Source organism: Pseudomonas sp. HLT2-19-2, assembly GCF_054898005.1.
The window spans coordinates 1,366,200-1,481,542 of sequence record NZ_CM142712.1 but is presented as its reverse complement, the minus strand read 5'-3'; the positions used below and the strand labels follow the sequence as shown (position 1 = coordinate 1,481,542).

The following is a 115,343-nucleotide window of genomic DNA, read 5'->3' as shown; positions in this document are numbered from 1 at the left end:
TTCGCCCGTCGTCGCATGTGTTCGGGCGTTGGCGACCTCCATCAACCAAGGGCCGATCTTGCTGTTCGCGACTTCAACGTCCAACAGCAAGTTGACCTGGTTTAGTGACGCGGCCAGTGGCACTGCGAAGCTGTTTTTCAGGTAGTGGTTGAAGCGCTCGACCTTACCCTTGGTCTGCGCCCGATACGGCCGGCAGACTTTCGGTGTGAAGCCGTAGCGCTCTGCCAAATTCAATAGCGCGGGATTCCAGCGGTGCTGACCGGGGCCATAAACATCGCGTTCCTGGATTATGGTTTTGGCGTTGTCGAAGAGTAGCTTTCGCGGCGTACCGCCGAAGAAACGCAGCGCCTTTTCGATACCGGAACACCAAGCTGCGGAGTCTTCGCGACGGGAGAAAACGACGTAGGTCGCACGGCTCCAGCCCAACGTTGCAACGAATGCCAACAACGGATCGCGGCCACGCCGAATGACGGTGAAGTCCACCTGCATCTGTTCGCCGGGCTCTGTTTCAAAGCGCACGACGGCTTCGTTTGCCTTGGATTTCAAGGTCAGCAGAAAGCTGGTGAGGATTGAGTATCCGCCTTCGTAACCCTGTTCGCGGATTTCCCTCAACAGCACGATGGCGGGAATCCAATGTGGTCGAGCGGCTTCTACGCGCTGGCGCAGATAGGCCTCGAAAGGCACAAGCTTGCCCACGCGCTGCGCGCGCGGGCCATAGACGACGGGCTGGCGCTGGGCCTGTAATTTGAGGTGGCGTCGAATGGTATTGCGAGAGCAGCCCATCTGCCGGGCGATGGCCCGAATAGACAAACCCTGACGAATAAGAACACTGATTTCCACGTGTTGCTCCTGGGACAGCATGGGCAGCTCGCAAAAGCTGCATTTTGCCCAAGTGGGTCAGTTTTCAACCGGTAGGGTGGGTCAGTTTTGCATCGGTACTGACAGTTATAAGACTAAAATGTCTGAGCGTGAGTGAGCGCTTGCTGAGACGCCAGCTGAGTGCATAGATATGCGGTGGGAGAAATTGCCATCTATGGGCCGGGAATTGATGTGAAATGGACATAGGGTCAACGTAATCCTGTAGAGTCAGATGGAGTCCTATTTGACTATTACAACCGTCTCCCAGACCTCGCCGAGGTCGACTTTTTCCAAAACGGACCTTACTACTCGATGAGGAATAAAAGGCTCGCCATGGTGAATACAACAGAGAGCGCCAAAATCGAGGAGCCAATCGAAGCCTCCCTCAAGATGCTTGACCTTGCATCAGGAGTACACGTAGAAGATCTTGCCCACACCCAGTTGACCTTCGGCTTCTACAGCGATCTCACGACGTTACTTGAATTAACCGAGAACCAGTTCTTCGACTTGCTGGGGATCTCGGTTGGAACGAGACGTCGCTTGAAGAAAACGAAGAAACTGACAGTAATGGAGAGCGACTATGCCTTCGCTCAAAGCCAAGTCATTCACGATGCATTGGAGCTTTTTGAAAGAGATAGCAAAGCAACCGTCAATTGGTTCGTCAGCCCGTGTATTGCTTTGAGCGGATACGCGCCCGCGAGCCTGCTATCGACCCTAGTCGGCATCAAAACCGTACGAGCGCTGATTTGGAAGATTGAGCATGGCGTTTATCCATAGCTCATTGCGCAAAATGCACTCATGGGCCATGGCTGTCATTTTACCCTGAGGTCTCGCTCCAGTGAGTTTTCCGTCAGAGGAACGGCTCTTAGTGTCTGACGCATGACATGTGCATCAGACTCTTAAAGTAACCGTTTCAACATTTCTTTTGTTGCTTGGGTTTCAATTTCGATGTGCTACGGCACTACTGGGCTCTGCCTGTGATTCGCCAGATCATGACTGCGAGCTGAATATTCGCTAATCAGTTGCCTGGCTCATTCGCTATCGCGGACAAGGGTCGTCCACCTGTTCACAGCCTTCAAAAGTAAGATCCTCCCGGATTTTGGCCAGCAGATTATCTAGATCCATTTCTGGATTTTTTTGTAGATAACACTGCACCACCAGGCTCGCTGGATGTACGTGCATCACCCCAGCGAGATCTTCGATCTTGCCCAGGCCCGGACACCTCCTTCCTTGCTCCAGGTGTGTCATATAGGCCCTGGAAGTAGTAGCGAAAAATCTTTGCTGCGGAAGGTTTCTGAGCAGCCGCATGCCCTTGAGCGCCGCTGCAAAAGCAACGTTGAGATCCATCGATCACCTCTTGCAAAGGTGAGGATAGAGCCATAAACTCCGCTTTTTAGCGCCCTACAATTGTAGGGTTTCGATCAAATCCCCACAAATATTAAGCGGAAAACATTCAGGGCTTCGACGGCCGGGTCATCTGGCCTTCCAGCGGAATGCGTTCTGAGGTGATGACCTACGTCGTAGGCGCACAGACTCAAGAGATTGGTGATGATTGAATATTCCTGCATGAGGAAACACCTATGAGCCCAGATTACGAGGCGATGCTGTGTAAGCCCAATCTGTCCCTATTTCCCAACGCCAGACTGGTTAATGGACAGTATTTTTGGGGATTCGGATGTCAAGATGGATGGTTTGACCTTCTCAACAACGCTCTCTCCCTCGTTTATGCCAGATGCGAAATAGCATCTGGATGCGAACAGGTCATCGTGGAAGAGGTGAAGGAAAAGTTTGGCGTTCTCAGAATTTGCTATCGCGGTGGTGATGACTTCGTCACAGGTGTGTTCAATCTCGCAGAAGCGATGTCCGTCAACATTTGCGTAATCTGCGGTACTCGGGTCGGTAATAGACGCATGCATTACCATCACCCACGCTGCGATCTGCATTACGACGACTGATCATGAAACTAGTTATGTGCAATCAACCCGACCTTTTGGATGCGTTACACGAACGTCTCTATGAAGGCCACCACCTAATCGATCTCGAATCGGTCAGGAGCTATGTTTCATCCCCCCGATTAATGGATGTACGCGCAAGAAACTTTTCCACCGAAAGGCTCACACCGGTAGGCGACACGTTCCTAGACCATAGAACTATGCTCGCCGATGGCCCTCAGAAGACTTTTGGGATTTCATTAATCGACTGGGTGGCTGCGCGAGAAAGCGCGGATTTGATGGATGATGAGGGCCATTCTGATGGCAATGCGATCAATGTGCAGGTGTGGCCTTTTGATCCGTCACTCCTAAGTGAACAACAAGCGCGTTTAGCCATTGCTCTTTCATACACGAGACTGGAGCTTTATGCAGAGCCTCGTATTATTGGGGCTTTAAATGATATTTTAGAAAGCATCGGTTTTTTTATAGATCCTGAGCGCTACTGATGCTGGTGCGCCCCGTTACACCCACGACATGAATAGTGGATGGCAATAAAATTTGTCAGCCTTCTAATTTGAACTGTGACCGCATTCTGCGAACAGGGCCAAGGGGCAGTGCTCTGGGCAAGAGGCTTGCTCACTATGAATCTTTGAGCCAAGGAACTGAAGTGCTTAGGGCTGCGAAACCCAAAAGACGTTGCGCCCGTTAGGAACACGCGGACGTCCGTCGCTCAGCAATCGGTAATCGGTAATCGGTAATCGGTAATCGGTAATCGGGCCATATCCAATCCAACAGCGGCACTGTTCCGCCTTCTTAAATCAGTGAGATTATATAATGCCAGAAAACCAAAATAGTTTTGTAAACCAATTAGACTTAATTATTAAAACCCTCTCACTATCTGCCAAAATAGGATTACTAATTGGCGGAGGATGCATTGTTATTTATTCACTAATAAATGGCCACTACCCACAAGGCGTCTCGATAGGTGATGGGTTGCTTTTTTTAATAGCCGCACTTTGCTTTGGTGGGATTTACCTTATATTCACAGGACTAATAACAGCAACCGGCGTATTATTATCACCAATTTTAGTCCCAACACTAAGGCTCTACCTAAGAACGACTGAAAAACTGAGCAAAGAAAAATCATCTTTGATATTTGAATATCAAAAAATCAATCTAGCAACGGTATTATTCGGACTATCTGGAGCAATATTTATCTATGCATTATCTAGAAACAACCTAGTCGAACACATACCGCTTATGATCACACCACTATTCCAGTACATAATGTACTCCACCCTTCTCGACCACAACAAAAAAATAAAATCATCGCTAATCGACTCTAAAAAACCAAAAATAGAACACGGCCAAAAAGAGAGCCAAACAGTAGATATTGAATGGTTGAAAAAAACGAGAGCAATGACTATTGGCATTCTTATTGTTACACCACTATGTTTTGGGGGCATCACAACTGACTTACTACAAACTGCAATGACCACTGCAAATGTCAGAATCGAAAAGGCCGTTATTCACGTAAAACCGCCTTACTCCAGTTTACTTCCTGGGCAAACTGACTCAAAATTAGAAAACTACAAGCGATTTGAAAACGCCACGATTATTTTCCGTGGAGTTGGAAACACTACACTTGTTGAAATGCAATCGGAGGATAGGAGTACAAGATTGGAAGTCCCGAACGATTCAATCATCATTGAGAGAAATAAAAAAACAAGCCAAAAGTCGCCGAAAATAAATAATGACTTACTCAAACAAAGCTCTGGCCAGGACTCCTAGCTCAGACCTCCGAGCTGCTACGATGATCCTGCCCTATGATGACCAACGCAACTTTCCTCTTAGATGAAAAAGGAAGCGCTGAGCGCTTACTTTTCACACCGGAGTGATACAAATCCTTAGTATTAGCTAAGGCCGATTTTTGGCTATAACGAGTGAAAACATCAGACAATTCCTACAGACACCGCATCGACGATCACGGTAAGCTCATTTCGCGTCTAAGCGCTTTTAGCCTTCACACAGGGGCTTTACCATTACTATTCAAGGAAGATAAATGACTCCCTCCGCTCGCTTGGGTGACAAGCATGTCTGCCCAATGCCCGGTCACGGCACTACTCCTATTGCTTCCGCCAGTGGCGACGTAAATATCAACTTTATGGGATCTGCTCGTGTTGGCGATACCTGTGGTTGTGGAGCCGTAATCACCACCGGTTTTCCCTCTATTCAAGTAAATGGCCGTCCCATGGCCCACTTAGGCAGCCCAACCAGCCACGGTGGAACGATCATTACGGGGTCGGGCGATGTCGGTGGTGGATTTGTTATGGGCGACGCTGGTGGTGCAACCATCATCAATTTCATGGCGCTCGGAGCGTTTCGGCCAGATGGCACTGTGGACGATGAGAAGATGGCGACCTTATTGGCTGACCCTAAGCTCAAGGAGAAAGCCTTAGCGGCGAACGCTTTGGTGGACCCGAAAGCAGCCTCTGCTGACTCGAAAGAGAAGGCAGAGCCAGACGCAAAGCCCGCCATTTGCAATGATCCAGACATGATGGAAAAACCGGCGAGCTACATTGCTGACGAAATGAATCGCAACATTCACGATCCGGCAGTCATCAAGATGAAAGAGCTGGTGAGCTACGACGTTGCAGCAGAAACCCGCAAGCAAATGGACTTGCCTTGGTATGCACAGATTGGAGCGACAAGCCCTCAAGCGATAGGAGCTGCAAATGGTGCGGCTGCTATGGCCATATGGACTGAGCGAGTTGGTCAAAACCGCCCTTGGGATCACAAACCCATCCTACTTAAACTCTTTGGTGGTGTTTGGTACAAACAAGGAGCTTACGATTATTTTTACGACATCTGGTCGAACGTCCATTACGGGTATGTGGGAATGGCTGGTGGTTTGTCCGAAAGCGCTCTTTCAGACGGTGCGGGCGTTGAACAATTTGCCTCAGATTTCATTCGAAAAGCTGAAGAAAAAATCGTAGAAGTCCTAACGCAACAGACACCTGAAAAACCACTTCCTGGCCCACACCGTTCCGGGAATGTTGAAGGAGCCCGCGCCTTTGACGATGCTCCCGACCGAATATCGATTCAGATAGGTGTGCAGCTTTTCAAGGAGCACCCGAATGGAGGTATCACAGCCAAAATGGTGATGGACAAAGTGTTAGCAGTGGCACCAACGGAATGGGGAGACGGCATACGTGAGCACAAATGTGAAAATAATTAGATTCCGGCGAATCCTTGCCGTGCTCTCCCTGATGATCTCTCCGCTTGCATTCTGGTATGTCGCAACTCCGACTGTAACCGTTCACTATTCAAAGGACGCCACAGAGAATCTTGGAGTTGTTTGGAACACAGAAAACAGGGTTTACAGAAGTGGTCGTGGTGGGCTGTACCCCGGCGAGACCTCGATGGACTTCGGCCACATATTTCCAGATGAAGGCTTTTTTATGGAGTTTTACTGGTGGGGGGAAAGGACTCGCAACCATTGTGTCAACATCACCCCAAAATGGCGGACAACGCATATCTACCTCGATGCGAACGGCGACATCGATAGAAGCGAAGAAAGCGGCACGGATACTGACCGCTTGAAGCCATGTATCACGGACAAGGCGAAACCCTGATTAGACCTTTCCAGAACCTGGCCCCCGCCGCTTTGGAATGATGCAGGCAGCGGGGTCGTTTGTTTCTGGACTAGAAAAATAAGGTGGTGGCCCGCCCGAACCTCCGGACTGTCCCCAGATTACGGCAGAGGCGAGCACCGCGAGAAACTATACCAGCAGTGTTTCCGTCGAGGTAATTAGGCCAAAACTGTAGAACCCTCCAGTAAACGGGGATCTCGTATGGAAGCAAGAGCCCTTGGCTCCTGAGAATTCAAAGACAGACCACGAAATTGCGCATATGAAGGCAGCCTGCTAGCGTCAAATAACTCATCGCCGGCAGGGAGTATCATATGGACGCGCAGGGAGAGGTTCGTACGTGGCTGCTTGAGCAATCGGACTGGCTTCAGGAGGTTGCTGACAGGCTACTGAAGAATAGAAATCTCACGCAGAATGACATTTCACAAATTGCGTCCCTGCTAAAAACACCATCAGGCCAAGCAATCTCCAAACACCGGACTTTTGATGAGCTAACGCATGCCCCTGCTGGCTCAGTGCTCCGGTTGCAAAGCATTGCAGACGTCACGGGCATCGAGAGCCTTGGGCCTAGAGCACCGCTAGTCTTCGGCACCGGCAATTTGACTGTTATCTACGGCCATAATGGGTCCGGAAAATCCTGTTACACCAGGATTCTCAAAAAAGCGACAGGAAAGACTCGCGCTGGTGATCTCAAGCCGAACGTTTTCCAGGCGGCGCCAACTTCCAGCAAATGTACTCTCAACTTTGAACTAGATCAGTCATCTGAAAGCGTCGAATGGCACATTACTGACGCCGCAATCGAACAATTACGCGAAATAGATATATTTGACAGTGATGAAGCTCTTCATTATCTCAAAAGCGAAAGCGCAGCCACGTACAGCCCACCAATTATGGGCCTATTTGAAAAGCTGGCTGCTGCCACCGACTTGGTCAAGGACGCTTTGCAGGCAGAGCAAGATCAGCTTCTGAGCCAGCTTCCCGTCATACCTGCCGCCCACCAAGGTACTCCTGCCTGCAACGACTATCAGCGCCTTAGCTCATTGACGCCATCAGCTGTCGAACAGCTTTTGCGATGGACTCCTGAGAACTTAGGGAGCTTGGAGGCGCTCAATGAACGACTGAAAACCAATGATCCTGCATCACTTGCGAAGCAAAAGCGCGACACCGGCACCCAGGTGAGCAATATAGTCAAAGGCATCAAAGCAGCTGTAGCGGCGTTTGGTACTGAGCAGATTCAAGCCATTCGGAAACAACGGGCCGACGCGGCCGATAAGCGACGTATTGCGATTGAGGGCGCTAAAGCCAAATCAGCCGTGTTGGAAGGTGTCGGGACACCTACATGGAAAGCAATGTGGGACGCGGCCCGCGCATACTCTCTGATCCCCTACCCGGACCGACCTTACCCAGTGACCCAAGAGGGGCGTTGCGTCCTCTGCCATCAAGAATTATCGCCTGAAGCCCAAGACCGACTTAATGATTTCGAGCAGTTTGTACAAAGCAAGCTGGAAACAGATGCAAAGGCCGCCGAGCGAGCCTACGACGAAAGTATCCGAACGCTCCCTGTAGGGCTCACACAAGCCGAAGTACAAACGCAATGCACCGCGGCAGCTTTAACTACGCCTGAGTGGATGGCAGCTTTGTGGGGCTTCTGGATTAACGTGGGGGCTGTGAGGAAAGCATTACTTGATCATGAACAGACAGGCGAGGCGTGCGCTGTCCCTGAGTTCGCTGAGAACCTCCTGGTGCTCGAACAATTTGCGCAGCAGTTGACCTCTGAAGCGATACAGTTCGATCAAGATGCGCTTCAGTTTGATAGGCCAAAGGCCGTTGCTGAGAAAGCGGCGCTTGAAGCCAGCCAGTGGGTTTCACAGCAAAGTGAAGCTGTTAGGAAAGAGCAGCAGAGGCTCAAGGATTGTAAAGTCCTCGACAAGCTGAAGAGTGCTGCCAGCTCTCGACGTATCTCTACTAAAGCGACGGAGATTTCCGAAAGTGTTGTGACCGAGTTGTACGTCAAGCGATTCAATGATGAGCTTCGTGCGCTTGGCGCCACGCGGATACAGGTTGAATTAACAAAGACCAGAACCACTAGGGGTAAGGTACTTCATCAACTCAAGCTCAAAGCCGTGAAAAACGGAGATCATTCTCCTGACAAAGTGTTGAGCGACGGTGAACGTCGGATCATATCCCTGGCGGCTTTTTTGGCGGATGTTACCGACAAGCCAGGAGTCGCACCGTTTATTTTCGACGATCCCATCTCTTCCCTCGATCATGACTTCGAATGGAAGGTCGCATGCCGTCTAGCTGAGCTGGCTAAGGGGCGCCAAGTTCTCATCTTCACCCATCGACTATCGTTTTATGGAGCGATGGATGATGTTGCTAAGAAAATCGGCGATTCGTGGAAGAAGGCTAACTTCCAGCAAATGTGCATCGAGTCTTTTGGCGGAGCTTCGGGCCATCCAGCTGACCAAGCGGTATGGAACAGCTCAACCAAAACCGCGAACAACATTCTGCTGGAACGGCTGAGAGACGCAAAGAAAGCCGGCGAAGCTGCGGGGCCAGCGGCTTACAATGCATTAGCTCAGGGCATCTGTAGTGATTTCAGAAAGCTGATTGAAAGATCGGTTGAGGATGACCTCTTGTACAAAATTGTCGTGCGACATCGGCGCGGCATCTCCACCGATGGTCGGCTTCCCGCTCTGCTCGGAATAACCCGTGAGGATCTTCAGCGGATTGACGAGTTGATGACCAAATTCAGCTGCTTTGAACATAGCCAGTCCGATGAGGTGCCCGTCCAGGTGCCAGAGGAGGCAGAACTGAAAGCTGACATTGAGTCGCTCAAACAGTGGCGAGATGATCTGGAGGCGCGGAGGAAAAAAGCAGCGTAGAACATAGGTGTCGGCGCGCCGCACCCCAGATTTAAATGTGGTAAGGATGCGGCGGAGCAAGGTTCACATACTTGTCAACACCGGTTGAAAACTGACCCACCCTACCGAAGTAAAACTGACCCACCCCGGCGGTGTTTGAGGTCTGTTTATTTCTGTGGCGAGGCCGTTTCTCTCGGCACCACCTGACCTGATTTCAGCTTGTCCTTGAGTCGATAACTCTGTCCGCTGACCTGGACGATATGCGCATGGTGCAGAAGCCGATCCAGCAGCGCAGCGGTCAGTGTCGAGTCGTCCGCGAAGGTCGTTGCCCACTGGCTGAACGGCAAGTTGCTGGTCAGCACCAAGCTGCCATGTTCGTACCGTTTGGCGATCACGTTGAAGAACAAGTTGGCTTCGTCACGGCCGAACGGCAAATAGCCGATCTCATCAATCACCAGCAGTTTCGAGCGTTGAACAACGCGACTGAAATACTGAGCCAGGCGCCCTTGATGGTGCGCGGCGACGAGTTGCAAAGTCAGGTCGGCGGCGGAGATGAATCGGGTCGAAATGCCTGCCATGATCGCCCGATAAGCCAGAGCGCTGGCCAAGTGTGTTTTGCCAACGCCCGAAGGCCCCAGCAGCACGACGTTTTCCTTACGCTCGATGAAGGCCAGCCCGGCCAGTTCCAGGATCTGGCTTTGCGGCGCGCCGCTGGCGAATTTGAAGTCGTATTGTTCAACCGTTTTTACCGCCGGCAGCCCGGACTGTTGCAGCAGCGCTTGCCGCCGCCGCTCGTTTCGAGCGCGATCCTCGCTCAGCAGAAGCTGTTCCAGGAAGTCGGCATAGCTCGTTTCTTTTTCGGCCGCTTGCTGGGCCAGTGCCGGCCAGTCCGTCGCAAAAGTGTCCAGCTTGAACTGTTGGCAAAGAGACTCGATGCGCAGATGTTGAAGGTTCATGGACGTACCTCAAGCAGTGCCTGATAGACCGAGAGCGGATGCTGCAAGCTTTCCACCGGCATGGGTTGGGCGACCGAAATCATGCTGCTCGCAACCCCTTGGATCTGGGGCAGGGGCAACAAGTGGTGCACTTCGGTATCCAGTCGGTGTTGCGGTATTTCGCCCGTCGTCGCATGTGTTCGGGCGTTGGCGACCTCCATCAACCAAGGGCCGATCTTGCTGTTCGCGACTTCAACGTCCAACAGCAAGTTGACCTGGTTTAGTGACGCGGCCAGTGGCACTGCGAAGCTGTTTTTCAGGTAGTGGTTGAAGCGCTCGACCTTACCCTTGGTCTGCGCCCGATACGGCCGGCAGACTTTCGGTGTGAAGCCGTAGCGCTCTGCCAAATTCAATAGCGCGGGATTCCAGCGGTGCTGACCGGGGCCATAAACATCGCGTTCCTGGATTATGGTTTTGGCGTTGTCGAAGAGTAGCTTTCGCGGCGTACCGCCGAAGAAACGCAGCGCCTTTTCGATACCGGAACACCAAGCTGCGGAGTCTTCGCGACGGGAGAAAACGACGTAGGTCGCACGGCTCCAGCCCAACGTTGCAACGAATGCCAACAACGGATCGCGGCCACGCCGAATGACGGTGAAGTCCACCTGCATCTGTTCGCCGGGCTCTGTTTCAAAGCGCACGACGGCTTCGTTTGCCTTGGATTTCAAGGTCAGCAGAAAGCTGGTGAGGATTGAGTATCCGCCTTCGTAACCCTGTTCGCGGATTTCCCTCAACAGCACGATGGCGGGAATCCAATGTGGTCGAGCGGCTTCTACGCGCTGGCGCAGATAGGCCTCGAAAGGCACAAGCTTGCCCACGCGCTGCGCGCGCGGGCCATAGACGACGGGCTGGCGCTGGGCCTGTAATTTGAGGTGGCGTCGAATGGTATTGCGAGAGCAGCCCATCTGCCGGGCGATGGCCCGAATAGACAAACCCTGACGAATAAGAACACTGATTTCCACGTGTTGCTCCTGGGACAGCATGGGCAGCTCGCAAAAGCTGCATTTTGCCCAAGTGGGTCAGTTTTCAACCGGTAGGGTGGGTCAGTTTTGCATCGGTACTGACACATACTGACTTAATCAAGGTTCTCGTAATGTTTTGGGAGAGCCAACACAGTATGCATCCGGCTGAGCAAACTGGCGCCACAAGCGCTTTATACTGAAAGAGAACATTGATCGAAAGATACAAATCGACAATAGAACTACTCCATACAAATAACACCGGCACGCATTACTTTGTCAATTTAAGGAAAAAAATTGCAAGAAATTAACCCTAGCACAGTTCGCTTCATTAAACTCGGAGAGGGTGGTAAATGGGAGGCTTCCTGCATCGAGCATGGCACAATAAGACTTGGCTACCGCAGCCCACACCATCAAGACGCACTGGATGGAAACTGGGAGATACTCAGAGATTACTGGTTTAAGGAAAGAAAAGGAAAGCAAGCTTCGACCTCTAACTCCGTCAAGCAAATCCGGGATTTCTATGAGCTTGACGAGAGTTGCCTATGGATAACATTTTATAAAAAAAGACTTTATTGGTGTCACGCCCATAAAACAGTGGCTGAAATCGAAGACAAAAGCCGCATACGTGATGTAATAGGACAGTGGTCGTCTGTTGATATTCATGGCAATCCCCTCAGGGTTGAGAATATTGATGGCAGAGTGACAAAGGTTCAGGGCTATCGCGGAACAATTTGTTCTGTGGAGATGCAAGACTATCTGATAAAAAAGATAAACGGCCACACAATAGAACAAGTTAATAATACAAAAGAAACTTTGCAAAAACTCATATATGAAGTTGAAGAGCTTATCAGGGGGCTCTGGTGGCATGACTTCGAATTGTTAATTGATTTAATTTTCTCAAAGTCAGGCTGGCAAAGATTCTCAGTCCTTGGAAAAACTGAGAAAGACATTGATCTTGATGTTTATTCGCCCTCGACTCAAAAACGGGCCTTCGTCCAGATAAAGTCTTCAACTTCAAAATCTGACTTTGAACTCTATCTGAACTCATTTAACGAATATGACCAGTTCGACGAAATGTACTTCATCTATCATACCTGCGCAGATGACTTAAGTGCCGTAGTGACAGACCATAAAAACATTCATATTTGGAATCTATTCCGAATCGCAGGACTGGTAGTCAATTCAGGGCTGGCCGAGTGGTTAATTAACAAAAGGGCATAAGAACCATCAGCTGGGATCATCCCGCCTAAGCGGGTATTGACCGAGGCTTGCGCCCCGAATGAGCCCAGCATATCTAGACGGGTTGCCTCCACTCGTCAGGGGTATCACTCAATCTCGGCAAGCACCTTCTTGATCGCATTAACGTAACCGTATTTGTAGAGCGGATCAAACTCACCTCTCACTTGGCCTGCTTTACCCATAAGCAGCGATTCAACCATCCTGCATCATTTTCCCTTGCACGAAATCAACTGGCCCGCTGCACCAGAGGCTCTTCGCACTATGGCTGACCACGACGACGCAGGTACTCCGTCAGCCTGCGGTATTCTGGACGCTCAGTAAGGTCGATCTGGGCATGTGCAATCGATTCAAGACAAGAGCGCAGCTCAGAAGGCGGCCAAGTCTGCTCGCCAACTACCGCAGCCAGCAGGCGCAACGCTGATTCAGGGAAAACCATGCACATGCCTGACTCATCAAGCAGGTGGATGACATAGTGCAAATGCTCGATGGGCACTAGCCAGTCGTGAACTGCATTCAGGATGTCCGGGAATGTTCTTCCGCCCGCAATGGACATCCGGATCAATGATTCAGCGATATTGGATGTCACTAGGTCCCTGGATTTTGGCCAGATATGTTGCCAAAAGGGCAGTACCCGATTCTGCCAATACTCCTCCCGCTGTTCCCCAGCCCCTTCCAGCGCTTGTGATAGAGCTTGAGCCGACTCTTGTAACGCTTTCAGTGGAAACGTCGCAAAGGCATCACGGAATTCCTCCGTGGTATACCCCTCAAGTGGACCTAAGGCTGCATAAGTGAAAATCGCCGCGAACTGCTCCCCGTGCTCACCCAGATCCGCATAATGGCTTGCGGTATCGAGAAACTCGACTTTGAAGGCCAACAGGAGTGGACGGTACAGGCGGGGCGACCACAAGAAGCCTTCCCAGGCCCTTCTAGCTTCAGCAGGATTGCGAGCCCAGCTGAAATGAGGAAGCAGATTTGCGCTTGTCCATACCTCATCCACCCGGAACAGAGCAATAAGTCTGGAAGCAAGCAGAACCCTGCCATGGCGGTATCGTTCCACGTGCGGGTGGCACAGCTCGGTGAAAATCTGCCCCATCCACTCTGGCAGACCATCACCGTCGTTGAGGCCTAATCTCTGCCAAATATTCAACAGAGACTGGGTAACGTGCCCAATGGGGTGATTGATGGCTTCAGTGACTGGCTGATTTATCGGTTCGCCATTACTGGTCATCCCCGTATCCGCTTCCAGGGGCAGATGCATCACCCTTCGGATAAGCCCCAAAAACATATCCATATCTTGAAGTTCTGATTTGGATACCTCATCGAGCCATCGAGTTACATAATGAATTATCTGCTCAAGTTCACGATCTGGCATCCTATTGATCCACGGAGCAACATAACGCCATGATTTTCGAGCAATGCCAGATTCGCTCCATGCTTGGAAAGCGTCCCTCCAGCGACCCAAGAGCCATTGGCCCTCATCCGCTAGGTCACCCAAAGCATACAAGCTGTTGAGAAGGTGCTTTCGGCACACATCTCTCCAGGTGTCTTCATCGAAGTACTCATCAGCTGCCGGGACATTTCGAAGCCATTGGACCAATGCCTCACGCTTGTAAGGTGCAGGCCTGACAACACGCTGCTGCTGATAATCAGGGTCTCCGGTCCCACTCATCCAATGAGAAAACTCGTCGCTCTCATTGTCTGCCAAGCGTAGATGTGGGTAGGCTGCGGACAGCGCATCAAGTCTTTGCTGTGCCTGATCACCCAGTATAAGCCCGCCGTACTGAAGCTTCGCCAAGGCCCTCCAAACCGCCCGGTCTACATGTTCCTGATAGCGATCATCCGTAATGTCCTCCACGAAATTTGCTCTGGGAGGCCCGGCCATAATCTCCGCCTCTAACCTTTCTTGAGCGGCAAGGGGCAGCATGCGCCCTTGCAACACAAGCAGGCGGTAGACCTCGCGCTTAGTGGAGGTGGACCACAACCAATGACCATTCTCGACAAGTAGCCATTCAGCCCACTCATCAGCAGAAATGGCACCATCCTGACTGGCTGCAAAGAACGCCAAGCGTTTGAAGGTTGGATATGGAATCTCAAACCACCTGTGCGCGATCTTCGCCGCAACCTCAGGGTGTTCTTCGAAATTAGTCAGCCACGAATCCCTCAGCAACTCAACGAGCACGACCCACTCGCGGAAACCACGATTCTGCCAGTGAGGACTAACAGACGGCAGATCCCAATACGAACGATCCTCGAAGGAATTGGCGCTTCCCAGTTCTTGCAAAAGATCCAACGCATCACGAACCAATGCCTGGAGATCCTCCAGCAGCAAGGGCAAGACCGGTGCCCACTCCGAACGAGACGACTCGGAGAGCGTGGATCGCACATGGTCGGAGACTAAAACCAACTCCCAGTTCAACAGATCGCGCAGGTGTTTTGCTGAGACATCCTGGTCTTCTGAAAATCGAAACGGCCGGGAGATCGACACCACAGGCGAAAGCAACTCCCTGAGTTGCAGTCGAAGACTGGCAGTCAGACCATCTCGCTTCAACCGCTCCAACCAGCTATAGAGGTCTAGGTCTCTCCAAGGCGACTTGATCCGCTCAGCCAGGAACAGTCCCCACAGCTTGCGCATGTGAGGCCCAGGTATCGCGTTAGGTGAGCTTTTGCGAAGCGCATCCAGCTCAGAGGTGTTTCCTTCGCTTTGAAGCTTGGCAATGCGCCCCAGTTGATCCTGAATAAGAAATGCAAGCCGCTCGTGGATACATCCGCCCCGCGTAGTAAGCCAAAGTAGAAGGTCTGGATCGTCGAGATGCCGAACAAGCCACCGAGCGATCTGGGACATCACATTATCCCAGTGACCCGTGCGCCCGCTTCCCAGCGTCATCGGCGCTGCCAAGTGGTAAGGCGAAGGTCTTTGAACCAGACTGAAGCTGAGCTTAGGATCAGGTTCAGCGTGAGCAGGAACACCAAAGCGCGCGAGATCCGAGTAGCAGTACCGGGGGTCACTAAAGGCGCCCAGCAGCCACTCCAAGGGCGGAGCAGGGTTGAAATCTGCAAACCGGCGCGCTGGTAGCCCTGACTTGTCAGAAAGCGCCCACAGCAGACGCCCCACGAAATCATCTTGCCGGGTGCTTGCCGAAGGCCTGGAGAGAGCGTGAGTGGTCACGATCCGCTCTTTACCCGTCGTTCCGTCACTGTACGTCTCTGCCCAAGCTTTCAGAGTTTGGTGCAACCCCCTATGCGGGTTCGCCCCAGGCTGAGTGTTGTACAGGATGGGGGAAACCCCTTTTGCCTTCCACTCAGCGGTCTTTTGGCTTTCCTCTCCTGGCGCACAAGATCCAAATGCCCATGCCTGAGGAGTAATCTCTCCCAGCATTCTGTCAGCAGCCAAAGCGTCCATCATGTAGCGCAGAACTGGATCGCTGACACTGTACCCGACGAAGCAAACAACGTAGTTGCGGAACAATTCGCTTACGAATCGGGCAGCCCAACGCTCAGTCAGGTAAGCAAGTCCAAAGTCACCGCTGGTAATGACCAGTCGATTGAGTTCGGAAATGTTAGGTTTATCCGGCAGTAGGCCGTGCAGATAAACGACCCCATCCCATCGACTTTTTTTGGGAAGAGGAAGCATTGGGGCTGAGTAAGAATTGAAACGCTGTTTTGTGCGTCGACCTGCGGCATCGAACACTCGGTCGAAGTTTGTGGTTACAAGACGCACTTCACCGGTCCGGCACTTTCCCAGCCTCAGCAATGCTGCGTGCGTGTCTGTCGCGCCTTTGAGTCGGATGTTGGGCTTGAGAGCCCGCACCAATGCCTCTCGAACAGCAGCGCGCCCGTTCGGCAAGCGACGCTCAAGTAGATCCAACGTGGCATCGAACTGATAGTTATCAAAAGCTTTCTGCTCGGCGCTATCGAAGGTGGTCGACGCCTCCTTGTAGATGAGCTGCACCAAACCTTTGAAATCTAGGAGCCCAGCCGGATAAGAAATACCGGCCCCACAAAAGAAGATGACCCTGCCTTCTTCATGGGCTTGGAGCAGCTCATCTGGAATATCTGGACCGTTCGTTACAAATTGCATCCCTGCCCCACTCCATGCTTAATGGCTAAAAGCCACCTTTTGGATCGTTGTGTACCATGGGTGAAGCCTTTGCGCCATCAATACTCAGCGACCGGTGACATTACGCCTTTGTGATAGCTTGACCTGACATGAGCAAGGCGCCACCTGGCCCCTTCCACCCAGCAGCTACAGCAGCGCAAGCGCTGAAGGTTCCATGGTGTACATCCTCTGCCAAAGCATGGAGAGCCTGTAGCGGCACACCGCGATACTCAGGACTTTTGTAGCCGCTCGCCATATCTGCGATCTCCGGTTGCAGTCACCACACTTGATTATCCAATATATTTGCATATAGATCTAAGCGCAGGTTCATTGACTTGAATACACCCTGCCACTGGGACAGTCTGACAGGGTGGAAGTGATTTGCAGCCCACTCAATTACTCGAATATGTTTATATGCCCCGTACATGGCGATTATTTCGTTCAGGTGCGTGTCGCATCCTGAATACCCTACCACTACAATCTCTGACGCCTCTTGCAGCGCGCGATGCAAATAGTGCCAGTACGTGATTAAAATCGGTGATGCACTTATCACTGAACGCTTATGCGCAACATGGGTCAAGACTATGTGATCGGATGGATTCGCCGCAAACATATTAATCTCATGTCGCTGAAGCTTACGAACCCGCCTATCAATGTCCGTATAGAACAACGGCGAACCGTGAAGGTGTAAGTAGTAACCAAAATTCCTCCCCCACTGCCTTTCCAGATTCGCAGAATCAAAACCAGCATTAGTTATTCCATCGACTAGACTGCCATCAAAACCAGCTAAAACTCCTCTATCAATGAAGGCCCCATATAAAAGCCGATCATAGTTCAGAGTCGCAACATGAGAATTTGTTTGGCGGACGAAAGCTGATAGCGACGCTGTAAACTGCTCGGGTAAGTCAGCATCGGCAAGATGCAATCTGGTCGCAACCATGTGCATATACTTGGCTACGGCCATAGGAAACCGCCGACCCTGCTCTGAAAGCCAGTGAAGATCTGGTGAAAGTATTCTGTTTAGCGTTTCGCAAGCTGTGACGGCTTGATGAAGAACGTCAAGCTGCTCTTCATTCTGAGGGATCGCGCCCTCATTCCCTAGCGTAAGGCTGATAAGTCTGCGGTCTTCCGCTGTGAGTAAATGCGGTAGATGCCACACATCATGCATAGCCCCGGCAAGGCTGAAATGTTGCGGGGCAAGGGCCATGCCCAAGCCATTACCAAAAATTAATGCTTTACGCATCTCACATCCTTGTTCTTTGGTGGGTTCAGAGAATGAAGAATGCAAATCCCAAAAGATGCTGTCAATGAGCCTTTAGGGTATGCGTGCAGCCTGTAATCCTTCCATCGCAATGCTACGGTCGGGCCGAATCAACGGGTCATTTCTGATCATGAACCTCACCTTAGGCCCACGCGACCCAAGGCCCACCACGTGGCACCTTATGCAAAGCAGCTATAGCAGCGCAGGCGCTGGACCCTCCATGGTGGGGGCTGGGGGCCTGGCCTTCACATCGTCGGCCGCACCCCCAAGCATCCGCAGAAAGGGAGCATGCCAGATTCCCCCTCCGAGCAACTCTAGGGCGCGTCTCCCTCAAGAGAAGGCCTTAGAGCCTTATATTTGGCTTTAGCAGCCTTGGCCGTATAACGAGAAAAAGACAGACCAAATCTAAACGCCTTCCAAACGAATGAAGCAAGGAAAATCGTGAGCCGCCAAAGATCCTTCACAAAAATCGCTCTCTTCCTTTTCTTAAAATCGACAAGTTTTGTACTCGAATTCGCTATCTTTCCACCAACAGCCAGCGCGATAAACAAGAAGTAAAACCATCTGTAGTTCTTCACCTGGCTCGCTTCACGATCATCAGCAAGCAATCCCGGCATTCTAGATTTCAGCTTAACCAGGTTGGGAATTATGCACTCGTTAGCAATTGCCACTGGGCGCTGAAAAATGTAGCGATCAACGAAACCCTCTGGTCCGTCCGGCCACGCGGTACAATACTCAAAGGGAGGTGATTCACAACTATCCGATAGCGGAGCGTACTGAGCAGCGTCTTTAGACAACTGCTTCACAGGACACACTTTCTGGTTGTATTCCAACAGCTCCCGCCTGATGGTTAAAATATCCTCATCCGACAGGTTCGATTCTCTCGGTTGCTGAAAAAATCCCCGACTGCTTTCGGGCGCAAACTCTTCAAAAAGGACTGGATTATATTCAGCAAGCGGCCCAATCGTCCACTGTGAGTAATTGCTCCACTGACAAGACATGGTAGATTCCAAACCGTTAATCCGACAATAATCTTGGTAACGGCGGATTTGCAGGAGAAGATAGCGACTTGAATCCTGAGCTACTCGCGATACATTATTGAGGGTTTGGGCACTGTTGCTGGCCGTGCTGTCTGTCACAAAAAAGACCGCAGCGGTCAGCGCTGTCAAAAACCAAAGGTGATCATAATAATTATGAAATTTATCAGTTAATTTCAACGTATCGTACAGCAGCACCGTGATTGACCACCCAGCAGCAGTGACCATCACCAATAAAGGAATGAGCGCCATAACATTTCCGCTCACACCCACGCCCCCCGTAGAAGAACTTGGTGCGCCGTATCGAAGGTCTGGGAACAAACCCATCAAGTTAAGTACGCCTGGCGCAAGGAGCACGCAAAGCGCTATGACGCCACCCCTAAACCGTCCCAAGGTGTAAGCAGCACCAATGATCAGTGGCATCAAAAGAAGAAGGACCCACAACAACGTCATTGCTCTCGGAACAAAGCCGCTCAGGTGAGTTTGAAAAAATTCAGATTTTGGAACGCCTAGGTCTTGCAGTACGTGCCCAAAACTAAACGCAGCACCACCGACAAACTCAAGATACGGGTGAATAAACTTGCTGACAGCCAGAAGCACTTTACCGTTTTCCTTAATATAATAAAAAATCTGAAACCACGCACCTGCCACCTTGCAACGCTTTCATCCTGCGAAAGCGCGATCCTAAGAGTCTGTACAGTTGCGAAACTCTAGCCGGTGGGATCATGGAAGCTAAAGATCATGGTTGCCGCATAACGAAAGAAGTTGCCCCATATCTGCAATGCGGCAAGCCTGGCTCCCACAGGCGCTCGCCTTTCTAAAGCTACTTGATCTTGAAGATCAGTCGCCGATATGCATTAGCTTTTGAGCCTAGCAGGGCGACTAGGAAGGAGTTTGTTATATTCAGCGTATATCCAAGCTTGGACTTTTTCTCTTCCTTGTACGTTGGATGGCAGCTCTTCATGAAGCATCCATTCGACAGTCAACAGCGCATTGAGGCTGGTTTTATTATCCTTCCATATGATTGAATTAATCATATCAACCACTTCATACTTCTCTTTTCGACTGAATCTGCCAGCGTCTTCTTTGGTTTTATTGGGATCATCCCCAGGTACGGCCTTGTCGCTGTAATCCGTGTAGTACAATTCGCTTGGCTTAATTTTCAGCAGTTTTGTTTCAGTGCTACTACTCACGTGTCGACTTCCTTTGGGGGATTTGAAGTTTGACCTGATCCTCTTGGTAGCCCTTGCAGGCTGCTCAAATGGTTTCGTCAAGATTAAAATTCTAGGTTCTTATCGGGAACGCCAGATGTAAATGCCTATCTATTTATGACCGCTGCATACGCAGCCCAATCAATTGCCGGAACCGTGCCTAGCGATTGAAGCCGAGAAAGAAGACGGAACAGAAAGTAGATAAGCGATCCCTCAGCGTCGACGACTTTGAGCTTGCCATCGAAGGTATCGAATGCCCCGTCATCAAGCGCGCAACCACAATCCAACTGCTCCGATTCTTCCACCGGTAAGTGTTTGAGGAAATGCTCCCCCAAACCATCAGCCCAACTTGATTTTGGTGCGATGATTCCCGCGAGGATTGGGAAAAGAGGCTTGGGATCGTATGTCCCACCAGCATGCGCAATAGGGACAGAAGTTCGGTGTAGCTTGCGCACCGATGCAGCCTTTTTGCCGGCGTATTCCAGGTAGCTTTTGTCAAAATGTGGCTTGGATTCGAAAATCGCATACACGGCTTCGACGGGGATATACCGATGACTCTGCTGATCGAGCAAAGTCGGAGTGTAGTGACGGTCGAAGATGACGATATCAATTTGATCGCTTCGGTTACCTTGGCTGTCAATCACCAAGCCCGTCGCAACCTGATAGCGGTTAGGCAAATAGGCCCTAAATACTTCAATCCAGTGGTCTTCGACGACTGTACCGTGCGTCCCAGCGTGCGAGATGGATTGAGCTGCTCGCTTCAGCCTGAGGGCCAATTCCACCTGGACATCCATAAAAGCATCTTTCATCCAGGCAGTGTCGGCAATGCGATCCTTTTTCGTAGCCATAATTTTTCACTCACGGGGCATGGGAGCCAGCGACTGGCGTCAGGATTAAAGATCCTGGAAAGTAGGAGTCGGTTTCATCTCATGCGCAACTCGTAAGGCATTGCCCGGCTTCACCGCTTGGCTAGGGTAGGCATCTAGGACTATCGACGGGATCAACCGTTGAGTCAGATCGGAAAAAGTGAATCCAGGAATGTCACCTTCCCTCGGGCCAGTTACCTTCACGAGATCATCCAGCGCGACTTTAGGAAGGCCGAGTGGCCCCAAGCGCCGGGTGAGAATGCTGCGGCGTTGCTCTTCGTTCGGTCGGCCAAAAGACAGAACTTCAGCTGCGCGCCGCTTCACAGCAGGGTCCAGGGCATTGAGACGGTTGGTGCACATGATCACTGCGGCTGGCAGTTGAGCGTTTGCGATCCGATCGATGCCCCTGATGAAGGCGTTCACACCAGCTCGGTCTTCGTGGTGCATCTGCGCATTCTCGCGAGACTGAGCAAGGGCATCAGCTTCATCGATGAGCAGAATGACGGCGCCGCGAGACCGGCCTTCGCTCGACTTAAGCTTTTTGGCCTCCTCAATGGTGTAATCGAAAGCCGCTGAGATCAACTGAGTCATTTCACCGACTCGGCCTTGCCCGCGAGTCGAGAGGCTAAGTGGGAAAAGCGTAATATTGATTTTTTCCTGCCGGGCAACGGCATCGCCGATTGTTTCGGCCAGCTCAGTTTTGCCGCTGCCTACATCACCAGCCAGCACGACAAGAGGTGGGCGCCGCAGAACTGTTTCGATCAGAGCTTCGGAGCCAGGATGGAATTTTTTAGCCCAGTCGGTGAGGCCGGAGGAGTTAACCAGAAGGCCAAGGATTTTTGTCAGGCGGACTTTTTGGTCGTCCAGGCCGACCAACCTAGCCAGCCGCTCCTGTGGTTCGAAATCTGGGTAGTTGACCCGGTATTCGAAGAGTTCATCCAACGCTGGCTTGTTCATTAGTAACTCCTTACGGTCGAACGGTTGAGGGCACGGCCCCCGGATGAATACGAAAGGTCTGAGGTCAAATAGCCATTAACCTCTGGCTCATCCGCCCCGCTTCTGCTGATTGGCACTTGCCCCTTAATGACATCTCGTTCGCTTTGAGAGGCGTTTCTCCAAGCAGTGCTGTAGGTCATGTAGCTGTAGAAACTTGCCCCAGCGATGTCGGCATTCGGACGAATACGCCCCGGAGTATCGTCAACATCGCCGCTCGATAGTTCGGATGCGGTGTACTTAAGGGTGGGTTCAATCCACTTTCCATCGCGTTTAAACCCATAGGTCACAGTGTCCAGGTAACCCGCCTTGAGGAAGACCTTTACCTCTTCCTCATAATCCAAGATCCACTGGGTGCTCGGACTACCATAGAGGCGTTGAAGGCGCATCAGATCAGCGGCTACCTTTGCGGCCATGTGCTTGGCGTGAGTCAAGGTGAAGGTTTGGGACTCTGTGACCGAATAGCTAGGGAAACTCTGAAAAAGACTTCCAGATTTGGTGAAATACGCACTTCACACGAACAGAACGGTTGAGCCCCGATGAAACAAATGTCCTTCGCCGATGCCGAGTACGCCGGCAAACGTAAGCAAACCCGACGTGAGCGCTTCCTGATCGAGATGGATCAGGTCGTGCCCTGGAAGGGTTTGATTGCTTTGATCGAGCCGTATTATCCGAATGGTGAAGGCGGTCGTCCGGCGTATCCGTTGCTGGCGATGTTACGGGTTCATCTGATGCAAAACTGGTTCGGCTACAGCGACCCGGCGATGGAAGAATCGCTGTATGAAACGACGATCCTGCGCCAGTTTGCAGGGCTGCATCTGGATCGAATTCCTGACGAAACCACGATCCTCAATTTTCGCCGTTTGCTGGAGAAAAATGAGCTGGCGGGTGGGATTTTGCAGGTTATCAACGGTTATTTGGGTGACCGTGGATTGATGCTGCGCCAAGGCACGGTGGTCGATGCCACGATCATTCATGCGCCCAGTTCGACCAAGAACAAGGACGGCAAACGCGATCCCGAAATGCACCAGACCAAGAAAGGAAATCAATATTTCTTTGGAATGAAAGCGCACATCGGTGTTGATGCCGAGTCGGGTTTGGTACATAGCCTGGTGGGCACGGCGGCCAATGTGGCGGACGTGACGCAGGTCGATCAGTTGCTGCACGGCGAGGAAACTTACGTGTGTGGCGACGCAGGTTACACCGGCGTGGACAAGCGTCCCGAGCATCAGGATCGCAAGATGATCTGGTCGATTGCCGCGCGTCCAAGCCGCTATAAAAAGCACGGAAAAAAGAGTTTGATCGGGCGCATGCGACGCAAGATCGAATACGCGAAAGCGCAGGTACGGGCCAAGGTTGAGCATCCATTTCGCGTGATCAAGCGCCAGTTTGGTTATACGAAAGTGCGCTTTCGTGGCTTGTCGAAAAACATCGCGCAGCAGACGACGTTGTTCGCTTTGTCGAACCTGTGGATGGTGCGAAAACGGTTGATGGGTATGGGCGAGGTGCGTCTGTAATGCGGGCCAATCGCCCTGAAACAGCGCGATCAGAGGAAAGAACCGTGAGTTAAGGGCGGGAAGGGTCTGATTTTCGACCGACTTATGATTTTTTGAACCTCAAGTAGTGAGGGCATCAAAAATCGGTGGGTACTTCAGACCTTCCCTAGCGGACGACATACTGTTACCTCACACCTGGAAGGTTGAACCGAAGACCTGCTGCCAGTAGCCAACAGTCAGTTGCTTATTAGGAGCATAAAGCGCTGCGTCAATGGCATCACCTGCTTCCAGAGCCGCCTCGATGATCGCGTCAATGTTCTGCTGCGTGTATAGCCGAGCAACATTGTTGGTCGGATTCACAGGGTCAATGATCTGCAAGGGGTCGGAGAATGTGCCGACCTGTGACGCAGAGTAGTTGTCAGTGAAGTAGATTTTCTCGCGCAACTCTGAGCGAGCGATGTAGGTGAAGAAGGACTGGAGAGCTTCCGGGTAGTCAGAGAAGTCGACACCGTCATCGCACAGCTTCGACAAAATCATCTCGATCATGAACGACTTAAACCGGAAGCCGTCGCGCTCACGCTTCATCAGCGCAGCCCAATACTTCACGAGCCTCACCACTTGCGCGTAGTGAGTAGGCTGCGCGCGTTTACGTGCTTTGGCGAACTCTAGGTGCAGCGGGATGCTCGTTTCGAGGAAAGAGCCATCTTCTTGGCTGATCAGATTTCCTCGCCATTGGGGGAGGCCGCTGTAGAGTACGGGAACGATATCGACGTCCAGACCTGACCCACGGAACGACACAGTGACTGAGTAGGTTTGAGGTACGACCTGCTCAGGGCTGAAGTTGGGGAAGGCTTTGCGCAATTTCTCGGCCAGGTAATCAATCAGCGCCTTAGTGTCTTGCGGCGCCTCTGATCCACTTACGTAAACGGCCACATCAATGTCGCTTAGCGAGCGCAGAGCGGTCCCTTTTGCCAGGCTTCCAGAGACCAGCATCCGTTTGAGCGAGAAATCTGGGTGGTCTGACAGGTAGCGCTCCAATTTCTCCTGCAAGCGCCCTGCCTGCTCTCGGTATGCGCTAGCCTTTTCTTTGGGCAGGTTCACCTTATCTTCGGCGAACCGTGCGATGTCGCGATGGTCGACATGTTCTCTGGACATACCATTCCCCCCTGGGGATGAGTATCAGACGAAGCCAGTACGACCACGCTGGGACAGCGCACATCGGCTAGCATGACAAAAGTTCGGTATAGCGAACTTTATACTTACGCTACTCCGAATTCCGGTATTGTCAAACGCTTTGTTCGGAATCGTGGTACAATTTTGATTACTAACTGAAAGGAGCGAGATCGTGGCGACCCGTCTCGGTGAGAAGCTCCGTGAACTGCGCAAGCAGCGCGGGCTTACCTTAGAGAAGCTCTCAGACATGGCTGGTCTGAGTAAAAGTTATCTCTGGGAACTGGAAAACCGTGAATCGCAACGGCCATCAGCTGAAAAGCTCACGGCTCTGGCTGATGTTTTGGGCGTTGCGACCCAGTACTTTTTCGAAGAGGATGTGCGTGCTCCTGAAGAGCGCCATCTCGATGATGCGTTTTTTCGCGGTTACAAAAATCTAGAGCCAGATGCCAAGGAGCATCTTCGAAAGATTCTGGAAACCTTCAAAAAGGGAACATGATGGCTGACGAGCAGGTATGGACACCTCAGCGAGCAGCCAATCGGCTGTCGAAAATTTTGGAAGCCTTCGGTAACGCACACGGCGGCAGGTTTCCAGTGGACGTGCAAACGTTGGCCATGGAAGCAGCGAACATTTTCGGCTGGTCGGACCCGATCACAGAAGTCACCCCTGTAGACATCAAAAGCTTTGACGGTGCACTGTTCCCGGACGATGAGCGAAAAAAATGGATGCTGTTATTCAACAGTGCGATGGCATCACCAGGCCGTATCCGTTTTACCCAGGCTCATGAGTTAGGTCATTACATCCTGCACCGCCAGACACGTTCTGCCTTTCAGTGCAGCAACGATGACATGCTTGATTGGGAAGACAAGACAATCGAGGCTCAGGCGGATCTATTCGCCTCTTACTTGCTCATGCCTCTGGATGATTTCAGGGCACAGGTCTCCACCACCGTTGATCTAGAGTTACTTGGCTACTGTGCTGAGCGTTATGGTGTCTCCCTTACAGCCGCTGTTCTGAAGTGGCTTCAGTACACTGAGGAGAATGCGGTTCTGGTTTTGTCCCGTGACGGCTTTATGCAGTGGGCATTTTCAAGTAAGCAGGCATCACGCGCAGGCGTATTCTTCCGCACACGCAAGCAGACGGTCGAGATACCAGCAGGCTCTCTCGCTGCGGCTCCAGGCGTCAAGCAAGAGCGCAGGGGAATCGAATTGCCAGCGAAGATCTGGTTTCCTCACGCAGAGGCCGGCACCTGCGTCCGAGAGATGAAGGTTTCGTCTGATCAGTACGAACATGTCATGTCTCTGCTGATTTTGCCGCGCTCTGCTACGGTATGGCGCTCCGATGAAGATCAATTTAAGCCCTGGGAGCAGAAGTGTCCGCGCAGTTGACGCGGCTATCAAGAACCTGTCCGTGCGCGGGGGCAGCAGTTGTAAAGGCCATCGGTTCTTCAGGTCGCTCCACCCTCACGCTAATGGTTCAAGCGTGTTTAGTCTCTCAAAGTTATTTCTCAAGGTACTGTGCCAATGAGCGACCAAGCAGTAAGTGCGATCCGCTTCACACTCTTCAAAAACAGCAACGAGTCTTTCTTGGCCGCTCTCGACGATGCCTCCATTCATCACTCCAGCGTGATGCAGTTTTCGGGGCAACCGCAAGCTTCAGGTTTCGTCGAGATGATCTCGGCATTGAGTGATGCAATGCCTTGGAATGCGATTGCTAAGGTAATCATCTCTTGGCTCAAGGCTAGGAACAGCCGGCGCGTGATGATCCATATGAAAGATGGCTCGCTCGTCATTGAGGCCAATGGATACGGCGCGAAAGATATTGAGCATTTGTTGAAAGCATGTGCCGGCGTCACTGTCATTGATACGCAGCCACAAGACAAAGAAACTAAAGCCATTGAGTCAGATGATGTTTGCAATATAAAAGACCAGTAAAATCTCCTCGCCGACGCGGCAAGGAGTACGCGGTATAAAAGTCCAACCTAGTGACCCCGCAGTACCGGGGCACCAGTGCCTGAGCGCAACGATGGGCGTGACCACCACCCACTGGACTCATCCCGCCTAAGCGGGTAATTACCGAGGCTTACGCCCCGAATGAGCCCAGCATATCCAAGTGGTCTTCCCCCTTACTCCTCAGGGGAGTTTCACTCAATCTCAGCAAGCACCTTCTTGATCGCATTAACGTAGCCGTGTTTGTAGAGCGGACCAAACTCACCTCTCACTTGGCCCGCCTTACCCACCACCCAGCCCTGCTTCTCGATGAACGCATCATCGATAGCCCCCTTCAGGGCTTCAATTTCGCTTTCATTCAAGACACCACGCAGCGACGGAATCACTTGGATATTCTCATCATTAGCCTTTGCGGGTGGGGGCATTTTCAACGGCCGCAAATCAATTACGAATTCACTTTGCCCTTTCAGAGTGTTCAGCTCATTCCGGTATCTGTTCCGCTCGGCAATGATCATTCCAAAGACGCCCCGCAATGCCGGGTCATGAATCCGGTGCAACAGCTCGTTGTCCTTCGGAACTGAGTTCGACTTCAACCGTGGATTGATGGGCTTCTTCATCGACATACCAGATTTGGCAGCCCAAACCTCGATAAGCTGGCGGAAGCACATACCGGTTTTGTTGCGGATAGTCGAAGTAGACGGGCCACCCTTAGCTACCGAAAGGCGTGCTATCTCAGCAATGGAGAAGTTTTTCTCTCCCGCTGCATGATGCTCGGCCAAGACGGCATTGAGCACCGTCAGGGATTTCCGCTGTTGCGCATTCGCCTTCGCTGCGAGGTCTTCGAAAACAATACTCGGATCAATCATCCTAGAGCACTCCCTGATGACTTGGGGAAATCGAAAGCAGGTCAACAAGCTTGATCACAGGCGCCTCAAAGGTGTGCTCCAGCGCAGAGATGCCTGATGGCAGCAGTCCAAGGTTCTGCCCCGCCTCCAACACACCAGACGCCATCCTGAAGCCCTCCAGCTGGTTTGTCGGGTTCGCCTTTGAGGCCATCGCACGCATCATCGCGTTCCCGGCGATCAACTGCATACGGTCATCCATGTTCATAAAAATAGGAACGTATCCCTGCGACATGAGCACACGGTTCAAAGCTCTAGAACGCTTTTCGACCGCAGGGGATTTACGAATATCATCCATCAGATCCGGGTAGATTTCGGCGTCTTCACAAATCTGAGCGAGTTGCAGCATTTCGGAGTCAGTTTCGATAAACGAGATGGGATGACGCACGTCCTCCATGCTACCTACGGCAACCAGCTTTGTACTCTCGTCACCCTCTTCACGATCTTCTTCAATCGACACAAGACGACCGATGATCTGAAAGCACGCGACCAAATCTTTGGCGTACTCATCGGCCTCAGTAATCTGCTTTTCATACCGACGTTCAGCTTGTTGAAGCTCAGCTTGGCGGGTGAATGGCTTACCCTCCTCCTGGGCGAAATACCGCTCCTCAAGCAACTCATCCCTGATCTGCTCATGTTCGACGGCTAACTTCGCCGCTAATGACGCCTTGTAACTCAAATTATTGAAGTGCGCGCGCAGCGGATCGAGATAGCGAGCGTCTGTGATGAACCAACGACACCTAATGCAGTTTTCAGGCCCATGAGGCACAGCAAGATAAATGGGAACACCCCTTTGACCGAAGAGTTCTCCACCATTCCAGCAACCACCCACAGTGCTCTTTTCATCTGACTTGACCGTATTGCCGCCGACCAAGCAAAGTCCAATATGACGATGCTCCCACCCCAGAGGATTTCGGTTCGCCATGGCCATCTCGATTGAAGCCTGGTCTTGGTAGACAGTTTTACTGGTGATCTGACGCAAGCTGGCATCTTTGAGGAATACCCTGAGGCTCTCATGTTGCGCGGCATCTACCTTCTTCGAAGCTTCGCTCATCGCGTTCGATACTTGCGAGATGGAAGGCTTTACGTAATAGAGCGTCATCAGCAATCGAGAATGCCCCGCGATCAGCTTTGAAAGCACAGGCATGGGAACACTCCCTTCCATCGCGTAGCAGGTCAAAAGGGAGACACGCAAACTGTGAAGGGGAAAGTGCGTCGCAACCTTTTTCGGCGCGAACTTACCTTCATATTCATCAGGATAATCCTGTACAAACTCAAATTTTGAGCCGTCGGACAAGGTTTGGCCCCGGTCGTGCACTCGTTCCTGCAATGCAGACAAAAGCTTGTACCAAAGCGTATCCATCACTGATCGAGTAATTGGCTTGCTTGTCCCTCCCTGAAGATGCGCAGCATCCCGGAACAAGAAACAAATACTACCCATCTCCCGTCGTTGGTCTTCCGATTTGTTGAACCCAAAGTGCGTACTGGAATCCAAGTCGATACAAGGCTGAGGACGGTCGATTGGATTATATTTTTCCTGCCAATTCCTTAACTTCTCAAGCCAATATAAAACGTCTTCATGCTGCCAAGGGATGGTGTAACCGCGCTCTCTTTCTTCCTTATTTTTATCAGCAGTTTTATTGGTATTCACATGGAGACCGGTCATATGCTCGCCAGTATCTTTATTATGCACCCGGCAAAATACACCTCGACCCCAAGGGTTCCTCTCGCTTCCCAGAGCAAACTTGTGCTGATCATTAATAACCCAGCTACCATTTACATATCGCCAAGTATCCGCCTCCCCTGAGTCCAAGAACCTAACTTGGTAGGTGCGCAACGGCAAGTGCAATTTAAGAAGTAGAGCAACTGAGCGTACTGGAGCCCATATTTCATAGATATCCAGATCAGCGTTATTTTTACCATTATAACGGATAACTGTTCGCTTACGCCAAACGCAGTCAGGATCATCCTTATCTATCACAGATGGATCTACAGCAAACCAATCACCGCCTCTTCCAGCCTCACGACCATTGGATCTCATCTGACCCGATTGAAGGTGCGCCCATTTCCAATCAGAGAAACTTCCCCGATCATTTGGGCAAAGAATCTCTCGTGCCTCTCTGATATATGCGTAGGGAAGAGGGGTGTATACGGACTCAGAAACATGACCACTGACATATTTCCCTTTAGAGAATGGGTTGGCAACCGTTCTTAAATTGACACCTCGATCATCTGGCTCAGTGTAATACCCATCAAGAATCCACTCAAAAAAACTATAAATATGATTGCGAATACCAGTTGCCGTGGCTACAGACATGGTCTGTTCCAGCGCAGTTTGAAGGTCAGGCAGGCTGGTTTGTGTGGATAGCCTAAACAGACCATGGGCATCGGAGGGGTTCGGTATCAACGGCAAATACACGTTAGTGAACCAGATTAATGCCCGCATTCTGTGATGCACGCCGGATTTATTACTCGCGATCCAGCCGGACATCCATTCGCGCCACACATTCCACTTCAAGCCACGCTCTGCTAGCCACGTAAACTCGTAATCTTCACTACGTCCGTTATATTCTTCTCTTTTACCTTTTACCACAAACCTACTTCCTCAACTTAGGATAAAGACCTGACATATAGCCACGTGGATCAATATCTTCAAAACCAGATTTAAGTACATCATTCCAACTTGAGAAGGAAGGGATCATTTTTTCATCGCCCTCCCCGCTCTCTACGCGTAATCTTGCAGCTTCCAGAGCGGTAGTAACATCGGCCAGACCAAGTGATGTATAAGGCACTTGTGACTCTAGAGAGGAGTGATGCATTGCCTTCTTAATAGTCATCGGGTCCAGGCCCGCTCGCCTCATTCTGCGGCCATAGGCGTGACGATGAGCGTGAGGAGATAGACCTTCAACTTTAGAGGTTGAAAAACCAATCCTAGCGAGTGCATTGGCATAGTTCTCATTAAAAGCGCCAAGTTTATAAGGCTCGCCCACGACTGACTGTTCATAAGACACAAACGCATAGGGATGGTGTCTTTCAACAGACGCTAAATACAGTAAGTGCTCTCGCCACAGCTTGAGAAATAAGATCCCAAACTCCAGGGGAAACCAGTGAACCTGCATAAAGTGATCGAGATGATCAACGACTCTCGACTTCCACCCGACGTGTTGTGTCCCTGACAGTTTAGTGCGAGGGGTCAATGCATAGACTTCACGCAAATAGGCAGAGCGGTTCGATTTTCCTGTTCGCGACTTCCAATCGTCAGGAGCCCTGCCGTCTTCTGGGTGATATATACGAACCTGGGCATTTGCGTGATTTGCTGGATCAATGTGGACGTCTTGAACCCAGAGGTGCAGTGGCTCACTCTCCCTGAGGCTGCCGCCGTGCATCAACAGTAGGATCAGTTGGTCACGAACCGCGCATCGGCGATCTTTAGCACTTCCGAAACCATCAAGAAATAAGCTCTCGAAGAGTCTTTCTGGAAAAGCAATGGCATCGTCATCCAGCTTGCTTAGTCGCTGAGCGCCCTTGATGTTCCGCGCAGACATCGCCGTCGAGCCAGCTGTCTTGTCTTGAATGTGGCCGAGGAAATCGTGATGGGTTCGCCTGTGCCAAGCGGCATACATCAGGCGCTGGTCGTGAGTAGAGGCGCGTACGAGAGGATTCAAATGCACGGCACCGCATTCTTCAGCCAAATAGTCAGTAAGCCCTCGGAGCGCAACGATATGACGACCAGCAAGAGCCCTGCTCGAAGGAGACCAATACAACCCTGAGGGGTCAGTTCCATCATCACCGATTGTCCCGGTGTACAGCCTTGTCGCGAATGCCTGAAACAGGGACTTGGGATCGTCGAAGCTCGACTCGTTAACTGACATGTAGTCGATCAACAGCCTGACAGCACGAAGCACCATCCGCTGCCAGCTTAGGCTTCGGTCATGCTGGTGTCTGAGGATGTATTTCAGAAGGGGGAGTACGACTCCTCCCGATGCCAAAAGGACGGGGACCTCGGACTGGATGCCACTGTCATCGATTACAACCTTTGCCGCGATCTCTACCGTAACCACTCAACAACCCCTTTCCCAGAACCGGCAAATAGTACACTTAGTGCCATAGACCAGTAAAGGCACAATGATGGCGCAAGCCTCTATCCCGGCCTTCTCCGGGTTAGTACAGTTTTCGAGGCGCCCCTAATAAGAAATCCGTCAGTACCTGCTCGAATCCGACAGCGACGCCCTGCCCTTCTCCCGGGCCCAGCGTTCGCTGGTCTATTCGCGCGCCAAAAACGAAAGCGCCGACAAACCCTTCGGCACGTTGATCGACGTGTATCAATCAGGCTTCGAATTCATCGGCCACTCCATGCGCCCGGCGCCGTTGAGCGACCCGAGCAGTTTCCGGGTGATCGTCGGCGGCCCGCAGTGCACGCAGCCGTACTCGGCGTCAGTGTTCAACATTTCGGCCATGAGCTTCGGCTCCCTCAGCGCCAACGCCATTCGCGCGCTGAACCAGGGCGCCAAACTCGGCAACTTCGCCCATGACACCGGCGAAGGCAGCATCAGCGCTTACCACCGGGAAAACGGCGGCGACCTGACCTGGGAACTCGGCAGCGGCTACTTTGGCTGCCGCACCGCCGACGGGCGCTTCGACCCGGAACGCTTCGCCGCACAAGCGCAGACGCCGCAAGTGCGGATGATCGAAATCAAGATGAGCCAGGGCGCCAAGCCCGGTCATGGCGGGATTCTGCCCAAGCACAAAGTCACCCAGGAAATCGCCGAAACCCGCGGCATCCTGATGGGCGAAGACTGCATTTCACCGTCACGCCACAGTGCGTTTTCCACGCCGATCGAACTGATGCACTTCATCGCGCAACTGCGTGAACTGTCCGGCGGCAAACCGGTGGGCTTCAAATTTTGCCTCGGCCACCCGTGGGAATTCATGGGCATCGCCAAGGCCATGCTGGAAACCGGCATTCTCCCGGACTTCATCGTTGTCGATGGCAAGGAAGGCGGCACCGGTGCCGCGCCCGTGGAATTCACCGACCACATTGGTGTGCCGATGCGCGAAGGCCTGCTGTTCGTGCACAACACGCTGGTGGGCCTGAACCTGCGGGACAAAATCAAACTCGGCGCCAGCGGCAAGATCGTCAGCGCCTTCGACATCGCCAGCGTCCTGGCCATCGGCGCCGACTGGGCCAACTCGGCGCGCGGCTTCATGTTCGCCATCGGCTGTATTCAATCGCAAAGCTGCCACACCAACAAATGCCCGACCGGCGTCGCCACCCAGGACACTCTGCGCCAACGCGCGTTGGTGGTGCCCGACAAGGCCCAACGCGTCTTCAACTTTCACCGCAATACACTCAAAGCTTTGGCGGAAATGCTTGCCGCTGCGGGACTGGAACATCCTTCGCAGCTATCAGCCAAACATTTGGTACGGCGCATGTCGGCGACCGAGATCAAACTGTTCTCGCAGTTGCATGTGTTCTTGAAACCGGGGGAATTGCTGACCGGTGAAGTGAATGGTGAGTTTTATTCGCGGATGTGGCAGATGGCTCGGGCGGATAGTTTTGAGCCTAATGAGGTGGCTGCTGCGTAAGCATTGATTGCGCGTCAGCCTCGGGCGAGGTTGGTGCTGCATCGAACGTGAATAGGCGGGCCTCGATCCCCGCACCCTTGATCGTCAGTGTTTGTTTCCAGTCATTGGCGAACAACACCTCATTTTCAGATGCAGGTAAGTCGGTTATCCACCAGACCCTCCCGGCACTCAGTTTTAATTCACGAACGTCATTGAAAAAGACCCACTTCTGGTGCTGTGGTATGAGCGCGTATCCGCCTCGATCAAGGTCATCGCGCAATCCACTCAACGACGATTTGATGTGAAATCTCGGCTGGATACCTGAGGTGTTGTAGTAGGTGAACGGTAAGTAATAGATCAGAGAGTCGAAAACGATTTTGTCACCCGGATGCGCCTGACGGGTAATCTCGACCGCCATTGCGTCCAGCCTGAAATCCTTGCGCAGAGAGGTTCCATCCAATCCATCTGTTTGCCTGTAAACAGCGAAGAGTCCCTGTACTTCCACCACGACCAAGAGAGCCACTGCCACGGCGACAAACAGGGTTCGCCGTGGCCCCCACGAATCAAGTGCAACAGCACAGATCATGGGTAACCCGACAGCAGCGAACATTAGGTACCTAGGGACAAAAAGGGGGACGATCAGTGACAGCAGAAAAACCATCAGGATAGGTAGCAAGGCTAATAACAACGCAGCTATCCAGGTTGCCCTTCGCGTCGCCACTAGACTCATCAATTTCACGCAAAGCAACAGCGTGCCGACGTCTGCCAGTGCACTCAGCGAGCGCACAGACAAAACGCTGTCTCCGAAGAACAGCTAATGCAACAAGACATAGTAAAGAGATGGATGGACGTCCCGAGCAGTAATGGACCAGATCTGCCAGGGTGTTTCCCTGGCAAGCAGCAGACTGAAGGCCTCGTCATACCAGATAGACGGCACGGTGATAGCGTGAAATCGCACGATCAAAGCAAGGATGATCACCGCGATCAAACCAACACTGTCAACAGTCAGGTTCGAAGATCGGCTGCGGAAGGCTCGGATAGCATTCATCGTTTAGATAATCCTTTTCAAACGGTTCGGCTCAGATTCCACAACTTCCAGCCATTGAATTTGCTCTTGCCTGACGATCGCGATGCACGGTCGTACTCGATGACTACCGTGCTAAACCCGGCCCAGGCCAGCACGCCTTTCATGAATAGTTGCTGTTCGGACAGCGTCTTGATCACGTCCACCACCTTGCGATCCATCAAGCGAAAGTCGCCGACGTTTTCTTCAATGTGGGTGTAAGCAATACGGTTCAGCAGGTGGTAGAACATCGCCGCGCATTGACGTTTGAGATAGCTGTCGGATGAGCGATCACGACGCTTGGCCAAGACCACTTCGGCACCGTTCTCCCATTCGCGAATAAAGCGTGGAATGACATCTATCGGGTCTTGCTAGTCCACATCCATGGGGATGACGACATCGCCACTGGCATACTCCAGGCCTGCGAACAACGAAATCTTCATGCCTCGCGCTCACGAAACACTACAAGTTTCGCGAATAAGAACCCGCCTACCAGGCTCAACAGAGAAAACGAAGCAACGGTCACGAGCCCATGAAATTGCCACATATCAGCAACGCGCCCGACGCCGTAGCTCAATACGCCCATGAAGCCGACAAATAGCAGATATCTGTAGACCGACGCCTGGGTATCAAACGTAAAAAGCGCATTTACATAGAACGAAAACGAAGCAGCGACGCAAAACGCTGCAAAGTTGCTGGTTGCCTGATTGAGTTCGCCAGCCGTGGTGAGCACGAAAAAAATCTGCCAATAAATGAGCGTATTGGCCACCCCAATCACCGCGTAGCTAAAGAATCCTTTCCATAAACTTTCCATGCTGGTTCCTGCCAATAGCCCTGTTTCAAGTGTCTTTCAAACTAAGTGACAACCCTGTAATGGTCTACTGTCAGAAGTGACAGGTAGGCGAGCATTCGAGACTAACGGTCACTCTCAGACGATGTCGTCGCGAGCTGCGTCCTTCACATTTCACCAGCGAAGCGCCTTGATCGGGGCCGGCTCTTTCATGACGATAAAACCGTAATCACCCAGTAGATAAATCCGGTAGTAAGGGTTCTCTACCACCGGTGGATAACCTAGATAACCCACCCGGGTCGCGTTACGTCGCTCCCTCTCCGCCACCACGTTGGTGATGCCCACTTTCGGCAGGTTCTCGGCCAGCATGAAAAAGTCGATGTTCAGCAGATAGTGCAACACCGGCATCTGCTTGAACGAGCCCGCCGCCCCCGGCAGCCAGTGATCGGAATAGGTCACCGACAGGTAAATGCGCTTGGCCTCGCGCAGTTGTCGATTCGACGCGATGTCGCGCTCAAGACTCAATAGCGCGCTGGACGCAAAGGCTTTCTGCACCGTCAGCACCCGCCCATAGGCGTACGACAGCGAAAGCATTGCCAACAACGGAACCGCCAGCAACAGCGGCAGCCATTCGTGGATTCGTGCCAGCGCCAGATGGCTCAAGTAGAACAACAGCACCAACAGGACCGCGAAGCCCATCAGTGTCCTGGCCCCTTCATTGAAGTCCCGAAAAAACAGCGCCATACCCGACACCAGCAAGGTCACTACCGGTAATGCCAGCACACAGATCAGACCGATCAGAATTTTGTTCGCCGTGCTGTCCTGACGCGCCACGACGTTGAGCCCCAGGCGAACCGCGCCGGCAATAGCACACAGCAACAATCCGGCGAAGACCCAGGCAAATCCGCCGTGAAACAGCAGCACGACTTTTTCCAGCACCCTGGCGATGTTGACGTGCAGTTGCAGCAACGGTTCCGCTGTCCAGTTCAGCAGCAGGGTACGATTCTGTTGAGTGAACGGATAAGCACTGACGGCGTAAATCAGGCAGCCCAGGAAGGCCTGAGCGATTTTCCAGCCGATCAAACCGCACCACTGCGGCCAGGCTAGTTTGTCATTCGCGCTCCTGAGCACCTCCAGGCAACACAACCCGAGAAACACATTGAAGCTCACCTGATACAGCCCTATCGCCAAGGCAATCAGGAAAGACGGCACCAGCCACTGCAGAATGCGCGAAGGGTGACGAAACGTGATGGCGTAGATGACCGCCACCAGGCTCAAGGCCATGGCAGGACCGTCGTATTGATAGGACAGGTTTTGCAGAAAGAACGGGTTGTACCAGAGCGGCAACGGCACCAGGCAGCAAGCAATCGTCGGTTGCGGGTAGTAATGAAACGTCAAGCTCGTCAACGCCGCGGCCATGGCCAGCGTGGCGATCAATAGCGGCAGCGGAAAAATGTTCGGCGCGGCATCGCTGAAGGTGAGCAGGTTGTAGAACAGCTCGGTGAATAGTCGCCCCTGCCCCGCCCAGGCTGTACCGGCTGACAACGATCGCCAGTTGTCATCGATATACGGATAGTCCGCAAGGATGAGCGGAACGACATACACAAAGGTCGCCAACAGAAAAAACAGCCCGACCTGGCGGCGCCCGAGTTCCTTGCTGAAAAAGTCGCTGAACCTGCCCATGCTAAAACCCGAGCCGGTCTTTGCCGCCGACGACGTCTTTGACGATGTAGCGCGGCCGATGCTTGGCTTCGATGTAGATTCGGCCGACGTATTCACCGAGGATGCCGATGCCGATCAGCTGTACGCCGCCGAGAAACAGAATGGCCGTCATCAACGATGGGTAACCGGGGACGCTGTTACCGAACAAAACCTTGTCCAGCACCATGTACACCGCGTAGAGCACCGCGAAGATCGAAATACCGCCACCGACGTAAGTCCATAAACGCAACGGCACTGTACTGAACGAAGTCACGCCTTCCAGCGCCAGGTTCCAGAGCTTCCAGCCATTGAACTTGCTGGTGCCCGCCACTCGCTCGGCTCGCTCGTATTCCACGACCACGGTGGTGAACCCTGCCCACGACAGCACACCTTTCATGAACAATTGGTGCTCGGGGAGCGCACGTATAACGTTGACCACCTTGCGATCCATCAGCCGGAAATCCCCGACGTTTTCTTCGATCCGGGTGTAAGCGATACGGTTAAGCACACGGTAGAACAGCGACGCGCTATGGCGTTTCAGGTAACTATCGGCGGTACGATCCCGGCGCTTGGCCAGCACCACATCCGCACCTTTTTGCCATTCATCAATCAACCGCGGGATGACGCTGATCGGATCCTGCAAATCCACATCCATGGGAATCACCGCATCGCCGGTGGCATATTCCAGGCCGGCGAACAACGCCGGTTCCTTGCCGAAGTTGCGCGAGAAGTTGATCAGCAATACCTGATCATCGGCCTGCGCCAGGGCCTTGACCTCATCAGCCGTGCGGTCGGAACTGCCGTCGTTGATGAACACGATCTCGACCTCTGCCTGCCCAAGCCTCAACTCGCGACGCACTGCCTGATAAAACAGGCTGATCGCCTGTTCTTCATTGAACACCGGAACGATTAACGAGACTTTCATGCGTTACGCTCGCGAAAGACCACGTACTTTGAAAACAGAAAGCCAAGCACCAGGCTCAATGCCGAAAACATGGCCACCGTCAGTAGACCGTGAAGTTTCCACACGTCTCCTGCATGGCCGACGCCCAGACTCAAACCTCCCATGGCCCCCAGAAACAAAAGATAACCGCCAACCGAGGCTTTGGCATCGAAGGTGTAAAGCGCGTTCATGTAGAAGGAAAACGAGGCGGCAACGCAGAAGGCTGCCAGGTTGCTGACAGCTTGACTCAAGTCAGCCGCCACACTCAGCAGGAAAAAGATTTGCCAGTGGATCAGCGTGTTGGCGACCCCGACCACCGTGTAGCTGGAAAATCCTTTCCACAAGAGCCTCATGGTGACTCTCCCGTTTCACGTCATAAAACTTTGAACCTGTCTACTGTCAGAAATCACAGGTCTGCGTGCCTTTCAGACCAGCGGCTCTATGCGACAGCGGTTAGGGCCACCGCCATGCCGGGAGACATCCCGAAATACCCCGGCTTTGCAATTGCCTGCGAATCACGCCACCCTGCGCGCCGCCGATGTGCGGCGCGTAACCTTTTGGCGCCTTCGGCTACTCCTTATTTCAACACCCGTTCACGAGCCCGCCGTCATGACGTTTGAGCGCGATCACCGAATCGACTTTTTTCGCGGCCTGGCACTGATCTTCATCTTTTGGGATCACGTGCCGCAAAACCCCCTTGGCCAAATCACCCTGCGCAACGTCGGTTTCAGCGATGCCGCAGAAATATTCGTGTTTCTCGCCGGCTATGCGGCCGTTCTGGCCTACGGCAAAATTCTTGCGCGCGATGGTTACCTGATCGCCTGCGTGAAGATTCTGCGGCGCGCCTGGGTGCTCTACGTGGTCCACATTTTCCTGCTGGCAATGCTGATGGGCATCGTGTTCTTCGCCAACAGCCATGTGGAAACCCGCGATCTGGTGGAGGAAATGGGCCTGCATCACTTCGTCACCAACCCCCAGCAAGCGTTGACGGATGAGTTACTGCTGCGCTTCAAGCCAAACCTGATGGACCCGCTGCCGCTGTACATCGTGCTGCTGGCAGGATTGCCACTGATCCTGCCGTTGCTGGTGCGCAAGCCGTGGGCGGTCGTAGCGGTGTCATTGGCGGTGTACCTGCTGGCACCGCGGTTTGGCTGGAACCTTGCGGCAATCAAGGACGGTGTGTGGTACTTCAACCCCGTCACCTGGCAACTGTTGTTTGTCCTCGGCGGCTTTGCGGCGGTTCACGGGCAGCGGCCACGGTTGCCCGACGCTCGCCCGCTGTTGCGCCAGCCCTTGTTTGTCAGCGCGGCGGTGTACGTGGTGGTTACCGGCGTGATTACGGTCTCCTGGCGCTGGCCGGAAATACACGATGCCGTGATGCCCGCCAGCCTGAGCAACTTGCTGTACCCGATCAGCAAAACCGATCTGTCGCCGGTCCGTCTGCTGCACTTCCTGGCGCTGGCCTATGTCACCGCCAGGCTCTTGCCCGGCGGCGGCTGGACGCAAAACTGGCTGGCGCAGCAATGCTGCCGCATGGGGCGCTACTCTCTGGAAGTTTTCTGCCTCGGCGTGCTGTTGGCGCCCTTGGCGGACATGCTCAACGCTCTGACCGACGATGCGTTTGCCATGCAGGTTTTCACGGCGTTGGTGGGTGCCGGGGTGATGGCGTTGCTGGGGGCGTGGCTGGACTTCAATAAACGCCTGAATCGATCAGTGCAAACCGCGACAGCCTGAAATGCAAAAAGCCCTGCCAATGGATCGGAATGCTGTTCGCTTAAAAAAATGGATGGCGGCCAGAAAGCCGGGCGGGTTTTGATCGTGTACATATCCGTTTCTGCGGTCACGGCGGCTTATGGTTCCGCTCTTACAGCGTGTCACTTTCGAAAAGCGCGAAAGTAACCAAAGCGCTCTTGCCCCTTTCGTTCGGTGCCTCGCTTAGGCTCGGCATGCCCTCGCTCCGGTCCTGCTCCGTGGGCCCGCCGCCATCGGCCATCCATGGCCGGGGGCGGCTAACCCGGCATCCATGCCGGGTTGCCCACTGCGCAGAACCTCCACTCGGCCTCTCGAGGGGGCGTGCACCGCAATAGCCAAAGCGAGGCGGCCTACCGGCCGGCCTGGCTTCAAGTGAACGCATTTCCTTGTAGGAGCTGTCGAGCAAAGCGAGGCTGCGATCTTTTGATCTTGCCGTTGCTGTTGCTTAGCTTTGGCTCCAGATCTGCCGCCCCTTTTCCCAGAGGCCGAACGCAGGCGTTGCGCAGGGGGTACCGCGGCAAGGATGCCGCGGTAGCCGCCCCCGGCCATGGATGGCCGATGGCGGCGGGCCCCCGGAGCAATGCCGGAGTGAGGGCATGCCGAGCCTAGGCGAGGCACCGAATGGCGGGGCAAGAGCCCTTGGTTACTTGGTGTTGGGCGGCATTCCGTATTTCCAAGTGACTCGCTGTAAAAGCGAAACCGCCAGCAGCCGTTACCGCAGAAACGGATATGTACCCCAACCTTAAGTGAACAGCCTTACGGCCAATGGACCGGGGCTTTTTCATTTCAGGCGTTACGCCTTACGAAGCCGAACGCACTGCACCTTGCGACACATTGGTCGGTTGCAGCTTGAACACGTAGAACAACACCGTCAGCAATACCAGGAACGCAGGGCCTACATACAGCGCCACGCGGGTTTCCGGGAAGTAGGCCATCAGGCCGACCACCAGCACCAAAAACGCCAGCGCCAGATAGGAGCTGACCGGGTACAGCCACATCTTGTATTTCAAGCCGGCACGTTCGCTGGCGCTCAGGCCTTTGCGGAACTTGAGCTGGGCCAGCAGGATCATCACCCAGGTCCAGATCGCACCGAAGGTGGCAATCGCCGTCACCCAGACGAAGACTTTTTCGGGCACCAGGTAGTTGAGCAGTACACCCAGCAACAAGGCGCCGATCGACAACAGCAAAGCGCGACGTGGCACGCCGTTGTTCGAGGTCGTGGCGAAGCCGGCCGGGGCCTGGCCATTCTGCGCCAGACTGTAGAGCATGCGACCGGTGCTGAAGATGCCACCGTTGCAGGACGACAGTGCGGCAGTGATCACCACGAAGTTGATGACACCGGCTGCGGTCTTGATACCCAGACGCTCGAAGGTCATCACGAACGGACTGCCCTGAGTGCCGATTTCGTTCCACGGGTAGATCGACAGAATCACGAACAGCGCGCCGACGTAGAACAACAGGATCCGCCAGAACACCGAGCCGATCGCATTGGGAATGGTCTTCTGCGGATTCTTCGCTTCACCGGCGGTCAGGCCGATCATTTCGACACCGAGGTAGGCGAACATCACCATTTGCAGCGACATCAGCACGCCTTGCACGCCGTTGGGCATGAAGCCGCCATGGGCCCAGAGATTGGAAATCCCCAGCGCCACGCCGTCGTTGCCGAAGCCGAACGCGATCACGCCAATGCCGCCGATCACCATCGCAATGATGGTGACGATCTTGATCAGGGCGAACCAGAACTCGAACTCACCGAAGGCTTTCACCGCGATCAAATTGATCGAGCCCATGCTGACCAATGCCGCCAGCGCCCAGATCCAGCGCGGCACATCGGGGAACCAGACGCCCATGTACACCGCCACCGCGGTGATTTCCGCAACGCAAGTCACCAGCCACAGGAACCAGTAGTTCCAGCCGGTCAGGAAGCCCGCTAACGGGCCGAGGTAGTCTTGAGCATAACGGCTGAAGGAGCCTGCGACGGGGTTGTGCACCGCCATCTCGCCGAGGGCGCGCATGATCACCAGGATCGCCAGACCGCCAATGATGTAGGAAAGCATGATGGCCGGGCCGGCCATCTCGATGGCCTTGGCCGAACCGAGGAACAGGCCGACGCCGATACAGGCACCGAGCGCCATCAGGCGAATATGCCGTTCGCCGAGTTCGCGTTTGAGCGGGCCGCCTTGAGCGGTCTCGCCGTGGGGCAGGTGATTGCCGACTGGCATAGGGGTACAACCTCATCTTGTTATTGGATATGACCACCGAGTAACAAAGCGCTGACTGGTAAGTCATTGCTTATGAGAAACCGGGCCTGCTTCGTGGGCAAACCCGTCTTGTAGGACAAAACCTCCAAGATCAGCGGGGCGTGCAGTATAAAAAGCTTCCTACAGGGCTTTTCACTCTATAAACCACAACATTCAGCGAGAACTCTCGGGAAAAGCGCGGTTTACGGAGGGGCATTACCTGGCTTATGCAGGAGTATTCGTCACTGAAACGGCGCGGAGTATTGCACGGTAATGGTGCGTCGTCATGCCCCCTGCCCAGCTCTTGTTTACCGTTCGACGTGTCTAACTCAACCATTGCAGACCCCTTCACCACAAAAGCTCCTTTCCACAGGCACTTAACGATGAGAATTCGATATTTGTGTGTTCACAATTTTTTCGCCATCGCCAACCACCGTCTAAGCTTCAGACAAGCCCGATCAATTTGCGTGAATGGATCAGTCGACTATGGGCGTTTTATGGCAAACCGATTCGAGTAAAAAAGTGGTTCCGACTGAACGTGTGGATGAAGTGTCTTTACCTGAAAAACCTCGTCGTTCCCGGCACGGCTGGGGGGCTTTCTGGTTGTTGTTGCTGATTATTCTGATTGTCCTGGGTCTGGCTGCTGCCAAGGAAATGCGCACCTCGAAATTTCAATCCCGGGAAGTCAGCCAATTTGCCACCTCCCTGACCTATGCCATGCAACGCGGCCCCAGCGACGCCATTCGCTATCCGGGCGCCGGACCTTTCGACCTGCGTCTGGGCTACAGTTCCATGGATGAATTCCTGCCGCGTCTGATCAAGCGCGATTACGTTATTGCGTCACAAAGCCGGTTTTCCCAAAAGCTGATGGACTACACCGACAAGGGCCTTTTCGTGCCCTACGCGGAGAAAATTCAGGCTGGACTGTCGATCACGGATTGCCGAGCGGCACCGCTCTACCAGTACAAATACCCACAACAACTTTATTCAAGCTTTGCGGCGATCCCTCCCGTAGTGGTCAACAGTTTGCTGTTCATCGAAAACCGCTTCCTGCTCGATCCCCGTCAGCCCCGGGCCAACCCCGCGGTTGATTGGCCGCGCTTCGGCATGGCGGCATGGTCCCAGGTCGCCAAGTTATTGCACCTGCCAGGCCAGTCGGCGGGCGGCAGTACCCTGGCGACGCAACTTGAGAAGTACCGGCATTCACCCGATGGCCTGACCGTGTCGGGCGCGGAAAAAATCCGCCAGATGATTTCCGCCAGCGTGCGCGCCTATCAGGTCGGACCGCAGACCCTCGAAGCCCGGCAGAACGTGGTTCGCGATTACCTCAACAGCGTGCCCCTGTCGGCCGTACCGGGCCACGGTGAAGTGCATGGCATGGCCGAAGGTTTGCGCGTCTGGTACGGCGCCGATTTCAACAAGGCCAACGAACGGCTGGCCAGCAACGCGACAGATCCGAAAAGCATGTCGGAAAAAGGCTTGGCGCTTCGTGAAATGCTCTCGTTGATGATTGCCCAGCGCCGCCCTTCCCATTACCTGACCAAGGGTCACGAGGAGCTGGCCGGCCTCACCGACAGCCACATTCGCCTGCTGGCACAGAACGGCGTGATCGATGCGCCCCTCGCCGCAGCGGCTTTGGCCAGCAAAGTGACCTATCGCGACTGGCAAACCCAACCCACCATCCAGCCGATCGAAACCAACAAAGGCATCAGCGTGGCGCGCAGTCGATTGGGCGGGTTGCTCAATCGGCCGCTGTACGACCTCGATCGTCTTGATCTCTCGGCCACCAGCACGCTGCAAGGCGATCTGCAAACCCAGGCCACCGAATACCTCAAGCATTTGGCCGACCCGGTTTTTGCGACACAAATCGGCCTGATGGGCGAACGACTGCTCACCCCCACCAGCACCACGCAAGTGCGCTACAGCTTCACCCTGTTCGAACTGACCCCGGACGGCTCGCGGGTGCGGGTGCAGACCGACAGCACCGATCAGCCGTTCGATATCAATGAAGGCAGCAAGCTGGAACTGGGCTCCACCGCGAAAATGCGCGTGCTCACGACCTATCTGCAAATCATCGCCGAACTGCACGAAAAGTACGCTGAGATGACCGTACCGGAATTGAAGAAAGTCGACGTCCCGGATCAGGATCGCCTGAGCCGCTGGGCCGTCGATTACCTGATCCAGAATAAAGACCACAACCTGCCGGCAATGCTTGGTGCCGCGCTGGACCGCAAATACTCCGCCAGCCCCGGCGAAGCCTTTTTTACCGGCGGTGGATTACACACATTCGTGAACTTCCGCAAAGAAGACAACGGCCGCTTGCCCACTTTGCGCGATGCGATACGTGAGTCGATCAACCTGCCATTCATTCGGCTGATGCGTGATCTGGTGCGCTACACCACCTACTCCGGCCCCAACAGCAGTGCCGAATTGCTCAAGGACGACCGCGACCCTCGGCGTCAGGAATACCTGGCCTCGTTCGCCGACCGCGAGGGCACGTCGTTCCTGCTGAAGTTCTGGAAGAGGTACAAAAACAAGGACACCCAGGCACGGCTCGAAACCTTCCTCGACAGCATGCGCCCGACGCCGATTCGCATGGCCGCCGTGCATCGTTATCTGTTGCCACAGGCCAGTCAGGAAAGCTTCAACACCTTCGTGCGTTCACACCTAAAAGGCGCCAAGCTCAGTGAAAAACTGACGGACGAGCGTCTCGAAAGGCTCTACGAAAATTACAGCCCCGGCGTCTACGACTTGCCGGATCAGGGCTTCATCGCCAAGGTTCACCCGCTGGAACTGTGGCTGATGGGCTACCTGCTGAACAACCCGGATGCCAAGTGGAGCCAGATCGTCAAAGCCAGCCACTTCGAACGTCAGGAAGTCTACAGTTGGTTGTTCAAAAGCCGTCACAAAGGTGCACGCGACAGCCGCATTCGCACCATGCTGGAGATCGAAGCGTTCCTCGACATTCACCAGCGCTGGCAACAAGTCGGTTATCCGTTCGATCACCTGGTGCCATCACTGGCCACCGCCATCGGTAGTTCCGGCGACCGCCCGGCGGCATTGGCGGAGCTGATCGGCACCATCCTCAACGACGGTGTGCGCATGCCGACCCTGCGCATCGACAGCCTGCACTTCGCGGCGAACACGCCGTACGAAACCAAACTGATCAACGACCCGGACGTCGGTAAACGGGTGATGCCTTCCGAGGTCGCCACGGCCATGCGCGAAGCCTTGTCGCAAGTGGTGGATGCCGGTACGGCCAAACGTGTTTCTGGCAGTTTCATTACGCCGGACGGCAACCCGCTGGCCATGGGCGGCAAGACCGGCACCGGGGATAACCGCATTGAAGCTATCGGTTCGGGCGGACGAATTCTCAGCTCGAAATCCATCAACCGGACAGCGACTTTCGTGTTCTTCATCGGCGATAGCCATTTCGGCACCTTGACCGCGTTTGTGCCGGGGCGCACGGCGGAGGCCTTCAAGTTCACCTCGGCGTTGCCGGTCCAGGTCCTCAAGGGCATGGCGCCGATTCTGACGCCGTATCTGCAACCGGGTACTCATACGCAATGCCTGCCGGTCGAGGTAGCTCGCCGCGGATAAAAAAGGGTGGTAATTAATTATTTTCGGCATTGATAATTCCAATGCGTTGCGCGGAAGAACGCTTATAAAAACAGCGGCAATTCAGGCTTTTAGTTTGAGCCGAGGGCGTTAGGCTGATGCCTCCTATCAATGCCCAAGGTTTAACAACAGCATGCCTGACTTACAAGGAAGTACGTCTGAACTGTCGGCCGACAATAAAGGTCGTCATTACGCGTTCATCGAGAGCCGAATTCACTCCACATTCAAGAACGCTCCGTTGCGAAGCGTCAGAGAGCTGGCCCTAACGAAAACAACGCCTGCACCCTGGATCACGACAGCCACGGACCGCGATCACGCGCACTTGCAAAATGCCAACCTCGAACTCTGGTCCTCTCGCAACAAGATCGACCGTTTCCTCGACAAGTTGCAAAACGTTTACCAGTTCGCCGAACCATTACTCGCTGACGCCCTGAAGAAACAATTCGGTGTTGAGGTCGATGTAAAAACAACTTACTTGTATCTTTATTTACCCAAAGAAACACCTTGGTACATCATCGATTCGAACGATGGGTTCGTCACTCGAACCGTATCGCTGCTTGATGCCGCGCTGCACAACTTCGCCGCCAACGAAACCTGCGAACCGGACTCGGAGTTCATCAGCCAGCCCGATTCCCATGGGCACTTCGCGGTGTTGCCGATCAAACGCAAGATGTCTATCCCCAAGTTTCAGAATTTGTGCCGCGAACTGGACATCGGCGCGCACTACAGCCAATACCTGGAGGAACAGCTGCGGCCCAGGGATGGCGTTGCGCAGTATGTGTTGCAGCGCTGGATCACTGACAGCGAGAAAGCGGCCTTCAAGGCGGCTGCACAACAGGCGGTGATGACCGGAGATATCGACGCCGAGGCCCGCGACCTGATCCTGAAAATGCTTAACGGCCAGCGCAACCTCATCCGCAACGGCAGACCGATGCAATTCGCTGAACTGTTCATTCTGAACAGCCGGCTGACCGGCATCGTACTGATTGCCCCGGACCTGGAACGGCATCATGGTGTCGTACCGGTGATCGCTTACGTGCCGCAAGACCCGGAACACCCGCTCAAGGAATACCCCTCGACCAGCGCTTTCATGAGCGAACTGACTCGGCAACTGCGCGTCAATGCCGTCATCTCTTCCACCGGCATGAGCTATCAACAGTACTTCAGCCGGTTCGTTGATCAGACGCAACGAGGGCATTTTTTCGGCGAACTGCAACAACGCCTGTTCGATGTGAAATGGCATGACAGAGCAACCACGGACCCGCTTCCGAACTGGCGCGAAACCCCGAAAACCGCTGTCAATCTGCAATTCAACGTAACGCCGATCAGAGGCGATCTTTATGAACACCTGTACCAGACAAAACTGAACAAAATTCTCAACGACGCCCAACACATTGCCGTGTCAACTGCCGATACCGACCGCAATGCACGCTGGGCGTGGTGGGACAACTTCAAGAAAATAGTCTCGGACATCTTCAATGTGGCGTTGTTGGTCGCCACACCGTTCGTCCCCGGCGTGGGGGAATTGATGATGGTCTACACCGCGTATCAAATCACCAGCGACGTTATCGAAGGCATTGTCGACCTGGCCGAAGGGATGTGGATTGAAGTCGCCGAGCATGTCGTCGGCGTGGTCACGGACATCATTCAATTGGCCCTGTTTGCCGCAGGTGCGAAGCTCGGAGAGATAGCCAAGCTGAAACTGTCGCCGCTGGTCGAAGGCATGAAACCGGTGACCCTTCCCAATGGTGAGCCACGGCTGTGGCATCCCGATCTTAAAGCTTACGAACTATCACGTGTGACCTTGGCGACCGATTCCAGACCCGACAAACTCGGCCTGCATGCCCACGAAGGGCAATCAATTCTGCCGCTGGATGACAAACATTTCGCCGTGCACAAAGATGCACAAACCGGCGATTACCGCGTCACCCATCCGCAACGCCAAAATGCCTACAGGCCCGAGTTACAGCACAACGGTCTCGGTGCCTGGACCCTTGAAGCGGAGAACCCGCGGACCTGGGAAAGGCGGACACTGATGCGGCGCCTCGGCCACAGTGTCGATGCCTTCAGCGACGCTGAGCTGGAAAACGCGCGCATCATCAGCGGCACTGAAGACGGCGCATTGCGCAAGATGTACGTCGACCACATGCCCCCGCCGCCGCTTCTGGAAGACAGCCTCAAACGCCTGGAAATCCAGCGGCTGACCGGTGAAACCCTTCAACGGATTCGAACAGGTCAGGCGCTCGATCCCTCCTCCTACTGGTTCGAGCCGATGGCGACTTACCTGGATGGCTGGCCTGCGGACAAAGCCATCAAGGTTTATCAGAATGCTGATCTGACAGGGCCTTTGCGCCAGTACGGCAATGCCGCCGCAACCGACGAGCAAATCCTGTCCACCAGCCTTTCTCACATTTTGAGCGAGCAGTTTGCGCAACGCCTGATCGACTTTCTCGATGAGCCGCAGCTCGAAGCATTGCTCGGTGGGACATTTGCCAAAACCGAACAGGTGCAAGCACTGCGCAGTCGCCTGGCGGATGAAGCGCAAGGTCGTTACGCCGATGTATTTAACTATTTGTATCAAGGTGCACAGGCCAGCACCGATCCTCAGGTACAACTGATTCGCGGAGCCTATCCCGAGTTACCCACCCGTGCGGCAAAAACCCTGTTGAACCGCGCCGAAGGTGCTGACCTCGAGCGCATGGCCCAGGAGCGCCAGCTGCCATTAAGTATCAAAGTCCGCGCCCGTGAAGCCGCTTTCGAGGCACGAACCAACCATGCCTATGCCGGGTTCGAGGACGCGGGGCAGTGGATGCCGGAAACCGAAAGGCTGATGTTGAACGCGCTGAGAATTCATACCGACACCTTCCATGGTCTGCGGATCGAGGTGCGTGACGCCTCGGACATCGGGCCGCTGCGATGCAGTGTCGGTTCCCAGGAAGCGTCGACGGTCCGCGTGCTGATCCGGGATGAAAGGGGCCGGTATGAAATCAGGGATGGCGACAGTCATTCACTCAGTGAAGCGCAGGACTTTTACGAAGCGATCCTCCAAGCCTTGCCCGCGGACAAACGGGCGCAGTTGGGCTACTGGCCAGGTCAGGGCAATTTTCTTAAGCAATGGGTGAAGGCCAAGACCGAGGCACCCGCCGAGCGTCGTACCGCGCTGGCCGAGCCGCCGATCCGCACGACCCCGGTATTCGAAGACATGCTGTTGTTGCGCGGCCCGACGCTGTCCAGATCGGCGACCACGCTCACCGAACGGGTGGAGGATTTGTATCCGCACTTTAGCGAGCGCGAGACCCGCACCTTTGTCCGCTCCCTCGGCCCGGAAGAACAAGGGCATCACACACTGACACGACTAGAACGCGAGCTGGATGACCTCAAGGTGCTGCTCAATCAGTGGCGATTCCAGCAGCCTGATGGTTGGGGGCCGGGCAGCCAGTCCTTTCGCGACAAGGGAGGACTGCACATTTTCGAGCGCCTTATCGAATGTTTCCAGCGCCAGGCGACGGTCTTCGGTGAACGCAGTATCACTGCTGAGGGCGGTTATGCGCTGGACCTGTCCAACGAAATACTCCCCGTCAACCTTGAGCGGTGGTGGAAAAAGCTGCCGGATCTGAAACGCTACCTTGATCAGATCGACACGTTGAATCTGGACCGCACACGTTTTTCCGCAAAAGCTTCCGGCCTGCTCAAAGACTTCCCGCATCTACGGCAGCTGAGTGCCAGGGCCTGTGAGTTGAAACAACTGCCCGAAGGCATCGGCCAGATGCACTTCCTTCGAACCCTGCGCCTGATCGACAACCAGATCACGTTGACAGCAGCGGATGTCGAGCGCCTGAAGAATCTGACCCGTCTGGAAACCCTCAGGCTCGACGACAACCCGCAATTAGGCCTGTTGCCGAACGTTGAGCGCATGCCCAGGCTGAAAGTGCTGTGCTTGAGCAACACGGGCTCCACCACATGGCCCCAGGGCGTCCTCGGGCCATTCAACAAGCCTCGGCCCCGGGGTTTTTTTCTGGATTTGCAGCAAAACCCGATCAGTGAAATCCCTACCGTGGTGCCGGGCTCCCACGATGCCTTGATCGTGGCGCGCACCCGCGTGCATCAATGGGATCTCTCTGACACCAATAAGGTTGTGTTCCAGGAATATCGGCGCTCTGTCGGCCTTTCGCCTGAGCAAGCCTATGCCCAGGTGGCATTGGACGCGATCGCCCGATGGCCCATGAAGGACGACTCCGAATGGTGGAGTAACAACGTCTCCGGGCTGGGCACCTTTAGGGAAGAAGCCTGGCACGATCTGATGAGCGAGCCTGGCTCCGAAGGCTTTTTTGAGCTGATCCAAAAACAAACACTCGGCGCCGATTACCGGACCGGCGGTGAAAGGCGCGACCAGCTCAGCAGTCGGGTCTGGCGGATGATCGAGGCCATTGACCTGGACACCGGGTTGCGCAAGGACCTGTTTGAAATGGCGACGGCGCCCACCACCTGCGCCGATGCCGGTGCGCAGGTGTTCAACCACATGGGCATCAAGGTGCTGGTGTCCGAAGCCTATGCCTTTTCGACGTCGACCGAGGACCTTGAAAACAGCTTGGCCACCCTGGCAAAAGGCGCCGCTCGCCTCGCACGGGTGGAAGACATCGCGCGCGCTGACTTCTCCAGTCGCGAAGGTAATCCTGATGAAGTGGAGGTATTTCTCGCCTATGAAACCGGCCTCGCCCAACGCCTCGGTTTACCCTGGCAGTCGGAGTCGATGTTGTTCCGCCCGATAGCGGGCGTCAGCGGCAAAACCCTCAATACGGCCTTCGACACGGTGATGTCGATGGAAGCCGGCGATGGCTTGATCAATGACATGATCGAGCTGCCGTTCTGGGAAAAATACTTGCGTGATACGTATCCGAACGAGTTCACACGCAACATCCGGCGGTACGAACAGAAGACAGAACTGCTGGATCAACTGCGCGAAAGCCAACAGGCCTGGGTCAGTGCCAAGGGAGGGTCGACAGCGCACCGGCAAAACCTCAAACGGCATCTTCAAGACCTGGCCAGGCAACTGGACATCGCCGACAGTAGCGTGCTCGTCGATCGAGCGATGAGCGATGAGGTTTATGGCCAATTACTTAACGACATTGGCTATCAGGAAAAGGAGCTGAGCAGGCGGCTGACACGCCAGGCACTGCAAAAGTCCTCGTCATAAGGTTCAACCGCAAACACCCCTGATGCCTGTGCATCAGGGGTACCCGTTGATGCGGACATTCATGTGCCCGGTGTTTTGGCGTTGAACATCAACAGAACGTTGCCACTGTAATCGCCCGGCCGATAACCCATCCACGGTTTCAGCGGAATAATCTCGAGTAAAACGCGGACGCCCGTCGCCGCGTCCGCTTGCGACACGACATCCTGCGGAGCAACGTCGGGTCGCAAATCCACGCCATTGAAGCGGACCCGTAAATTAAGGGTTTCGAATGGCCTGCCGTTGCTCAGATGGGGCCAGTCTTCCAGGCGCGCCTGGATCGCGCTGGATTCATGCCGCACATCAAAATACTTGCGCACGGTGCTCAGATCCGAAGTGACTGGGTTCCAGTCCAGGCGCTGCAGCTGATGTATCCAGCCGGGTTCCGTCGGCATGATGTAAAACGAGCGGTTCGGGACTTCCAGAAACAGCTGAAAGGTGTGCTGCTCCCGAGCTGCCCACGCTACGGAATCCATCAGCCCGGCAATTGCCGTCAACGCGAAGAACGCGCATTGCTTGATCATATCGATTACCTGCCCTGTGCATCGCAAGAAGTCGTCATCGGCTCACGATGGTGAGATTTTTCTTCGCACCGCCCTCGATCAGAGCGAAGCGATATTCACGGCCCTTTTCCTTATCGAAGGCGAACGTCTTGCCGGCCAGTACATGATGCTTGGTGGTCGGACCGCAATCGGTTTCCTCCGCCAATGAACAGCTTTTGAACTCATCGACGATCACCACTGTGTTGCCGTTGTTACGCAGTTCGTAGCGACTGGCGGTTTCGTTGACGGCGGTCTCAAATCGCGCGTCCTTGGGCCGCACGAAAAAAATCGTGCCGAACCCGGTCATCAGGTTGACCCCGGCCGACAAGCTCTTTTTGTAGTCATCGCGCTCCTCCTGGGTTCCCACAAAGTCATCTTCCTTTTCCGGCACCACCGGCACGAAACGCACCCGAAAGTAACGTTCGCGATTGCGTTCGCCCATGTACAACAGTCTAGATCCTTGCATGCCCTGGGCCGGCACGATCAGCCGTGCCGGGCTGGCCATGACGCCGTTGCGCGAGGCGCCATCGGCGGCGGTTTCGACCGGCACCTCGCGGGTTGTGCCATCGGCGTCATAGATGATTTCCAACACATTGATCTTGACGAAAGCGGTGGCGTCACCGCTATTGAACACCCGTTTCAGGTAAGTACTTTTGTCCGCATCCAGGTAGTCATACACCGTCCCGACATTGATCTGCGGCCCGGCCTGCGCAATGCTGCAAAACAAACTGAGCGCCCACAGTAAAAACACACGATTCATCGTTTTCGATCCTCTAAAAATTAATGCGTCCGCACTGAAAAACTCAGACTTCCGAGTCCCAGATGATGGTGATGTCGGTGGAAAGCGAGGCGCTCGTGCCGGGTTCCAGCAAGCGCTGGATCGAGTCGCTGGGGATTGCGAAGTGCAGCATCCCGATCTGGCGATTCACGTACTGTCCCGGTTGGAATATCCCGCTCCAGATGTTGTGTTGCAGCAAATAGCGGTTCACCGGATAGCCGCCGTTGGTAATTCCGGCAGGCAACGTCATGCGGGTGGTTACATCGGCCGTTTTACCCCCTCCACTCATCTGGCAGCGGTCGCCACCCTGCGAGTCGCGGCACTGCATCATGACCCTGAAGCGCGACGAGGCTGAGAGGTAGAACATCTGGTCGCGGAAGATGCTGGTGGGTTTGGTGCCACCGTCGATCCACTGCCGCCAGCCGCCCGCCGGTTCCAGCGAAACCTTGTCACCGCCTGGCGGCACATCGACTTTCAGGGTGTGCTGGACGTCCAGTACGAAGTCCAGGGTCAGGGCAGCGTCATCCGGGTACATCATGGACCCAAACATGAAATCCGCTTGAGGGCCGAGGGTGTAGGTCAACGACCCGTTGTACAGCCCGGACGACATACCCAGAGGATTGGGCGTTCGTAATTCATAGGCGATATCCACGGTGTCGAAAGAAATCGCAGGAATGTGGAACTGCGTGGTCTTCGTACAAAGCGCCTCTTCCGGCGTTTTCCAGAAAAACCGGTAGGCGCGAGGAACGAGGAACCCTACACCACTGTATTGACAGGGCGGCGGTGCGTTAACCCAGCTGCTTTCCTTCCAAAGAGCCTGATGCGCTAAAAGGTTGTCTGATACCCCAGTCAAAACGGTGGCATCGTCACTGAGCACGTACTCGGAGCCCATACCAATGATGCGCACCTCGACGGTTTCCGTTTCCTGGGTTTGCGCATTGGTGACGGTCAGCTTTCGCCAGTTGGCCGGCGCCCGCAACTGGAGAATTTCACCCCGATTCATGGCGCGCTGGGAGTTGAACCGGACCGGGATCTGAATGCTGAACATGCCATTCTCGGTGCACTGCGCTGGATAAAGCGCGCAATACCCGGTGTTCGGTGTCTTGTTGATGAACGCATTTTTGTTCGGCTGCCCGGGATCCGGTTGAAACAACGCCCGGATCTCCTGAGTCACCGCCTGCGCCGAGGGCGCGCTCAGCACCGCCAACAGCCCCAGGTACCGCAAACACTTTTGCATTATTTGATTCCGCCTTTGCATTGCATGGCCTTCACGGCGCCTCGGCACTGAAAATCAGTTGCACCGCTCCGTAGTAGCTTCCCGGCTGGAAACCTCCAACGGGAACCTTGGGCTGTATCTCCAGCGCAAAGCGCCCCCCCATCATCGCCTCGGTAGCCGACACCACTTTGCGGGGCGGCAACTCATGACTCAGTGCATGGCCGTTGAACTTGACCTGCAAAAAAATGTTCTGCTCGTCATTTCCGTTGGACAGGTACGCCTCACTTTCCAGCCGGGCTTCAATGGCGCTGGTGTCATGCTTGACATCGAAGTTCTTGCGTAATCCGCCCAACGTCCCGGTGCTCAGATTCCACGGCAATATTTGGTCGCGATGAATCCAGTCGGGCTCGCTCGGTATTACATAAAAACTCGGGGCGGGAATCTCCACCAAGACTTCGAAGGCATGTTCTTCGCGCGTCGCGAACGCCGATGCACTCATCAGCATCAGGACGCCCGCGCCCAAAGCGAGGGCTATTGGCCTGGTCATTTCTGCTTCCTCGATACGTTGGTCATCAGACTTCCGAATCCCACACCACCACCACGTTGCCCGCATAACGCTTGGGCGCTGTGGGGCTGAAAATCGGCTCGAACGCCTCCAGTTCGAAGTGCAACTGGCCCGGCTTGCGGTCCACAAAGTGGCTGGCCTGGAGCATGGCGGGGCTTGCGACAGTGCTCAGCTCCCGGCGCTGGACCGGGTTGCCGTACTCATCGGTCACCCCATTGGGCATGGTCACGCTGACCTTCAACGGAGCAAAGATAAGGCTGCCTGAATCACTCACACCGCAGCCGGTTCCCAGCGTGAATGAACACTCCAGATACATCTTGAATCGAGACGAGGCGGAAATATTGAAGGTCTGGTCGCGGAACAATCGCACCGGCTTGCGTCCGCTCTGCAGCCAGCTTTGCCAGCCCCCGGCGGGTGCAAGGAGAACTTTGTTGCCACCCGGGGGAATTTCTACTTTCAGGGTGTGGTTTACATCCAGCACAAAGTCGAGCGTGAGCATGTCGTCATTCGGCTGCATATTGGGCCCGAAGCTAAAATCCCGAGCAGAACCAATGGAGTAGGACAACGTGCCGGTATACGTTCCGGAGGACATGCCCAAAGGATTGGGCGTGCGCAGCTCATAGGCAAAATCGAATTTATTGAAGTACATCGCTGGAATGTTGAAGGCAGCCACCTTGTAACACTCCTCCTGCGCGGGCGTTTTCCAGAAAAACCGATAACTTATTGCGCCATAGCTCGCTACACCGCTGTACTGACACGGGGATGGGGGGTAAACCCAGCCATTGCTGGTCCACAGCTTGTCATGGGCTACATTGATCACCGGCTCTCCGGTCAGCTTGGTGACGGAATCACTCAGGAAAAACTCCGAACCAATACCGGTGATGCGAACCTCTACGGTTTCTGTTTCTTGTGTTTCGCTGTTGGTTACCGTCAGCTGCCGCCAGTTGGCCGGTACCTTTAACGCGATCGCGTAACCGGGAAAAATGACGCGCTGGGAATCGAAACGCACAGGCACTTGAATACTGAACATGTTGTATTGAGCACACTGCTCTGGGTAAGTCGCGCAGTAGCCACTGTTCGGGGTTCGGTTTGTGAAAACGTTTTTACTCGGCTGCGATGGATCGGGCGCGAATGACGCCTTGATCTCCTGATTGACCGCCTCTGCCGAAGACACGGCCAGCGACAGTCCCAGACCCAGCCACCTCGAAGTCCTTTTCATGATCACCCGGCCTTCTGTTCAGTGGACGTGAGGTCAGCGAGGGTGTCCGGCGTGCAGCGCAGGTCTCCAATCATCAGCACATTGTTTTCACTGCGATGCTGGCTCGCATCGAGGCGGAACTGGCAGAGCAACTGGTTGCCCTGACGCACTTCAAGGGTCGGCGATCCGGCGTTCATTTCCATCGAGAAGAAGCCGTCTACTTCCGTCACCCCGCGACTGGCGTGGTTGATCACGTGGTGGCCCTTGAGCGGCTTCCCTTGCGGGTCGACCAGTCGGCCGAGCACGGTCAGGGTTTTCATCACGCGGATCTTGCGGTACTCCACGCCGCCCTTGTTCAAGTGGTAACGGGTGCGCGCCGGTTCGATCGTAGCGGCCGGCACGTGGTTGCCTTCAAAGTCGAAACTCACCGAGCTGTTCTGGTAGGCGGTGATCGGGATGAAATTGCGCCCCGGCCGCAATGCCGCGCTGCCGCCGCTGTAATCGTCGGCGCGCAGGGCGATGTCATCGATGTCCGATTCCACGTCGACAATCAGCCCGGCGCCGCGCATTTCATGCTGGCTGGTCAACACCATTTTCTCGCCACCCATGACCAGAGTGCTGTCCACGTTCAGACCACCGGTGAAGTTGCCGTTGTAGGACGAACGCTGGATAAAGCCGTCGGCGTTGATGGCGTCGGTGCGCAAGTTGGCCAGGCTGGTCATGCCCAAGCCATAGGTGTCGGTGAGCGCTGTCACCGAGACGTTCTGCAGCACGTGATCCTTCAAATCCTTGCGCCAGCCGATGGAGGCGTTGTTGTCGCGGCCGCCGTCGCGGTCGGTGCGCGAGCCGATGCTGCCGGTAATCTGCTCACCCGGCGTGCCCAGCGCGAGGTTGATGCTCAGATCGACGCCGCGATTGCGCGCATCGCCGCTGCTGAAACTGCCCGGCCGATCGAACAACGACAAGCGCCAGTTGGCATCGCTGCCGAACAGCACGGTGCGCTGGTTCCAGCCTATGTCCAGGCCGACGCCCTCGGTGTTGCCCTCGCTGTGGGAAACCCGGGCATTGATTGAGGCTTTGCTGGTGATCCGATGATTGAGCGCCAGCGATGAGTTGCTGGTTTCGCCGACGAATACATTGCGTTGCCGCACCCGCGTGCCGTCCGGCAGGGTGTCGTAAATATTGGTGGTGTCGAGCCAGCTGCGGTTGTGGCTGACGACCAGGCTGCCGGCGCCATAGTTATAAAGGCTCTGCAGATCGAGGCCGGTGCCATGATCCTGCGTCTGGTAAACGTTGGCGTACAGACTGATCTGGTTGGCCAGCGTCCAGTCGATGGACGTGCCGAACTGCATTTTTTCGCGGATCTGCCGCGCCGACGCGCCGACAATCACCCGCGGGTGCATCAGGTAATTGACCGAAGCCCCCGCCGTCGCACTGCCGCTGGCCTGTTGATCCCAGTTGCTGAGCAGTTTGCTTTCTTCACCGGCAAACAGGTTGTAGCGCCAGCGCTCGTCGAGGTTGCGCCAGTTGTTAGGCTTGTACACCAACTCGCGGGTGGTCGAGGTGATCTGGCCGTCCTCGATCAAGCGCACTTCCACTTCATAGATCCCGCCTGAGAGCGGCCGGGTGTCGAGCGTCTGCAAACCGGCGGGAACCGACTGGGTGTTGATCAGCAGGCCATCGCGATAGATCTCCACCGAGCCTTGGCGATTGGCGGTGACATAGATCGGATAGACGCTGGGCATCGGCGTGTTGATCGCCAGGCTGTCGGAGCTGCCGTACATGACGCCGACAGCGGTGTCGGGGCTGGTGCCAAACGTGCGCGGTTGGCGGGTCAGCCCTTCGGAATTGGGGGTGAAATAGCCCAGCCGCAGGAAACTGCCTTGCAGTTCGCGCTGGGTGTAAAGCTCGTGCACTGCGTGGTAAAGCTTGTCATCCAAGCCGCCGAGACGGGCTAGTTGCATGTTGAACGTCTGGCTCCAGTTGCCCAGGCTGCCACTGGCCTCAAGCCCGAAGCGCCCGCCCAGGTCCTGTTGCTGGCCGCCATTAAGATTGAGCTGGTTGCGCACCATCAGGCCGCTGCTGCCGCCCAAGGGTTGCTCGAAATAGCGCTTGGCTTCCAGGTCGCGCTCGGCATTTTCGGTGAGGATCGAAACCAGCGAGTTTTCCAGGTTGTAGTGCACAGCCAGCACCTGATCGGGGCAAGAACCGGTGCACGTGCCCAACGGCACGCCGGGTTTGAGATAACCAGCCCACTTTTCCCGCTCGGCCGGGCCGTAACGGTTTTCGCTGGTGTCGGTGAATTCGAGGAGGGTGATGCGATCATCACGGGACAACACCACCATGGCTTCCCCCAGAGGCTGTTGATCGAGTTCGACCCGAACAGCCAGAGGCACATCAAAAAAATGCTCCTCGAAATCCGCTGGCAAACCCTTGGCCTGCGCCAACAGACTTCGCGGGGTCGTACCGGCGGAAACAGGAGCCGCCATTGCGCTGGCACAAAACAACAGCGCAAGCGCGGCCGCGATGGGTGTCATCGGGAACATGAACTCGTACTCTGATTACGAACAAGTTGAGGTCCGGCGGACAAGCCGTACAGGTTGTCCGCCGGGTAACGCTACTTATAAAAGTTAGCGTTTAGTGCCTGATCGTTCGATCAAGGGGTGACGGCGTCGAAGATCATTGCCACGGCACCGGTGTAATCGCCCGGTTCGAAGGTAGTACCCAACGCCTTGATATTGAGTGGTGCGCGGAAGTTCACGTCGGACTCTGCCTCACCCACGACCATTTGCGGTGTCGTGGTCAGGACCCTGTTGTTGAACGAGACTTGCAGATCGATCGCGGTGGATCCGGCGATCAGCTTCGGCAGACTCTCCAGGCTGGCGGAAACCGAACCGTTGTTGTTGCGCACGTCGAAGAAGCCGTTGACTTCGCCCATCTTGCCGGTGGTCGGCAGATAGCTCATGTCTTGGTCCTTGTTGACCAGGTCAGGGTCGGTCGCAACCACGTAGAAGCCGTTGGTCGGTACGTGGGCGATGAGGCTGATGGAGTGACGAGCTTCACCCGCGCCGAAAGCCATGGAGGAACCCAGTGCCAGAACAGCCAATGGAGCAGCAATAGCGAATTTCTTGAACATCGTTCAGTACCTGTTTTCTAGAAGAGGATCGGTTCATTGAAAGTTCAAACAACGCCTACCCGTCAGGGTCGTGTTGGTGTGGACTTTCAATGCCGGGGCATGATCGACTGTTCGTTCTGGAATGTAAGCAGGCAACTTCCTATGAGCACGTAGTTAAATAACCCCATGACCGGAAAGAAAAAAGAACAAAAAATCAAAATACAAAACAGCAGCTGTAAGTTCCGCCCTACATACAGTTTCAGCTAAAAAACCATACAGCAATTCCAACTAGTGACCCGGGGACTTTGAAGTTTTTTAGAATATCAACTCAATTAAAAATAGAGCAATGACTTTAATTTATCGAGCCGTCTTCCTATGAAAAGAATTTGCTTGGCGCATCCGGGAATCTGATCGTTCAAAGGAACCTGCCACTCGTCGACTGAAAGACGAGTCCCACAAAAAAGCCTTGTTTACGCCTTACGATATATCTTAAGTTGTATCTAAACACGACAGAGATCAGAAAAATGAGAGACCATCATTCCCCCCACCGCGAGCACGGCGACGGTCGCGACGGCTTCGAGAAACGCCCCGGCCGGGAACGCGGCGGTCGCGGCCCTCGTGTCTTCGCCCCTGGCGATCTGAAATTGCTGTTGCTGGCGCTGATCGCCGAGCAGCCGTGCCACGGCTATGACCTGATCCGCCAGATCGAAAGCATGTTCGACGGCGCCTACAGCCCCAGCCCCGGCGTGATCTACCCGACCCTGACGTTTCTGGAAGAGAGCGAAATGATTCAGGGCGACGCCGAAGGCGGGAAAAAACGCTACAGCATCACCGACGCCGGACGTCTGTCGTTGAGCGAGCAGGCGGTTGCCCTGGACGGCGTGCGCATGCGCATTGATGTCAGCAAGCGCTCGTTGCGCGGCCACGATCGACCGCCCGAGATCCATGAAGCGGTGCACAACCTGCGTCATGCGTTGCAACTGCATCACGGTCGCTGGAGCCCGGAAGAAATCCTGCGGGTGCGCGACCTGCTCAACAACACCGCCAAAGCCATCGTCGATGGCCCTGTCGTTCAACCCGTTCAGGAGCAAGCCGAATGACTGAAGTGATCGTGCAATCCATTCACCGTGTCATGCATGAAATCAAACGCCGTCGTCTGCAAGTGTTGCGGGTGGTCGACCTGACGCCGCGCATGCGCCGCATCACGCTGGGCGGTCCTGAACTGGCCGGCTTCATCAGCCTCGGTACGGACGACCACGTCAAACTGCTTTTCCCACAAAACGCGGCGGAACAAGCAGCCTTGGAAACCCTGGTGTTCGGTACCGGTAAAGACAACGGGCCGATGCCGGCGATGCGTGACTACACGCCGCGCCGTTACGACCTGAACACGCTGGAACTGGACATCGACTTCGTACTGCACGGCGACGGCCCTGCCTCGACGTGGGCAGAGCAGGCCAAACCCGGCCAGTTCCTGCACATCGGCGGGCCACGCGGCTCGATGATCGTGCCGGACATGTTCGACAGCTACTTGCTGATCGGCGACGAAACCGCCCTGCCCGCCATCGCTCGACGGCTGGAAGGCCTGGCCGCGAATCGCCGGGCACTGGTGATTGTCGAAGTGGAGAACGGCTCCGAGCAGCAACATCTGGAAAGCGCCGCGCAGGTCAATGTGATCTGGGTACTGCGCGAGGGTGGCAAGGACAACCTGTTGACGACGGTGAAACAGCTGCAAGTGCCGAGCGGCAATCTGTATGCGTGGGTGGCAACCGAGAGCAAAGTATCGCGGCAGATTCGCCGGGTGTTACTGGATGAGCATGGGCTTAACGAGCAGTTCGTCAAAGCCGTCGGCTATTGGCGGCTGGATGGCAGCGACGAGGATTGATTCAAGGCTTTTGTGGCGAGGGGGCAAACCCCCTCGCCACAATGAGTGTTCACTTTCGGGCGTGCCATCTATCAAGAGCGATCAACAACAATGCAACCACCACAAACCCCACCAATACCCCCCCGGCATTCACGAACACCTGTGGATAACCCAGCTTGTCGACATCAATGAAAGGATAGGGATAAACCGCCAGCAGATGCCCGCGCCACAACGCATACGCAAAGTACACCAGTGGATAGATCACCCACGCAGCGATATGCCGCAGTCGCAACGTGCCTTTCGGCACACAGAACCACCAATAAACCAGAAACAGTAGCGGCATGACGTCATGCATCAGTTCATCGGCCAGCCATTGCCAGCCTTGCGGATGCCATAAATGGCGCAACAACACGTTGTACGCCAGGCCGACCACGGCGATGCTCACGGCTATCCCGCTACTCACCCACGGCTGCAAGAACCAGCGTCGCGCCGCCGACTCGCGGGACGTCAGTTCACAGGTCAGCACGGTCGCCACCAGCGTATTGGTCAGCACAGTGAAATAGCTGAAGAAGCTGACCAGTCCACCCAGCAGACTGGCCGCCAGGGTCCAGCGTGAGTAGAAAATCAGGTACAGCTGAATGGCCAGACCGGCCCAGCCCAGCACCGCAGCCACGGCAACAACACGACGCCGCGCGGCAGAACCTGGCGTCGGTGGGTTGACCATAGTCAGACCGGGCGCTTGGTGCGCATCAACTTCACGTACAAGTGCTCGACCTTCTCTCGTGCCCACGGGGTTTTACGCAGGAATGTCAGGCTCGACTTGATGCTCGGGTCACTCTTGAAGCAGCGGATGTCGATGCGCTCGGCCAACCCCGACCATTCGTAGTGTTCAACCAGCGCGTTGAGGATTTGCTCCAGCGTCACGCCGTGCAGTGGGTTGTTGTTCTGTTCGGTCATGCCGGGCCTTCGAGCGTAGAAAGGGTAAAGAAGCCGCGCACCTTAGCCGAGGGCTTCGTTGGTGGAAAGCGATCTGTGTGCTGTCCGTTAAATGTAGGTGAACCCTCAAAGATCGCCTCCCGGCACTGTTACCGAATACGAAAGAATTCATGTCGTTAAAAGCGCTTTCTCTATTTGTAACAGGACATTATCCTTGCGCCCGTCAAGCTGAAACGCTTCCGCTGCCCGCGTCATACCGCCGCTTCAGTTCACTTCCCAGAAAAAGACCCAGAATTAATTCTCCTATGCCTTATTTTAAAACTCTGCGAGACAGCGCTGTCTGCACCGTTATTGCCCGCCGAAAAGCCCTGAACCTGATCGGCGGATTCGCCGCGCTGGGCCTCGCCACTTGCACCCAGGCCGCTCCGGCCTTCGATAGCGAGTCGCCGTGGATGCTCGGCGACTGGAACGGCTCGCGCACCGAACTTTCGGAAAAAGGCTACGATTTAAAAGTCGATTACACCGGCGAAATGGGCAGCAATCTGCACGGTGGTTACGACCATGACCGCACCGCTCGCTACAGCGACCAGTTCGGCCTCGGAACCCATATGGACTTGCAGAAGATTCTGGGCTGGGACGACGCCGAGTTTCAGCTGACCATCACCGAGCGTAACGGCAACAACATCAGCAACGACCGAATCAACGACCCACGGGTCGGCGGTTTCACCTCGGCCCAGGAAGTCTGGGGCCGTGGCCAGACCTGGCGCCTGACGCAGATGTGGTATCAGCAGAAATTTTTCGATCAGAAACTCGACATCAAGGTCGGTCGTTTCGGCGAGGGCGAAGACTTCAACAGCTTCCCGTGCGACTTCCAGAACCTGGCGTTTTGCGGTTCGCAGGTCGGCAACTGGGTCGGCGGCATCTGGTACAACTGGCCGGTCAGCCAGTGGGCGATGCGGGTCAAATATCACCTGACGCCAGAGCTGTATGCGCAGGTTGGCGCCTATGAGCAGAACCCGTCGAACCTCGATCGTGACAATGGCTTCAAGCTCAGCGGCAGCGGCACCCAGGGCGCGATTTTGCCAGTGGAATTGGTCTGGTCGCCGAAGCTCAATGGCCTACCGGGTGAATACCGCGCTGGTTACTACTACAGCAACGCGAAGGCCACAGATGCCTATAAAGACAGCAACGGCCAACCGGCAGCGCTGAGTGGCGAGGCGTACCGCAGCGCGTCGAGCAAACACGGCGTGTGGCTCGGTGTGCAGCAGCAGATCACCAGCCGTGCCAGCGACAACTCCCGCGGCCTGAGTGTGTTTGCCAACGGCACGATGCACGACAAAAAGACCAACGCCATCGACAACTATGTCCAGGCTGGCGTCGTCTACAAAGGCTTGTTCGATGCGCGCGCCAGGGACGACATCGGTTTCGCCCTCGCCCGGGTTCACGTCAACCCGGCCTACCGCAAGAACGCCGAGGCGACCAATCGGGCCCGCGCCGTCTTCGACTACAACGACCCGTCCTTCTTGCCACCGCAAGACACCGAATACAGCGCCGAACTCTATTACGGCGTGCACGTCACGAACTGGCTGACCGTGCGCCCGAACCTGCAATACATCCGCCACCCCGGCGGCGTGGACAAGGTCGATGACGCGCTGATTGGCGGGATAAAAGTGCAATCGTCCTTCTAACCCAGTTTCTTAATGAACCCTGCCCGCACAGGATCGTCATCTACAGTGAACTTGCGCGGGACTACTTGAAACGTCACGGAGAACCACACTATGAGCACTGATGGTGCTTTGAGTCGAAGCCGTCTACTGCCGACCTTGCTCGGCATTCTGCTTCTGCTAATGGGCCTGGCCATGCTGGCCGGGGGGATCAAGCTGAGCATGCTCGGCGGCTCGCTGTATTACCTGCTAGCCGGTATCGGCCTGGCGCTGACCGGCGTGTTGATGATCCTGGCACGCCGCGCTGCGCTAAGCCTTTACGCGCTGGTGCTGTTCGCCAGCACCATTTGGGCCTTGTGGGAAGTCGGCCTCGATTGGTGGCAACTGGTGCCGCGTCTGGCGATGTTGTTTGCGCTGGGCCTCGTCATGCTGCTGCCGTGGTTGCGCCGTCCGCTGCTGATTGCCGGCCCTGCGCCGATGGGCACCGGCGCACTGAGCGTGGCCGTGGTGCTGGCCGCCGTTGCTGCGCTGGCCAGCCAATTCACCAATCCCGGTGAAATCAAAGGCCAACTGGACCGCGACAGCGTGCCGGGCATGACCAACACCGCCCCGGCCATGCCCGACGGTGACTGGAACTCCTACGGCCGCAGCGCGCACGGCGATCGTTACTCGCCACTGGCGCAGATCACGCCGCAAAACGTGAACAAACTGGTACCGGCCTGGACCTATCGCACTGGCGATCTGCCCGGGCCGAACGATCCGGGTGAAACCACTGCCGAAAACACCCCGCTGAAAGTCAACGGCATGCTTTACGTCTGCACGCCGCACAGCCAGGTGATCGCGCTGGACCCGGACACCGGCAAGGAACTCTGGCGTTTCGATCCGAAGCTCTCCACGCAAAACGCGGCGAACTTCAAGGGTTGGGCGCACATGACCTGTCGTGGCGTGACGTATCACGATGACGCCGCTTACGCGTCCGAGCAGAGCCCGACGGGCACTGCTAGCCCTGCTCCGGTCAGCAACGTCTGCCCGCGCCGGATCTTCCTGCCGACTGCCGACACCCGTCTGATCGCCCTGAACGCCGACACCGGCAAGATGTGCGAAGACTTCGGTAACGCGGGTCAGGTCGACCTGAGCGCCAACATCGGCGGCTTCAACGCCGGTGGTTACTACTCCACCTCGCCTCCAGCAGTCACTAAAGATCTAGTGGTGATTGGCGGCCACGTCACCGATAACGTTTCCACCGACGAGCCAAGCGGCGTGATCCGCGCGTTCGACGTGCACACCGGCAAACTGGTGTGGAACTGGGACAGCGGCAACCCGGACGACACCACGCCGATTGCCGAAGGCAAGGTCTACACCCGCAACTCGCCGAACATGTGGTCCATGTTCGCCGTCGACGAAAAACTCGGGATGCTTTACCTGCCGATGGGCAACCAGACCCCGGACCAGTTCGGTGGCGCTCGCACGCCTGAATCAGAGCTGCACGCCGCCGGCCTGACCGCGCTGGACATCGGCACCGGCAAGGTGCGCTGGCACTTCCAGCTCACCCACCACGACCTGTGGGACATGGACGTCGGCGGCCAGCCAACCCTGATGGACCTGAAAACCGCAGACGGCGTGAAGCCAGCGGTACTCGTGTCGACCAAGCAAGGCAGCATCTACGTGCTGGACCGCAGCACTGGCCAGGCGATCGTGCCGATCAACGAAGTGCCAGTACCGCAAGGTGCGGTCGAAGGGGATCGCACCTCGCCGACCCAACCGAAGTCCGACCTGAACCTGATGCCGCCACCGTTGCAGGAACGCGACATGTGGGGCGTCACCCCGTTCGACCAACTGATCTGCCGGATCGACTTCAAATCCCTGCGCTACGACGGCCCGTTCACACCGCCATCGCTGCAAGGTTCGATCGTTTATCCAGGCAACTTCGGCGTGTTCGACTGGGGTGGTATCTCGGTAGATCCGGTGCGTCAGATCGCTTTCGTGAACCCGAGCTACATGGCGTTCAAATCAAAAATGATCCCGGCCGCCGACATCGCCGCCCAAGGCCCGCGCAAAAGCGAAACCGAAGGCGTGCAGCCAAACAAAGGCGCGCCATACGGCGTTGTCCTCGAAGCACTGCTTTCGCCAATGGGCCTGCCCTGCCAGGCGCCAGCATGGGGCTACGTGGCGGCGATCGACCTGACCACCCACAAAACCATCTGGATGCACAAAAACGGCACCGTGAGGGACAGCTCGCCGGTTCCGATCCCGCTGAGCATGGGCGTGCCAAGCCTGGGCGGCACCTTCACCACTGCCGGTGGTGTGGGCTTCCTGAGCGGCACCCTCGACCAGTACCTGCGCGCCTATGACGTGAAAAACGGCAAGCAGTTGTGGGAAGGCCGCCTGCCAGCCGGCGCGCAAACCACGCCAATGACCTACACCGGCAAGGACGGCAAGCAATACGTGCTCGTCGTTGCGGGCGGTCACGGTTCGCTGGGCACCAAGCAGGGTGACTATGTGATTGCGTACAAACTGTCCGAGTAAGGTTTAGCGGCGGTTAACGAAAAGGGCGACTCCTGTGAGGGGTCGCCTTTTTTTGTGGCTGCTGGATTTCCCGCCACACCACGCATCCCCTGTGGGAGCGGGCTTGCTCGCGAAAGCGGTGTCTCAGGCAGCATTGATGTTGAATGTTAAACAGCCTTCGCGAGCAAGCTCGCTCCCACATTCGTTCGAGATCGGCCTGAACAAATTTGCGTACGTCCTACAGAATTGGCTGCTCTGGGGGAGGATTCCGACAGGTTCTATCGGTTGTCGGGTCGGAAGCCGGGAGGATAGGCTTTGGGAGTCGCTGCAAATCAGCGACCAGGCGTCGCGGCCTGGTAAGTCCATTTGGTGCATAATCACCCGGCCCAAACCGTAGCACTTCGGTGCTTGGCGTTTGGTGTAATGGTGGCTGTGCGCGGGATACCTTCGGGTATGCCGGGTTTTCCAAGTGGCTCGGTCCGCGAACCTGCGTACAGCTGCCACCTTTGATCGCGTCGCGGCGATCAATGGCAGCTCCATTTCTCATTTGGAGCTTCACCATGTTCAAAGAAACACCAAATCCCCCGGAAACCGACGACGTATCCCCCTACGAATCCGTCGATTCAAAAAAACTCAACGAAGCCGCCGAACGGGCCCTCGACTTCCACTTCCCGTCGATTGCCGACATCAAAGCCACGCCGCGCACACCCAGTTCCCTGTTTAGCGTGGACCCAGCCGCCACGACCGAAACCCTGGCGGTTTATTTAGTGGAGACGCTGGCATCGGTCGATGTGATGGTCCATCACTTGGTGGACCATCTGGACGGTGGGTCGCGCAATGCCCTGCTGGGTATTTCAAACAGCATCATGCTGGCTGAAATCACGGCGAACCGGATGCTGGATAACATCAACACACCAAAACCTTCGCCACACAGTTAATCCCCCCGTGAGAACGAGCCTGCTCAGCGGTGTATCAGTCAACATTGATGTTGATTGTTAAATCGCCTTCGTCGGAACGCCGCCCGGAGCAGGCTCGCTCCCACAACAAATCGGCTACACCCACGCCCCTCACCACTCAACAGGCCGAGCGTTAGCTCGCCTGCAGCTCTTGATCTTGATCCACCCGCCCCTTCGGGAGGCTGAGTGGAGGTGTTCATCCGGGGAGTGGCGCGCAGCGCCGTTCGACGCAGTCGAACACGCTGCATGTAGGTCGTCGCGAAGCAGACCGGAGGGCAGTGTCCCCGGATGGATACCGGAGCGAAGGAACGCCGAGCCTAGGCGAGGGGCCGGACGCTTGGGGCGAGACCTTTGGTTCCTTTGGGGCGTTTGCCAAAGGGACTCGTCGTAAGGACGAAACCGCCAGCCGCCGTTACCGCAGGAATGGATATGTACACCGAACAAGTGAACCTGGTCGGCCCAAAGGCCGCCAAGGTCAAAAGCACCTGTCCAAACCCTGAACACACACCCAGAAATATCCCCCGCCATTGAAACCACCCCCCACCCGCCCCATCTAACACCCATACCCAATTGCGCAGGTGCCCCATGAGCGACCAGCAAGAATTCCCCGAAGACCCGAGCGAATACGCCGACCCAGAGAACGCCGAACACCACTCCACCGGCAAAGACCTCGCCCTGCCAGGCCAGAACCTGCCGGACAAGGTCTACATCATCCCGATCCACAACCGCCCGTTCTTCCCGGCCCAAGTGCTGCCGGTCATCGTTAATGAAGAACCGTGGGCTGAAACCCTCGACTTGGTGAGCAAATCCGATCACCACTCCCTGGCCCTGTTCTACATGGACACGCCCCAGGAAGATCCGCGTCATTTCGACACCTCGGCCCTGCCGCTCTACGGCACCCTGGTCAAGGTACATCACGCCAGTCGCGAAAACGGCAAACTGCAATTCGTCGCCCAAGGCCTGACTCGCGTACGCATTCGCAGCTGGCTCAAACACCATCGCCCGCCGTACCTGGTCGAAGTCGAATACCCGCACCAGCCCACCGAGCCGACCGACGAGGTCAAGGCCTACGGCATGGCGCTGATCAACGCGATCAAGGAACTGCTGCCGCTCAACCCGCTGTACAGCGAAGAGCTGAAGAATTACCTCAACCGCTTCAGCCCCAACGACCCGTCGCCGCTGACCGACTTTGCTGCAGCCCTGACCTCGGCCACCGGCAACGATCTGCAAGAAGTGCTCGACTGCGTGCCGATGCTCAAGCGCATGGAAAAAGTCCTGCCGATGCTGCGCAAGGAAGTTGAAGTCGCGCGCCTGCAAAAAGAAATTTCCGCCGAAGTTAACCGCAAGATCGGCGAGCATCAGCGCGAGTTCTTCCTCAAGGAACAACTCAAGGTCATTCAGCAAGAGCTGGGGCTGACCAAGGACGACCGCAGCGCCGACGTCGAGCAATTCGAGCAGCGCCTGGAAGACAAGGTCCTGCCGGCTCAGGCGCAAAAACGCATCGAAGAGGAAATGAACAAGCTGTCGATCCTCGAGACCGGTTCGCCGGAGTACGCGGTCACCCGCAACTACCTCGACTGGGCGACATCGGTGCCGTGGGGCGTGTTCGGCGAGGACAAACTCGACCTCAAGCACGCCCGCAAAGTGTTGGACAAACACCATGCCGGCCTCGACGACATCAAGGACCGCATCCTCGAGTTCCTCGCGGTCGGTGCCTACAAAGGTGAGATCAGCGGCTCCATTGTGCTGCTGGTCGGTCCGCCGGGCGTGGGTAAAACCAGTGTCGGCAAATCCATCGCCGAATCCCTCGGTCGGCCGTTCTACCGCTTCAGCCTCGGTGGCATGCGCGACGAAGCCGAGATCAAGGGCCACCGCCGCACCTACATCGGCGCGCAACCTGGCAAACTCGTGCAGGCGTTGAAAGACGTCGAAGTGATGAACCCGGTGATCATGCTCGACGAGATCGACAAAATGGGCCAGAGCTACCAGGGCGATCCGGCCTCGGCGTTGCTGGAAACCCTCGACCCGGAACAGAACGTCGAATTCCTCGACCACTATCTGGACTTGCGTCTGGATTTGTCGAAAGTGCTGTTCATCTGCACCGCCAACACCCTGGATTCGATCCCCGGCCCATTGCTGGACCGGATGGAAGTGATTCGCCTGTCGGGTTACATCACCGAAGAAAAAATCGCCATCGCCAAGCGTCACCTGTGGCCGAAGCAGCTGGAAAAGGCCGGCGTATCGAAAGGTAGCCTAGCCATCAGCGACACCGCGTTGAAAGCCTTGATCGACGGTTACGCCCGTGAAGCTGGCGTGCGGCAGCTGGAGAAACAGCTGGGCAAACTGGTGCGCAAGGCCGTCGTGAAATTGATCGACGAGCCAAAAGCGGTGATCAAGATCGGCCCGAAAGACCTCGAAGCCTCACTCGGCCATCCGGTATTCCGCAACGAGCAGGTACTGTCCGGCACCGGCGTCATCACCGGCCTGGCCTGGACCAGCATGGGCGGCGCGACCCTGCCGATCGAAGCCACGCGGATTCACACACTCAACCGGGGCTTCAAACTCACCGGGCAATTGGGCGACGTGATGAAAGAGTCGGCGGAAATTGCCTACAGCTACGTCAGTTCCAATCTGAAGTCGTTTGGCGGTGATCCGAAGTTCTTCGACGAAGCCTTCGTTCACTTGCACGTACCGGAAGGCGCCACCCCGAAAGACGGCCCGAGCGCTGGCGTGACCATGGCCAGCGCCCTGCTCTCCCTCGCACGCAATCAGGCGCCGAAAAAAGGCGTGGCCATGACCGGCGAACTGACGCTGACCGGGCATGTACTGCCGATTGGTGGCGTGCGTGAAAAGGTGATTGCAGCGCGGCGGCAGAAGATCTTCGAATTGATCCTGCCGGAGCCTAATCGCGGTAGCTTTGAAGAATTGCCGGATTATCTGAAAGAAGGGATTACCGTGCACTTCGCCAAACGCTTTGCGGATGTGGCGAAAATATTGTTCTGACCCCGTAACCTGATCGTTCCCACGTGCGCGGGAACGATCTCTCCTCCTCGTCACAATTTGTCTCATCTTCAGTTATGCTCGCCGTTCGTCGTGAATGCCGGAGCCACTGACCTTATGTCCCCCACCCGCCTGTTTGTCCCGCTCGCCCTCTCTTTGCTGACCGCTTGCGCCACGCAACCGAAACAGAACGTGACCGTGGAAAAACAAAGCGACTGCCCGGTGAAACTGCACAGCGGGCAAAACCTGATCCTGACCCTGCCAAGCAACCCGACCACGGGTTACCGCTGGGCAATCCAGGATTCGGCCGGTGGCGTATTGCGCGCGCTCAGCCCCGAGGTTTACAGCAACCCGGAAGATGCGGGGATCGTCGGCAGCGCCGGCATCTCGACCTGGCGCTTTCAGTCCTTCACCGCAGGCACGGGCCGTTTGCGCCTTACCTACTCACAGCCATGGACACCGGAAGTACCGGCGGTGGAAAGCTTCGACTGCGCCATCTCGGTTAACTGATCGTGGGCTGGCTGATTCTGGCGCTTATGGGCGCGGTGACCTTTCTCTACGGCGTGAGCGTGCACGCCACGCTGCTCTGCCTGCTGGTCAAACCGCTGCCAGTATTGGCGCTGCTCGGTTGGTTGCGCGACGCACCGCCCAGCGAGTATCGACGCTGGATCAGCCTAGGACTGATTTTCTCCCTGCTCGGCGATGTGTTGCTGGCGTGGCCGGGGGATTTGTTTGTGTTTGGTCTTGGCGCGTTTTTGGTCGCCCACTTGGCGTATTTGAAAGCCTACTTGAGCGATTGCCGGCGGTTGGCGTTGTTGCCGCTGATCATCGCTTTGGGCGTCGGCGCGGTATTGCTGGGGATCTTGATTTCCAATGGGCTGGGTCCGTTGCTAATCCCGGTCATCGTCTACGGCCTGGCAATCAGCGCCATGCTTTGGCGGGCGCTGGCTCGCTTGGGCACCGATGTACCTAAACGTTCGGCGCTGCTGGCGGCGGCGGGCGCGGTGGCGTTTGTGTTTTCTGACAGCGTGATTGGCATCAATCGATTTGTCGCGCCGTTTCATGCCGCACCTTACGTGATAATCCTCAGCTACTGGCTTGGGCAATGGGGATTACGGCGTCGGCCTTTTCTCAATCCGCTCACCGCCCCCAATAGATCGTTCCCACGCTCTGCGTGGGAATGCATCCTGTGACGCTCTGCGTCACGCTTGCGAAGGGACGCGGAGCGTCCCGGGCGGCATTCCCACGCAGAGCATGGGAACGATCAATTGCATGGGCCCGGCGGTTTATCAGACAACCCGCGCATCCCCCCGTCAATTTGGCTAAAATGCCGGCCTTTTCCATCGACACCGCCGGAAACCGCCGTGAGCAAAGACCCCGATCGCCTTTTCGCCCAGCCTCTGGCCCAGGTGCCTGACTTCGCCTTTAACGAGGACGTGGTGCGGGTGTTCCCGGACATGATCAAGCGCTCGGTGCCGGGTTATCCGACCATCGTTGAAAACCTCGGCGTGCTCGCCGCGCAATTCGCCCAGCCCAACAGCGTGCTCTACGACCTGGGCTCGTCTCTTGGCGCCGTGACTCAGGCTCTGCGCCGTCACGTACGCACCGACGGCTGCCGGGTGATCGCTGTGGATAACTCGGCGGCGATGGTCGAACGCTGCCGCGAATACCTCAACGGTCAGGACTCGATGTTCCAGGAGTTGCTGCCGGTCGACGTAATTGAAGGCGACATCCTCGCCCTCGAATTCCAGCCAGCCTCGGTGGTCGCGCTGAACTTCACCCTGCAATTCATCGCCCCGGAGCAGCGCACCGCGTTGCTCTCGCGTATCCGCCAGTCGCTGTTGCCCGGTGGTGCGTTGATCCTGTCGGAGAAGCTGCGCTTCGACGACCTCGAAGAACACGCGCTGCTCACCGACCTGCACGTCGCATTCAAACGCGCCAACGGCTACAGCGAACTGGAAATCGCCCAGAAGCGCAGCGCCATTGAAAACGTCATGAAGCCCGACAGCCTCGAAGAACACCGCGAGCGCCTGTTGGCCGCCGGGTTCTCGAAAGTCGTGCCGTGGTTCCAGTGTCTTAACTTTGCCTCGTTGATTGCCTTGCCATGATTGATCTGTCCCCCCTCGCCCGCCGCCTGGCCGGCACGCCGCTGGCCGACTGGGCCAACACCCTGCAAGCACAACTCGACAAGAAAATGGAAAAGGGTCATGGCGACCTGGAGCGTTGGCAGAGTGCGCTGGACGCCTTGCCGAAGATTCAGCCCAGCGAAGTCGACCTGCTCAATGGTCTGACGCTGGACACCGATTGCGATGATGAAACCCGTGCGCAAATGCGCACCGCGCTGATGGGCCTGTCGCCGTGGCGTAAAGGGCCGTTCGATTTGTTTGGCGTGCATGTTGACACCGAATGGCGTTCGGACTGGAAGTGGTCGCGGGTCGCACCGCATCTTGATCTGAAGGGCAAACGCATCCTCGATGTCGGCTGCGGCAACGGTTACTACATGTGGCGCATGCTCGGTGCCGGAGCCGACAGCGTGATTGGCGTTGACCCGAACTGGCTGTTCTTCTGTCAGTTCCAGGCGGTGCAGCGTTATTTGTCCGAACCCAATGCCTGGCACCTGCCGTTCCCGTTCGAAGACCTGCCGCCGAACATGGAAGGCTTCGACACGGTGTTTTCCATGGGTGTGTTCTATCACCGCCGCTCGCCGATCGAGCATTTGCTGGCGCTGAAGGATTGCCTGGTCAAGGGCGGTGAATTGGTGCTGGAGACGCTGGTGATTGAAGGCGATCAGCAGCAAGTGCTGGTGCCGGAAGACCGTTATGCGCAGATGCGTAACGTGTGGTTCCTGCCGTCGGTGCCGGCGCTGGAACTGTGGCTGCGTCGCGCCGGGTTCACGGATGTTCGCTGTGTGGACGTGAGCGTGACCACGTTCGAGGAACAGCGCGGGACGGAATGGATGAAGTATCAGTCGCTGAGCGATTTCCTTGATCCGGAAGATCACAGCAAGACGGTTGAAGGACTGCCGGCGCCGATGCGCGCCGTCATCGTGGCCCGTAAATAAAAGCTTCGCGGGCAAGCCTCGCTCCTACGGTTCACCGAAATCTGTAGGAGCGAGGCTTGCCCGCGAAAGCGATCTAACGGGTTGCCCGCCGGGCCTTGAAGAACTCACTCAACACCGCCCCACATTCCTCCGCCAACACCCCGCCTTCATAGAGCACCCGGTGATTCAAAAAGCCCTGGGTAAAAAACTGCCCCTGACTCTGCACAATCCCGGCCTTTGGCTCCAGCGCCCCATACACCACCCGCGCAATCCGCGAATGTACGATCAGCCCGGCGCACATGCTGCACGGTTCAAGCGTCACGTAGAGCGTGCTGCCGGGCAGACGATAGTTGCTGGCCGCCAACGCGGCAGCTCGGATTGCAACCATCTCGGCGTGAGCACTCGGGTCATTGCCGCTGATCGGGCAATTAAAACCCCGGCCGATGATTTCACCGTCCTGCACCAGCACCGCACCCACCGGCACTTCACCCAGCGTCGCGCCTTGAGCGGCGAGCGCCAACGCTTCGCGCATGAAGTCACGATCGCGGCTGCGGTCGATGATTGCGGCGGGACGTATCTGACGCATTACGCCACCTCAATGGCGGCCATCAGGCCGGTTTCCATGTGGTCGATCACATGACAGTGGAACATCCAGATCCCTGGGTTATCGGCCACCAGCGCCACTTGCGCGCGCTCGTTCTTGCCCAACAGGTAAGTGTCGGTGAAGTACGGAATGACCTTGTGCCGGTTCGAGGCAATGACTTTGAAACTCATGCCGTGCAGGTGAATCGGGTGCTGGTATTGAGTCATGTTCTTCAACTCGAAAATGTAGCTCTTGCCCTTCTCCAGCTTGGCAATCGGGCGGTCCGTGCAGGTCTTGTCGGTGATGTCCCAGGCCTTGCCGTTGATCTGCCACAGGCTCGGCGGCTTGCCGTTGTCGACGTTCACCGACACTGAGCCTACCCATTCGAAATTGAAGTTGAGTTTCTCGGCATTGGCCAGGTCCGGCTCTGCCACAGGGTTGGCGGGCAGCGCGGGCGGCCACTCGGTCGGTGCATCGGTGTTCGCCACCGAACGGAAGGTGCCCAACCGAACCGGGCCGTTGCGCAGGGACAGCTCTTCGCCGGCCGGCGGAGCCTTGATCGCCAGACAAATGCGCATGCCCGGGCCGAGCCAGTACTCCTTGCCGAGCGGTCGTGGCTCAATGGGATTGCCATCCAGCGCGTAGATTTGCGCTTCGACGCCGGGGATGTTCAGGCGGTAAGTCAGCGTGTTGTCGAGGTTGAGCAAACGCACACGGGTGATCTGACCGGCGGGCAAATCGATCACCGCTTGCGCGACCCCGTTGATCGTCGACAGACGCCCCGCCGTGCCACCACGCGCGGCTTCGCGCGCAATGCTGAACGCGACAAACGCGCCTTCCTCATCCACGTGCCAGCTCTTGAGGCTCAAGGTTTTCTCATAGTTAAACCCGGTAGGCTCGCGCTCTTCGACGATCAGCGGGCCGACCAGACCGCGACCGAGTTCCTCGCTGCTGTTGACGTGCGGGTGATACCAATAGCTTCCAGCGTCGGGCACGCGAAACTTGTAGTCGAAATATTCGCCCGGCAATACCGGAAGCTGCGACACGTAAGGCACGCCGTCCATTTCCAGCGGCAAGCGGATGCCGTGCCAGTGAATGGTGGTGGCGACAGGCAGGTGATTAATGAAACGCACCCGCAGCCATTCACCCTGACGCACGCGCAACTCAGTGCCCGGCGCCGAGGGGCCGAACGCCCAGGCCTCGGTCTTGTGCCCGGCCACCAGTTCAACGTCCAGTGGTGCGGCGATCAGCTCATAGTCGTGGCCCGCATCGGCGTCGGCCATCTTGCCCAACCAGTACCGCGACGCGCCCCCCGCTCCGACACCAACGACAACAAGACCGGCCAGGCCACCGAGGATTTGGCGACGGGTAAAGGACATGAACTCAACTACCTCACGTATCAGCGACAGGCGCGGGGCCTGTAAAAGGCGAATACGATACACCTGCGGTTGAGAAACAGTAAGGGCAGCGCGGCGGATGGCCGCAGGAGAAGGCCGCAGGAGGCGATCGTTCCCACTACGCGTGGGAACGATCAGTGCGGGAGACCTGTGATCAGATGCACCACCCCGTCATCAAGCGTCATGACTCCCGGTACACCTGCCCTATTTAAAGCCTGCCGATCCATCCGCGCCACATCCCGCAATTCCACCCGCACCCGGGTCAACGCCACGGGCTGCTGCGATTTAAGGTTATCCACACCGCCCAGCGCGGATATGACATCCGAGGCCAGGCCAGAAACAGGCTGAACAACCACCTTCGGCTCATCCGCTATCAGATCCGGGGTCAACGCTTTCCAGAACGCTCGCTGCATTTTCTCGAACATGCTCAGTTCTCCAGTACCCGTGAAGTATCGACCGTCGCCTCGTGATACAGCCGCAACGCCTCGCGCACTTGCTCGGCGCTTTCCAGGCCCAGCACTTGCTGGGCGATAACCTGGCAGTCCAGCAGATCCACTTCGCGAACCGCCGCTTTGATCGCCGGAATCAGCGGCACACTCACCGACAGTTCATCCACGCCAAGTCCCAGCAGCAACGGCACCGCCAACGTCTCGGAAGCCATGGCACCGCACACACCGACCCATTTGCCATGGGCGTGGGCGGCCTTCACGGTGCTGGCAATCAAACGCAGCACCGACGGATGAAAGCTGTCGGCCTGACTGGCCAGGCGCGGATGATCGCGGTCCATGGCCAGGGTGTATTGGGTCAGGTCGTTGGTGCCGATCGAGAAGAAATCCACCTCGGGCGCAAACAGATCCGCCATCAATGCCGCCGCCGGCACTTCGATCATGATCCCCAGTTTCGGCAGCTCAGTGAGGTCCAATGCCAGCGCCTCTTCCTCAAGCAGCTGCCGGGCCAGTCGCAACTCCGACAGCTGCGTGACCATGGGCAGCATGATGTGCAGACGGGCCAGCCCGGCGCTGCTCAGGATCGCCTTGAACTGATCGCGCAACAGCTGCGGGCGCTCCAGACACAAACGTATCCCGCGCATGCCCAGGAATGGATTGGTTTCGCTGGCCATCGGTACATAGGCCAGGGGTTTGTCGCCGCCGACATCCAGTGTGCGCACCACCAGATTACGCGCCGGCCCGAGCGTCCTGGCGATGGCGCTATAGGTTGATGTTTGCTCGTCATGGCTCGGCGCATGATTGCGATCCAGATAAAGAAACTCCGAACGCAGCAATCCGACGCCCGCACCTCCCAGTGCCATGGCCTGCTCCGCTTCAGCGAGCGAGGCGATGTTGGCCGTCACTTCAAAGTGGTGTCCATCGCAGGTACACGCCGCCAGCGCAGCGTGCGCCAGTTCATGTTGATGGCGCTTCTGTTGATGCTGACGATTGGTTTGCAGCTGCTCGATGGCCGCCAGATTCGGGTGCAGGTGTAGCTCGCCCTTGTCGGCGTCGAGCAACACTTGAGTGCCGTTGGCCAGCGCCAGCACCTGAACGGGCAGCCCGCAGATCGCTGGCAAACCGAACGCCCGCGCGAGGATCGCGACGTGGCTGGTAGCGCCGCCACCGACCGTGGCGAAACCCAGCACCTTGCGCGTATCGAGCCCGGCGGTCTGTGACGGCGTCAGTTGTTCAGCGATCAGGATCGACCCTTCAGGCAGCTCCATCGCCTGATCCTGTACGCCAAGGATCAGCTTGAGCACCCGTTGGCCGACATCGGCCAGATCCGCCGCCCGCTCCGCCAGCAAGGCATTGCCCAAGCTTTTGAACAAAGTTGCCGTCGACTCAGTTGCTGCGCGCCAGGCGAACCCGGCACTTTTTCCTTCGATGATCAGCGCCTCGGTCTGATCCAGCAGACTCGGGTCTTCAAGCAGTTCCTGGTGGGCCTTGAAAATGTCTGCCTGGGCATCCCCGGTGGCGTTGTCGCGCAGCTGCTGCAAGGCCAGCACCGCTTCGGCCAAGGCCCGAGACAGATGCTCTCGTTCAACCTGCGGACCGACGCCGAACTCGCTTACGTCAAGCGTCTGCTCGGCGATCTGCATAACTTGGCCAAACGCCGAACCCGCCGAGGCACAGACTCCGCGCAAAACGCTCAGCGATGACGCTTCAATCGTCTCAACCTCTGCCATTACGGTGACCGTCTCGCCACACCCAGCGGTCAGCAATTCGGCCAGTGCCTTGATCGCCGCTTCAGCGTCCGGGCCGGCCGCGCTGACTTGCACAACGTCACCGTGAGCCGTCTGCAGCGCCATGATTGCCACCAAGGATTTCGCGTTAGCACTCGCCTGCTGTTTATGCAGGTAAATGCTCGCCGAAAAACCTTTCGCCACCTGGGCGAACACCGCTGCCGGACGGGCGTGCAAGCCGTTCGGGTTGGCCAGTGTCACCGGTTTGGAAAACAGTGCTTCGCCCTCTTCCGACACCGGTTCATCTGTTGTCTGCTTGATCGGTTTCAAACTCAGTAGTGGCTGGCCACTTTCTACCAAACCCGTTTCCGGTGTCAGCCAAGTGAACGGCTCACCGCTGACCACCAACATCAACGTCAGCAGACTGCGGGCATTCAATGCGACAAAATCGGCATCGAACTCGATCAGGGCCTGCCCCGCCTCAACCCGCTGGCCTTCCTCCACCAACCGGGTGAAGCCCTGGCCGGCCAGGTTCACGGTGTCGAGGCCGATGTGCATCAACACCTGAACGCCGTGGTCGTCGGTGATGCTGACGGCATGCCCACTGGCCTGCACATTGCTGACAACCCCGGCCAGCGGTGCGCACAGGGTTTGCGTGGTCGGATCGATGCACAGACCATCGCCGATCACCCGGCTGGAGAACACCGGGTCCGGCACCTGATCCAGCGGCATCAGCACGCCGGACAAAGGAGCCAGCAGTTGCAATTGTTGAGATGTGGCCATGACGTCACCTGCTGTTTTGTTCTTTGAAGTGCCGATGGAGCGCGAGGCTCCGACAGCATCGCTTATTTCCACCAGTACTCGACCTGCAATCCGACGTTCGCACCGTGGCGCGCCGTGCCGAAGGCGCCGGTGTCGGACAACGCCGAGCCCGCCGCCAGTTCATTGGCGGCCCGTTTGGCCACCTCGTTCCAGCTCGCATAGGTGTAATACAGACGCACCTCGGGGCGTTCCCAGAACTCAGGGCCCTTGGGTGACCAGGTCGGGGCGAAAGTGAATTTGCTCAGCTTGCGCGTCCCGCCTGGGGCCTCAACCTGATCGTGGCCCAGTTCGGTCACCAGTTTGAACTGCTCGGTGATCGCATAAGCCGGGCGAACACCCAGGGAAATCCAGTTCTGATCGGTACCGTCCGGTCGAACGTCTTTCTGGTAAACCGCCTCGACTTGCCCGCCAAATCGCGGCGTCACTTGCCAGTCGAAGAATTCCACCACCCGGTAACTTTTGTTGCTGTCGTCGAGCTTCACGTTACCGGTATAGCCCAACCCGGTGCCGGGACCTTCGCCGTACTGGAAGGCCAGTTTGTTCTTGCCGCCCAGAAAACCTTTCTGCACATGCTGAGTGGTGATCACCCAGCCACGATGAGCGTCGCGACTGTCGGGCTTGTCGATGTAGCTCAGGCCGAACTCCAGCGCACCGCCGGGGTTGGTATTGAATCCGGCAACGTTGAAATCGTGTCGGTTGATGTAGTCCTTCTGGTACAGGTTGTCCTTGCGCGAGAAGGCGTAGCTGTATTTCAGATCGCCGATCAGCACATCTTCGATACCGCCGCCGGTGGCGCTTTGGTTCCAGTAGTAGAAGTCGGAAATATGGATGTCGTTCCGCTTGTAGTAACGCCGACCGGCCCACAGCGAACCGCCGTTGAGGCCGGGCATGTTCGACCATTGCGCGTAAAGCTGCGGCAGGCGGACCGAGCCGTTGTCACCGTTGAAGGTCAGGTCCTTATCGTACTGGTTGTACAACGAAGCCATGCCGTCGACGCTGAATACCGAACCGTCATCCAGCGTGTACAAGTCCTGTCGCAGCTCCAGCTCCCCGTATTGCTCGCATTCGTTGCCCAACCGATATTTCGTCTGCGCGCCAGGCAGCTGGAAGCACGACTGTGAACTGCTGTTGACCGAGGTGCCGACGCCGCTACGCAAGTACCCCCCGAATTCCAGGGCTTGTGACGACAGTGGCAACGCCAGGCATACGGTTGCGGCCGCAAGACTGCGATTTATTGTTGTTTTCAAGAGCTACCCCATTATTTTTATTGTGTGCAGCGGCAAAATCGGCGCGCAAAAATCCCCCGCGCAGCGTTCTGCGTGTTTTTTTAAGTCGGTGTTTTTTTTGCGGTCGGTCAGTCGGTCATATGCAGCACGAATGACTCAAAAGGCCGTAAGAGGACCTGCCGATTTCGCGCCGGACAGTCCGGGTAATTGCTGATGACCAGACGTTGGTCCATCGCTTCGCTGATCACTTCATCCGGCAACATGAATTCGCATGGCGTGCCGTAGAAGTTGTTCAGCACCAGCAACCGTTCGCCACTGCCCTCACGCACGTACGCCCAGATTTGTGTGTGCTCCGGCAACAACTGCCGATAGACACCATCGGACATCAGCGCCTCAGTGCGACGCAGCGCGATCAACTGTCGGTAGTGATGCAACACGGAATCCGGGTCGTCGAGTTGGTGGGCGACATTAATTTGCACCGCGTTGGCCGGCAGCCCGATCCATGGCTCGACCGCACTGAAACCGGCGTTCGGCTCGGCGTTCCAGTGCATGGGCGTGCGGCCGTTGTCCCGGGACTTCTGCATGATCGCCGCCATGTTGTCGGCGTCACTCGCACCGGCCTCGCGCTTGAGCCGGAAGATGTTCAGCGTCTCGACATCGCGGTACTGATCGATGTGATCGAAGCCCGGATTGGTCATGCCCAGTTCCTCGCCCTGGTACACGAACGGCGTGCCCTGCAGAAAATGCAGCGCCGTGCCGAGCATCTTCGCCGAGAGCACCCGATACTCGCCGTCATGGCCAAACCGCGAGACCACCCGTGGCTGGTCGTGGTTACACCAGAACAGCGCGTTCCAGCCGCCGCCGGCCTGCATGCCGGTTTGCCAATCGGAGAGGATGCGTTTGAGTTCGAGGAAGTCGAAGTCGGCGCGGATCCATTTCTGCAGGTTCGGGTAATCGACCTTCAGGTGATGGAAGTTGAAGGTCATCGACAGTTCTTTCGATTCGGGCCGCGAGTAACGAATGCAATGCTCAAGACTGGTGGACGACATCTCGCCGACGTTGATCAGGTCATGACCCTCGAACACTTCACGGTGCATCTGCTGCAAATATTCGTGGACATTCGGGCCGTCGGTGTAGAAACGTCGACCGTCGGTGTTGTCCTCGGGGAAGTCCGCCGGTTTGGAGATCAGGTTGATCACGTCCAGGCGGAACCCGCCTATGCCCTTGTCGCGCCAGAAGCGCATCATCTTGAACACTTCGACGCGCACCTTGGGGTTGTCCCAGTTCAGGTCGGCCTGTGTGTGATCGAACAGGTGCAGGAAGTACTGACCGGTCTGCGCCTCGTATTCCCAGGCCGAACCGCCGAACTTGGATTCCCAGTTGTTCGGCTGATCGCGCCAGATGTAGAAATCGCGGTAAGGATTGTCGAGGCTGCTGCGGGCCTGCTGGAACCAGGTGTGCTCAATGGACGTGTGGTTGACCACGATATCGAGCATCAGCTTGATCCCGCGCTTGCCGGCCTCGGCGATCAGCAATTCGCAATCGGCCATGGTCCCGTAGCTTGGGTCGATGGCGTAGTAATCGCTGATGTCGTAACCGTTGTCGCGCTGGGGCGAACGCAGGAACGGCGTGATCCACAGGCAATCGACACCCAACCAATGCAGGTAATCGAGCTTGGCCACAACACCGAGCAAATCACCCGTGGGGTTGCCGGCGTGGCTGTGAAAACTCTTCGGGTAGATCTGGTAGATCACCGAACGTTGCCAGTCTTGCATGGCGGACTCCTTCAACAAATTGATGTGGCGCCCCTCAGGCGACCCGATACCCAGGTCGAACAATCTTCATGCTCAACCCGCAGGTCAGAACAAACGGCACGACCATGGCAATGATCATCCCGATCACGAACATCGGAATGAACTGCGGAATGATCGAAATAAAACCGGGCAAGCCGCCGACGCCGATGGCCGAGGCCTGGACCTTGTTCAGCGACAGGAAGATGCAGCCCAGGGCCGAGCCGATCAGGGCCGCGTAGAACGGGAATTTGTAGCGCAGGTTGACCCCGAACATGGCCGGCTCGGTGATGCCGAAGTACGCAGAAATCGCCGAGGTCGAGGCCATGCTTTTATCCCGCACGTTACGGGTCATGTAGAACACCGCCAGTGCTGCGCTGCCTTGGGCGAGGTTGGACATGACAATCATCGGCCAGATGAACGTGCCGCCCTGGGTGGAGATAAGCTGCAAGTCGACCGCAAGAAACATGTGGTGCATGCCGGTGATCACCAGCGGCGCGTAGAGCAAACCGAAAATCGCACCGCCGACCATCGGTGCCAGGTCGAACAGCATGACCACGCCTTCGGTGATGAGAACCCCCAGATGCCGGGTCACCGGGCCAATCACCGCCAGCGCCAACACGCCGGTGACGACGATGGTGGTGATCGGCACCACCAGCAATTGCACCGCGTTCGGCACCCGCGCCCGCAGCCATTTTTCGATGACGCTCATCACGTAGGCCGCCATCAGGATTGGCAGGATCTGCCCTTGGTAACCCACCTTCTCGATCTGGAACAACCCGAGGATGTCGAAGTACGGCAGGCTCTGGCCGTCGAGGCCCGCAACTGCCTTGCCGTAGTTCCAGGCGTTGAGCAGATCGGGGTGAACGAGCATCAAGCCGAGCACGATGCCGAGGATTTCGCTGCCGCCAAACCGTTTGGCTGCCGACCAGCCCACCAGCGCCGGCAGGAACACGAACGAAGTGTTGGCCATGAGGTTGATCAGGCTCCAGAGCCCGTCAAGCTTAGGGTAGGCGTCCAGCAGGGTCTTTCCCTCGATGAACATGCCTTTGGCACCGATCAGGTTGTTGATACCCATCAGCAGGCCGGCAATGATCAGCGCCGGGAGGATGGGCATGAAGACGTCGGAAAACACCCGCACCAGACGCTGAATGGCGTTGATCTTGTCGGCGCTTTTTTGTTTGACGTCGGCGATGGTTGAAGCCGCGAGACCGGTTTGACGGCGCAGTTCTGCGTAGACCTTTTCGACTTCACCAGGGCCGATAACGACCTGGAACAGGCCGCCGGTGAAGAACGAGCCTTTGACCAGATCGATCTGGTTCAAGGTGCCGCTGTTGACCAGGTTCGGGTCCTTGAGGGCCAGGCGCAGCCGTGTGACGCAGTGCGCGGCCTGCTCGAGATTGTCGCTGCCACCGAGGCTGTGCAGCAGCTCAGAGGCGATATTCGGATAGTCGTGGCTCATGCTTGTTCTTCCGCTGTAGTTTTTTGTTATTGGCAGCACGCCGTAGCGAAAAGTACTCGTCTGTACGAGTTAAAGCAACAACTCGTACAGACGAGTTTGATTTTGTTTATTCTGAGCCCGACCGGCGGCGACATTTCCTACCTTTGAAGTCGACGAAACCCAAAGCCGCATGGACAAACCCCTACCCTGCCCTTAAGGTTCGAAACCTTGAGCACATCGCGGCACAGAGCCATCCCATGAGTAAATACAACCAGATCTACAGCGATCTGCTTGCCAGCATCACGACCGAACGTCTGGAACGCGGCGCACGATTGCCCTCCGAAACCGAACTGATGGACAGCTATCAGGCCAGTCGCGGCACTGTGCGCAAGGCTATCGAACAACTCCAGGAGCGCGGTTTCGCCCAGAAAGTCCACGGCAAAGGCACCTTCGTACTGTCGACCAACCCGATCGAATTTCAGCTCGGCGGTATCGTCAGCTTCCAGGAAACCTACCCGCGACTGGGCAACGACGTCAGCACCGAGGTGGTCGAATTCACCCAGATCCCCCTCGAAGGCCCGCTGCTCGAACACATCAAGGCTGAAAAAGGCAGCCTGATCACGCGAATCAAGCGCGTGAGGCGGATCGACGGCAAACGGGTGATCCTCGACATCAACCATTTCGTCATCGACGTGATTCCCGGCCTGTCCCGCGACATCGCCGAGCACTCGATCTACGCCTTCATCGAGCAGACTCTGCAACTGCAAATTGCCTACGCCCAGCGCACCATTGAAGCGGTGCCCCGCAGCAAGGACGACCAACAACATCTGGACCTCGACGGTCAGAGCCATGTGATCGTGGTCAGCAATCAAACTTTCCTGCAGGACGGCCGCCAGTTCGAATTCACCGAATCGCGGCATACCCTGGACAAGTTCTACTTTTCGGACGTGGCCCGGCGGTGACACTACACGGTACCGAATCGCATATGGGCATAACTATGTAGTGCACATTCCTTGAGTGAACGGCTCATCCTCGACGCCCATTTCTCAAGGATAGAGAGCATGAGCCCGACCCAACCCCGTCCACTGCCCAATGCCGCCGACAAGGCCGCACTCAAGTCGATTGTCACCACCGTTATCCAAACGTGCCCCAGTCTGCAAGACACGGCCCACGAAGTTGCCAGTGACCTGTTGAAAAAATACGGCATCGTCGGCCTCGATCCGGATCGGGTGTACCTCCATCGCTTCACGGCGGCCCAAAGCAGCTCGAAAGCCTTCACCGGTTGGGAGCATGTCGATGACACGCCGACCTCCTCCGTGACCCTGACACAGTTGGTGATCCACCGCTTCCGCGCCACCGACCAGGACAACGCTGACTTGCTCGACCTGTACGCGGGCTTCTATAGCGTCGCCCCGAATGCCGGAACCTTCGATGAAACCAACGAAGTGCGCCTGCATGGCAACGAGGTACTGAAAGACTTCTGGAACATCGATTTCAGTTCGCTCTATCGCCAGCGACTGAGCGAATTCTGGAATAACAGTTCCAACGACTTCCGCACGTTGGCCAAATGCAACTTCCTGATTAACGCCGTGCAGGCACGGGACAAACGCCAGCTGAGCGACGACGATTTCAATCTCGCGGTAAATGCCGTCATGGGGCCGATCACCTGGCCGATCAGCCTGCAACAGTTGCAATCGGAACACCCCGATACGCACCTGCGCGTCTGCGCCCTGGACATCGATGGCTACGTCGCTACCAATATTCTGCGGATCGTCGCCCCCAAAGGTCGACAGATCGTTTACCTGCCCGGCGAATCCAATGCCTTCCAGGTGCTGGAAACCATCACAGACATGCACTTCTGGATGTTTCAAAGGATGAACACAGAGGGCGCACCTCAGACTTTCATGACCCACTTCTCCCTGGCCGATCGGCAGAAGATCGCCGAAAACCTCACCGATATCATGAATCGGTTGGTCAGTACGTGGGGCAAGTACGACCATCATATGATCAACCAGAAAAACCAGGTCGTTCAGGGTGATGCATTCAGTTGGTTGCGCGACGCCACCAAAGAGGCAATGTTCGCCGAGGCCGAGCTGTCGTTGACCTCCAATGGCGATCTGCGCAAAAAACTCTGGATCGGTTACCTCAGCGCCGGCATCAAAGTGTTCGGTCCGATGGCTGTCGTCGGCTGGCCAATCGCACTGCCCGTGGTCGGCGCCAGCATTGCCAACATGGGCTTGAACATCGACCAGGCGGTCAATGCAAAAACTGCCGAAGAGCGCAAGGCCGGCATCCTGGGCGCTGTACTCAGTGGCATTGATTTGCTGTTCAACCTGCTCGTCCTGAAAGGCCCCGGTACGCTGGCAGAAGTCGGCACCGAGGTCGACGCTGCCGAAGCGGCGGAAATGACCGACCTGATTGAGTCGACGCAATCGGCCAAGGGGACTGGCCCGGCGACCGACCTCGAGGTTGCGGAACCACGCACTACGCCGTCAAGCGCGAAGGTGCCAAAGGCTTGGGTAATCGATGAGCCACTCAGCGAAGATGCTCTGAAGCATGAACCGGGTAAATTTCAAGGCACCTACCGGCTCGCGTCCAATCCTTCAAGGGCAATCAAACTCAACGACACAGCCTATAACGTGCGCTTTGAAAACGATCCCAACGGGCGTGGTCATTGGGCAATCATCGATCCGGCCAACCCTGATGCCTTTACAGGGTCAATTCCCGTACGGTTGAGCGAAGGAAAATGGGAGATAGTTCCCAGGTTGGGTCTGAGGGGTGGCATGGAAGTGCTGCCCTTTGCTGCCGGTGGTGCGACAACTGAAACTGTCGTCGAGGAATGGGCGCGATTGCCCGGCATTCATGTCCCCGGGCTGGAAGCCTCTGAAATGAGGGAATTGGCACTCGGAGGGGCAGACTTGCGCGGTGGCGAAACAGACGCGTTGCGCGAGTTCGAATGGGCTCACCGAGAACCTCGCACAATCCTGGTTCGCGACGCCAGGGCTTGGTACGAACTTCATCCACCGGCTCCCCGAATGCCGTTATCGGCCGCCCAGTTGATCGAAACACCGGCCGAGCTGCTTGATTCGGCATTCGCGAATACGCAGGGGCTGATCATCGGCGAACGCTACGGGAGTATCGGCAGCAAACAGTTCCTGATCGAAAACATGCCCGCCCTCGCACAACGCGGAGTGAAGACATTGTATTTGCAGGAATTACTGGCAAACCTTAATCAGCTTGATCTGGACGCCTTCGCACGAACCGGCGAAATGCCTGAAGAGCTGGAAAATTACCTGAAGAAACTCGACATCAAAGCGGGCAATGATCCCGATGGCAAATTCAATCTGCTGGCGCTGGTAAAAGCCGCCAATGCCCAGCGTATCCGGGTTCAAGCCATCGATATGTCGATGACCTACAACATCGGGAGAGATCCTTTTTCCCGGCCGCCTGATGACCAGATGGCGCGTAGTTTTTTCGCCAGCGAAGTCATCCACGCCAATGAAAATTTCAAGGGGCCGGCGAAATGGGTAGCCTTGGTCAATCAGGAAAACATGACGACCTTCCGAGGCTATCGGGGCATCAGCGAACAGACTGACGCGCTGAGCATTCGTATCGACGACGTGACGCCGGGTCAAGCACAACCCATCAGCGTCGACCCGGGACTCGCGGTGGAGTATGCGGATTATCCGGGCTCGCCCGTCGATGAGGTGGCAGGATTGACCGATCCCGACAGCGTCCAGGCGCTGATCAAAGGCGACTGGCGCGTGCAGATGCAAACCCCGTGGGCCTACAGATCCTCGCAGGAGTTGAGATCGCTGTTACCGGAACCGGGGATGTTTACCTTTCAGCGTTACAGAAGCAGCGTTTTGGTGGTTTATCGCAACGCCAATCATCAAATGGCCGACAGCGTCATCCGCTCGACACCTGGTGGCAGGCTCAATCTTGATACCCCTTTGGCGCCTGCCTACGAGTCCATGACTGTGGATAACCTCAATGCACTCAAACAGCGATTGATCGCCAGGGGCATGAGGCCAATGGGCTGGTCTGAATGGGCTGACGAACTCGCCCCCACCCTGCCGCAGACTCCACAAGGCCCCACGGTGCCGGACAACTGGCAAGCCAACGAACTGCTCGAGGGACTGACACCCGTCAGCGAAACCGGAAACTACCAAGGCATCTACCGACTCGATTCCGACCCATCCACCGCCATCATGATGAATGACACCGCGTACTACGTGCGCTTCGAGGGCGATATCGGGGGCGACGGACACTGGGTCATTATCAATCCCGAGTTTCCCAACCGGTTCCCCGGAACGATCCCCGTACGCCTGAACGCGCGGGGTGAATGGGAAACCATGCCACGCAGCGGCCTCAAGGGCGGCGGAAAGACGCCTGAGTTTACAGTGCCGCCAGCGGCAGGTCTGCCCGCCTCGCCCTATGAGGTTCCACCGACGCAGAGAGCGGCCCTGAAGGCGGGCGCCGACGGGCATGAAACCTATGCGCTGCGAGATGAGTACGACAGCGTCAGGGAAAATGATCCCTTCCGGGATTTCAAAGCCAGCAGAAAACGCCTTTATCGGGATGCGGTGCGGTTTTACGACAATCCCGAACTGCCCCCGCGACCGCCCATTCCGCAACTCGCCCCCGATGCCTCGGCGCAAGAAATCATCGAGGCTTCCCTGGAACATGCGCGGGGACTGGTCATTGGCGAAAGCCATAGCGATATCGGCAGCAAGCAATTCCTGATCAACAACATGGAACTGCTGGCCCGAAACAAGGTGAAGACGCTTTACATGGAACATTTGCTGACCGACTTTCACCAAGCGGATCTGGATACCTTTGCCGAAACCCAAGTGTTATCCGCAGAGCTTGAGAAATACCTGAAAAATCTCGACATCGGCCACATGAGCGATCCCCTTCGCCGCTACACGTTTCTCGCGCTGGTCAAACAGGCGGGCAAGTACGGCATCCGGGTTCAGGCACTCGACTCCATGGCGAGTTACCGGATCGACGGCCTGGTGGTGCGCGACACGCAAGGTCAGACCATTGCCGACGGGGTGCGCCAGAAAATGATGAACTACTTCGCCAGAACCATCATCCGTTCCGATCAGGCGGTGCGAGGTGCTCACAAGTGGGTGGCGCTGGTGGGCAACACCCACTCCAACAGCTACAAGGGGATTGCCGGTATCAGCGAACTGGAGGAAGCCATCGGGCTGCGCACTGAGGATGTTGCTGAAGGCAGCGCAACCGGTATTGATATCGATCCGGGGGCAAGCATGCTTATCGAAAACACTCCGGGCAGTGCAAGTGCCACGGTAAAGGGCGACTTGCGGCTGCGAGTGGCAGTCCCCTGGATGTCACAAACGATGCCCGAAATCGAGCAATTGCTGTCACGTGCGGGAATGTACACCCTGAAGCGGGATCCGCTCTCGACCTATGTAGTGCACCGCAGTCGCACGAATGAACTGGTATTCACCCGCATCAATGCTGATGGAGACCAGTTCTATCTCGAACGTGCGCAGTGGGTTTCAGTGAGTGGCAAGCGCTATGGCAGCATCAAAGAACTGTTACGGGCACTCGACGCTACGGGCATGAGGCTGGCGGGCTGGTCGAAACCACTGTAATCGGCAAAAAAAAACCGTGTGAAATCGAATTCACACGGTTTTTTTAGCTCAAGCCATCACGGCCTGCGTGGGATCATTCCCACTCAATGGTCGCTGGCGGCTTGCTCGACACGTCGTACGTGACGCGGGAGATGTCTTCGATTTCATTGATGATGCGGCCGCTGACGGTTTCCAGCAGGTCGTAAGGCAGGTGAGCCCAACGCGCAGTCATGAAGTCGATGGTTTCCACGGCACGCAGAGCAACGACCCAGGCGTAGCGACGGCCATCGCCAACGACGCCAACCGATTTCACCGGCTGGAACACCACGAATGCCTGGCTGACCTTGTGGTACCAGTCAGCTTTACGTAGTTCTTCGATGAAAATGTGGTCGGCACGACGCAGCAGGTCGGCGTATTCCTTCTTCACTTCACCGAGGATCCGCACGCCCAAGCCCGGTCCCGGGAACGGGTGACGGTAAACCATGTCGTACGGCAGGCCGAGTTCCAGGCCCAGACGACGGACTTCGTCCTTGAATAGCTCGCGCAGGGGCTCGATCAGCTTGAGGTTCATTTCTTCCGGCAGGCCACCCACGTTGTGGTGCGACTTGATCACGTGGGCCTTGCCGCTCTTGGCGCCAGCCGACTCGATCACATCGGGGTAGATGGTGCCTTGGGCGAGGTACTTGATGTTGTCCAGTTTGTTGGACTGGGCATCGAATACGTCGATGAACGTACGGCCGATGATCTTGCGCTTCTTCTCAGGGTCCGACTCGCCTGCCAGGTTATCGAGGAACTGGTCGGCAGCATTGGCGCGGATCACTTTGACGCCCATGTTCTCGGCGAACATGGCCATCACTTGCTCGCCTTCGTGCAGACGCAGCAGGCCGTTGTCGACGAAGACGCAGGTCAGCTGGTCGCCAATGGCTTTGTGCAGGAGCGCGGCAACTACCGAGGAATCAACGCCGCCGGACAGGCCGAGCAATACGTTGTCGGTACCGACCTGGGCGCGAATGTTGGCGATGGCGTCTTCAGCGATTTTCGAAGGCGTCCACAGGGCTTCGCAGCCGCAGATGTCGAGGATGAAGCGCGACAGGATGCGACCGCCCTGCTTGGTGTGAGTCACTTCCGGGTGGAACTGCACGCCGTAGTAGCCGCGAGCGTCGTCGAACATACCGGCAATCGGGCAGCTCGGGGTGCTGGCCAGGATGTGGAATTCCTGCGGCATCTTGGTGACTTTGTCACCATGGCTCATCCACACGTCGAGGCCGAACAGGCCGTCGGCGTCGATGTGGTCTTCGATGCCGTCGAGCAGGCGGCTCTTGCCGACCACGTCGACACGGGCGTAACCGAACTCACGCAGCTCGGAACCTTCCACCTTGCCGCCCAGTTGCTCGGCCATGGTCTGCATGCCATAGCAGATACCGAAGACCGGTACGCCCAGGTCAAACACGGCTTGCGGTGCGCGCGGGCTGTCGGCGACGTGTACGGACTCGGGGCCGCCAGCGAGGATGATCCCTTTCGGCGCGAATTCGCGAATCGCTTCGTCATCCATGTCGAACGGATGCAGTTCGCAGTACACGCCGATTTCACGCACGCGGCGGGCAATCAGCTGAGTGTACTGGGAACCGAAGTCGAGGATCAGGATGCGGTGAGCGTGAATGTCGAGGGCCATGATTCAGTCTCGTCTAAGTAATTCAGAAACAGTCGTGATTCAGAAACAACTCGGGGCTGAATAAAACAGCCCCGGTTACTTAACTTATTGCTGGAAGCCTCAACCTACGCGGTAGTTTGGCGCTTCTTTGGTGATTTGTACGTCGTGAACGTGGGACTCGGCCATGCCGGCACCGGTGATCCGCACGAACTCTGGCTTGGTGCGCATTTCTTCGATGTCGGCGCTGCCGGTGTAACCCATCGAGGAACGCAGGCCGCCCATCAGTTGATGGATGATGGCGCTCAAGGTGCCCTTGTAAGGAACACGCCCTTCAATACCTTCTGGAACCAGTTTCTCAGCGCCTGCCGAGGAGTCCTGGAAGTAACGGTCGGAAGAGCCTTGAGCCTGGGACATGGCGCCCAGCGAACCCATGCCGCGGTAAGCCTTGTACGAACGACCCTGGAACAATTCGATCTCGCCTGGCGCTTCTTCAGTACCGGCGAACATCGAGCCCATCATCACGCAGGAAGCACCGGCAACGATGGCCTTGGACAGGTCACCGGAGAAACGGATGCCGCCGTCGGCGATCAACGGAACTCCAGTGCCTTCAAGGGCAGCGGCGACGTTGGCGATGGCACTGATTTGCGGGACGCCGACACCGGCAACGATACGGGTGGTGCAGATCGAGCCAGGGCCGATACCGACCTTGACCGCATCGGCGCCTGCTTCGGCCAAAGCCTTGGCGGCAGCGCCGGTGGCGATGTTGCCGCCGATGACCTGCACCTCAGGGAAGTTCTGCTTGACCCAGCGAACGCGGTCGATCACACCTTTGGAATGACCGTGAGCGGTGTCGACCACCACCACGTCAACGCCGGCATTGACCAGGGCAGCGACGCGATCACCGGTGTCTTTACCGGTACCGACTGCAGCGCCAACACGCAGACGACCTTGATCGTCCTTGCTGGCCAGCGGGTAAGCCTTGGCTTTTTCGATGTCGTTGACGGTCATCATGCCTTTGAGGGCAAATTTGTCGTCGACGATCAGCACGCGTTCGATGCGGTTTTTGTGCAGCAACTCGCGGACGTCGTTCTTGTCGGCGCCTTCCTTGACCGTGACCAGACGCTCTTTAGGCGTCATCACTTCACGGACAGTGGCTTCCAGACGGTTTTCGAAGCGCACGTCACGGGAAGTGACGATACCGACCAGGTCGCCATCGTGCAGCACGGGAACGCCGGAAATGTTGTGCAGGCGGGTCAGTTCGAACAGTTCACGAACCGTGGCGTCAGCCTCGATGGTGATCGGGTCCTTGACCACGCCGGCTTCGTAACGCTTGACCTTGCGCACTTCGGCAGCTTGCTGCTCGATGGTCATGTTCTTGTGGATGATGCCGATGCCACCTTCCTGAGCCATGGCGATTGCCAGACGGGCTTCAGTGACGGTGTCCATGGCGGCAGAAACCAGAGGAATATTCAGCTCGATGCCACGGGTTAGGCGGGTCTTGAGACTGACTTCGTTAGGAAGCACCTCGGAATAACCGGGCACTAGGAGAATGTCGTCGAATGTCAGAGCTTCTTGGCTGATACGCAGCATCGCGGGGGCTCCCGAGCGGGAAAATGGAAGCGCGCCATTATAGTCAGACACCCCCTCGGGTTCAATGCAAAACTCTGTCTATTATTAGCATTACTGATATACGGGGATTGGCGCTTCCTACAGTTCGACTTTCACCCAACTGACAGGCTGATCAAGCCAATCGGCAAACTCGTCGATAAAGCTCTGCTTGAACCCGGCCTCTGCCCAATTGTTGAAGATAAAACCCAGGTTGGAAAACCCGCATTCCTGCAGGAAAAGAAAGCCGTTGATGTCATCTTCATGCCCGCATTCCGGACAGGTGAAGTTATCGGTGCGCCCCGGCATCCATTCTTCCAGGCTGTCGAACAGCGCTTCGCCGACTTCCTTGCGGCACTCGGCGCAGCCCGCCTCTTCAAGGAAACCCTTGGCCGGCGTATAGATGCAGCGCTTGGTGATGATCTCCAGGCCATTGATCGGTTCGCCGAACGGCAGCGCTTCAGGATGCAGCACTACAGCGCGGGCACCGTCGCCGATGGCATGAGCCATGCGGTTGCCGGTGCGGCCGCAGGTGGTCAGCTCTTCCTTGATGATGTTCTTGCGCACCAGCCAACGCACGACCGCCCGAGCCCGGGGTTCGTGCACCGGCAGTGTGGAGATTTTCGGGACGATGATGCTTTGCGAATTCATGGTGCGGCCTGCTGCAACGCTTTAACGAAGCCCGGCAGCATAAGCACCCGGCTTCAGAGGTCAAGTACTCAAATAACGCCCGATCAACGCAATTCCACTGGCCAGCACCAACCAAGTCACCAGCCGCACGAACGCCTCGCGGGACAATCTCATGGTCAACCGCCGACCGATCCACAGACCTAGTGCCATGGCCGGCAACAAACACAGCGCCAATATCAACAAGGGTAGCTCGGCATACACACCTGCGATGGCGAACAGGCTCAAACGCACCACGGTGCTGCAACTGATCAGCGCACTTTGGGTCGCCCGCGCCGCCTCTTTGGGTAACCGACTGTTCAAATAGATCGCATATAAAAAGCCGCCACTGCCAAACAATGCCCCGAACATCCCGCCTACCGTGCCAATCGGCACTGCCCAGCCGGCGGACAATTGTGTCGGACGGGTTTTGACCCACAAGCTGTAAATCGCGTAAGTGCTGATAAACAGCCCCATCAACAGCAACAACACATCGGATTTTAGATTCAGTAGAAAAATAACCCCTAGCGTGCAGCCCACCGCCATGCACGGCAGCAGCCGCAACAACTCAGGCTTCGCCACATCCCGTCGCGAAGGCAGCAGATTGCCGAACGCCGCGACGAAATCCAGCAGCACCAACAGCGGCACGATCTTCGACAGCGGCATGAACAGGATCAGAATCGGCCCCGCCACCAACGCGGTGCCGAAACCGGCAATACCGAACACGATGTAGGCCAGGGCGATGCCCAACCCGATCATCAGCCAATCCGTAGCGCCGAATGGCCATTGGTTCAACAACTCAAGCACGCTCATCTCCTCAGTCACTCCCAAATCCCTAGCGCTGAATCCTAGGGGATTTCTTTTGACTCATGGAGATTGATCGTCGAATGCCTTTAAACTGCGCCCCATGATTAAAGATCCCTTTGCAAGACTCGGCCTGGACCGTGAAGTCCTGACTGTCAGCCAGCTCAACGGCCGCGCGCGGGTGTTGCTCGAAGACGTGTTCAGCAACATCTGGGTCGAAGGCGAAATCTCCAACCTCGCCCGTCCGGCGTCCGGCCATGTGTATTTCACCCTCAAGGACAGCGGCGCCCAAGTGCGTTGCGCACTGTTCCGGCAGAACGCGGCGCGGGTGCGTCAGGCGTTGAAGGATGGCCTGGCGGTCAAGGTCCGCGGCAAGGTTTCGCTGTTCGAGGGCCGCGGCGACTATCAGTTGATCCTCGATACCGTGGAGCCGGCCGGTGACGGTGCGCTGCGTCTGGCCTTCGATGCGTTGAAGGAAAAACTCAGCGCCGAAGGCCTGTTCAGTGCCGAGCGCAAAGTACCGCTGCCGGCGCATCCGCAACGCATCGGCATCATCAGCTCGCCCACCGGCGCGGTGATCCGCGACATCATCAGCGTATTCCGCCGCCGCGCGCCGCAAGTGCAGCTGACGCTGATCCCCACTGCCGTGCAGGGCCGCGAAGCCACCGCGCAGATTGTCCGCGCACTGAAACTGGCGGACGCCCGCGGTTTCGACGCGCTGATTCTGGCCCGTGGTGGCGGTTCGCTGGAAGACCTCTGGTGCTTCAACGAAGAAGCCGTGGCCCGCGCCGTGGATGCTTGCGTGACGCCAATTGTCAGCGCCGTCGGCCATGAAACCGACGTGTCGATCAGCGACTTCGTGGCCGACGTTCGCGCCCCGACGCCTTCCGCCGCCGCCGAACTGCTCGCGCCGGATTCCAGCGATCTGGTCCGTCGGGTCGAAAGCCTGCATCGTCGCCTAGTGATGCGCATCCGCGACCGTTTGATGCGTGATCGACTGCGCCTGGAAGGCATGTCTCGTCGCCTTCGTCATCCCGGCGAACGTCTGCGCCAGCAAGCGCAACGCCTTGATGACCTGGACATGCGCATGCGCCGCGCGTTCGAACGCAGCCTCAATACCCGCCGCGAACGCTTGATCCGTCTGGAAACCCGCCTCGCCGGGCAACATCCCGGTCGGCAACTGGCGATGCTTCGTCAGCGCCTCGACAACTTTGCCGAACGCCTGCCCCGCGCCATGCGCGAAGGTCTGAAATCCCGTCGCCTGCAACTGCAAAGCCAGATGCAGACGCTGCATGTGGTCAGCCCTCTTGCAACCCTGGCCCGTGGCTACAGCATTCTGTTGGATGAACGCGGCAACGCAATTCGCAGCGCCGAGCAAACCCACACGGGTCAGCGCCTGAAAGCCAAACTCGGCAACGGCGAGCTGCAAGTGCGGGTCGAAGACAATCACCTGACGCCTGTCACCCTTTCTTTACTGGATTGATCCATGCCGCGTTTTTTAGCTCCGCTGCTGTTGCTCTGCCTGACCTTCAACGCCCACGCCGACAGTTACATCACCCGTCTGTTGAACAAACCGGTGCCGGGCGGCGTTGCCGTAGTGGATCTGGGCGCCGCTGCGCAGGCGCCGAAAGCCAGTTATCAAGGCAAACCGGTATTGGTGGTCAAGGAACAGAACAATTGGCTGGCGATTGTTGGCGTACCGCTGACGGTTACACCGGGCACGCAGCAGGTCAGTAGCGGCGGTCGTAATCTGAGTTTCACGGTCGGCAGCAAGAAATACCCGGAACAGCACATCACCCTGAAGAACACGCAGCAGGTCAATCCGAACCCGGAGAATCTCAAGCGTATCGAAGGCGAACTGGCCGAGCAGATTCAGGCCTACCGCACCTTCAGCCCGAACACCCCGAGCAACCTGCTGCTGGACAAACCGGTCAACGGGCCGCTGTCGAGCAAGTTCGGCGTGCGCCGCTTCTTTAATGGTGAGGAGCGCAATCCGCATGCAGGGCTCGACTTCGCCGTGCCTGCCGGCACGCCGATCAAGACGCCAGCCGCTGGCAAAGTGATCCTGATCGGTAACTACTTTTTTAACGGCAACACGGTGTTCGTCGATCACGGGCAGGGCTTTATCAGCATGTTCTGCCACATGTCGAAAATCGACGTGAAGGTTGGCCAGCCATTGGCCCGTGGTGGAGTGGTCGGGAAAGTCGGTTCCACCGGGCGCGCGACCGGGCCGCATATGCACTGGAACGTCAGCCTGAATGATGCACGGGTTGATCCAGCCATCTTTATAGGTGCATTTCAGCCTTAGTTGTTGCGTATGGCTACTGGCCTCTTCGCGGGCAAGCCTCGCTCCTACGGATATGGGTCGTACCCAAATCGTGTTGACGGAAAGGCTCAGGGCGTGAAGGCGATCTCAAGGATGCGGCTTATTCAGCCTCCAGATCCTCAATCCCGTGGATTTCCCTGTGCGCCAGACACTCTTTGATCCAGGCCTGAGTGTCCTCCGAGAAGCCGGTCAATTCCTCAGACGTAATCAACTCTCGGGCACACAGCCCAAGCAAGTGAGAGCGGGCCTCATGTCGTGAGAACCTGAAAACACCAAACGCCCAATACAGCTCTTTTTGCCCGGCCTTCAGCAGTTCTTCGCTGGCTTCTATCCGCTCATAAGGCACCAGACTTTTATCCAGCACCGTACGCTCGACCTCCTCCATGATGCGGATACACATGCGCTCATGGGCCAACGGACGCAACGCGCTATAAAGCTTCCAATCTGACTCGTTCATCACCGACTCCTGCCTGCCAGTAGTCCTTGGGGAGGCTTTAAGAATAGCTGCGCTGACCGAGCCGCAGCCGCCAACTTTCAATTGCGCATCGTTCAAACCTCGCGCAAAGATAAAAACAATCACCACCCTTCACCGCAATAAAATCTCGATAAAGAAGACTTTTAGAGGATTCCTCTCAATTTTTTTCGACCGCTTGCCATCCTTCACCCTCGCGGTTAGGGTTGAAGACATGAAAACCTCTCACACCCTCATCCAGCTTCGCCAGCACCGCAGCCTGTGCCTTGTCAGTGCACGACTGCCGGGCTGAAGCGGTGCCTCGCCCTTCGCTTTCCCCAAGAACATTTGATCCACCGGCAGGCCGCCTTTTTTCGGCCCACACAATAAGGATTTCCCGATGAGCATGCTCAAAGACCCGTCTTCGAAATACCGCGCGTTCCCGACCATCGACATCCCGGACCGCACCTGGCCGTCGAAGACCATTACCGCCGCGCCGATCTGGTGCAGCTCCGACCTTCGTGACGGTAACCAGTCGCTGATCGAGCCAATGGACGCGGTCAAGAAGCTGCGTTTCTGGAAAACCCTGGTGCAGGTCGGCGTGAAAGAAATCGAAGCGTCGTTCCCGGCGGCTTCGCAAACCGACTTCGACTTCGTGCGTACCCTGATCGAAGGCAACCACATCCCGGACGACACCACTATTCAGGTGCTGACCCAGGGCCGTGAAGATTTGATCGAGCGCACCTTCGAATCCCTGCGCGGGGCGAAGAAAGCCATCGTTCACCTGTACAACGCCACCTCCCCTTCTTTCCGCCGCATTGTCTTCAATCAGGACAAGGAAGGGGTCAAGGCCATCGCCGTGAACGCGGCCAAGCTGTTCGTCAAGTACGCCGCGCAGCAGCCAAACACCGAGTGGACCTTCGAATACTCGCCAGAAACCTTCAGCGCTACCGAGATCGAGTTCGCCAAAGAAGTCTGCGACGCGGTGATCGAAGTCTGGAACCCGACGCCTGAGCACAAGGTGATCCTCAACCTGCCCGCCACCGTCGAATGCGCGACCCCGAACATCTATGCCGACCAGATCGAATGGTTCGGCCGTCACATCAACCGTCGTGACAGCGTGATCATCAGCCTGCACACTCACAACGACCGTGGCACTGGCGTTGCCGCTACCGAGTTGGGCCTGATGGCCGGCGCCGACCGTGTCGAAGGCTGCCTGTTCGGCAACGGCGAGCGCACCGGTAACGTCGACCTGGTGACCGTGGCCCTGAACCTCTACACCCAGGGCATTCACCCTGAGCTGGACTTCTCCGACATCGACGGCGTGCGTAAAATCGTCGAAGAATGCAACCAGATCCAAGTGCACCCACGTCACCCGTACGTCGGAGACCTGGTTCACACTGCGTTCTCCGGCTCCCACCAGGACGCCATCCGCAAGGGCTTCGCCCAGCAGAAACCGGACGCGCTGTGGGAAGTACCGTACTTGCCGATCGACCCGGCCGATATCGGCCGCAGCTACGAGGCGGTGATCCGCGTCAACAGCCAGTCGGGCAAGGGCGGTATCGCTTACCTGCTGGAACAGGAATACGGCATCAGCTTGCCGCGTCGCATGCAGATCGAGTTCAGCCAGGTGGTGCAGCGTGAAACCGATCGCCTTGGCCTGGAGATGACCGCCAAGCAGATCCACGCGTTGCTGCACAGCGAGTACTTGCAGGCCAACACCCCGTACGCGCTGGTCAGCCATCGCCTGCAGGAAGAGAACGGTCATAGCGCCGTGGAAGTGGAAGTCTCAAGCAAAGGTCAGGGTGAAACCAACCTGCACTGGCGTGGCAAGGGCAACGGTGCCCTGGAAGCGTTGGTGGCCGGTCTGCCGATTCCGGTTGAAATCATGGACTACAACGAACACGCCATTGGTTCGGGCACCAATGCCAAGGCTGCGGCCTACATTGAACTGCGCGTGAACGGTGAACGTGCGGTGCATGGCGTCGGTATCGATGAAAACATCACCACCGCCAGCTTCAAGGCCCTGTTCAGCGCACTGAACCGCTCGCTGAGCCAGCCGGAAGCGAAAGCGGCGTAAGCCTTCGCTGAAATGCAAAAGGCCCCGGGGTGAGAACCTCGGGGCCTTTTTGTAGATCGTTCCCACGCTCTGCGTGGGAATGATCGGTTACGTGAACTCGAACGTATCGGCATCCAGATTCGCCGGAAAACGTGTCCGGTAAGCTGCCAGTTCCGCCGCATCCAAAACCACCTTGAACACCCCATCCGCTTCGCCTGCGCTGAGCAGTATCTCACCCTGAAAGTCCAGTACCTGACTGTCGCCGGTATACGCAAAGCCTTTACCGTCAGTGCCGATCCGATTCACCGCCGCCACGTAGCAGAGGTTTTCGATCGCCCGCGCTGGCAGCAAACGGTTCCAGTGCTGACGCCGTGCACCCGGCCAGTTGGCGGTGTACAGCAACAGATCGGTGTCCTGAGAATCACGGCTCCAGACCGGGAAGCGCAGGTCGTAGCAAATCAGTGGCCGCACTCGCCAGCCCTTGAGCTCGAACTGCACCTGGCGCTCGCCGGGGGTGTAGTGATTGTGTTCACCGGCCATGCGAAACAGATGGCGCTTGTCGTAGTGCCACACCTCCCCGTCCGGCCGCGCCCACAACAGGCGATTGCGATGGCTGCCGTCAGCCGCCTGGACGATCACGCTGCCGGTGATCACCGCATCCAGTTTCGCTGCCTGAACCCGCAGCCATTTGCTGGTCGGACCATTTTCCGGCTCGGCGAGCGTTTCCGACTCCATGGAAAAACCGGTGGTGAACATCTCCGGCAGAATGATCAGATCAGCGCCGCGAGCCTGTTCCAGCAACTGCTCGAAATGCTCCAGATTGGCCTGACGATCATGCCAGGCCAAGGTGGTCTGGATCAGTGCAATGTTCAGATTGGGTAGCGCGCTCAGATCACGCATAGTTTTTCCGCTGCTTCACGCAGGGTCTCCTCACGTTTGGCGAAGCACAGGCGCACCAGGCGCTGGCCCTTGGGCGGTGTCTGGTAGAACACCGAGATCGGGATGCTCGCCACGCCATGCTCGCGGGTCATCCACAACGCCATCTCGACATCGTCGAGGTCCGGACGGATCTGCGAGTAATCGACTAACTGGAAATAAGTACCGGCCACTCGGGTGAAGCTGAAGCGTGACGGCGTCAGCAGATCGCAGAACAGGTCGCGTTTGGCCTGATAGAACGCCGGCAGTTCCTCGACGTGTTCCGGGTGCTCGGCCATGTAGTCAGCCAAGGCATATTGCAGCGGCGTCACGCCGCAGAAACTGACGTATTGGTGAACCTTGCACAGCTCGGCGGTGAGAGCCGGCGGCGCGACCACGTAGCCGGTTTTCCAGCCAGTGACGTGGTATGTCTTGCCGAAAGAACTGACTACGAAGGCGCGTTGATACAGCTCTTCGTGATTCAGCACGCTGATGTGAGGCACGCCGTCGAAGACCAGGTGTTCGTAGACTTCGTCGCTGACGATGTAGATGTCACGATCGCGAATCAACGCCGCCAACTGATCTAGCTCGGCACGACTGATCAGCGCGCCACTTGGGTTATGCGGAGAGTTGAGAACGATCATCCGCGTGCGCGGCGTAATCGCTTCGGCAAGCTTCTGGAAGTCGATGGCAAAGTCATTCAAACCGAGTTGCACATGGACGCAACGACCTCCGGCCAGCTCAACCGAGGGTTCATAACTGTCGTAGGCCGGATCGAAGACAATCACTTCGTCACCGCTGTGGATAACCGCCTGAATCGCACAGAAGATCGCCTGGGTTGCGCCGGGAGTGACGGTCACTTCATGGTCGGCATCCACATTGACGCCGTAGCTGCGGGCGATCTTCATCGAAATCTGCTGGCGCAGCGCCGGCAGTCCCGTCATCGGTGAATATTGGTTGTGGCCACTGGCAATATGCCGACCGACCGCATCACACAGGGCTTGCGGGGCATCGAAATCGGGAAAACCCTGGGACAGATTCAGCGCCCCGGTTTGCGCCGCGAGCTGAGACATCTGAGTGAAGATAGTGATGCCGACATTCGGCAGCTTACTGGTGATCATCGTTGATTCCCTGCTCTACACCCGGCGCTAACGACGGCGCGGGAGAGTCCGAGGATAGCCCAAACCACAGGCATGAAAAAGGGCGCCACTGGCGCCCTCTCTACTTCACCGACTTGGACGCAGAGCGTCCGAGGCTGCATTCCCACGCAGAGCGTGGGAACGATCACTGAATCAGCGCTTGTCTCTACGCTTCTTGTCGGCTTTCTTGTGGTGCGACATCATGCGACGCTTCTTGTTGACCTGACGGTCGGTGAGCGAGTTCTTGTTGCCTTCGTACGGGTTCTCGCCGCCCTTGAACTCGATGCGGATCGGCGTACCGACCAGCTTCAAGACACGACGGTAAGTATTTTCCAGATAACGCACGTAAGACTTCGGCACCTTCTCGATCTGGTTACCGTGAATCACGATGATCGGCGGGTTCGCGCCACCCAAGTGGGCATAACGCAGCTTGATCCGGCGGTTGTTGACCATCGGCGGCGCGTGCTCACCAACCGCGTCTTCCAGAATCGTGGTCAGGCGGTTGGTTGGCCAGCGGGTGACCGCAGACTTGAACGAGTTCTGTACGGAGGCGTAGAGGTTGCCCACGCCCGTGCCGTGCAGGGCCGAGATGAAGTGAATGTCGGCGTAGTCAACGAAGAACAGTCGACGTTGCAGCTCGACCTTCACGAAGTCGCGCTCGCTCGGCGTCATGCCGTCCCACTTGTTGATCGCGATTACCAGCGCACGACCCGACTCAATGGCGAAGCCCAGCAGGTTGAGGTCGTGGTCGACCACGCCTTCGCGAGCGTCCATCACAAAGATCACCACGTTGGCGTCTTTGATGGCTTGCAGGGTTTTGACCACGGAGAATTTTTCGACTTCTTCGTGGATCTTGCCGCGCTTGCGCACACCGGCGGTGTCGATCAGCGTGTACTTCTCGTCGTTACGCTCGAACGGGATGTAGATACTGTCGCGGGTGGTGCCGGGCTCGTCATAAACGATGACACGGTCTTCACCGAGCATGCGGTTGACGAGGGTCGACTTGCCGACGTTTGGCCGGCCGATGATGGCGATCTTGATCCCGTCTTTTTCGCTTGGGCCAGGAATGCGCTTGGCTTCCTCGCCTTCGGCAACGATCTCTTCCTCGCCTTCTTCTAGCTCGTCATCGTCTTTCGGGAAGGTGCTCAGGGCGATTTCCAGCATCTGGGTGATGCCACGACCGTGGGCACCGGCGATCGGAATCGCGTGGCCCATGCCCAACGGGGCGAACTCGGCGCGGGCCATTTCAGGGTCGATGTTGTCGACCTTGTTGGCAACCACGTAAGAACGCTTGTTACGTTTGCGCAAATGCTCGGCGATCATCTGGTCGGCGGCGGTAAAACCAGCCTTGGCATCTACCAGGAACAGAACGACATCCGCTTCTTCAATGGCCAGCAGCGACTGCTCGGCCATTTTTTCGTCCATACCGTGCTCGTCACCGGAGATACCGCCGGTGTCGACCAGAATGTAGGAACGCCCTTGCCACTTGGCCTCACCGTATTGGCGATCACGGGTCAGACCGGACAAGTCGCCGACGATGGCGTCGCGAGTCCTGGTCAGGCGGTTGAACAAGGTGGACTTGCCGACGTTCGGTCGGCCCACCAGGGCGATTACGGGAACCATGCGGCTCTCCACTTCGTTATTTCAGAAAATACAAAAGCCGCTGCGAGGCAGCGGCTGGTGCTCGGGGCAGCGCCTGTGAGCGCTGCGAGCCCCGCAGAACGGGGCCGCTTGGGGAACTAACCCCAAGCATAGTCAAACCTTTACTTAATGGTCAGGGCTTCCAGTTTGCCGCTGTTGCCATACAGATAAATCGTGTCACCCACTACCAGCGGACGGGCACGCAGGCCGTCGCTGTCAATGCGCTCGCGGCCGACGAAACGACCGTCAACCTGGCTCAGCAGATGCAGGTAACCTTCCATATCACCGACTGCAACATAGCTGGAGAACACTTCCGGAGCCGACAGTTGACGACGGGCCAGCGAATCGTTGCTCCACAAGGCTGTGGTGGAACGTTCGTCGACGCCTTCAACGGTGCCCGAAGACAGGCTCACGTAAACGCTGCCAAAACCCTGGGCGACACCGGCATAGCTGGAAGCATCACGCTGCCAGAGCTGACGACCGCTTTCCAGATCCAGTGCCGCAACGCGACCCTGATAGCTGGCGACATACAGTGTACCGCCGGACAGCAGCAGGCCACCGTCGATATCGACAACGCGCTCCAGTTCCGAACGACCTTGTGGAATCGCTACACGTTGTTCCCATACCGGCACGCCGTTGGAGATATCGAGAGCGACCACTTTACCGGTCGACAGGCCAGCCACCGCGAGGCGGTTGGTGACGATCGGCGCACTGGTACCGCGCAGGGTCAATACTGCTGGAGTGCTGTCATACAACCAGCGCTGGTTGCCGGTAGCGGCATCCAGACCGATCAGACGGTCATCCTGAGTCTGAACCACCACCACGTCACCGTTGCTGACCGGCGGCGCGAGGACTTCACTGGACACGCGAGCGCGCCATTTCTCTTCACCGCTGCTGGCGTCAAGGGCAACGATTTCGCCCTTGATCGTACCGATCATGAGCAGACCGTAACTGACGCCAACGGCGCCGGAAACAGGCAGCTCGAGATCTTTCTTCCATTTGACGTCGCCATTGCTGCGATCCATCGCCATCACCACACCGGTGACGTCGGCGGCATAGATGGTATCGCCATCGATCGCCGGAACCAGCATGTTGTACGTTACGCCCTGACCGTCACCGATCGAACGACTCCACTGCTTTTGCAAAACCACTTCTTCTTTGAAGTCGGTCAACTCGGCCGGTGGCAGTTCTTTTTTGCTGTTGCTGCTGCAACCCGCGGCCAAAATGGCCAGAGCCAGCAATGCTGCATGTTTCCAACGGATCACGTCACGCATCCCCTTTGGCCAGGTCGTCCAGCTTGATTTGTAGGCCACCGACCGCCGCTTCATCCGACAGTGCCGCCTTGGCTTTTTGATACGCCGTGTTCGCTTCGTCGGTACGACCCAATTGCACCAACAGGTCGCCTTTGAGCTCTTCGCGAGTGGCCAGGAATGCTTTGTCGGCATCGCCTTCGAGCAGTTTCAGGGCTTCATCGGCCTTGTTCTGCGCGGCCAGCACCTGCGCCAGGCGCTGACGGGCGATTTCGCCCAATGCCGGGTTGGCCGGTTTGGCGGTAATAGCCTTCAGCTCGCTGGCTGCGTCATCCAGCTTACCGCTGTCGACCGCGACTTTCGCCACGAACAGGCTGCCGTATTGCGCGTAAGCGGTGCCGCCGAACTCGCTGTTGAGCTTGTTGGCCAGGTCCGAAACACGGGCGGCATCAGGCTTGCCGTCAGGCGTCAGCGTGGTTTCCAGCAATTGCTGATAGAGCATCGACGCGCCTTGCGACTGATTGCTCTGATACTTTTGAAAAGCCTGCCAGCCGAACACGATGACCAGCGCCAACAGGCCGCCAGTGACCAGGGGCTTGCCGTTGCGTGTCCACCAGTCCTTCAAATCCGACAGCTGTTCGTCTTCGGTACTCGACACCCCAATACTCCTTAATCGCTAAATCGGCTGTTTGACAGCTTCAACCCTGCACGACGCAGGTGGCCAGGTGTGCAGCAAGCGCATCCCAGGCAATGCTTTGTTGTTCGCCCTGGCCACGCAGGGGTTTGAAACCTACCACTTGCTGGGCCATTTCGTCGTCACCGAGGATCAGCGCGTACAGCGCACCGCTCTTGTCGGCCTTCTTGAACTGGCTTTTGAAGCTGCCGGCGCCGGCATTGACTTGCAGGCGCAGGTTGGGCAATTGATCACGAACACGTTCGCTCAGCGCCAGACCGGCCAGCTCGGCGGCTTCGCCGAAGGCGCAGAGATAGACGTCGACCTGACGGGAAATTTCTTCCGGGATCTGCTCCAGGGTTTCAAGCAGCAGCACCAAGCGTTCGATACCCATGGCGAAACCTACGCCGGGGGTCGGCTTGCCGCCCATCTGCTCCACCAGACCGTCGTAACGACCGCCGGCACACACGGTGCCCTGCGCGCCCAACTTGTCGGTGACCCATTCGAAAACGGTCTTGCTGTAGTAATCCAGCCCGCGTACCAGCTTCGGGTTGATCACGTAAGGAATGCCGGCGGTGTCCAGGCGAGCCTTGAGGCCCTCGAAGTGCACACGAGACTCTTCGTCGAGGTAGTCGGCCATTTTCGGCGCGTCGACCAGCACGGCTTGAGTGTCAGCGTTCTTGGTATCCAGAACCCGCAATGGGTTGGTCTTCAGACGACGCTGGCTGTCTTCGTCCAGCTTGTCCAGGCGGGCCGAGAGGAACTCGACCAGCGCTTCACGATAACGACCACGGGACTCGGCGGTCCCCAGGCTATTGAGCTCGAGCTTGACCGCATCACGGATGCCCAGCTCGCCCCACAGGCGCCAGGTCAGTACGATCAGCTCGGCGTCGATGTCCGGACCGTCGAGGTTGAAGACTTCGCAACCGATCTGGTGGAACTGACGATAACGGCCTTTCTGCGGACGTTCGTGGCGGAACATCGGGCCGATGTACCAGAGTTTCTGCACCTGGCCACCGCCGGTGATGCCGTGCTCAAGCACCGCACGCACGCAGGCCGCCGTGCCTTCAGGGCGCAGGGTCAGGGAATCGCCGTTGCGGTCGTCGAAGGTGTACATCTCTTTTTCGACGATGTCGGTCACTTCACCGATGGAGCGTTTGAACAGCTCGGTGAATTCGACGATGGGCATGCGGATCTGCTTGTAACCGTAGTTATCCAGCAAACGCGAGACAGTGCCCTCGAAATGACGCCACAGGGGAGTCTGTTCGGGCAGGATGTCGTTCATGCCACGAATGGCTTGCAGAGACTTGCTCACTATAAATCCTTAAATTCGTTCGATCAGCCGCGAGCGATTACAGCTGCGTCGGCTTCGACCTTTTCGGCCGCTTTCTGACGGATCAAGCGTTCGAGCTCATCCACCAGATTGTCATTCGTCAGTTTCTGCGACGGCTTGCCGTCGATATAAATCAGGTTTGGCGTGCCACCGGTCAAGCCGATATGGGCTTCCTTGGCTTCGCCTGGCCCGTTGACCACGCAACCGATGACCGCGACATCCAGCGGCACCAGCAGGTCTTCAAGGCGCCCTTCCAGCTCGTTCATGGTTTTGACCACATCGAAGTTCTGCCGCGAGCAGCTCGGGCAGGCGATGAAGTTGATGCCACGGGAACGCAGGTGCAGGGATTTGAGAATGTCGTAGCCGACTTTCACTTCCTCGACCGGGTCGGCCGCCAACGAGATGCGAATAGTATCGCCAATCCCTTCGGCGAGCAGCATACCGAGGCCCACGGCGGATTTCACCGTGCCTGAACGCAAACCACCGGCTTCGGTGATGCCCAGGTGCAGCGGCTGGACGATTTCCTTGGCCAGCAAGCGGTACGCGGCCACGGCCATGAACACATCGGAGGCTTTGACGCTGACCTTGAAGTCTTGGAAATTCAGACGTTCAAGGTGCTCGACGTGACGCAGGGCGGATTCAACCAGCGCCGCCGGGGTGGGCTCGCCGTATTTCTTTTGCAGGTCTTTTTCCAGGGAACCGGCGTTCACACCAATGCGAATCGGAATCCCGCGATCACGGGCGGCATCGACTACTGCACGCACGCGGTCTTCGCGACCGATATTGCCCGGGTTGATCCGCAGGCAGTCAACGCCCAGTTCGGCTACGCGCAGAGCGATCTTGTAGTCGAAGTGAATGTCGGCAACCAGTGGAACCTTGACCAGTTGCTTGATCTTGCCGAAGGCTTCGGCGGCGTCCATGTCCGGCACCGAAATGCGCACGATATCGACGCCAGCGGCTTCCAGACGATTGATCTGGGCGACGGTGGCGGCTACGTCATTGGTGTCGCTGTTGGTCATGCTCTGCACAGCGATAGGCGCATCGCCGCCAACAGGCACGTTACCGACCCAAATCTTGCGCGATTCGCGACGTTTGATTGGAGATTCGCCGTGCATGACTTATTGACCCAACTTCAGGCGAGCAGTCTCGCCACTGGTGAACGGAGCGATATCAACCACTTGCCCGTTATAGCTGACTTGCGCGCCACGGGCGAAGCCCAGACGCACGGAAAAGGGTGGTTTGCCGCTGACAGAAACGTTTTCGCCTTTACGCTTGAGACCGCTCAACAACACCTTGCCGGTGCCATCGGTCACTTGCGTCCAGCAATCAGCAGTGAATTGCAGTTGAACCTGGCCCTGGCCAGCAACCTGGGCAGCCGCCGCTGGCGCGGGAATAGTCGGAGTAACCGAAGCGGTTGCACTCTGTGTCGGTACAGCTGCAACAGCTGGGATTGGTGTTGCCGGCGTTGCGACAACCGGTGCGGTGCTGTGCGCCGGTGCAGCCGGTGTTGGCGCGGGGGCAGTCGGTGCGGCGGTCGGCACAGTTGCTTCAGCTTCGGTCGACGCATCAGTCGAAGTTTCGGCTTGCGGCAACGCAAGCGCGGTTTCGCCTTCAACCTGACCTTGCGCAACGGCCTGGTCTTCCGGCTCGTCCAGCGGATGGATCTGGGTGGTGCCGTCAGCGCCTTCGACTTCAACGTGTTCCGGGCTCAGGCTGATCAGGTCTTTGGTGCGTAGCGAGGTTTGATCCTGCCACCAGAAAAAACCACCGCCAATGACTGCGATCAGCAACAGCAGGCTGACAATTCGCAAAATGGTGTGGGATACCCGAACCGGCTCTTCGATACGCCCCAGGCTATGGACGTTGCTGCCCTGGGAGTCGGTGCCGGTGGATTGATCGAACTGCTGGACCAGAACGGTCTGGTCCATACCAAGCAATTTGGCGTACGCGCGAATATAACCACGGGCAAAGGTATGCCCAGGCAGCTTGTCGAAAGCGCCGGCTTCCAGATTGCTCAGGGAATTGACGGTGAGGTTGAGCTTGAGGGCCACTTCAGCCAGCGACCAGCCATTGCTTTCGCGGGCCTGGCGCAAGGTTTCACCGGGGTTAACGCGATTCGCTGCTACAACTTCGGGATGCGCCGCTTTCATCATTGCTCCGACAGGTATTGCTGATATTCCGGCGTACCGGGATAGAGTCGTTTTAGTTGCAGGCCAAAACTGGCGGCCTTGTCGCGATCTTCAAACACTTTTGCCAGCCGAACGCCGAGCAATAGACTACGTGCATTTTGCTCGGTGAGCAGGCTAAAACGATCGTAATAGTCACGCGCGGGCACATAATGCCTGTCTTCGAAGGACAACTCAGCCATTTCCAGCAATGCACGTGGCTGTTGGCGATTCAAACGCAAGGCTTTTTCCAGCTGCTGCTGCGCCAGATCGCGCTGGCCCAGCTTCGAAGCGGTCATGCCGAGGTTCTCGAACACCCGCGAACGCTCGGGATACATGGTATCGGCGGCAGCCTGCTCAAAGCGCTCGTACGCCTCTTTGTACCGTTTCTCTTCGAAAAGGAAACTTCCGTAGTTGTTCAGGATTCGCGCATCGTTGGGGCGCGAAGCCAGCGCCTTGCGAAAATGCTCGTCCGCCAGCTCCGGCTCCATCTCGGCTTGAAACACCAGACCCAGCGCAGCATTGGCGTCTGGATCCGAGTCATTCAGATCCAACGCTTTCTTCAACGGTACTTTCGCCCGTTCGGTCATGCCTTGTTGCAAGTAGCCCAAGCCCAGCTGTACATAGGCAGCACGCGCTTCATCGCGACCCTTGCTGGTCTTCATCGGGTTGAAATCGCCCGACAGGACACAACCAGCACACAGGCTGGCCAACAGCAATAGCAGCGCGAAGCGCAGGGACATAGAGATCCTCTCTTAATTATTGTTCGCAGCGTTCTGCGCGATATCGTTTTCGGCGCTTAACTCGCGCACGGCGATATAACGTTCGCTGCGACGGGTGCGATCCAGCACCTGCCCTACCAATTGGCCACACGCGGCATCGATGTCTTCACCGCGGGTGGTGCGTACGGTGACATTGAAGCCGGCATGGTGAAGCTGATCCTGAAAACGACGAATCGCGTTGTTGCTCGGGCGCTCATAACCGGAATGCGGGAACGGGTTGAACGGAATCAGGTTGATCTTGCACGGAATGTTCTTGAGCAACTCGATCATTTCGACCGCGTGCTCAACCTTGTCGTTGATGTCCTTGAGCAACGTGTACTCAATGGTCAACACGCGCTTCTCGCCCAGGGACGACATGTAGCGCTGGCACGACTCGAGCAGCATCTTAAGCGGATACTTCTTGTTGATCGGCACCAATTGGTTACGCAATGCGTCATTTGGTGCGTGCAGCGACAACGCCAGGGAGACGTCGATGTGCTTGGACAGCTCATCGATCATCGGCACCACACCCGATGTAGACAGGGTTACGCGGCGCTTGGAGATCCCGTAGCCCAGGTCATCCATCATCAGATGCATGGCGGCCACGACGTTGTCGAAGTTCAGCAGCGGCTCACCCATGCCCATCATCACCACGTTGGTGATGGCACGGTCGGCGGTCGCCGGGATGCTGCCGAACGATTTATTGGCAATCCACACCTGACCGATGACTTCGGCGGCGGAGAGGTTGCTGTTGAAACCTTGCTTGCCGGTGGAGCAGAAACTGCAATCCAGGGCACAGCCTGCCTGGGACGAAACGCATAAAGTGCCGCGTTTGCCCTGGGGAATGTACACGGTCTCGACGCAGCTACCGGACGCCACGCGCACCACCCATTTACGGGTGCCGTCGGTGGAAATGTCCTCGCTGACCACTTCGGGGCCGCGGACTTCAGCAATGGCCTTGAGCTTGTCGCGCAAGGCTTTGCTGACGTTCGTCATGGCGTCGAAATCATCGACGCCAAGGTGGTGAATCCATTTCATTACCTGACCGGCACGGAAACGCTTCTCCCCGATTGAGTCGAAGAATTTTTCCATTTCCAGCTGAGTCAGACCCAGCAGGTTGGTTTTTACAGTCGATGTAGTCATGGATTCACCTTCACTCTTAAGCCAATGCTTAGCGAGTGGTTACTTCAGTAGCTGCGAAGAAGTACGAGATTTCGCGAGCTGCAGCGGCTTCGGAGTCCGAACCGTGCACAGCGTTGGCATCGATGGAATCAGCGAAGTCAGCACGGATGGTGCCAGCAGCAGCTTCTTTAGGGTTGGTAGCGCCCATCAGCTCACGGTTCAGAGCGATAGCGTTTTCGCCTTCCAGAACCTGAACAACAACCGGACCGGAGATCATGAAAGCAACCAGATCGCCGAAGAAACCACGAGCGCTGTGCTCAGCGTAGAAGCCTTCAGCTTCGGCTTTGGACAGTTGCTTCAGTTTCGAAGCTACAATGCGCAGGCCAGCTTTTTCGAAACGAGTGGTGATCTCGCCGATAACGTTTTTTGCAACAGCGTCAGGCTTGATGATGGAGAAAGTACGTTGAACAGCCATGGTGTAACTCCAGAAACGGTAATTTGTGAAAAATTAAACCCGCGAATTATACGCGGGTTCTTTGGTATTGCCTAACTGCGTACGGCGCAGACTCAGTCTGCTTCTTCGATCCAGGCGGCCTGAATGGCTTCAAGCACCTTCTCGCCACCGCGGGTCGGATCATCGCTGAACTCCGGCAATGCCAGCACCCATTTGTGCAAATCGACGAAGTTCACGTAACGCGGGTCCGTATCCGGCTTGGATTCAGCCAGCTGGATCGCGATTTCCAGCACATCAACCCATTTCAGACTCATGTCAGTTCCTTGAATCAGTGCGGCGCTTCGGCTGCATGGTTGACCGAGTATTTCGGAATTTCGACGGTCAGGTCTTCAGTCCCGACGATCGCCTGACAGCCTAGACGCGATTGCGCTTCCAGACCCCAGGCCCGATCAAGAAAGTCTTCTTCCAGCTCATCCGCCTCGTCCAGCGAGTCGAAACCTTCGCGAATGATGCAGTGGCAGGTGGTGCAGGCGCAGACGCCGCCACAAGCGCTTTCCATCTCGATATGGTGTTCATGAGCCAATTCGAGGATGGACGTACCGGTCTCAGCCTCCACGACCATGCCGTCCGGGCAAAACCTTTCGTGTGGCAGAAAAATGACCTGCGGCATCGTTATTCCTCAATCTCATTCAGGTTGCGCCCCGCCAGCGCGGCTTTCACCGTCGAGTCCAGGCGGCGGGCAGCAAAGGCATCGGTCACTTGCGACAGACGCTTGGTCTGCTGCTCGATGGCGTAACCATCGGTACCTTTCATCAGTTCGGTCAGTTCCTGCATCTGCAACTCGATAACCATGCGCTCTTCAGCGTCGAGCAGGCGTTCGCCGTCGACATCGAGGGCGCCTTGCACCGCCTCGATCAGGCGCTGGGCATCGACTTGCTGCTCACGCAGAACACGGGCAACTTTGTCGTCGCTGGCGTGCTGGAACGAATCCTTGAGCATTTTGGCGATTTCGCCGTCGGTCAGGCCGTAGGACGGCTTGACCTGGATGCTGGCCTCGACGCCCGAACCCAGCTCGCGAGCGGAGACACTGAGCAGACCGTCGGCATCGACCTGGAAGGTCACGCGAATCTTCGCCGCACCCGCCACCATCGCCGGAATACCGCGCAATTCGAAACGCGCCAGGGAGCGGCAGTCGCTGATCAGCTCGCGCTCGCCCTGCAACACGTGAATCGCCATTGCCGACTGGCCGTCTTTATAAGTGGTGAAGTCCTGGGCGCGGGCGACGGGGATGGTGGTGTTACGTGGAATCACCTTCTCCATCAGGCCGCCCATGGTTTCCAGGCCCAGCGACAACGGGATCACGTCGAGCAGCAGCAGTTCGTCGCCATCGCGCTTGTTGCCGGCCAGCGTATCGGCCTGGATCGCGGCACCGATGGCCACCACTTGATCCGGGTCAATTTCAGTAAGCGGCTGGCGACCGAAGGCTTCGGCGACGGCTTCGCGAACGCGAGGCACACGAGTCGAGCCACCGACCATGACCACCGCGTGCACTTCTTCCAGTTCGATACCGGAATCACGCACAGCGCGGCGGCAGGCTTTCAGGCTGCGAGCAACCATCGGCTCGATCAGCGCATTGAAGGCCTCACGGGTCAGCTCGGCTTTCCAGTCGCCATAAGCAACTTCAACGGACGAGGCTTGGGTTAGGGCTTCTTTGGCTGCACAGGCGGTTTGCAACAGATTGCGCTGCACACCCGGATCCAGGTCATCCGACAGGCCAGCGCCCTCGATGATCCAGCGAGCGATCGCGTGGTCGAAGTCATCGCCGCCCAGGGCGCTGTCGCCACCGGTAGCCAAGACTTCGAAGACACCACCGGTCAGGCGCAGAATCGAAATATCGAACGTGCCGCCACCCAGGTCATAAATAGCAACCAGGCCTTCAGCATGCTGGTCCAGACCGTAAGCCACAGCGGCAGCAGTCGGCTCATTGAGCAACCGCAGCACGTTCAGACCGGCCAGCTTGGCCGCATCCTTGGTCGCTTGACGCTGAGCGTCATCGAAATAGGCCGGAACCGTGATCACCGCGCCAACCAGTTCGCCGCCCAGCGTGGCCTCGGCGCGCTGACGCAGCACCTTGAGGATATCGGCGGAGACTTCAACGGGGCTTTTCGGGCCCTGAATGGTGTCGATGAACGGCATGTGCGATTCGCCACCGACAAAGCGGTACGGCAGTTGATCGCCCAATTGCTTGACGTCGGACAGACCACGACCCATCAAGCGCTTGACCGACAGCACGGTGTTCAAAGGATCGGTGGCGGCAGCCAGTTTGGCCGACTCGCCGACCTCGACACGATCGGCGTGATAGCGCACGGCAGACGGCAGGATGACCTGCCCGTCAGCGTCGGCCAAAGGTTCGGAAAGACCACTGCGCAAAGCAGCGACCAGCGAATTGGTAGTGCCCAAGTCGATCCCCACAGCCAGACGACGCTGGTGCGGTTGAGGACTTTGGCCGGGTTCGGCGATCTGCAGTAGGGCCATCGTTATCAGGACTTATCTGTATATCAGGCGTGCGACCGGAGCGGCACTGGGTTAATCGTCGAGGCGCTCTTCTAACTGGCGCACTTCGTAGGTGAGCTTGTCGAGGAACTGCATGCGCCGCATCAGGCGTTCGGCCTGTTCACGTTGCGCAGCATTATTCCAACAGGCTGCGAAGCTTTCGTTCAGTTCATCCTGAGCCGTCTTCAGGCGACGCTTGAACACTGCAACACCCGCCAGGTCGGCGCTGTCTTGCAGGTCTTCGAGCTCTTCACGCAGTTCCATCTGCTGCAGAAGAAATTCCGGATCATGCACCGTGACCTCCAGCGGCAGCTCGTGACCACCCAGAGCGAGCAGATATCGCGCGCGCTTGGGAGGATTTTTGAGCGTCTGGTAGGCCTCGTTGAGGCTCGCGGATTGCTCTAGCGCCAGCCGTTGCTCTCGCTCGGAAGCGTCTGCAAAGCGGTCCGGATGAACGCTGCGCGCCAACTCACGGTAGCGCGTAGCCAGCTGGCCGAGATCCAGTTCGAAGCTCGGTTGCAGCTCAAATAAAGCGAAATGACAAGGAGTACCCACGAGTAGCCTCAGATATTGAAGCTTTCGCCGCAGCCACATTCACCGCGTACGTTGGGGTTGTTGAACTTGAAGCCTTCGTTCAACCCTTCCTTGACGAAATCGAGTTCGGTGCCGTCCAGGTAGGCCAAGCTTTTCGGGTCGATGATCACTTTCTCGCCGTGACTTTCGAACACCTGATCCTCTGCAACTACCTCGTCGACAAACTCCAGCACGTAGGCAAGGCCGGAACAGCCCGTGGTGCGAACACCCAGACGAATCCCTTCACCTTTGCCGCGCCCGTTGAGGGAGCGTCGCACGTGTTGAGCAGCCGCTTCTGTCATGCTGATAGCCATCGGTGACTCCTTACTCGTCGCCAAATCTTGAAAGTCAGATCAAGCCTTTCTTCTGCTTGTAGTCGCGAACGGCCGCTTTGATAGCGTCTTCAGCAAGTACGGAGCAGTGAATTTTTACTGGCGGCAAGGCCAGTTCTTCGGCCAGCTGAGTGTTCTTGATGGTCTCTGCTTCATCCAGAGTCTTGCCTTTCATCCACTCGGTCGCCAGGGAGCTGGAGGCGATAGCCGAACCGCAACCGTAGGTCTTGAACTTGGCGTCTTCGATGATGCCTTGCTCGTTAACCTTGATCTGCAGACGCATCACGTCGCCACACGCTGGAGCGCCGACCATGCCAGTGCCGACATCCGGGTCTTCCGCGTCCATCTTGCCGACGTTTCGCGGGTTCTCGTAGTGGTCGATGACCTTTTCGCTGTAAGCCATGATTCTTAATCCTCACTCATCAGAGAGTCGCTCTTAAGCCCTGCGATCCGAAATCCTGCAGGGCCGGTTTGCGGCGACTTGAAATCAGTGTGCCGCCCACTCGATTTTCGAAATGTCGACACCGTCTTTGTACATGTCCCACAGCGGCGACAGAGTGCGCAGCTTGGTAACGGCCTCGCAGACTTTCTGCGCGGCGTAGTCGATTTCTTCTTCGGTGGTGAAACGGCCGAAGGTGAAGCGAATCGAGCTATGGGCCAGTTCGTCGTTGCGACCCAGGGCGCGCAGAACATACGAAGGCTCAAGCGATGCCGAGGTGCAGGCCGAACCGGACGAAACCGCCAGATCCTTGAGCGCCATGATCAGCGACTCGCCTTCAACGTAGTTGAAGCTCAGGTTCAGGTTGTGCGGAACGCGGGCGGTCATGCTGCCGTTGATGTACAGCTCTTCGAGGTCTTCGACCTGCTTGAAGAAACGGTCGCTCAGGGCCTTGATGCGGAGGTTCTCGGCAGCCATGTCTTCTTTGGCTACGCGGAAGGCTTCGCCCATGCCGACGATCTGGTGGGTCGCCAGGGTGCCCGAACGCATGCCACGTTCGTGACCGCCACCGTGCATGGTCGCTTCGATGCGAACACGCGGCTTGCGGCTCACGTACAGTGCGCCGATGCCTTTAGGGCCGTAAGTTTTGTGGGCGGAGAACGACATCATGTCGACTTTCAGCTTCGACAGGTCGATCTCGACCTTGCCGGTGGATTGAGCAGCGTCGACGTGGAACAGAATGCCCTTGGAACGGGTCAGTTCGCCGATGGCCTCGATGTCGTTGATGGTGCCGATTTCGTTGTTCACGTGCATGACCGAGACCAGGATGGTGTCGTCGCGCAGGGCCGCTTCGATCATCGCCGGCGTAACCAGACCATCCGTGCGCGGCTCGAGGTAGGTCACTTCGAAGCCTTCACGTTCCAGTTGGCGCATGGTGTCGAGGACAGCCTTGTGCTCAATCTTGGTGGTGATCAGGTGTTTGCCTTTGGTGGCATAGAAATGCGCCGCACCCTTGATTGCCAGGTTGTCGGATTCGGTGGCACCGGAGGTCCAGACGATTTCACGCGGGTCGGCGTTGACCAGGTCAGCGACCTGACGACGAGCGTTTTCGACGGATTCTTCAGCCTTCCAGCCGAACACGTGGGAACGGGACGCCGGGTTACCGAAGTTTCCGTCAACCAGCAAGCATTCACTCATCTTTTGCGCGACACGTGGATCAACCGGGGTCGTCGCAGAGTAATCAAGGTAAATCGGCAATTTCATGGACTATCTCCTAATCAGGCTGGCTGGCGTGCCGCTAGCTCTTTGGCTGTCATTCGACGGCGGACGCTTCAATCTTGTCCAGGCGTGGCGTCTTGCTGTTGCAACGGCGCTGATCCTGACGCTGGGCTACTTCTTGTACCTCACGGCGAGTGACAAGGTCAGCCAAGCTGATACCGCTCAGAAATTCGTGAATCTGCAGGCTCAGATCGCACCACAAGTGGTGGGTCAGACAGGTGTCGCCGGAATGGCAATCACCCTGGCCCTGGCATTTGGTTGCATCGACCGATTCGTTCACCGCATCGATCACCTGGGCGACCTGGATGCCCTGCATGTCGCGGGACAGCTGGTAGCCACCGCCTGGGCCGCGGACACTGGACACCAGATTGCTGCGGCGCAATTTGGCGAAGAGCTGTTCGAGGTAGGACAGGGAGATGCCTTGGCGCTCGGAGATATCGGCCAGGGACACCGGCCCGTGCTGCGCATGCAACGCCAGGTCGAGCATGGCGGTCACGGCGTATCGGCCTTTTGTAGTCAGTCGCATGGACAATTACCACGGAGTTCAGAATGGGGCGAGTATGCAATTCCCGAGTATTTAAGTCAACTATAAGACCTAGTACTTTAGTCAGGATTAGCCACAAAATAGCGGGCGCATCATAGCAAAGGCTGGCCGCTTACAGCCAGCAGTACCGCGATGAAGTCGACTCGGTTTAACTGGCCTGACTCTGATCCTTGTCCTTCACACAGGCGAAGTCTTCTTCGCGCAGCTCAGGTAGATCCTTGGCGCAATAGTTGCTGCCAAGATCCTTCAACGCACCGCACATGCCCTCCAGACGGCCGTCGACCGCCTGCAGGTGATCGAGCAGCTGGCCAATGGCACGAGCCACCGGGTCGGGCATATCTTCGCCGACACCGTAGGCATCAAAGCCGATCTTCTCGGCCATGGCCTTGCGCTTGGCATCCTGTTCATCATCGGGCTTGATGATGATCCGCCCTGGAATCCCCACCACCGTCGCCCCGGCCGGAACCGCTTTGGTGACCACAGCATTGGAACCGACCTTGGCTCCGGCGCCAACCGTGAACGGGCCAAGCACCTTGGCCCCTGCCCCGACCACCACGCCATCTTCAAGCGTCGGGTGACGCTTGCCCTTGTTCCAACTGGTGCCACCCAGGGTCACGCCCTGATAAAGGGTGACGTCATTGCCGATCTCAGCGGTTTCACCGATGACGATGCCCATGCCATGGTCGATAAAGAAACGACGACCGACCTTGGCGCCCGGATGGATCTCAATCCCGGTCAACCAGCGACCGAAGTTCGACACCAGTCGCGCCAGCCACTTCCAGCCCATCCCCCACAGGGCCGACGACAGGCGGTGGATCCAGATGGCGTGCATGCCCGGGTAGCACGTCAGAACTTCAAAGGCGTTGCGCGCTGCCGGATCACGATGGAAAACACTCTGGATATCTTCACGCAAACGCTCGAACATTTTTAATCCTTCCGCTTAAGAAGCTCGCCACGGGCCGCTTTCTGGGTTTCCGTGAGGATGCCACGCAATATATTCATTTCCGCCCGGCTGACCGAGCTGCGTCCGTACAACCGGCGCAGGCGCGCCATCAAGTGCCGTGGTTTTTCCGGATCGAGGAACTCGATGGCCACCAGGGTTTGCTCCAGGTGCTCATAGAATCGCTCCAGTTCATCCATGGTCGCCAGCTCACCACTTTTGGTGGACGCTACTTCATCCTTCTCGACCTTGCTCGGCTGACCCTGGGCCGCGAGCCAGGACATCCGTACTTCATAGCTCAACACCTGCACCGCTGCCCCAAGGTTCAGCGAACTGAACTCAGGGTCTGATGGGATGTGCACGTGATAATGACATCGCTGCAGCTCTTCATTGGTCAGGCCGGAATCTTCACGACCAAACACCAAGGCAATCTCGGCGCCCTGCCCGGCGTCCTCGACCACTTTCACGCCGCACTCGCGGGGATCGAGCAACGGCCAGGGAATGCGCCGGTCGCGAGCGCTGGTGCCAAGCACCAGATTGCAGCCGACCAAGGCATCTTCCAAGGTGGCGACGACTTGCGCGTTTTCAAGGATGTCCCCGGCGCCGGAGGCACGAGCATCAGCCTCGTGGTGCGGGAACAACCGCGGTTCAACCAGCACCAGCCGCGACAGGCCCATGTTCTTCATGGCACGCGCAGCCCCGCCGATGTTGCCGGGATGGCTGGTATTGACCAAGACGACACGAATGTTATGCAGCAAGGGAGGCGCTCTCGAACACGTTAATGGGGAGCAGAATCTTACAGCTCAACCTACCGTTAAGCTATGAAAGCGAACACCGACCTTCACCTGTAGAAACTTTCTGATAGAATGCCCGGCTTT

Annotated in this window: 91 protein-coding genes and 4 pseudogenes (1 of these 95 only partly in view); 31 read left to right on the top strand and 64 right to left on the bottom strand. The window is 56.7% G+C overall.

Going from position 1 to position 115,343, the window contains the following annotated elements; genetic code table 11:
- Positions 1 to 861, bottom strand: partial view of an IS21 family transposase gene (istA, locus tag ACYZTU_RS06820; RefSeq protein ID WP_461964101.1) — the 5' portion only. The gene continues 162 nt to the left of window position 1, outside the view; only the first 861 of its 1,023 coding nucleotides appear in the window; its start codon is at positions 859 to 861; the stop codon falls past the left edge of the window.
- Positions 862 to 1,191: 330 nt separating this feature from the next.
- On the opposite strand from istA (ACYZTU_RS06820), the gene ACYZTU_RS06815 reads away from it, so the two are divergent.
- Positions 1,192 to 1,635 carry an antitoxin Xre/MbcA/ParS toxin-binding domain-containing protein gene (locus tag ACYZTU_RS06815; protein ID WP_461968935.1) on the top strand — a complete coding sequence of 148 codons (444 nt, stop codon included), beginning with the start codon at positions 1,192 to 1,194 and terminating at the stop codon, positions 1,633 to 1,635.
- Between the two features lie 261 nt (positions 1,636 to 1,896).
- Here the strand turns inward: ACYZTU_RS06815 and ACYZTU_RS06810 are convergent, their stop codons facing one another.
- Positions 1,897 to 2,205: a helix-turn-helix domain-containing protein gene (locus ACYZTU_RS06810; RefSeq protein ID WP_461968933.1), complete on the bottom strand. Its 309-nt coding sequence runs from the start codon at positions 2,203 to 2,205 to the stop codon at positions 1,897 to 1,899.
- Positions 2,206 to 2,438: 233 nt separating this feature from the next.
- On the opposite strand from ACYZTU_RS06810, the gene ACYZTU_RS06805 reads away from it, so the two are divergent.
- From ACYZTU_RS06805 to ACYZTU_RS06780, 6 genes are all read left to right on the top strand, one after another.
- Positions 2,439 to 2,813, top strand: coding sequence for a hypothetical protein (locus ACYZTU_RS06805; protein ID WP_461968931.1), 375 nt, complete (start codon positions 2,439 to 2,441; stop codon positions 2,811 to 2,813).
- A gap of 2 nt (positions 2,814 to 2,815) precedes the next feature.
- Positions 2,816 to 3,295: a hypothetical protein gene (locus ACYZTU_RS06800; RefSeq protein WP_461968929.1), complete on the top strand. Its 480-nt coding sequence runs from the start codon at positions 2,816 to 2,818 to the stop codon at positions 3,293 to 3,295.
- A 328-nt stretch (positions 3,296 to 3,623) separates the two neighbouring features.
- Positions 3,624 to 4,580 carry a hypothetical protein gene (locus ACYZTU_RS06795; RefSeq protein WP_461968927.1) on the top strand — a complete coding sequence of 319 codons (957 nt, stop codon included), beginning with the start codon at positions 3,624 to 3,626 and terminating at the stop codon, positions 4,578 to 4,580.
- 271 nt (positions 4,581 to 4,851) lie between these two features.
- Positions 4,852 to 6,027, top strand: coding sequence for a polymorphic toxin type 44 domain-containing protein (locus ACYZTU_RS06790; protein ID WP_461968925.1), 1,176 nt, complete (start codon positions 4,852 to 4,854; stop codon positions 6,025 to 6,027).
- On the top strand, positions 6,002 to 6,424 hold the full coding sequence (locus tag ACYZTU_RS06785; RefSeq protein ID WP_461968923.1) for a hypothetical protein: 423 nt from the start codon (positions 6,002 to 6,004) through the stop codon (positions 6,422 to 6,424). The genes ACYZTU_RS06790 and ACYZTU_RS06785 overlap by 26 nt, the downstream gene beginning before the upstream one ends.
- Before the next feature lie 329 nt (positions 6,425 to 6,753).
- A complete protein-coding gene (locus ACYZTU_RS06780) occupies positions 6,754 to 9,324 on the top strand; it encodes an AAA family ATPase (RefSeq protein WP_461968921.1) in 2,571 nt (856 codons plus the stop codon).
- A gap of 146 nt (positions 9,325 to 9,470) precedes the next feature.
- Here ACYZTU_RS06780 and istB read toward each other — a convergent pair whose 3' ends face one another.
- Together istB and istA (ACYZTU_RS06770) are read right to left on the bottom strand one after the other, a co-directional pair.
- Positions 9,471 to 10,259 carry an IS21-like element helper ATPase IstB gene (gene istB, locus ACYZTU_RS06775; protein ID WP_131061594.1) on the bottom strand — a complete coding sequence of 263 codons (789 nt, stop codon included), beginning with the start codon at positions 10,257 to 10,259 and terminating at the stop codon, positions 9,471 to 9,473.
- A complete protein-coding gene (gene istA / locus ACYZTU_RS06770) occupies positions 10,256 to 11,278 on the bottom strand; it encodes an IS21 family transposase (protein WP_461964101.1) in 1,023 nt (340 codons plus the stop codon). Before istA (ACYZTU_RS06770) ends, istB begins: the two co-directional genes overlap by 4 nt.
- 273 nt (positions 11,279 to 11,551) lie before the next feature.
- Here istA (ACYZTU_RS06770) and ACYZTU_RS06765 point away from each other — a divergent pair, with 273 nt between their 5' ends.
- Positions 11,552 to 12,478 carry a hypothetical protein gene (locus tag ACYZTU_RS06765; RefSeq protein ID WP_461968919.1) on the top strand — a complete coding sequence of 309 codons (927 nt, stop codon included), beginning with the start codon at positions 11,552 to 11,554 and terminating at the stop codon, positions 12,476 to 12,478.
- Between the two features lie 277 nt (positions 12,479 to 12,755).
- Here ACYZTU_RS06765 and dsr1 read toward each other — a convergent pair whose 3' ends face one another.
- The 7 genes and pseudogenes from dsr1 to ACYZTU_RS06730 form a co-directional block, all read right to left on the bottom strand.
- The gene (gene dsr1 / locus ACYZTU_RS06760) at positions 12,756 to 16,574 is read right to left on the bottom strand and encodes an anti-phage defense-associated sirtuin Dsr1 (RefSeq protein WP_461968917.1); all 3,819 of its coding nucleotides are present in this window, start codon (positions 16,572 to 16,574) and stop codon (positions 12,756 to 12,758) included.
- A gap of 295 nt (positions 16,575 to 16,869) precedes the next feature.
- The gene (locus ACYZTU_RS06755) at positions 16,870 to 17,835 is read right to left on the bottom strand and encodes an SIR2 family protein (protein ID WP_461968915.1); all 966 of its coding nucleotides are present in this window, start codon (positions 17,833 to 17,835) and stop codon (positions 16,870 to 16,872) included.
- Between the two features lie 332 nt (positions 17,836 to 18,167).
- Positions 18,168 to 19,541 (bottom strand): hypothetical protein, encoded by a 1,374-nt coding sequence (locus tag ACYZTU_RS06750; RefSeq protein ID WP_461968913.1) that lies wholly within the window; start codon positions 19,539 to 19,541, stop codon positions 18,168 to 18,170.
- 206 nt (positions 19,542 to 19,747) lie between these two features.
- Positions 19,748 to 20,083: a hypothetical protein gene (locus ACYZTU_RS06745; protein ID WP_461968911.1), complete on the bottom strand. Its 336-nt coding sequence runs from the start codon at positions 20,081 to 20,083 to the stop codon at positions 19,748 to 19,750.
- 125 nt (positions 20,084 to 20,208) lie between these two features.
- Positions 20,209 to 20,949 carry a DUF6602 domain-containing protein gene (locus ACYZTU_RS06740; protein WP_461968909.1) on the bottom strand — a complete coding sequence of 247 codons (741 nt, stop codon included), beginning with the start codon at positions 20,947 to 20,949 and terminating at the stop codon, positions 20,209 to 20,211.
- A 45-nt stretch (positions 20,950 to 20,994) separates the two neighbouring features.
- Positions 20,995 to 21,924: an AAA family ATPase gene (locus tag ACYZTU_RS06735; protein ID WP_461968907.1), complete on the bottom strand. Its 930-nt coding sequence runs from the start codon at positions 21,922 to 21,924 to the stop codon at positions 20,995 to 20,997.
- A pseudogene (locus tag ACYZTU_RS06730) lies at positions 21,924 to 22,415 on the bottom strand (HORMA-1 domain-containing protein); the annotation flags it as partial. The pseudogene ACYZTU_RS06730 and the gene ACYZTU_RS06735, both read right to left, overlap by 1 nt.
- Before the next feature lie 84 nt (positions 22,416 to 22,499).
- On the opposite strand from ACYZTU_RS06730, the gene ACYZTU_RS06725 reads away from it, so the two are divergent.
- Positions 22,500 to 23,477 (top strand): IS5 family transposase, encoded by a 978-nt coding sequence (locus ACYZTU_RS06725; protein ID WP_461964113.1) that lies wholly within the window; start codon positions 22,500 to 22,502, stop codon positions 23,475 to 23,477.
- Between the two features lie 168 nt (positions 23,478 to 23,645).
- On the opposite strand, the gene ACYZTU_RS06720 is transcribed toward ACYZTU_RS06725, so the two are convergent.
- Positions 23,646 to 24,611 carry a CBASS oligonucleotide cyclase gene (locus ACYZTU_RS06720; RefSeq protein ID WP_461968905.1) on the bottom strand — a complete coding sequence of 322 codons (966 nt, stop codon included), beginning with the start codon at positions 24,609 to 24,611 and terminating at the stop codon, positions 23,646 to 23,648.
- Positions 24,612 to 24,801: 190 nt separating this feature from the next.
- On the opposite strand from ACYZTU_RS06720, the gene ACYZTU_RS06715 reads away from it, so the two are divergent.
- From ACYZTU_RS06715 to ACYZTU_RS06705, 3 genes are all read left to right on the top strand, one after another.
- Positions 24,802 to 25,125 carry a helix-turn-helix domain-containing protein gene (locus ACYZTU_RS06715; protein ID WP_420650616.1) on the top strand — a complete coding sequence of 108 codons (324 nt, stop codon included), beginning with the start codon at positions 24,802 to 24,804 and terminating at the stop codon, positions 25,123 to 25,125.
- Positions 25,122 to 26,015: an ImmA/IrrE family metallo-endopeptidase gene (locus tag ACYZTU_RS06710; protein ID WP_461968903.1), complete on the top strand. Its 894-nt coding sequence runs from the start codon at positions 25,122 to 25,124 to the stop codon at positions 26,013 to 26,015. The genes ACYZTU_RS06715 and ACYZTU_RS06710 overlap by 4 nt, the downstream gene beginning before the upstream one ends.
- A gap of 135 nt (positions 26,016 to 26,150) precedes the next feature.
- Entirely contained in the window at positions 26,151 to 26,561 is a 411-nt protein-coding gene (locus ACYZTU_RS06705) for a hypothetical protein (RefSeq protein ID WP_461968901.1), read from the top strand.
- Between the two features lie 209 nt (positions 26,562 to 26,770).
- Here the strand turns inward: ACYZTU_RS06705 and gmtX are convergent, their stop codons facing one another.
- Genes gmtX through gmtY form a run of 3 tightly spaced genes read right to left on the bottom strand, consistent with a single transcriptional unit; the run spans position 26,771 to position 31,539 of the window.
- Positions 26,771 to 27,442 (bottom strand): gamma-mobile-trio protein GmtX, encoded by a 672-nt coding sequence (gmtX, locus tag ACYZTU_RS06700; protein WP_461968899.1) that lies wholly within the window; start codon positions 27,440 to 27,442, stop codon positions 26,771 to 26,773.
- Between the two features lies 1 nt (position 27,443).
- The gene (gene gmtZ, locus ACYZTU_RS06695) at positions 27,444 to 30,071 is read right to left on the bottom strand and encodes a gamma-mobile-trio integrase GmtZ (RefSeq protein WP_461968897.1); all 2,628 of its coding nucleotides are present in this window, start codon (positions 30,069 to 30,071) and stop codon (positions 27,444 to 27,446) included.
- A 4-nt stretch (positions 30,072 to 30,075) separates the two neighbouring features.
- On the bottom strand, positions 30,076 to 31,539 hold the full coding sequence (gene gmtY, locus ACYZTU_RS06690; protein ID WP_461968895.1) for a gamma-mobile-trio recombinase GmtY: 1,464 nt from the start codon (positions 31,537 to 31,539) through the stop codon (positions 30,076 to 30,078).
- 130 nt (positions 31,540 to 31,669) lie between these two features.
- Between gmtY and ACYZTU_RS06685 the strand changes: the two are divergent.
- A pseudogene (locus ACYZTU_RS06685) lies at positions 31,670 to 33,064 on the top strand (FMN-binding glutamate synthase family protein); the annotation flags it as partial.
- On the opposite strand, the gene ACYZTU_RS06680 reads toward ACYZTU_RS06685, so the two are convergent.
- The 6 genes and pseudogenes from ACYZTU_RS06680 to ACYZTU_RS06655 form a co-directional block, all read right to left on the bottom strand.
- Positions 33,042 to 33,836, bottom strand: coding sequence for a hypothetical protein (locus ACYZTU_RS06680; protein WP_461968893.1), 795 nt, complete (start codon positions 33,834 to 33,836; stop codon positions 33,042 to 33,044). The pseudogene ACYZTU_RS06685 and the gene ACYZTU_RS06680 sit on opposite strands and share 23 nt — an antisense overlap.
- 284 nt (positions 33,837 to 34,120) lie before the next feature.
- Positions 34,121 to 34,552, bottom strand: a pseudogene (locus tag ACYZTU_RS06675) (glycosyltransferase); the annotation flags it as partial.
- Complete coding sequence (locus ACYZTU_RS06670) at positions 34,546 to 34,920, bottom strand: GtrA family protein (RefSeq protein ID WP_461968891.1); 375 nt, start codon at positions 34,918 to 34,920, stop codon at positions 34,546 to 34,548. The gene ACYZTU_RS06670 and the pseudogene ACYZTU_RS06675, both read right to left, overlap by 7 nt.
- Before the next feature lie 150 nt (positions 34,921 to 35,070).
- Positions 35,071 to 36,579 carry a glucosyltransferase domain-containing protein gene (locus tag ACYZTU_RS06665; protein WP_461968889.1) on the bottom strand — a complete coding sequence of 503 codons (1,509 nt, stop codon included), beginning with the start codon at positions 36,577 to 36,579 and terminating at the stop codon, positions 35,071 to 35,073.
- 1 nt (position 36,580) lies between these two features.
- Positions 36,581 to 37,522 carry a glycosyltransferase family 2 protein gene (locus tag ACYZTU_RS06660; RefSeq protein WP_461968887.1) on the bottom strand — a complete coding sequence of 314 codons (942 nt, stop codon included), beginning with the start codon at positions 37,520 to 37,522 and terminating at the stop codon, positions 36,581 to 36,583.
- Positions 37,519 to 37,893, bottom strand: coding sequence for a GtrA family protein (locus ACYZTU_RS06655; RefSeq protein ID WP_461968885.1), 375 nt, complete (start codon positions 37,891 to 37,893; stop codon positions 37,519 to 37,521). Before ACYZTU_RS06655 ends, ACYZTU_RS06660 begins: the two co-directional genes overlap by 4 nt.
- A gap of 256 nt (positions 37,894 to 38,149) precedes the next feature.
- Here ACYZTU_RS06655 and ACYZTU_RS06650 point away from each other — a divergent pair, with 256 nt between their 5' ends.
- The gene (locus tag ACYZTU_RS06650) at positions 38,150 to 39,274 is read left to right on the top strand and encodes an OpgC family protein (protein ID WP_461968883.1); all 1,125 of its coding nucleotides are present in this window, start codon (positions 38,150 to 38,152) and stop codon (positions 39,272 to 39,274) included.
- An 818-nt stretch (positions 39,275 to 40,092) separates the two neighbouring features.
- On the opposite strand, the gene ACYZTU_RS06645 is transcribed toward ACYZTU_RS06650, so the two are convergent.
- Positions 40,093 to 41,514, bottom strand: coding sequence for an amino acid permease (locus tag ACYZTU_RS06645; RefSeq protein ID WP_461968881.1), 1,422 nt, complete (start codon positions 41,512 to 41,514; stop codon positions 40,093 to 40,095).
- A gap of 504 nt (positions 41,515 to 42,018) precedes the next feature.
- Between ACYZTU_RS06645 and ACYZTU_RS06640 the strand changes: the two genes are divergently transcribed.
- Complete coding sequence (locus ACYZTU_RS06640) at positions 42,019 to 45,132, top strand: transglycosylase domain-containing protein (RefSeq protein WP_461968879.1); 3,114 nt, start codon at positions 42,019 to 42,021, stop codon at positions 45,130 to 45,132.
- A gap of 151 nt (positions 45,133 to 45,283) precedes the next feature.
- Complete coding sequence (locus ACYZTU_RS06635; protein WP_461968877.1) at positions 45,284 to 50,344, top strand: NEL-type E3 ubiquitin ligase domain-containing protein; 5,061 nt, start codon at positions 45,284 to 45,286, stop codon at positions 50,342 to 50,344.
- Between the two features lie 59 nt (positions 50,345 to 50,403).
- Here ACYZTU_RS06635 and ACYZTU_RS06630 read toward each other — a convergent pair whose 3' ends face one another.
- From ACYZTU_RS06630 to ACYZTU_RS06600, 7 genes are all read right to left on the bottom strand, one after another.
- Positions 50,404 to 50,904 carry a CS1 type fimbrial major subunit gene (locus ACYZTU_RS06630; RefSeq protein ID WP_461968875.1) on the bottom strand — a complete coding sequence of 167 codons (501 nt, stop codon included), beginning with the start codon at positions 50,902 to 50,904 and terminating at the stop codon, positions 50,404 to 50,406.
- 34 nt (positions 50,905 to 50,938) lie between these two features.
- Positions 50,939 to 51,682: a molecular chaperone gene (locus ACYZTU_RS06625; protein ID WP_461968873.1), complete on the bottom strand. Its 744-nt coding sequence runs from the start codon at positions 51,680 to 51,682 to the stop codon at positions 50,939 to 50,941.
- Positions 51,683 to 51,725: 43 nt separating this feature from the next.
- On the bottom strand, positions 51,726 to 52,937 hold the full coding sequence (locus ACYZTU_RS06620; protein WP_461968871.1) for a hypothetical protein: 1,212 nt from the start codon (positions 52,935 to 52,937) through the stop codon (positions 51,726 to 51,728).
- Positions 52,938 to 52,968: 31 nt separating this feature from the next.
- Positions 52,969 to 53,463, bottom strand: coding sequence for a CS1 type fimbrial major subunit (locus ACYZTU_RS06615; RefSeq protein ID WP_461968869.1), 495 nt, complete (start codon positions 53,461 to 53,463; stop codon positions 52,969 to 52,971).
- 25 nt (positions 53,464 to 53,488) lie between these two features.
- Positions 53,489 to 54,700 carry a hypothetical protein gene (locus ACYZTU_RS06610; protein WP_461968867.1) on the bottom strand — a complete coding sequence of 404 codons (1,212 nt, stop codon included), beginning with the start codon at positions 54,698 to 54,700 and terminating at the stop codon, positions 53,489 to 53,491.
- A gap of 2 nt (positions 54,701 to 54,702) precedes the next feature.
- Positions 54,703 to 57,225 (bottom strand): CS1-pili formation C-terminal domain-containing protein, encoded by a 2,523-nt coding sequence (locus ACYZTU_RS06605; RefSeq protein ID WP_461968865.1) that lies wholly within the window; start codon positions 57,223 to 57,225, stop codon positions 54,703 to 54,705.
- 110 nt (positions 57,226 to 57,335) lie between these two features.
- Positions 57,336 to 57,815 (bottom strand): CS1 type fimbrial major subunit, encoded by a 480-nt coding sequence (locus tag ACYZTU_RS06600; RefSeq protein ID WP_461968863.1) that lies wholly within the window; start codon positions 57,813 to 57,815, stop codon positions 57,336 to 57,338.
- 503 nt (positions 57,816 to 58,318) lie between these two features.
- Here ACYZTU_RS06600 and ACYZTU_RS06595 point away from each other — a divergent pair.
- Both ACYZTU_RS06595 and ACYZTU_RS06590 read left to right on the top strand, forming a co-directional pair.
- Positions 58,319 to 58,894, top strand: a complete 576-nt coding sequence (locus tag ACYZTU_RS06595; protein WP_461968861.1) for a PadR family transcriptional regulator — start codon at positions 58,319 to 58,321, stop codon at positions 58,892 to 58,894.
- Positions 58,891 to 59,676, top strand: a complete 786-nt coding sequence (locus tag ACYZTU_RS06590) for a siderophore-interacting protein (RefSeq protein ID WP_461968859.1) — start codon at positions 58,891 to 58,893, stop codon at positions 59,674 to 59,676. Before ACYZTU_RS06595 ends, ACYZTU_RS06590 begins: the two co-directional genes overlap by 4 nt.
- 49 nt (positions 59,677 to 59,725) lie before the next feature.
- Here ACYZTU_RS06590 and ACYZTU_RS06585 read toward each other — a convergent pair whose 3' ends face one another.
- A complete protein-coding gene (locus tag ACYZTU_RS06585) occupies positions 59,726 to 60,379 on the bottom strand; it encodes a Pr6Pr family membrane protein (protein ID WP_461968857.1) in 654 nt (217 codons plus the stop codon).
- A gap of 2 nt (positions 60,380 to 60,381) precedes the next feature.
- Positions 60,382 to 60,612 carry a VF530 family protein gene (locus ACYZTU_RS06580; RefSeq protein ID WP_282375289.1) on the bottom strand — a complete coding sequence of 77 codons (231 nt, stop codon included), beginning with the start codon at positions 60,610 to 60,612 and terminating at the stop codon, positions 60,382 to 60,384.
- Between the two features lie 284 nt (positions 60,613 to 60,896).
- Here ACYZTU_RS06580 and ACYZTU_RS06575 point away from each other — a divergent pair, with 284 nt between their 5' ends.
- The 8 genes and pseudogenes from ACYZTU_RS06575 (at position 60,897) to cmoB (ending at position 71,777) form a co-directional block, all read left to right on the top strand.
- Entirely contained in the window at positions 60,897 to 62,279 is a 1,383-nt protein-coding gene (locus tag ACYZTU_RS06575; protein WP_461968855.1) for a carbohydrate porin, read from the top strand.
- A 90-nt stretch (positions 62,280 to 62,369) separates the two neighbouring features.
- Positions 62,370 to 64,781 carry a glucose/quinate/shikimate family membrane-bound PQQ-dependent dehydrogenase gene (locus ACYZTU_RS06570; RefSeq protein WP_461968853.1) on the top strand — a complete coding sequence of 804 codons (2,412 nt, stop codon included), beginning with the start codon at positions 62,370 to 62,372 and terminating at the stop codon, positions 64,779 to 64,781.
- Positions 64,782 to 65,320: 539 nt separating this feature from the next.
- Positions 65,321 to 65,698 carry a DUF6124 family protein gene (locus tag ACYZTU_RS06565; RefSeq protein ID WP_461968852.1) on the top strand — a complete coding sequence of 126 codons (378 nt, stop codon included), beginning with the start codon at positions 65,321 to 65,323 and terminating at the stop codon, positions 65,696 to 65,698.
- Positions 65,699 to 66,301: 603 nt separating this feature from the next.
- Entirely contained in the window at positions 66,302 to 68,719 is a 2,418-nt protein-coding gene (lon, locus tag ACYZTU_RS06560; RefSeq protein WP_461968850.1) for an endopeptidase La, read from the top strand.
- 114 nt (positions 68,720 to 68,833) lie between these two features.
- Positions 68,834 to 69,226, top strand: coding sequence for a protease inhibitor I42 family protein (locus ACYZTU_RS06555; protein ID WP_461968848.1), 393 nt, complete (start codon positions 68,834 to 68,836; stop codon positions 69,224 to 69,226).
- 2 nt (positions 69,227 to 69,228) lie between these two features.
- Positions 69,229 to 69,872: pseudogene (locus tag ACYZTU_RS06550) on the top strand (lysoplasmalogenase).
- A 208-nt stretch (positions 69,873 to 70,080) separates the two neighbouring features.
- A complete protein-coding gene (gene cmoA / locus ACYZTU_RS06545; RefSeq protein WP_461968846.1) occupies positions 70,081 to 70,824 on the top strand; it encodes a carboxy-S-adenosyl-L-methionine synthase CmoA in 744 nt (247 codons plus the stop codon).
- The gene (cmoB, locus tag ACYZTU_RS06540; protein WP_461968844.1) at positions 70,821 to 71,777 is read left to right on the top strand and encodes a tRNA 5-methoxyuridine(34)/uridine 5-oxyacetic acid(34) synthase CmoB; all 957 of its coding nucleotides are present in this window, start codon (positions 70,821 to 70,823) and stop codon (positions 71,775 to 71,777) included. The genes cmoA and cmoB overlap by 4 nt, the downstream gene beginning before the upstream one ends.
- Before the next feature lie 73 nt (positions 71,778 to 71,850).
- Here cmoB and tadA read toward each other — a convergent pair whose 3' ends face one another.
- The 7 genes from tadA to treP form a co-directional block, all read right to left on the bottom strand.
- Complete coding sequence (gene tadA, locus ACYZTU_RS06535; RefSeq protein WP_449644223.1) at positions 71,851 to 72,342, bottom strand: tRNA adenosine(34) deaminase TadA; 492 nt, start codon at positions 72,340 to 72,342, stop codon at positions 71,851 to 71,853.
- On the bottom strand, positions 72,342 to 73,718 hold the full coding sequence (locus ACYZTU_RS06530) for a multicopper oxidase family protein (RefSeq protein WP_461968842.1): 1,377 nt from the start codon (positions 73,716 to 73,718) through the stop codon (positions 72,342 to 72,344). Before ACYZTU_RS06530 ends, tadA begins: the two co-directional genes overlap by 1 nt.
- A gap of 152 nt (positions 73,719 to 73,870) precedes the next feature.
- Positions 73,871 to 74,161, bottom strand: coding sequence for a PTS transporter subunit EIIB (locus ACYZTU_RS06525; RefSeq protein ID WP_461968840.1), 291 nt, complete (start codon positions 74,159 to 74,161; stop codon positions 73,871 to 73,873).
- Positions 74,162 to 74,163: 2 nt separating this feature from the next.
- Entirely contained in the window at positions 74,164 to 76,692 is a 2,529-nt protein-coding gene (gene ptsP, locus ACYZTU_RS06520; protein ID WP_461968838.1) for a phosphoenolpyruvate--protein phosphotransferase, read from the bottom strand.
- 62 nt (positions 76,693 to 76,754) lie between these two features.
- Positions 76,755 to 77,978, bottom strand: a complete 1,224-nt coding sequence (locus ACYZTU_RS06515) for a carbohydrate porin (RefSeq protein WP_461968836.1) — start codon at positions 77,976 to 77,978, stop codon at positions 76,755 to 76,757.
- Positions 77,979 to 78,085: 107 nt separating this feature from the next.
- Positions 78,086 to 79,732, bottom strand: a complete 1,647-nt coding sequence (treC, locus tag ACYZTU_RS06510) for an alpha,alpha-phosphotrehalase (RefSeq protein ID WP_461968834.1) — start codon at positions 79,730 to 79,732, stop codon at positions 78,086 to 78,088.
- A gap of 34 nt (positions 79,733 to 79,766) precedes the next feature.
- Complete coding sequence (gene treP, locus ACYZTU_RS06505; protein WP_461968832.1) at positions 79,767 to 81,209, bottom strand: PTS system trehalose-specific EIIBC component; 1,443 nt, start codon at positions 81,207 to 81,209, stop codon at positions 79,767 to 79,769.
- Between the two features lie 236 nt (positions 81,210 to 81,445).
- On the opposite strand from treP, the gene treR reads away from it, so the two are divergent.
- Positions 81,446 to 82,150 carry a trehalose operon repressor gene (gene treR, locus ACYZTU_RS06500; RefSeq protein ID WP_461968831.1) on the top strand — a complete coding sequence of 235 codons (705 nt, stop codon included), beginning with the start codon at positions 81,446 to 81,448 and terminating at the stop codon, positions 82,148 to 82,150.
- A 99-nt stretch (positions 82,151 to 82,249) separates the two neighbouring features.
- On the top strand, positions 82,250 to 86,812 hold the full coding sequence (locus ACYZTU_RS06495; protein ID WP_461968829.1) for a membrane-targeted effector domain-containing toxin: 4,563 nt from the start codon (positions 82,250 to 82,252) through the stop codon (positions 86,810 to 86,812).
- Positions 86,813 to 86,885: 73 nt separating this feature from the next.
- On the opposite strand, the gene guaA is transcribed toward ACYZTU_RS06495, so the two are convergent.
- The 4 genes from guaA to ACYZTU_RS06475 form a co-directional block, all read right to left on the bottom strand.
- Positions 86,886 to 88,463, bottom strand: a complete 1,578-nt coding sequence (gene guaA, locus ACYZTU_RS06490; RefSeq protein ID WP_461968827.1) for a glutamine-hydrolyzing GMP synthase — start codon at positions 88,461 to 88,463, stop codon at positions 86,886 to 86,888.
- Between the two features lie 99 nt (positions 88,464 to 88,562).
- The gene (gene guaB, locus ACYZTU_RS06485; protein ID WP_053123503.1) at positions 88,563 to 90,032 is read right to left on the bottom strand and encodes an IMP dehydrogenase; all 1,470 of its coding nucleotides are present in this window, start codon (positions 90,030 to 90,032) and stop codon (positions 88,563 to 88,565) included.
- A gap of 117 nt (positions 90,033 to 90,149) precedes the next feature.
- Positions 90,150 to 90,698 carry a sugar ABC transporter ATPase gene (locus ACYZTU_RS06480; protein WP_282375273.1) on the bottom strand — a complete coding sequence of 183 codons (549 nt, stop codon included), beginning with the start codon at positions 90,696 to 90,698 and terminating at the stop codon, positions 90,150 to 90,152.
- A gap of 60 nt (positions 90,699 to 90,758) precedes the next feature.
- Positions 90,759 to 91,526, bottom strand: a complete 768-nt coding sequence (locus ACYZTU_RS06475; protein ID WP_461970980.1) for a sulfite exporter TauE/SafE family protein — start codon at positions 91,524 to 91,526, stop codon at positions 90,759 to 90,761.
- 94 nt (positions 91,527 to 91,620) lie between these two features.
- Here ACYZTU_RS06475 and xseA point away from each other — a divergent pair, with 94 nt between their 5' ends.
- Together xseA and ACYZTU_RS06465 are read left to right on the top strand one after the other, a co-directional pair.
- The gene (gene xseA / locus ACYZTU_RS06470; protein ID WP_461968825.1) at positions 91,621 to 93,000 is read left to right on the top strand and encodes an exodeoxyribonuclease VII large subunit; all 1,380 of its coding nucleotides are present in this window, start codon (positions 91,621 to 91,623) and stop codon (positions 92,998 to 93,000) included.
- A 3-nt stretch (positions 93,001 to 93,003) separates the two neighbouring features.
- Positions 93,004 to 93,825: a peptidoglycan DD-metalloendopeptidase family protein gene (locus tag ACYZTU_RS06465; protein WP_461968823.1), complete on the top strand. Its 822-nt coding sequence runs from the start codon at positions 93,004 to 93,006 to the stop codon at positions 93,823 to 93,825.
- Between the two features lie 118 nt (positions 93,826 to 93,943).
- On the opposite strand, the gene ACYZTU_RS06460 is transcribed toward ACYZTU_RS06465, so the two are convergent.
- Positions 93,944 to 94,423: a hypothetical protein gene (locus ACYZTU_RS06460; protein WP_461968821.1), complete on the bottom strand. Its 480-nt coding sequence runs from the start codon at positions 94,421 to 94,423 to the stop codon at positions 93,944 to 93,946.
- Positions 94,424 to 94,694: 271 nt separating this feature from the next.
- Between ACYZTU_RS06460 and leuA the strand changes: the two genes are divergently transcribed.
- Positions 94,695 to 96,374 carry a 2-isopropylmalate synthase gene (gene leuA, locus ACYZTU_RS06455; RefSeq protein ID WP_461968819.1) on the top strand — a complete coding sequence of 560 codons (1,680 nt, stop codon included), beginning with the start codon at positions 94,695 to 94,697 and terminating at the stop codon, positions 96,372 to 96,374.
- A gap of 87 nt (positions 96,375 to 96,461) precedes the next feature.
- On the opposite strand, the gene ACYZTU_RS06450 is transcribed toward leuA, so the two are convergent.
- The 21 genes from ACYZTU_RS06450 to trmJ form a co-directional block, all read right to left on the bottom strand.
- Complete coding sequence (locus ACYZTU_RS06450) at positions 96,462 to 97,253, bottom strand: amidohydrolase (protein ID WP_461968818.1); 792 nt, start codon at positions 97,251 to 97,253, stop codon at positions 96,462 to 96,464.
- Positions 97,241 to 98,389, bottom strand: a complete 1,149-nt coding sequence (locus ACYZTU_RS06445) for a pyridoxal phosphate-dependent aminotransferase (RefSeq protein ID WP_461968816.1) — start codon at positions 98,387 to 98,389, stop codon at positions 97,241 to 97,243. The genes ACYZTU_RS06450 and ACYZTU_RS06445 overlap by 13 nt, the downstream gene beginning before the upstream one ends.
- Before the next feature lie 171 nt (positions 98,390 to 98,560).
- Positions 98,561 to 100,030, bottom strand: a complete 1,470-nt coding sequence (gene der, locus ACYZTU_RS06440) for a ribosome biogenesis GTPase Der (RefSeq protein WP_283183095.1) — start codon at positions 100,028 to 100,030, stop codon at positions 98,561 to 98,563.
- Positions 100,031 to 100,170: 140 nt separating this feature from the next.
- Complete coding sequence (gene bamB, locus ACYZTU_RS06435) at positions 100,171 to 101,322, bottom strand: outer membrane protein assembly factor BamB (RefSeq protein WP_461968814.1); 1,152 nt, start codon at positions 101,320 to 101,322, stop codon at positions 100,171 to 100,173.
- A complete protein-coding gene (locus ACYZTU_RS06430) occupies positions 101,315 to 101,956 on the bottom strand; it encodes a tetratricopeptide repeat protein (protein ID WP_461968812.1) in 642 nt (213 codons plus the stop codon). The genes bamB and ACYZTU_RS06430 overlap by 8 nt, the downstream gene beginning before the upstream one ends.
- 40 nt (positions 101,957 to 101,996) lie before the next feature.
- Positions 101,997 to 103,286, bottom strand: a complete 1,290-nt coding sequence (gene hisS / locus ACYZTU_RS06425; protein ID WP_436274722.1) for a histidine--tRNA ligase — start codon at positions 103,284 to 103,286, stop codon at positions 101,997 to 101,999.
- A gap of 23 nt (positions 103,287 to 103,309) precedes the next feature.
- The gene (gene ispG / locus ACYZTU_RS06420; RefSeq protein WP_010457850.1) at positions 103,310 to 104,419 is read right to left on the bottom strand and encodes a flavodoxin-dependent (E)-4-hydroxy-3-methylbut-2-enyl-diphosphate synthase; all 1,110 of its coding nucleotides are present in this window, start codon (positions 104,417 to 104,419) and stop codon (positions 103,310 to 103,312) included.
- Positions 104,420 to 104,422: 3 nt separating this feature from the next.
- Complete coding sequence (locus tag ACYZTU_RS06415; RefSeq protein ID WP_461968810.1) at positions 104,423 to 105,454, bottom strand: RodZ domain-containing protein; 1,032 nt, start codon at positions 105,452 to 105,454, stop codon at positions 104,423 to 104,425.
- Positions 105,454 to 106,212, bottom strand: a complete 759-nt coding sequence (pilW, locus tag ACYZTU_RS06410) for a type IV pilus biogenesis/stability protein PilW (protein WP_449644202.1) — start codon at positions 106,210 to 106,212, stop codon at positions 105,454 to 105,456. The genes ACYZTU_RS06415 and pilW overlap by 1 nt, the downstream gene beginning before the upstream one ends.
- A gap of 12 nt (positions 106,213 to 106,224) precedes the next feature.
- Complete coding sequence (rlmN, locus tag ACYZTU_RS06405) at positions 106,225 to 107,373, bottom strand: dual-specificity RNA methyltransferase RlmN (protein WP_461968808.1); 1,149 nt, start codon at positions 107,371 to 107,373, stop codon at positions 106,225 to 106,227.
- Between the two features lie 28 nt (positions 107,374 to 107,401).
- A complete protein-coding gene (ndk, locus tag ACYZTU_RS06400; RefSeq protein ID WP_461968806.1) occupies positions 107,402 to 107,827 on the bottom strand; it encodes a nucleoside-diphosphate kinase in 426 nt (141 codons plus the stop codon).
- A gap of 92 nt (positions 107,828 to 107,919) precedes the next feature.
- Entirely contained in the window at positions 107,920 to 108,120 is a 201-nt protein-coding gene (gene iscX, locus ACYZTU_RS06395; protein WP_282375258.1) for a Fe-S cluster assembly protein IscX, read from the bottom strand.
- A gap of 14 nt (positions 108,121 to 108,134) precedes the next feature.
- A complete protein-coding gene (gene fdx / locus ACYZTU_RS06390) occupies positions 108,135 to 108,476 on the bottom strand; it encodes an ISC system 2Fe-2S type ferredoxin (RefSeq protein WP_449644200.1) in 342 nt (113 codons plus the stop codon).
- Positions 108,477 to 108,478: 2 nt separating this feature from the next.
- Positions 108,479 to 110,341: a Fe-S protein assembly chaperone HscA gene (gene hscA / locus ACYZTU_RS06385; protein ID WP_461968804.1), complete on the bottom strand. Its 1,863-nt coding sequence runs from the start codon at positions 110,339 to 110,341 to the stop codon at positions 108,479 to 108,481.
- Between the two features lie 51 nt (positions 110,342 to 110,392).
- Positions 110,393 to 110,914, bottom strand: a complete 522-nt coding sequence (gene hscB, locus ACYZTU_RS06380) for a co-chaperone HscB (RefSeq protein WP_461968802.1) — start codon at positions 110,912 to 110,914, stop codon at positions 110,393 to 110,395.
- A gap of 8 nt (positions 110,915 to 110,922) precedes the next feature.
- The gene (gene iscA / locus ACYZTU_RS06375; RefSeq protein WP_007903589.1) at positions 110,923 to 111,246 is read right to left on the bottom strand and encodes an iron-sulfur cluster assembly protein IscA; all 324 of its coding nucleotides are present in this window, start codon (positions 111,244 to 111,246) and stop codon (positions 110,923 to 110,925) included.
- Positions 111,247 to 111,280: 34 nt separating this feature from the next.
- Entirely contained in the window at positions 111,281 to 111,667 is a 387-nt protein-coding gene (iscU, locus tag ACYZTU_RS06370; RefSeq protein ID WP_003443374.1) for a Fe-S cluster assembly scaffold IscU, read from the bottom strand.
- 84 nt (positions 111,668 to 111,751) lie between these two features.
- Entirely contained in the window at positions 111,752 to 112,966 is a 1,215-nt protein-coding gene (locus tag ACYZTU_RS06365; RefSeq protein ID WP_461968801.1) for an IscS subfamily cysteine desulfurase, read from the bottom strand.
- A 49-nt stretch (positions 112,967 to 113,015) separates the two neighbouring features.
- Entirely contained in the window at positions 113,016 to 113,507 is a 492-nt protein-coding gene (gene iscR / locus ACYZTU_RS06360; RefSeq protein ID WP_007941394.1) for a Fe-S cluster assembly transcriptional regulator IscR, read from the bottom strand.
- A 166-nt stretch (positions 113,508 to 113,673) separates the two neighbouring features.
- Complete coding sequence (cysE, locus tag ACYZTU_RS06355; RefSeq protein ID WP_461968799.1) at positions 113,674 to 114,450, bottom strand: serine O-acetyltransferase; 777 nt, start codon at positions 114,448 to 114,450, stop codon at positions 113,674 to 113,676.
- A gap of 2 nt (positions 114,451 to 114,452) precedes the next feature.
- Complete coding sequence (trmJ, locus tag ACYZTU_RS06350) at positions 114,453 to 115,223, bottom strand: tRNA (cytosine(32)/uridine(32)-2'-O)-methyltransferase TrmJ (protein WP_461968797.1); 771 nt, start codon at positions 115,221 to 115,223, stop codon at positions 114,453 to 114,455.
- Positions 115,224 to 115,343: the final 120 nt, after the last annotated feature.

Excerpts from the sequence above, each read along its gene's own strand:
- ACYZTU_RS06815 (WP_461968935.1), top strand. The coding sequence starts at position 1,192 with ATGGTGAATACAACAGAGAGCGCCAAAATCGAGGAGCCAATCGAAGCC.
- ACYZTU_RS06810 (WP_461968933.1), bottom strand. The coding sequence starts at position 2,205 with ATGGATCTCAACGTTGCTTTTGCAGCGGCGCTCAAGGGCATGCGGCTG.
- ACYZTU_RS06805 (WP_461968931.1), top strand. The coding sequence starts at position 2,439 with ATGAGCCCAGATTACGAGGCGATGCTGTGTAAGCCCAATCTGTCCCTA.
- ACYZTU_RS06800 (WP_461968929.1), top strand. The coding sequence starts at position 2,816 with ATGAAACTAGTTATGTGCAATCAACCCGACCTTTTGGATGCGTTACAC.
- ACYZTU_RS06795 (WP_461968927.1), top strand. The coding sequence starts at position 3,624 with ATGCCAGAAAACCAAAATAGTTTTGTAAACCAATTAGACTTAATTATT.
- ACYZTU_RS06790 (WP_461968925.1), top strand. The coding sequence starts at position 4,852 with ATGACTCCCTCCGCTCGCTTGGGTGACAAGCATGTCTGCCCAATGCCC.
- ACYZTU_RS06780 (WP_461968921.1), top strand. The coding sequence starts at position 6,754 with ATGGACGCGCAGGGAGAGGTTCGTACGTGGCTGCTTGAGCAATCGGAC.
- istB (WP_131061594.1), bottom strand. The coding sequence starts at position 10,259 with ATGAACCTTCAACATCTGCGCATCGAGTCTCTTTGCCAACAGTTCAAG.
- istA (WP_461964101.1), bottom strand. The coding sequence starts at position 11,278 with ATGCTGTCCCAGGAGCAACACGTGGAAATCAGTGTTCTTATTCGTCAG.
- dsr1 (WP_461968917.1), bottom strand. The coding sequence starts at position 16,574 with ATGCAATTTGTAACGAACGGTCCAGATATTCCAGATGAGCTGCTCCAA.
- ACYZTU_RS06755 (WP_461968915.1), bottom strand. The coding sequence starts at position 17,835 with ATGCGTAAAGCATTAATTTTTGGTAATGGCTTGGGCATGGCCCTTGCC.
- ACYZTU_RS06740 (WP_461968909.1), bottom strand. The coding sequence starts at position 20,949 with ATGGCTACGAAAAAGGATCGCATTGCCGACACTGCCTGGATGAAAGAT.
- ACYZTU_RS06735 (WP_461968907.1), bottom strand. The coding sequence starts at position 21,924 with ATGAACAAGCCAGCGTTGGATGAACTCTTCGAATACCGGGTCAACTAC.
- ACYZTU_RS06725 (WP_461964113.1), top strand. The coding sequence starts at position 22,500 with ATGAAACAAATGTCCTTCGCCGATGCCGAGTACGCCGGCAAACGTAAG.
- ACYZTU_RS06720 (WP_461968905.1), bottom strand. The coding sequence starts at position 24,611 with ATGTCCAGAGAACATGTCGACCATCGCGACATCGCACGGTTCGCCGAA.
- ACYZTU_RS06710 (WP_461968903.1), top strand. The coding sequence starts at position 25,122 with ATGATGGCTGACGAGCAGGTATGGACACCTCAGCGAGCAGCCAATCGG.
- ACYZTU_RS06705 (WP_461968901.1), top strand. The coding sequence starts at position 26,151 with ATGAGCGACCAAGCAGTAAGTGCGATCCGCTTCACACTCTTCAAAAAC.
- gmtX (WP_461968899.1), bottom strand. The coding sequence starts at position 27,442 with ATGATTGATCCGAGTATTGTTTTCGAAGACCTCGCAGCGAAGGCGAAT.
- ACYZTU_RS06670 (WP_461968891.1), bottom strand. The coding sequence starts at position 34,920 with ATGGAAAGTTTATGGAAAGGATTCTTTAGCTACGCGGTGATTGGGGTG.
- ACYZTU_RS06665 (WP_461968889.1), bottom strand. The coding sequence starts at position 36,579 with ATGGGCAGGTTCAGCGACTTTTTCAGCAAGGAACTCGGGCGCCGCCAG.
- ACYZTU_RS06660 (WP_461968887.1), bottom strand. The coding sequence starts at position 37,522 with ATGAAAGTCTCGTTAATCGTTCCGGTGTTCAATGAAGAACAGGCGATC.
- ACYZTU_RS06655 (WP_461968885.1), bottom strand. The coding sequence starts at position 37,893 with ATGAGGCTCTTGTGGAAAGGATTTTCCAGCTACACGGTGGTCGGGGTC.
- ACYZTU_RS06650 (WP_461968883.1), top strand. The coding sequence starts at position 38,150 with ATGACGTTTGAGCGCGATCACCGAATCGACTTTTTTCGCGGCCTGGCA.
- ACYZTU_RS06645 (WP_461968881.1), bottom strand. The coding sequence starts at position 41,514 with ATGCCAGTCGGCAATCACCTGCCCCACGGCGAGACCGCTCAAGGCGGC.
- ACYZTU_RS06640 (WP_461968879.1), top strand. The coding sequence starts at position 42,019 with ATGGGCGTTTTATGGCAAACCGATTCGAGTAAAAAAGTGGTTCCGACT.
- ACYZTU_RS06635 (WP_461968877.1), top strand. The coding sequence starts at position 45,284 with ATGCCTGACTTACAAGGAAGTACGTCTGAACTGTCGGCCGACAATAAA.
- ACYZTU_RS06630 (WP_461968875.1), bottom strand. The coding sequence starts at position 50,904 with ATGATCAAGCAATGCGCGTTCTTCGCGTTGACGGCAATTGCCGGGCTG.
- ACYZTU_RS06625 (WP_461968873.1), bottom strand. The coding sequence starts at position 51,682 with ATGAATCGTGTGTTTTTACTGTGGGCGCTCAGTTTGTTTTGCAGCATT.
- ACYZTU_RS06620 (WP_461968871.1), bottom strand. The coding sequence starts at position 52,937 with ATGCAAAAGTGTTTGCGGTACCTGGGGCTGTTGGCGGTGCTGAGCGCG.
- ACYZTU_RS06615 (WP_461968869.1), bottom strand. The coding sequence starts at position 53,463 with ATGACCAGGCCAATAGCCCTCGCTTTGGGCGCGGGCGTCCTGATGCTG.
- ACYZTU_RS06610 (WP_461968867.1), bottom strand. The coding sequence starts at position 54,700 with ATGAAAAGGACTTCGAGGTGGCTGGGTCTGGGACTGTCGCTGGCCGTG.
- ACYZTU_RS06605 (WP_461968865.1), bottom strand. The coding sequence starts at position 57,225 with ATGTTCCCGATGACACCCATCGCGGCCGCGCTTGCGCTGTTGTTTTGT.
- ACYZTU_RS06600 (WP_461968863.1), bottom strand. The coding sequence starts at position 57,815 with ATGTTCAAGAAATTCGCTATTGCTGCTCCATTGGCTGTTCTGGCACTG.
- ACYZTU_RS06595 (WP_461968861.1), top strand. The coding sequence starts at position 58,319 with ATGAGAGACCATCATTCCCCCCACCGCGAGCACGGCGACGGTCGCGAC.
- ACYZTU_RS06590 (WP_461968859.1), top strand. The coding sequence starts at position 58,891 with ATGACTGAAGTGATCGTGCAATCCATTCACCGTGTCATGCATGAAATC.
- ACYZTU_RS06585 (WP_461968857.1), bottom strand. The coding sequence starts at position 60,379 with ATGGTCAACCCACCGACGCCAGGTTCTGCCGCGCGGCGTCGTGTTGTT.
- ACYZTU_RS06580 (WP_282375289.1), bottom strand. The coding sequence starts at position 60,612 with ATGACCGAACAGAACAACAACCCACTGCACGGCGTGACGCTGGAGCAA.
- ACYZTU_RS06575 (WP_461968855.1), top strand. The coding sequence starts at position 60,897 with ATGCCTTATTTTAAAACTCTGCGAGACAGCGCTGTCTGCACCGTTATT.
- ACYZTU_RS06570 (WP_461968853.1), top strand. The coding sequence starts at position 62,370 with ATGAGCACTGATGGTGCTTTGAGTCGAAGCCGTCTACTGCCGACCTTG.
- ACYZTU_RS06565 (WP_461968852.1), top strand. The coding sequence starts at position 65,321 with ATGTTCAAAGAAACACCAAATCCCCCGGAAACCGACGACGTATCCCCC.
- lon (WP_461968850.1), top strand. The coding sequence starts at position 66,302 with ATGAGCGACCAGCAAGAATTCCCCGAAGACCCGAGCGAATACGCCGAC.
- ACYZTU_RS06555 (WP_461968848.1), top strand. The coding sequence starts at position 68,834 with ATGTCCCCCACCCGCCTGTTTGTCCCGCTCGCCCTCTCTTTGCTGACC.
- cmoB (WP_461968844.1), top strand. The coding sequence starts at position 70,821 with ATGATTGATCTGTCCCCCCTCGCCCGCCGCCTGGCCGGCACGCCGCTG.
- tadA (WP_449644223.1), bottom strand. The coding sequence starts at position 72,342 with ATGCGTCAGATACGTCCCGCCGCAATCATCGACCGCAGCCGCGATCGT.
- ACYZTU_RS06530 (WP_461968842.1), bottom strand. The coding sequence starts at position 73,718 with ATGTCCTTTACCCGTCGCCAAATCCTCGGTGGCCTGGCCGGTCTTGTT.
- ACYZTU_RS06525 (WP_461968840.1), bottom strand. The coding sequence starts at position 74,161 with ATGTTCGAGAAAATGCAGCGAGCGTTCTGGAAAGCGTTGACCCCGGAT.
- ptsP (WP_461968838.1), bottom strand. The coding sequence starts at position 76,692 with ATGGCCACATCTCAACAATTGCAACTGCTGGCTCCTTTGTCCGGCGTG.
- treC (WP_461968834.1), bottom strand. The coding sequence starts at position 79,732 with ATGCAAGACTGGCAACGTTCGGTGATCTACCAGATCTACCCGAAGAGT.
- treP (WP_461968832.1), bottom strand. The coding sequence starts at position 81,209 with ATGAGCCACGACTATCCGAATATCGCCTCTGAGCTGCTGCACAGCCTC.
- treR (WP_461968831.1), top strand. The coding sequence starts at position 81,446 with ATGAGTAAATACAACCAGATCTACAGCGATCTGCTTGCCAGCATCACG.
- ACYZTU_RS06495 (WP_461968829.1), top strand. The coding sequence starts at position 82,250 with ATGAGCCCGACCCAACCCCGTCCACTGCCCAATGCCGCCGACAAGGCC.
- guaA (WP_461968827.1), bottom strand. The coding sequence starts at position 88,463 with ATGGCCCTCGACATTCACGCTCACCGCATCCTGATCCTCGACTTCGGT.
- guaB (WP_053123503.1), bottom strand. The coding sequence starts at position 90,032 with ATGCTGCGTATCAGCCAAGAAGCTCTGACATTCGACGACATTCTCCTA.
- ACYZTU_RS06480 (WP_282375273.1), bottom strand. The coding sequence starts at position 90,698 with ATGAATTCGCAAAGCATCATCGTCCCGAAAATCTCCACACTGCCGGTG.
- ACYZTU_RS06475 (WP_461970980.1), bottom strand. The coding sequence starts at position 91,526 with ATGAGCGTGCTTGAGTTGTTGAACCAATGGCCATTCGGCGCTACGGAT.
- xseA (WP_461968825.1), top strand. The coding sequence starts at position 91,621 with ATGATTAAAGATCCCTTTGCAAGACTCGGCCTGGACCGTGAAGTCCTG.
- ACYZTU_RS06465 (WP_461968823.1), top strand. The coding sequence starts at position 93,004 with ATGCCGCGTTTTTTAGCTCCGCTGCTGTTGCTCTGCCTGACCTTCAAC.
- leuA (WP_461968819.1), top strand. The coding sequence starts at position 94,695 with ATGAGCATGCTCAAAGACCCGTCTTCGAAATACCGCGCGTTCCCGACC.
- ACYZTU_RS06450 (WP_461968818.1), bottom strand. The coding sequence starts at position 97,253 with ATGCGTGATCTGAGCGCGCTACCCAATCTGAACATTGCACTGATCCAG.
- ACYZTU_RS06445 (WP_461968816.1), bottom strand. The coding sequence starts at position 98,389 with ATGATCACCAGTAAGCTGCCGAATGTCGGCATCACTATCTTCACTCAG.
- der (WP_283183095.1), bottom strand. The coding sequence starts at position 100,030 with ATGGTTCCCGTAATCGCCCTGGTGGGCCGACCGAACGTCGGCAAGTCC.
- bamB (WP_461968814.1), bottom strand. The coding sequence starts at position 101,322 with ATGCGTGACGTGATCCGTTGGAAACATGCAGCATTGCTGGCTCTGGCC.
- ispG (WP_010457850.1), bottom strand. The coding sequence starts at position 104,419 with ATGCACGGCGAATCTCCAATCAAACGTCGCGAATCGCGCAAGATTTGG.
- ACYZTU_RS06415 (WP_461968810.1), bottom strand. The coding sequence starts at position 105,454 with ATGAAAGCGGCGCATCCCGAAGTTGTAGCAGCGAATCGCGTTAACCCC.
- pilW (WP_449644202.1), bottom strand. The coding sequence starts at position 106,212 with ATGTCCCTGCGCTTCGCGCTGCTATTGCTGTTGGCCAGCCTGTGTGCT.
- rlmN (WP_461968808.1), bottom strand. The coding sequence starts at position 107,373 with ATGACTACATCGACTGTAAAAACCAACCTGCTGGGTCTGACTCAGCTG.
- ndk (WP_461968806.1), bottom strand. The coding sequence starts at position 107,827 with ATGGCTGTTCAACGTACTTTCTCCATCATCAAGCCTGACGCTGTTGCA.
- iscX (WP_282375258.1), bottom strand. The coding sequence starts at position 108,120 with ATGAGTCTGAAATGGGTTGATGTGCTGGAAATCGCGATCCAGCTGGCT.
- fdx (WP_449644200.1), bottom strand. The coding sequence starts at position 108,476 with ATGCCGCAGGTCATTTTTCTGCCACACGAAAGGTTTTGCCCGGACGGC.
- hscA (WP_461968804.1), bottom strand. The coding sequence starts at position 110,341 with ATGGCCCTACTGCAGATCGCCGAACCCGGCCAAAGTCCTCAACCGCAC.
- iscA (WP_007903589.1), bottom strand. The coding sequence starts at position 111,246 with ATGGCTATCAGCATGACAGAAGCGGCTGCTCAACACGTGCGACGCTCC.
- iscU (WP_003443374.1), bottom strand. The coding sequence starts at position 111,667 with ATGGCTTACAGCGAAAAGGTCATCGACCACTACGAGAACCCGCGAAAC.
- ACYZTU_RS06365 (WP_461968801.1), bottom strand. The coding sequence starts at position 112,966 with ATGAAATTGCCGATTTACCTTGATTACTCTGCGACGACCCCGGTTGAT.
- iscR (WP_007941394.1), bottom strand. The coding sequence starts at position 113,507 with ATGCGACTGACTACAAAAGGCCGATACGCCGTGACCGCCATGCTCGAC.
- cysE (WP_461968799.1), bottom strand. The coding sequence starts at position 114,450 with ATGTTCGAGCGTTTGCGTGAAGATATCCAGAGTGTTTTCCATCGTGAT.